This window comes from Vibrio sp. 10N.261.51.A3 (assembly GCF_041471965.1).
Taxonomy (GTDB): domain Bacteria; phylum Pseudomonadota; class Gammaproteobacteria; order Enterobacterales; family Vibrionaceae; genus Vibrio; species Vibrio crassostreae_C.
Genome location: NZ_JBFRPK010000067.1, coordinates 1 through 115,343, shown reverse-complemented (window position 1 = coordinate 115,343; position 115,343 = coordinate 1). Strand labels below are relative to the sequence as shown.

General features: G+C 43.8%; 102 protein-coding genes, 3 tRNA genes and 2 pseudogenes (1 of these 107 running past the window's edge). 61 read left to right on the top strand and 46 right to left on the bottom strand.

The window, feature by feature from the left end:
* The 9 genes from AB4371_RS16760 to cas2 all read left to right on the top strand — a co-directional run.
* Window positions 1-1,259 carry the 3' portion of a Cas10/Cmr2 second palm domain-containing protein gene (locus tag AB4371_RS16760; protein WP_102394522.1) on the top strand. The gene continues 493 nt to the left of window position 1, outside the view, so only the last 1,259 of its 1,752 coding nucleotides appear in the window; the start codon falls outside the window, past its left edge; it ends in the stop codon at window positions 1,257-1,259.
* Window positions 1,260-1,262: 3 nt separating this feature from the next.
* On the top strand, window positions 1,263-1,847 hold the full coding sequence (locus AB4371_RS16755) for an RAMP superfamily CRISPR-associated protein (protein WP_372150370.1): 585 nt from the start codon (window positions 1,263-1,265) through the stop codon (window positions 1,845-1,847).
* Window positions 1,844-3,454 (top strand): hypothetical protein, encoded by a 1,611-nt coding sequence (locus AB4371_RS16750; protein WP_372150369.1) that lies wholly within the window; start codon window positions 1,844-1,846, stop codon window positions 3,452-3,454. Before AB4371_RS16755 ends, AB4371_RS16750 begins: the two co-directional genes overlap by 4 nt.
* A complete protein-coding gene (locus AB4371_RS16745; RefSeq protein ID WP_102394525.1) occupies window positions 3,447-4,841 on the top strand; it encodes an RAMP superfamily CRISPR-associated protein in 1,395 nt (464 codons plus the stop codon). The genes AB4371_RS16750 and AB4371_RS16745 overlap by 8 nt, the downstream gene beginning before the upstream one ends.
* Window positions 4,838-5,344, top strand: a complete 507-nt coding sequence (locus AB4371_RS16740) for a hypothetical protein (protein WP_102394526.1) — start codon at window positions 4,838-4,840, stop codon at window positions 5,342-5,344. The genes AB4371_RS16745 and AB4371_RS16740 overlap by 4 nt, the downstream gene beginning before the upstream one ends.
* Window positions 5,341-7,509 (top strand): TIGR03986 family CRISPR-associated RAMP protein, encoded by a 2,169-nt coding sequence (locus AB4371_RS16735; protein WP_372150368.1) that lies wholly within the window; start codon window positions 5,341-5,343, stop codon window positions 7,507-7,509. The genes AB4371_RS16740 and AB4371_RS16735 overlap by 4 nt, the downstream gene beginning before the upstream one ends.
* The gene (gene cas6, locus AB4371_RS16730; RefSeq protein ID WP_102394527.1) at window positions 7,506-8,393 is read left to right on the top strand and encodes a CRISPR system precrRNA processing endoribonuclease RAMP protein Cas6; all 888 of its coding nucleotides are present in this window, start codon (window positions 7,506-7,508) and stop codon (window positions 8,391-8,393) included. Before AB4371_RS16735 ends, cas6 begins: the two co-directional genes overlap by 4 nt.
* A 103-nt stretch (window positions 8,394-8,496) precedes the next feature.
* A complete protein-coding gene (cas1, locus tag AB4371_RS16725; RefSeq protein ID WP_136981905.1) occupies window positions 8,497-9,423 on the top strand; it encodes a CRISPR-associated endonuclease Cas1 in 927 nt (308 codons plus the stop codon).
* Entirely contained in the window at window positions 9,398-9,694 is a 297-nt protein-coding gene (cas2, locus tag AB4371_RS16720) for a CRISPR-associated endonuclease Cas2 (RefSeq protein ID WP_102394529.1), read from the top strand. The genes cas1 and cas2 overlap by 26 nt, the downstream gene beginning before the upstream one ends.
* Window positions 9,695-10,897: 1,203 nt before the next feature.
* Here the strand turns inward: cas2 and AB4371_RS16715 are convergent.
* On the bottom strand, window positions 10,898-11,368 hold the full coding sequence (locus AB4371_RS16715; protein WP_372150367.1) for a hypothetical protein: 471 nt from the start codon (window positions 11,366-11,368) through the stop codon (window positions 10,898-10,900).
* A gap of 195 nt (window positions 11,369-11,563) precedes the next feature.
* Between AB4371_RS16715 and AB4371_RS16710 the strand changes: the two genes are divergently transcribed.
* The 3 genes and pseudogenes from AB4371_RS16710 to AB4371_RS16700 all read left to right on the top strand — a co-directional run.
* Entirely contained in the window at window positions 11,564-12,412 is an 849-nt protein-coding gene (locus AB4371_RS16710; RefSeq protein WP_136975959.1) for a hypothetical protein, read from the top strand.
* A 416-nt stretch (window positions 12,413-12,828) separates the two neighbouring features.
* Complete coding sequence (locus AB4371_RS16705; RefSeq protein WP_372150366.1) at window positions 12,829-14,868, top strand: hypothetical protein; 2,040 nt, start codon at window positions 12,829-12,831, stop codon at window positions 14,866-14,868.
* 42 nt (window positions 14,869-14,910) lie between these two features.
* Window positions 14,911-15,023: pseudogene (locus AB4371_RS16700) on the top strand (transposase); the annotation flags it as partial.
* Between the two features lie 135 nt (window positions 15,024-15,158).
* Here the strand turns inward: AB4371_RS16700 and AB4371_RS16695 are convergent.
* Window positions 15,159-16,175 (bottom strand): YafY family protein, encoded by a 1,017-nt coding sequence (locus tag AB4371_RS16695; RefSeq protein ID WP_136975958.1) that lies wholly within the window; start codon window positions 16,173-16,175, stop codon window positions 15,159-15,161.
* A gap of 257 nt (window positions 16,176-16,432) precedes the next feature.
* On the opposite strand from AB4371_RS16695, the gene AB4371_RS16690 reads away from it, so the two are divergent.
* From AB4371_RS16690 to AB4371_RS16680, 3 genes and pseudogenes are all read left to right on the top strand, one after another.
* Entirely contained in the window at window positions 16,433-20,590 is a 4,158-nt protein-coding gene (locus AB4371_RS16690) for a hypothetical protein (RefSeq protein ID WP_372150365.1), read from the top strand.
* A gap of 1 nt (window position 20,591) precedes the next feature.
* Window positions 20,592-22,763, top strand: coding sequence for a hypothetical protein (locus AB4371_RS16685; RefSeq protein WP_102394535.1), 2,172 nt, complete (start codon window positions 20,592-20,594; stop codon window positions 22,761-22,763).
* Between the two features lie 16 nt (window positions 22,764-22,779).
* Window positions 22,780-22,935 (top strand): annotated as a pseudogene (locus AB4371_RS16680) (group II intron reverse transcriptase/maturase); the annotation flags it as partial.
* A gap of 252 nt (window positions 22,936-23,187) precedes the next feature.
* On the opposite strand, the gene AB4371_RS16675 reads toward AB4371_RS16680, so the two are convergent.
* Together AB4371_RS16675 and AB4371_RS16670 are read right to left on the bottom strand one after the other, a co-directional pair.
* Window positions 23,188-23,262: transfer RNA gene (locus AB4371_RS16675), tRNA-Gly, on the bottom strand.
* Window positions 23,263-23,300: 38 nt separating this feature from the next.
* Window positions 23,301-23,375: transfer RNA gene (locus AB4371_RS16670), tRNA-Gly, on the bottom strand.
* A gap of 527 nt (window positions 23,376-23,902) precedes the next feature.
* Between AB4371_RS16670 and AB4371_RS16665 the strand changes: the two genes are divergently transcribed.
* The 6 genes from AB4371_RS16665 to AB4371_RS16640 all read left to right on the top strand — a co-directional run bounded on the left by AB4371_RS16665 (window position 23,903) and on the right by AB4371_RS16640 (window position 29,374).
* The gene (locus tag AB4371_RS16665) at window positions 23,903-25,066 is read left to right on the top strand and encodes a threonine/serine exporter family protein (protein WP_004731486.1); all 1,164 of its coding nucleotides are present in this window, start codon (window positions 23,903-23,905) and stop codon (window positions 25,064-25,066) included.
* A 180-nt stretch (window positions 25,067-25,246) separates the two neighbouring features.
* Window positions 25,247-25,585 (top strand): zinc ribbon domain-containing protein YjdM, encoded by a 339-nt coding sequence (locus AB4371_RS16660; RefSeq protein ID WP_017088858.1) that lies wholly within the window; start codon window positions 25,247-25,249, stop codon window positions 25,583-25,585.
* Window positions 25,586-25,657: 72 nt separating this feature from the next.
* Entirely contained in the window at window positions 25,658-26,152 is a 495-nt protein-coding gene (locus tag AB4371_RS16655; RefSeq protein ID WP_372150364.1) for a GNAT family N-acetyltransferase, read from the top strand.
* A gap of 92 nt (window positions 26,153-26,244) precedes the next feature.
* On the top strand, window positions 26,245-26,676 hold the full coding sequence (locus AB4371_RS16650; RefSeq protein WP_372150363.1) for a GNAT family N-acetyltransferase: 432 nt from the start codon (window positions 26,245-26,247) through the stop codon (window positions 26,674-26,676).
* A 140-nt stretch (window positions 26,677-26,816) separates the two neighbouring features.
* Entirely contained in the window at window positions 26,817-28,178 is a 1,362-nt protein-coding gene (locus tag AB4371_RS16645) for a DUF1800 family protein (protein WP_372150362.1), read from the top strand.
* Window positions 28,179-28,186: 8 nt separating this feature from the next.
* Window positions 28,187-29,374 (top strand): DUF1501 domain-containing protein, encoded by a 1,188-nt coding sequence (locus AB4371_RS16640; RefSeq protein ID WP_372150361.1) that lies wholly within the window; start codon window positions 28,187-28,189, stop codon window positions 29,372-29,374.
* Window positions 29,375-29,442: 68 nt separating this feature from the next.
* Here the strand turns inward: AB4371_RS16640 and AB4371_RS16635 are convergent, their stop codons facing one another.
* Window positions 29,443-30,054 (bottom strand): LysE family translocator, encoded by a 612-nt coding sequence (locus AB4371_RS16635; RefSeq protein ID WP_102428566.1) that lies wholly within the window; start codon window positions 30,052-30,054, stop codon window positions 29,443-29,445.
* A 102-nt stretch (window positions 30,055-30,156) separates the two neighbouring features.
* Between AB4371_RS16635 and AB4371_RS16630 the strand changes: the two genes are divergently transcribed.
* Entirely contained in the window at window positions 30,157-31,038 is an 882-nt protein-coding gene (locus tag AB4371_RS16630; protein ID WP_017062668.1) for a LysR substrate-binding domain-containing protein, read from the top strand.
* A gap of 63 nt (window positions 31,039-31,101) precedes the next feature.
* Here the strand turns inward: AB4371_RS16630 and AB4371_RS16625 are convergent, their stop codons facing one another.
* The 6 genes from AB4371_RS16625 to AB4371_RS16600 form a co-directional block, all read right to left on the bottom strand.
* On the bottom strand, window positions 31,102-32,046 hold the full coding sequence (locus AB4371_RS16625) for an ADP-ribosylglycohydrolase family protein (RefSeq protein ID WP_372150360.1): 945 nt from the start codon (window positions 32,044-32,046) through the stop codon (window positions 31,102-31,104).
* Window positions 32,047-32,264: 218 nt separating this feature from the next.
* Window positions 32,265-33,188, bottom strand: coding sequence for an amino acid ABC transporter permease (locus AB4371_RS16620; protein ID WP_372150359.1), 924 nt, complete (start codon window positions 33,186-33,188; stop codon window positions 32,265-32,267).
* Between the two features lie 128 nt (window positions 33,189-33,316).
* Window positions 33,317-34,126, bottom strand: coding sequence for a transporter substrate-binding domain-containing protein (locus tag AB4371_RS16615; RefSeq protein ID WP_012600468.1), 810 nt, complete (start codon window positions 34,124-34,126; stop codon window positions 33,317-33,319).
* A 12-nt stretch (window positions 34,127-34,138) separates the two neighbouring features.
* Window positions 34,139-34,936, bottom strand: a complete 798-nt coding sequence (locus tag AB4371_RS16610; protein ID WP_372102936.1) for an amino acid ABC transporter permease — start codon at window positions 34,934-34,936, stop codon at window positions 34,139-34,141.
* Window positions 34,936-35,682: an amino acid ABC transporter ATP-binding protein gene (locus AB4371_RS16605; protein WP_102333483.1), complete on the bottom strand. Its 747-nt coding sequence runs from the start codon at window positions 35,680-35,682 to the stop codon at window positions 34,936-34,938. Before AB4371_RS16605 ends, AB4371_RS16610 begins: the two co-directional genes overlap by 1 nt.
* 225 nt (window positions 35,683-35,907) lie before the next feature.
* Window positions 35,908-37,056, bottom strand: a complete 1,149-nt coding sequence (locus tag AB4371_RS16600) for an iron-containing alcohol dehydrogenase (protein WP_372150358.1) — start codon at window positions 37,054-37,056, stop codon at window positions 35,908-35,910.
* Window positions 37,057-37,249: 193 nt separating this feature from the next.
* Here AB4371_RS16600 and AB4371_RS16595 point away from each other — a divergent pair, with 193 nt between their 5' ends.
* The 6 genes from AB4371_RS16595 (at window position 37,250) to AB4371_RS16570 (ending at window position 41,936) form a co-directional block, all read left to right on the top strand.
* Window positions 37,250-38,134 carry an AraC family transcriptional regulator gene (locus AB4371_RS16595; protein WP_017081508.1) on the top strand — a complete coding sequence of 295 codons (885 nt, stop codon included), beginning with the start codon at window positions 37,250-37,252 and terminating at the stop codon, window positions 38,132-38,134.
* A 569-nt stretch (window positions 38,135-38,703) separates the two neighbouring features.
* On the top strand, window positions 38,704-39,951 hold the full coding sequence (locus AB4371_RS16590; protein ID WP_372150357.1) for a RidA family protein: 1,248 nt from the start codon (window positions 38,704-38,706) through the stop codon (window positions 39,949-39,951).
* A gap of 213 nt (window positions 39,952-40,164) precedes the next feature.
* Window positions 40,165-40,521, top strand: a complete 357-nt coding sequence (locus AB4371_RS16585; RefSeq protein ID WP_017062659.1) for a hypothetical protein — start codon at window positions 40,165-40,167, stop codon at window positions 40,519-40,521.
* Between the two features lie 94 nt (window positions 40,522-40,615).
* On the top strand, window positions 40,616-40,765 hold the full coding sequence (locus AB4371_RS16580) for a hypothetical protein (RefSeq protein ID WP_372150356.1): 150 nt from the start codon (window positions 40,616-40,618) through the stop codon (window positions 40,763-40,765).
* Window positions 40,766-40,883: 118 nt separating this feature from the next.
* Window positions 40,884-41,348 (top strand): acyltransferase, encoded by a 465-nt coding sequence (locus AB4371_RS16575; protein ID WP_017062657.1) that lies wholly within the window; start codon window positions 40,884-40,886, stop codon window positions 41,346-41,348.
* A gap of 69 nt (window positions 41,349-41,417) precedes the next feature.
* A complete protein-coding gene (locus AB4371_RS16570; RefSeq protein ID WP_017062656.1) occupies window positions 41,418-41,936 on the top strand; it encodes a GNAT family N-acetyltransferase in 519 nt (172 codons plus the stop codon).
* 115 nt (window positions 41,937-42,051) lie between these two features.
* Here AB4371_RS16570 and AB4371_RS16565 read toward each other — a convergent pair whose 3' ends face one another.
* Window positions 42,052-42,498 carry a DUF417 family protein gene (locus tag AB4371_RS16565; protein WP_017064470.1) on the bottom strand — a complete coding sequence of 149 codons (447 nt, stop codon included), beginning with the start codon at window positions 42,496-42,498 and terminating at the stop codon, window positions 42,052-42,054.
* Between the two features lie 282 nt (window positions 42,499-42,780).
* On the opposite strand from AB4371_RS16565, the gene AB4371_RS16560 reads away from it, so the two are divergent.
* A complete protein-coding gene (locus tag AB4371_RS16560; protein WP_017062654.1) occupies window positions 42,781-43,143 on the top strand; it encodes a RidA family protein in 363 nt (120 codons plus the stop codon).
* 128 nt (window positions 43,144-43,271) lie between these two features.
* Here the strand turns inward: AB4371_RS16560 and AB4371_RS16555 are convergent, their stop codons facing one another.
* Entirely contained in the window at window positions 43,272-44,858 is a 1,587-nt protein-coding gene (locus AB4371_RS16555) for a BCCT family transporter (RefSeq protein ID WP_372150355.1), read from the bottom strand.
* 476 nt (window positions 44,859-45,334) lie between these two features.
* Between AB4371_RS16555 and AB4371_RS16550 the strand changes: the two genes are divergently transcribed.
* Both AB4371_RS16550 and AB4371_RS16545 read left to right on the top strand, forming a co-directional pair.
* Window positions 45,335-48,502 (top strand): chitinase C-terminal domain-containing protein, encoded by a 3,168-nt coding sequence (locus AB4371_RS16550; protein WP_372082877.1) that lies wholly within the window; start codon window positions 45,335-45,337, stop codon window positions 48,500-48,502.
* Between the two features lie 273 nt (window positions 48,503-48,775).
* Window positions 48,776-50,239: a diguanylate cyclase domain-containing protein gene (locus tag AB4371_RS16545; protein ID WP_372150354.1), complete on the top strand. Its 1,464-nt coding sequence runs from the start codon at window positions 48,776-48,778 to the stop codon at window positions 50,237-50,239.
* 135 nt (window positions 50,240-50,374) lie between these two features.
* Here AB4371_RS16545 and AB4371_RS16540 read toward each other — a convergent pair whose 3' ends face one another.
* Complete coding sequence (locus AB4371_RS16540; protein ID WP_017068159.1) at window positions 50,375-50,629, bottom strand: YgjV family protein; 255 nt, start codon at window positions 50,627-50,629, stop codon at window positions 50,375-50,377.
* A gap of 268 nt (window positions 50,630-50,897) precedes the next feature.
* Between AB4371_RS16540 and AB4371_RS16535 the strand changes: the two genes are divergently transcribed.
* The 3 genes from AB4371_RS16535 to AB4371_RS16525 all read left to right on the top strand — a co-directional run bounded on the left by AB4371_RS16535 (window position 50,898) and on the right by AB4371_RS16525 (window position 53,316).
* Window positions 50,898-51,485 (top strand): DUF4136 domain-containing protein, encoded by a 588-nt coding sequence (locus AB4371_RS16535; RefSeq protein ID WP_017064475.1) that lies wholly within the window; start codon window positions 50,898-50,900, stop codon window positions 51,483-51,485.
* Window positions 51,486-51,663: 178 nt separating this feature from the next.
* Window positions 51,664-52,848 carry a D-alanyl-D-alanine carboxypeptidase family protein gene (locus tag AB4371_RS16530; RefSeq protein ID WP_017064476.1) on the top strand — a complete coding sequence of 395 codons (1,185 nt, stop codon included), beginning with the start codon at window positions 51,664-51,666 and terminating at the stop codon, window positions 52,846-52,848.
* A 174-nt stretch (window positions 52,849-53,022) separates the two neighbouring features.
* The gene (locus AB4371_RS16525) at window positions 53,023-53,316 is read left to right on the top strand and encodes a YkgJ family cysteine cluster protein (protein ID WP_080582263.1); all 294 of its coding nucleotides are present in this window, start codon (window positions 53,023-53,025) and stop codon (window positions 53,314-53,316) included.
* Window positions 53,317-53,482: 166 nt separating this feature from the next.
* On the opposite strand, the gene AB4371_RS16520 is transcribed toward AB4371_RS16525, so the two are convergent.
* The 6 genes from AB4371_RS16520 to AB4371_RS16495 form a co-directional block, all read right to left on the bottom strand.
* Window positions 53,483-55,159, bottom strand: coding sequence for a pseudouridine synthase (locus AB4371_RS16520; RefSeq protein ID WP_372150353.1), 1,677 nt, complete (start codon window positions 55,157-55,159; stop codon window positions 53,483-53,485).
* Window positions 55,160-55,309: 150 nt separating this feature from the next.
* The gene (locus AB4371_RS16515) at window positions 55,310-55,930 is read right to left on the bottom strand and encodes a glutathione S-transferase family protein (protein WP_017064479.1); all 621 of its coding nucleotides are present in this window, start codon (window positions 55,928-55,930) and stop codon (window positions 55,310-55,312) included.
* Window positions 55,931-55,965: 35 nt separating this feature from the next.
* A complete protein-coding gene (locus tag AB4371_RS16510) occupies window positions 55,966-56,997 on the bottom strand; it encodes an NADP-dependent oxidoreductase (protein ID WP_372128240.1) in 1,032 nt (343 codons plus the stop codon).
* A 143-nt stretch (window positions 56,998-57,140) separates the two neighbouring features.
* Window positions 57,141-57,731 (bottom strand): TetR/AcrR family transcriptional regulator, encoded by a 591-nt coding sequence (locus tag AB4371_RS16505; RefSeq protein WP_136974728.1) that lies wholly within the window; start codon window positions 57,729-57,731, stop codon window positions 57,141-57,143.
* A gap of 180 nt (window positions 57,732-57,911) precedes the next feature.
* Entirely contained in the window at window positions 57,912-58,385 is a 474-nt protein-coding gene (locus tag AB4371_RS16500) for an FKBP-type peptidyl-prolyl cis-trans isomerase (RefSeq protein WP_017062642.1), read from the bottom strand.
* A 76-nt stretch (window positions 58,386-58,461) separates the two neighbouring features.
* Window positions 58,462-59,088 (bottom strand): thioredoxin domain-containing protein, encoded by a 627-nt coding sequence (locus AB4371_RS16495; protein ID WP_017062641.1) that lies wholly within the window; start codon window positions 59,086-59,088, stop codon window positions 58,462-58,464.
* A gap of 258 nt (window positions 59,089-59,346) precedes the next feature.
* Here AB4371_RS16495 and AB4371_RS16490 point away from each other — a divergent pair, with 258 nt between their 5' ends.
* Entirely contained in the window at window positions 59,347-59,982 is a 636-nt protein-coding gene (locus tag AB4371_RS16490; RefSeq protein ID WP_029235219.1) for an OmpA family protein, read from the top strand.
* 109 nt (window positions 59,983-60,091) lie between these two features.
* Here the strand turns inward: AB4371_RS16490 and AB4371_RS16485 are convergent, their stop codons facing one another.
* Window positions 60,092-60,451, bottom strand: a complete 360-nt coding sequence (locus tag AB4371_RS16485; RefSeq protein ID WP_017062638.1) for a glutaredoxin — start codon at window positions 60,449-60,451, stop codon at window positions 60,092-60,094.
* An 89-nt stretch (window positions 60,452-60,540) separates the two neighbouring features.
* Window positions 60,541-62,133, bottom strand: a complete 1,593-nt coding sequence (gene norR, locus AB4371_RS16480; protein WP_372150352.1) for a nitric oxide reductase transcriptional regulator NorR — start codon at window positions 62,131-62,133, stop codon at window positions 60,541-60,543.
* 366 nt (window positions 62,134-62,499) lie between these two features.
* Here norR and hmpA point away from each other — a divergent pair, with 366 nt between their 5' ends.
* On the top strand, window positions 62,500-63,696 hold the full coding sequence (hmpA, locus tag AB4371_RS16475) for an NO-inducible flavohemoprotein (protein ID WP_372150351.1): 1,197 nt from the start codon (window positions 62,500-62,502) through the stop codon (window positions 63,694-63,696).
* A 158-nt stretch (window positions 63,697-63,854) separates the two neighbouring features.
* Here the strand turns inward: hmpA and AB4371_RS16470 are convergent, their stop codons facing one another.
* A complete protein-coding gene (locus AB4371_RS16470) occupies window positions 63,855-64,802 on the bottom strand; it encodes a TDT family transporter (RefSeq protein WP_372150350.1) in 948 nt (315 codons plus the stop codon).
* A gap of 239 nt (window positions 64,803-65,041) precedes the next feature.
* A complete protein-coding gene (gene clcA / locus AB4371_RS16465) occupies window positions 65,042-66,448 on the bottom strand; it encodes a H(+)/Cl(-) exchange transporter ClcA (protein WP_372150349.1) in 1,407 nt (468 codons plus the stop codon).
* 552 nt (window positions 66,449-67,000) lie between these two features.
* On the opposite strand from clcA, the gene AB4371_RS16460 reads away from it, so the two are divergent.
* The 3 genes from AB4371_RS16460 (at window position 67,001) to AB4371_RS16450 (ending at window position 70,238) form a co-directional block, all read left to right on the top strand.
* Window positions 67,001-67,984 (top strand): GTP-binding protein, encoded by a 984-nt coding sequence (locus tag AB4371_RS16460; RefSeq protein ID WP_372150348.1) that lies wholly within the window; start codon window positions 67,001-67,003, stop codon window positions 67,982-67,984.
* Window positions 67,985-68,166: 182 nt separating this feature from the next.
* Window positions 68,167-69,453, top strand: coding sequence for a DEAD/DEAH box helicase (locus AB4371_RS16455; RefSeq protein ID WP_017069159.1), 1,287 nt, complete (start codon window positions 68,167-68,169; stop codon window positions 69,451-69,453).
* 164 nt (window positions 69,454-69,617) lie between these two features.
* On the top strand, window positions 69,618-70,238 hold the full coding sequence (locus AB4371_RS16450) for a LysE family translocator (protein ID WP_372150347.1): 621 nt from the start codon (window positions 69,618-69,620) through the stop codon (window positions 70,236-70,238).
* Window positions 70,239-70,410: 172 nt separating this feature from the next.
* On the opposite strand, the gene AB4371_RS16445 is transcribed toward AB4371_RS16450, so the two are convergent.
* Entirely contained in the window at window positions 70,411-72,438 is a 2,028-nt protein-coding gene (locus AB4371_RS16445) for a PhoX family phosphatase (RefSeq protein ID WP_372150346.1), read from the bottom strand.
* A gap of 254 nt (window positions 72,439-72,692) precedes the next feature.
* Between AB4371_RS16445 and AB4371_RS16440 the strand changes: the two genes are divergently transcribed.
* The 6 genes from AB4371_RS16440 (at window position 72,693) to AB4371_RS16415 (ending at window position 77,060) form a co-directional block, all read left to right on the top strand.
* A complete protein-coding gene (locus tag AB4371_RS16440; RefSeq protein WP_017062629.1) occupies window positions 72,693-73,034 on the top strand; it encodes a YggL family protein in 342 nt (113 codons plus the stop codon).
* A 266-nt stretch (window positions 73,035-73,300) separates the two neighbouring features.
* A complete protein-coding gene (locus tag AB4371_RS16435) occupies window positions 73,301-73,441 on the top strand; it encodes a hypothetical protein (RefSeq protein WP_017067451.1) in 141 nt (46 codons plus the stop codon).
* The gene (locus tag AB4371_RS16430) at window positions 73,434-74,117 is read left to right on the top strand and encodes a spondin domain-containing protein (protein WP_372150345.1); all 684 of its coding nucleotides are present in this window, start codon (window positions 73,434-73,436) and stop codon (window positions 74,115-74,117) included. The genes AB4371_RS16435 and AB4371_RS16430 overlap by 8 nt, the downstream gene beginning before the upstream one ends.
* A 9-nt stretch (window positions 74,118-74,126) precedes the next feature.
* Window positions 74,127-74,807: a spondin domain-containing protein gene (locus tag AB4371_RS16425; protein ID WP_017072230.1), complete on the top strand. Its 681-nt coding sequence runs from the start codon at window positions 74,127-74,129 to the stop codon at window positions 74,805-74,807.
* Window positions 74,808-74,888: 81 nt separating this feature from the next.
* Window positions 74,889-75,620: a response regulator transcription factor gene (locus tag AB4371_RS16420; RefSeq protein WP_017067448.1), complete on the top strand. Its 732-nt coding sequence runs from the start codon at window positions 74,889-74,891 to the stop codon at window positions 75,618-75,620.
* A 66-nt stretch (window positions 75,621-75,686) separates the two neighbouring features.
* Window positions 75,687-77,060 carry a sensor histidine kinase gene (locus AB4371_RS16415; RefSeq protein WP_372150344.1) on the top strand — a complete coding sequence of 458 codons (1,374 nt, stop codon included), beginning with the start codon at window positions 75,687-75,689 and terminating at the stop codon, window positions 77,058-77,060.
* A 49-nt stretch (window positions 77,061-77,109) separates the two neighbouring features.
* Here AB4371_RS16415 and AB4371_RS16410 read toward each other — a convergent pair whose 3' ends face one another.
* Both AB4371_RS16410 and AB4371_RS16405 read right to left on the bottom strand, forming a co-directional pair.
* Window positions 77,110-77,574, bottom strand: coding sequence for a hypothetical protein (locus AB4371_RS16410; RefSeq protein ID WP_017062624.1), 465 nt, complete (start codon window positions 77,572-77,574; stop codon window positions 77,110-77,112).
* A gap of 158 nt (window positions 77,575-77,732) precedes the next feature.
* On the bottom strand, window positions 77,733-78,662 hold the full coding sequence (locus AB4371_RS16405) for a DMT family transporter (protein WP_372150371.1): 930 nt from the start codon (window positions 78,660-78,662) through the stop codon (window positions 77,733-77,735).
* Window positions 78,663-78,811: 149 nt separating this feature from the next.
* Between AB4371_RS16405 and AB4371_RS16400 the strand changes: the two genes are divergently transcribed.
* Entirely contained in the window at window positions 78,812-79,270 is a 459-nt protein-coding gene (locus AB4371_RS16400) for an Lrp/AsnC family transcriptional regulator (protein WP_017062622.1), read from the top strand.
* A gap of 169 nt (window positions 79,271-79,439) precedes the next feature.
* On the opposite strand, the gene AB4371_RS16395 is transcribed toward AB4371_RS16400, so the two are convergent.
* Both AB4371_RS16395 and AB4371_RS16390 read right to left on the bottom strand, forming a co-directional pair.
* On the bottom strand, window positions 79,440-79,682 hold the full coding sequence (locus AB4371_RS16395) for a hypothetical protein (protein ID WP_017062621.1): 243 nt from the start codon (window positions 79,680-79,682) through the stop codon (window positions 79,440-79,442).
* A 269-nt stretch (window positions 79,683-79,951) separates the two neighbouring features.
* Window positions 79,952-80,527, bottom strand: coding sequence for a hypothetical protein (locus tag AB4371_RS16390; RefSeq protein ID WP_372150343.1), 576 nt, complete (start codon window positions 80,525-80,527; stop codon window positions 79,952-79,954).
* 96 nt (window positions 80,528-80,623) lie between these two features.
* Between AB4371_RS16390 and AB4371_RS16385 the strand changes: the two genes are divergently transcribed.
* The 5 genes from AB4371_RS16385 to phaC all read left to right on the top strand — a co-directional run bounded on the left by AB4371_RS16385 (window position 80,624) and on the right by phaC (window position 86,195).
* Window positions 80,624-81,307 (top strand): SH3 domain-containing protein, encoded by a 684-nt coding sequence (locus AB4371_RS16385; RefSeq protein ID WP_372150342.1) that lies wholly within the window; start codon window positions 80,624-80,626, stop codon window positions 81,305-81,307.
* Between the two features lie 529 nt (window positions 81,308-81,836).
* Window positions 81,837-82,577, top strand: a complete 741-nt coding sequence (locus AB4371_RS16380; RefSeq protein ID WP_017062618.1) for an SDR family oxidoreductase — start codon at window positions 81,837-81,839, stop codon at window positions 82,575-82,577.
* A 26-nt stretch (window positions 82,578-82,603) separates the two neighbouring features.
* Window positions 82,604-83,815 (top strand): acetyl-CoA C-acetyltransferase, encoded by a 1,212-nt coding sequence (locus AB4371_RS16375; protein ID WP_029236542.1) that lies wholly within the window; start codon window positions 82,604-82,606, stop codon window positions 83,813-83,815.
* 130 nt (window positions 83,816-83,945) lie between these two features.
* The gene (locus tag AB4371_RS16370; RefSeq protein ID WP_017062616.1) at window positions 83,946-84,293 is read left to right on the top strand and encodes a phasin family protein; all 348 of its coding nucleotides are present in this window, start codon (window positions 83,946-83,948) and stop codon (window positions 84,291-84,293) included.
* Between the two features lie 75 nt (window positions 84,294-84,368).
* Window positions 84,369-86,195: a class I poly(R)-hydroxyalkanoic acid synthase gene (gene phaC / locus AB4371_RS16365; protein ID WP_017072236.1), complete on the top strand. Its 1,827-nt coding sequence runs from the start codon at window positions 84,369-84,371 to the stop codon at window positions 86,193-86,195.
* Window positions 86,196-86,322: 127 nt separating this feature from the next.
* Here phaC and AB4371_RS16360 read toward each other — a convergent pair whose 3' ends face one another.
* The 6 genes from AB4371_RS16360 to napF form a co-directional block, all read right to left on the bottom strand.
* Complete coding sequence (locus tag AB4371_RS16360) at window positions 86,323-86,460, bottom strand: TIGR02808 family protein (protein ID WP_010430103.1); 138 nt, start codon at window positions 86,458-86,460, stop codon at window positions 86,323-86,325.
* A gap of 11 nt (window positions 86,461-86,471) precedes the next feature.
* A complete protein-coding gene (locus tag AB4371_RS16355; protein WP_009845456.1) occupies window positions 86,472-87,053 on the bottom strand; it encodes a NapC/NirT family cytochrome c in 582 nt (193 codons plus the stop codon).
* A gap of 29 nt (window positions 87,054-87,082) precedes the next feature.
* A complete protein-coding gene (locus AB4371_RS16350; RefSeq protein WP_372150341.1) occupies window positions 87,083-87,544 on the bottom strand; it encodes a nitrate reductase cytochrome c-type subunit in 462 nt (153 codons plus the stop codon).
* 124 nt (window positions 87,545-87,668) lie between these two features.
* Window positions 87,669-90,158, bottom strand: a complete 2,490-nt coding sequence (napA, locus tag AB4371_RS16345) for a periplasmic nitrate reductase subunit alpha (RefSeq protein WP_102393131.1) — start codon at window positions 90,156-90,158, stop codon at window positions 87,669-87,671.
* Window positions 90,155-90,460, bottom strand: coding sequence for a chaperone NapD (locus AB4371_RS16340; RefSeq protein ID WP_019824440.1), 306 nt, complete (start codon window positions 90,458-90,460; stop codon window positions 90,155-90,157). The genes napA and AB4371_RS16340 overlap by 4 nt, the downstream gene beginning before the upstream one ends.
* A 23-nt stretch (window positions 90,461-90,483) precedes the next feature.
* The gene (gene napF, locus AB4371_RS16335; RefSeq protein ID WP_017062611.1) at window positions 90,484-90,963 is read right to left on the bottom strand and encodes a ferredoxin-type protein NapF; all 480 of its coding nucleotides are present in this window, start codon (window positions 90,961-90,963) and stop codon (window positions 90,484-90,486) included.
* Between the two features lie 253 nt (window positions 90,964-91,216).
* Between napF and narQ the strand changes: the two genes are divergently transcribed.
* Both narQ and AB4371_RS16325 read left to right on the top strand, forming a co-directional pair.
* Window positions 91,217-92,947 (top strand): nitrate/nitrite two-component system sensor histidine kinase NarQ, encoded by a 1,731-nt coding sequence (narQ, locus tag AB4371_RS16330; RefSeq protein ID WP_017062610.1) that lies wholly within the window; start codon window positions 91,217-91,219, stop codon window positions 92,945-92,947.
* Complete coding sequence (locus AB4371_RS16325; protein ID WP_017062609.1) at window positions 92,934-93,566, top strand: response regulator; 633 nt, start codon at window positions 92,934-92,936, stop codon at window positions 93,564-93,566. The genes narQ and AB4371_RS16325 overlap by 14 nt, the downstream gene beginning before the upstream one ends.
* A 202-nt stretch (window positions 93,567-93,768) precedes the next feature.
* Here the strand turns inward: AB4371_RS16325 and dcuC are convergent, their stop codons facing one another.
* The 4 genes from dcuC to AB4371_RS16305 all read right to left on the bottom strand — a co-directional run bounded on the left by dcuC (window position 93,769) and on the right by AB4371_RS16305 (window position 96,927).
* The gene (gene dcuC / locus AB4371_RS16320) at window positions 93,769-95,136 is read right to left on the bottom strand and encodes an anaerobic C4-dicarboxylate transporter DcuC (RefSeq protein ID WP_372150340.1); all 1,368 of its coding nucleotides are present in this window, start codon (window positions 95,134-95,136) and stop codon (window positions 93,769-93,771) included.
* Between the two features lie 377 nt (window positions 95,137-95,513).
* Window positions 95,514-95,765, bottom strand: coding sequence for a hypothetical protein (locus tag AB4371_RS16315; protein ID WP_133151380.1), 252 nt, complete (start codon window positions 95,763-95,765; stop codon window positions 95,514-95,516).
* 23 nt (window positions 95,766-95,788) lie between these two features.
* Window positions 95,789-95,989: a hypothetical protein gene (locus AB4371_RS16310; protein ID WP_372150372.1), complete on the bottom strand. Its 201-nt coding sequence runs from the start codon at window positions 95,987-95,989 to the stop codon at window positions 95,789-95,791.
* 215 nt (window positions 95,990-96,204) lie between these two features.
* Window positions 96,205-96,927: a GntR family transcriptional regulator gene (locus AB4371_RS16305; protein WP_017070592.1), complete on the bottom strand. Its 723-nt coding sequence runs from the start codon at window positions 96,925-96,927 to the stop codon at window positions 96,205-96,207.
* A 317-nt stretch (window positions 96,928-97,244) separates the two neighbouring features.
* Between AB4371_RS16305 and mngA the strand changes: the two genes are divergently transcribed.
* From mngA to manA, 4 genes are all read left to right on the top strand, one after another.
* The gene (gene mngA / locus AB4371_RS16300) at window positions 97,245-99,179 is read left to right on the top strand and encodes a PTS 2-O-a-mannosyl-D-glycerate transporter subunit IIABC (RefSeq protein WP_102320777.1); all 1,935 of its coding nucleotides are present in this window, start codon (window positions 97,245-97,247) and stop codon (window positions 99,177-99,179) included.
* Window positions 99,180-99,416: 237 nt separating this feature from the next.
* Window positions 99,417-102,056: a mannosylglycerate hydrolase gene (gene mngB, locus AB4371_RS16295; RefSeq protein ID WP_372150339.1), complete on the top strand. Its 2,640-nt coding sequence runs from the start codon at window positions 99,417-99,419 to the stop codon at window positions 102,054-102,056.
* Between the two features lie 45 nt (window positions 102,057-102,101).
* Window positions 102,102-103,268: a glycerate kinase gene (locus tag AB4371_RS16290; RefSeq protein WP_372150338.1), complete on the top strand. Its 1,167-nt coding sequence runs from the start codon at window positions 102,102-102,104 to the stop codon at window positions 103,266-103,268.
* Between the two features lie 2 nt (window positions 103,269-103,270).
* Window positions 103,271-104,458: a mannose-6-phosphate isomerase, class I gene (manA, locus tag AB4371_RS16285; protein WP_017070588.1), complete on the top strand. Its 1,188-nt coding sequence runs from the start codon at window positions 103,271-103,273 to the stop codon at window positions 104,456-104,458.
* 230 nt (window positions 104,459-104,688) lie between these two features.
* Here manA and AB4371_RS16280 read toward each other — a convergent pair whose 3' ends face one another.
* Together AB4371_RS16280 and AB4371_RS16275 are read right to left on the bottom strand one after the other, a co-directional pair.
* Window positions 104,689-104,979 carry a putative quinol monooxygenase gene (locus AB4371_RS16280; protein WP_017062602.1) on the bottom strand — a complete coding sequence of 97 codons (291 nt, stop codon included), beginning with the start codon at window positions 104,977-104,979 and terminating at the stop codon, window positions 104,689-104,691.
* A gap of 239 nt (window positions 104,980-105,218) precedes the next feature.
* Window positions 105,219-106,361, bottom strand: a complete 1,143-nt coding sequence (locus AB4371_RS16275; protein WP_372150337.1) for an acyl-CoA desaturase — start codon at window positions 106,359-106,361, stop codon at window positions 105,219-105,221.
* 167 nt (window positions 106,362-106,528) lie between these two features.
* Here AB4371_RS16275 and AB4371_RS16270 point away from each other — a divergent pair, with 167 nt between their 5' ends.
* The gene (locus AB4371_RS16270; protein ID WP_048613495.1) at window positions 106,529-107,074 is read left to right on the top strand and encodes a GNAT family N-acetyltransferase; all 546 of its coding nucleotides are present in this window, start codon (window positions 106,529-106,531) and stop codon (window positions 107,072-107,074) included.
* Between the two features lie 168 nt (window positions 107,075-107,242).
* Here AB4371_RS16270 and AB4371_RS16265 read toward each other — a convergent pair whose 3' ends face one another.
* The 5 genes from AB4371_RS16265 to AB4371_RS16245 all read right to left on the bottom strand — a co-directional run bounded on the left by AB4371_RS16265 (window position 107,243) and on the right by AB4371_RS16245 (window position 111,616).
* Window positions 107,243-108,268: a GGDEF domain-containing protein gene (locus AB4371_RS16265; protein WP_372150336.1), complete on the bottom strand. Its 1,026-nt coding sequence runs from the start codon at window positions 108,266-108,268 to the stop codon at window positions 107,243-107,245.
* A gap of 282 nt (window positions 108,269-108,550) precedes the next feature.
* The gene (gene ylqF / locus AB4371_RS16260; protein ID WP_372150335.1) at window positions 108,551-109,486 is read right to left on the bottom strand and encodes a ribosome biogenesis GTPase YlqF; all 936 of its coding nucleotides are present in this window, start codon (window positions 109,484-109,486) and stop codon (window positions 108,551-108,553) included.
* A 167-nt stretch (window positions 109,487-109,653) separates the two neighbouring features.
* Window positions 109,654-109,968 (bottom strand): cytochrome c, encoded by a 315-nt coding sequence (locus tag AB4371_RS16255; protein WP_017069125.1) that lies wholly within the window; start codon window positions 109,966-109,968, stop codon window positions 109,654-109,656.
* An 88-nt stretch (window positions 109,969-110,056) separates the two neighbouring features.
* Window positions 110,057-111,061: a low-specificity L-threonine aldolase gene (gene ltaE / locus AB4371_RS16250; RefSeq protein ID WP_372150334.1), complete on the bottom strand. Its 1,005-nt coding sequence runs from the start codon at window positions 111,059-111,061 to the stop codon at window positions 110,057-110,059.
* Between the two features lie 39 nt (window positions 111,062-111,100).
* On the bottom strand, window positions 111,101-111,616 hold the full coding sequence (locus AB4371_RS16245) for an NUDIX hydrolase (protein ID WP_065584641.1): 516 nt from the start codon (window positions 111,614-111,616) through the stop codon (window positions 111,101-111,103).
* A 288-nt stretch (window positions 111,617-111,904) separates the two neighbouring features.
* On the opposite strand from AB4371_RS16245, the gene AB4371_RS16240 reads away from it, so the two are divergent.
* The 3 genes from AB4371_RS16240 (at window position 111,905) to AB4371_RS16230 (ending at window position 115,290) form a co-directional block, all read left to right on the top strand.
* Window positions 111,905-113,560, top strand: a complete 1,656-nt coding sequence (locus AB4371_RS16240; RefSeq protein ID WP_372150333.1) for an ATPase RavA domain-containing protein — start codon at window positions 111,905-111,907, stop codon at window positions 113,558-113,560.
* A gap of 11 nt (window positions 113,561-113,571) precedes the next feature.
* Window positions 113,572-115,017 carry an ATPase RavA stimulator ViaA gene (viaA, locus tag AB4371_RS16235; protein WP_372150332.1) on the top strand — a complete coding sequence of 482 codons (1,446 nt, stop codon included), beginning with the start codon at window positions 113,572-113,574 and terminating at the stop codon, window positions 115,015-115,017.
* Window positions 115,018-115,216: 199 nt separating this feature from the next.
* A tRNA-Cys gene (locus AB4371_RS16230) sits at window positions 115,217-115,290 on the top strand.
* The last annotated feature ends 53 nt before the right edge of the window (window positions 115,291-115,343 follow it).

The following is a 115,343-nucleotide window of genomic DNA, read 5'->3' as shown; positions in this document are numbered from 1 at the left end:
AAGCCTCGACAGCGGACCATGATGATTCTGCTTTGCACCTAGATGTCGATACTGAGAGGCATCGCCAAGCGTATCAAAACTTCGAACTTAGACGTGATGCGGCATTACAACACCGGTTTACGCCAGAGTCGCTTCGCGGAGAAATCGGTTATCCCATCGATTTTGAGGATGAGTTTGAGTTTGCGGATGATAGTGCTGTTTTGAATCATCAACAACGTGACGCAATAAAAGACATGGCGCTAATTCATATTGACGGAAACGGTTTGGGCATTCTGTTGATGAAACTAAAATCTGCCTTAAACAATGAGAGTGAGCGCCGCTTTCGTCAAACTTATCGGGCGTTCTCTGACGCGTTGAATATCGCTACGGTAAAGGCTGCTCAACAAGCAACACAATGGCTATATGACCAATTGAAAAGACAACAAGCGACGTCAGAAGGTAACGAAAGAGTAATGTTACCTATGCGCCCAATAGTGCTCGGTGGAGATGACATCACATTGTTTTGTCGTGCAGATCTTGCACTGGGATATGCGCGACAATTCTGCAAGGTGTTCAAGGTTCAATCTGAGATTGAGATAAAAAAACTTCCTGTGCAATCAATTGGCGTCAGTTATTTAACCGCAAGTGGCGGTATTCTCTATTGCAAAGCTAGCCACCCGTTTATGCAGTCGCATAACCTAGTTGAAGCGCTATGTGAAAAAGCGAAAAAGTTAACAAAAAGCGTAGTTGGTTTAAACAATGTCAATCAGGTCGGGCCGGCAGCTTTAGCATTTCATCGTCTTTCGAACACATCGCAGCAAAGTTTGGATGAGATAGTTGCCACGTCTCAGCATTTTGAACAACAGGTCAACGGTGGTTTTTCAATGGGGCAGGGAGCCTACCTTGTTGAAGATAATGACCTAATCGAAAAAGCAAACCTATCCCATCGGAAATTCGATTTCCTTGACGCCTTAGTTGAAAAATCAAGTGCGGATGATGCCCCGGTTTCGCTATCGCGTTGGCGCCAAATGGCCACCGAGATAGCGAATGGTCAGCCAGATGAAGCGGAGCGTATCTTTGAACGCGGGTTAGATCTTAGCGGAGATAGGGGTAGCGCCAACGAATTTAGATCATGTGTTGATAACCTGAACCCTAGCACCGTGTCTGACTCTAGTAAAAAGTGGTATTGGGAAACGGATTATGGATATCAAACCATAATCAATGACCTCTTAATCATGGGGCATTATCAATTGTTATCTAACCAAGATGAGGCTCAGTAATTTATGAATACCATAACCTTTAAACTCAAGTTTGACATCCAAAGTGATTGGCACATTGGATCTGGCGAAGAAGGCGGCGCGAAAGCGGATGCGTTGGTATTAAAGGATGAGCAAGGACTTCCATATTTACCCGGCCGTGCGGTGAAAGGCTTATTGAGAGAAGCCTTTCAAAAGGCGGAAGACAACCAATGGTTTACCCAAAGCTGCACTGTAGCAACGCTCTTTGGTTGTGAAGGCACCGGAATCGCAACGCAAGGAATTATTACGGTTAGTAATGCTGTTATGCAACCGAGTGAGAGGCGTTTCTTTCTAGAGAATTCAAAAGCAAAACAACATTTATATCGTGTCTTGTATTCGACGGCTATTGAGCATGATTCTGGCGTAGCGAAAGAGACAAGTTTGCGTTCCATGGAAGTCAATGTACCGATGCAACTGAACGCAGAGATTGACCTATACAGTGATGACGAGACATGGGTGGACAAGATCACTCGGGTTGTACCGCTGATTACTCATGTCGGCGCGAAACGGAACCGAGGGCTAGGTCAGGTAATGGTGTCAGTGGAAGATAATAAGGAAGCGTACCTGTGAGATTACATTACACATTAACGACATTACAACCCATTATTGTCAGCCAAAACTCGGCCACTACAATGAATCACTTAGGGCTCGATTATATCCCAGGGAGTGCCATTTTAGGGACGGTGGCTAGCACGCTTTATCAACAAGTCAGTGATGCGCAATCATGGGCGTTATTTCATTCAGGAGAGGTGAAGTACAGTGCTTGTTACCCTGTTTGTAATGGTGAATTGTGCTTACCTACTCCCGCGAGCTGGCACTACCAGAAAATGGAAACGCCAGTCTCGGATGGAAAATATGATACGAGTAAAATAACAAACCACGCATCACGCTTATTTGAACGTAAGGCCGTTCAATACAAACAATGTCGCAATGGTTACCTTGGTTCACAAGGACACCTCGGGGAAGTGCGTAAAGGCAATGTGACAAAAACTGCACTGCAAAGAACGACGGGAGCAGTCAAAGAAGGTTCGCTATTTAGTTACGTGTATATCGAAGCGGGTCAAACGTTTTCCGGCTGGGTTGAATGCGGTACCGAACAATACTATGCATTGGTGAAGCAGCACTTGCTCGGAACGAAAAGGGTTGGCCGCTCCCGCAGCGCAGAGTTTGGTCGGGTAGACATCGCTGAAATTAAAGCGCCTGTACAAAGCCCCCCTAGTCATAAGGCTAGCCATAACTCTCAGCAGTTAGTCCTATGGTGTTTGTCAGATTGTCAGGTATTCACCCAAAACGGCTTACCTACTTATACGCCATCACTAGCTGATCTGATTGAAGGGGCTAATGGTCAGTTAAATCCAGAGCGGAGTTTTATTCGTACTCATTCGGTTAGCCGCTTTAATCAGGCACGTCAGGGGCTCGATAGTGAACAGCTACTGATCGGCAAAGGCTCGGTATTGGTTTTCGAGGATGTTTCTATAACGACCAATCAGATAGAGCAGTTACAACAAAACGGTATTGGTCTCAACTTACAGCAAGGTTTGGGTTGGGTTGATGTGAACCCCTCATGGGCTGAACGGCCTGAACTGAACGAAGACTTGTTATTCTCACCTATCGTTGTTGAAAGCTCTTCTAATCAAAGTTCGTTAGTTAGTGTTGAAGTCGTAGATGTTGAAAAAACAGAAGTAACAACGCCTCTAACACGTTGGGCGAAAACAAAACTAGACCAAACTACACAAGGTCATAGCTGTAGGCGTCAAGCGAATGAATTAATTAGAGAAATTCTGCAAGTTTACAGTCGCTGTCGTAGTTATAACCACGTCAAGGCATCCTGTGCGATTGGTCCCTCACGGACACAGTGGGGACGAGTGCATGCTGCAATCCGCAATAAAACCCCAGATTGGTTCGATATCCTATTTGAAGATATGAACAACAAACTAAGTCGTGCAATTTGTAAACCCGTCAATGATGCACAAGGTTGGGGAGTAGCTTGGCAAGTAGGAAGTACGCTTGTTACTTTCGCTGACTATTTTAAAGCGTTAGTTAGCCCTGAGAAGATTCAGATAGAAACGCTGCTACTAGCGCTGGAACGTATGAGTCGATACGACATGTCTACTGACAATGGTTTGAAAAAAGCCACGCAAAGCCTAATCTGCCCAAAAGGGACGAACGATGAATGAAAAAATAGTCGTCACGCAACTGGTTATCGAAACGCAAAGCCCAATGGCAATTAATACAGGCCGTCGTGATACCGGGTTTGATACCGAATTAGCTCGTGATATTAACGGCTTACCTATGATTCCTGCCACTGCAATAGCGGGTGTGTGGCGTCACCTTGCCAAATCACAGGCTTGTGGAGATGGCCAGCACATAGAAGATCTGTGGTTTGGTACCACAGAGCAAGCATCTAGTTTAGTGATTTCAAATGGGGTCTTGTTAAATAGCCACAGTGAGCTTGTCGACAATTATACAGAACCAAGCCATATGGAAAGCGATCCTTTACTGGCCTTGTGCTTGGCAGAGCGCCCTCACCACAGAGACGGAGTCGCGGTCAATGATCGTGGTGTCGCGATTGATCGAGCTAAATTCGATCAGATTGTGTTACCCAAAGGGCTTCGATTTAGTATTACATTGCAATGGAGTAATCAGGATAGGGAAGATGAACAGCAACTCGATGACGAGCAATGGCATCAACTGTTGGCTTTGTGGGAACATCCCACTTTTGCTTTGGGAGCGAATACTCGTAATGGGCTGGGCAGGGTCAAGATCATTGCCAGTGAAGAGCATCAGATTCTGTTGCACCGTAATCTCGATGCGGGAAAGCAGTTGAACTTGGCGAGGGCATCCCGACCCCCGAAATCTCATGCATTAAAGACGTGCATTAATTCAGGAGCGGTGAATCGCTATCCTTCTTGGTCTATCTCATTAAAAGCGTTAGACAATTGGCGTTGTGGTCGGGGAGTAGAGTTACTGTCGAAACCAAACAAGTCGCTCAATCATTCAGTCAACGTGATCACTTACTCTGAACCCGTAGTGATTTGGAAAGGAACACAAGCTGAAATAATCCCGTTTTGCCCTGTGGTATGTGGCAGCAGCATTAAAGGTATGCTGGCTCACCGCATTGCTTTTCACTACCGTAAACATGCAAAACAATGGGCAGAAACGGCAGGCGATGCCGAGAATGAAATCTGGCAGAAACGCCCAGAGGCACTTAAAGCACTATTGGGGTATGCAGATAATGATCATGACCAGAGTGTGGCCGGTTCACTCTGGGTTGAGGATGCTGACATTGAATACGAACACATCGTAATTCGTCACCACAACAGTATCGACCGTTTTACTGGCGGAGTTCGTAAAGGGGCGTTATACAGCGAAGAGTTACTCTATCAACCTCGTTTTACCATAAGCATGTACCTGACTAAACAAGAAGAAGATTTAGAAGCACTGCTGCTATGTGCCTTAAATGACACCATTAGGGATGTAGAGCAAGGGTTACTTCCTATGGGCGCAGGAAGCGGCCGAGGAACAAGTTTAGTGATCAAGAATGAAAAAGGAACGGCTAAATGAGCTTAGAACAATACCAACAATTAGCGCTCAATTCGGTTTCAGAACTTGGGGTACAATTGCCCCTGTTATTGCCAGCACACATCAAAATTGAATCGTTTACAGGGGCACTTAGTGATGCTTTTGGGCATATCGAAACACTACAGCCGACAGATGGTTGGGCAATGTATCGTGATGCGGTGGTGATTAGTCAAAGCCTTCCCAATCGAAGTGACCTCATCGAAGCTGAATACTGTAATAGCGAAACTACGGTGCATATTCAATTAATAGGTGGCAGTACTTATCGAATTACTCATTATGTCAGCCAAAAGGCACGAGATAACGCCACTAAATTTTGTTTCAGTGAGCAGGAACTGTCTTTACGAAGTGACTTAAGCAGGGACGCTGAACTAGCTTGTTACCGATTGTGGTATCAACAAGTTGAGGGTGGGGGCTGGGAGCCGCTAGCTCAACAATTTATTGGTTTTGCTTACTCGTCGAATGGGTATAAGGAGACATTAAAATGAGCCATAAAATACATGCTCCTTATCATTTTGTTCCACTGTCACAATGGGTGCACATGCCAGAATGGGCACATTTGGTGAGTCATGACCACCCGTTTGAAGATGGTCATTCTGGAGTGATTGAATATACCCTTATCAACAAGACGCCGTTATGCGTTGGCAGTGATAAAGACGCTAATGGTGTGGTCAAGTTTGCTCGCGATCCGTTAGGCCATCCAATCATTCCTGGCTCGAGCCTGAAAGGGATGATTCGTAATGTGCTGGAAATTGCGAGCTTTGGAAAATTTAGCTCGGTTGATAATAAACGTTTTTCGTTTAGGGATATCTTAAGCAGTAAGGGGAATTACCTTACCAATGTGATTGCTAAAAATACGGTGCAATCAGGTTGGGTGAAATTTGATTCTGTCGAAAATGAGTGGAAATTTACACCGTGTAATTTCGTCAAAGTGTCTCATAAAGAAATCAAATCATCTCTAAAGAAAGAGATTAAAAACAGTAATAGTTCAATTGGCAAGTATCACTCTTTTCCTTTAAATAACTCAGTGAGCGCAAGGATAACTGAACCAAAAGGAAAGCAAAGAAATCGCTGGGCGGAAGGGCTCGCTATTGGTGGGGAAGGTAATCTTGTTTTTACCAATATGCGTATCCCTGGTAAAGGTGACCGGGCGAATTATGAATTCAGTTATTATTTTTACCCGAAACACAATGCTGAGTCTCAGGTGGTAACACAACAAGTTTTCGACCTTTTTGATAATCACACCAGTGTAGAGGATGAAATTGACGGCATTAAATGGAACCAAGTTTCGTACCTACAAAGTCACCAACACTCTGATAAGGGTATTCCCGTTTTTGCGTTGATCAAAAAGCATTCATCAACGGTTCATTCATTGGGTTTTGCAAAGATGTCAAGGGTGACATTCAAACATTCTATACATGAGATGATTGAGTCTACAAACAAAGCACATCTTTCAGACGCGTACTTCGATTTCCCGGAGGTGATGTTTGGTACCTTACGTGACAAGGGGCTGGGCTTAAAAAGCCGCGTAATGTTTTCTGATGCTATAAGTGAGGGGTGGAATGAATCGGCACTTTATCCATCTAACCCTATTATCCTTAGCGAGCCAAAAGCCACATTTTATCCCGCGTATATCGAGCAGAATAAGAATGAAAGTGGCTACCGCGATTATGATAGTGACAATGGCGCGTTATCTGGCTACAAGCGCTATATAGCTAAGTCTCCTAAGCAAGTAGGCCTTGAATCCAATGTGAAAGACAACGATAAGGTCGCTCAGAGAATCGAACTGGCTCCGGTTGGTAAATCCTTCAAGGGACGCGTCGTGTTTCACAACCTTAAAACGGTTGAATTGTCGGCGCTGCTATGGTGCCTAAATTTAAAGAAGAGCAATCATCAACTTGGGCATGGAAAACCTATGGGGGCGGGAGTGGTCAGCATCAGCCCTCGTATTTCGCATCTTTCTTCTAATAAAGAACAAAGTCAGCAGCAGTTTGACGCTCAGTTTGAACAGCACATGAATGAGCAATATCCTGCGACTGGAGATAATGCATGGCTTTCATCACCGCAGCTTAAGTATTTACTTCAAATAGGTAAGCTGGGTGAGAATGATGATGTGAATACTCGCTATATGTCTATTGATAATAAAGATTACCAAGATGCAAAAAAGAAAATGGAGAAGTTGCCCGAATTACATGGGGTAGGTCGAACTGAGCCGGTGGCGGTCAATAATACACAAGGGGCAGCATCGTTTGGTCGAGGCCGTTTGGCTCATTTAGTTGATCTCAAAAAGCCTTGGGACAAAGGACAATACGAAAAAGCTTCCAATATTCAGAAAGAGCAGACTGAAGAAGAAGAGAGATTACGCAGAGCGAAAGAAGAAGAAGTACGAAAAACGAGTTTGTCAAAACATGCCAATATAGTTTTCGACTTAAATGAGAGCCTTATTGGTATTGATGCTTCTGAAAGACCACCATTGATTCGCGAGGCGATCCATTTCTTTTTAGATAATGTTCATCACCAAGAATCCAGTGCCGCAAAAGAGTTATACCAGTTAGCTCGGAACAATAGCTATCATCAAAAGCCGAAGAGAAGAGAAAAAGATCAAAAAGCAGAACTTGCTGAGCTTATTAAAGAGTATGGTGTAGCACTATGATGGCATGCCTTAATGAAATCACGGCACAATTCCAATTGGTAAAATTGCAGATCACGGTGCAACTGAAACAAAATACACAACTGCCAGCTTTTAAAGGGGCGATGTGGCATGGTTTGTTTGGTGAAGCCTTAAAAGCCTATGATGAGCAGTGTTACCAAGTCTTTTATGGTGATCACGATAACCAGCAACCAAAGCCCTATGCGATTGCGCCGGAGGGCGATCATAAGGTGGATTGGTATAAAGGAGAGTTGCTAACGTTGGAGATCACGCTGTTCGGTGATGCTTGTCAACTCGTTAATGAAGTCGTCGATGCGTGGCGCGAAGCGAGTTGTAATACTGAGCTGGGCATAGGTGAAAAGCGTGCGTCATTTTGGTTGCTCTCGGTGAGTTCAATAACGCCTTATGGGGTTAAGCCGGGCATTCATCCCCATACATTACATGATTGGCTGCAGTTAAATGCGCATGCCGGCCAGCAGCAAGAGATTGCTTTGCACTTCCTTACGCCACTAAGATTAAAGCAGAATAGCAATATAGTGAAGAAACAAGCACCAGAGCTCAAGTTTTGGGTTAACCAGAGCTTAAGGCGTCTGACTCAGTTAGGCCGTTTTTGGGTGAATGACAATCAAGAACTGTTTGATCGAGTCTATCAACACACACTGGACTCGATACCGAATAACGTCGACTGGCAATCACACTGCTATTTTGAGGATTGGATGCGTTATTCTCGTCGTCATGGCAAAGCACTCCCGATTGGTGGCCTTAAAGGCCAGGTGAGTTTCTATGGTGACTTAGAAGCGCTTATTCCAATTCTAAAAATTGGTGAGTTGTTACAAGTCGGTGGTAAAACCACGTTTGGATTAGGAAAATATAGACTTATTGCATAATAATAGTGCGACTGAGCCATAAGCTATTCATTTACTTATCGAGATCCTACATCGATGTGACCAAGCAAGATGTTGAGGACGTTTTTAGTATAGGGAGTGTACGTTGACTTTATTAGTCTTGGATGAAAAGGGGTACGAGCTTTCGTTGTGTGATGGGCTCTTACGGTGCTTTCACCCAGAATTAGGCCAAAAGGTTGTACCGTATTCATCAATAAATCAAATCATCGTGGGAAAGGGGGTCACTATTAGTTCTGATGTCATTTTACTGTTAGCAGAGAAAGGCATCAGCTTATTGGTTAACGGACACAGGCTGCATCAACATGCGAGCCTTGTTCCGTTATCGGCACCAGCAAGTGATATTAAATTGCGCCAGTTTTTCGTTACGTCTAATTGCACGATAAAACGGGGCCTAGCCGAGCGATTGGTACGTATACGCTGCTTGAGGCAGAAATATACCCTGAAGATGCTGGGGCTTAGATGTTCTTCAGTGTGGGATGACCTACTAGATCAACTAAATGATACCTCAAACCTCATGATGGCTGAAGCGCACATCTCGCGCTTATACTGGAAGGCGTGGGAAAATGTCGAGGTCTTTTCTGAACTCGGATTTACAGGGCGAGTAAGACGGCCACCCTCCGACCCGATTAACGCTATTTTGTCACTGACATCGACGTTAGAAGACAATCTGTATTGCAAAGCACTGTTGTCAGAAGGGCTAGATATAGGGTTGGGTATTCATCATGTAACTGGATATCGCAGGCAAAGCCTGATTTATGATGTCAAAGAGATTACACGTTCAGAGGTAGAGCTTTGGGTTGCAAATCTATTTCTCAATCGTGTCTTAAACAATGAACATTTTGTTAATGACAAGAATTCCTGTCGGTTGAATAAACAAGGACAACAGGTTTTTTATCGCCAGTGGCATCGTTTTTGTGTTGAACACCGTATGCAAGTGAATCGTGTTGCCCGGCTAACGAGAAAGCAAATTGATAGGGAGTATCGGAATGGCAAAGCCACTATGGTTGATTAGTTATGATGTTTCATGCCCCAAAAGATTGCGTTCAGTTTATCGCTATTGCGCCGCTCACGGATGGGCGTTGCAAAAATCGGTGTTTGTTTTTAGTGGTCAACTCAAAGAGAAGGAAACGATTTGTCAAACATTACTCGAATTAATTGATCAAGAGAATGACCGACTACTTTGTCTTCCGTTTATCCCATCAGAAAACAGCTTTCATATAGGTAAGCGTGATGAGTGGCTTATTGTCCATAGCGACACGCGTTTAGAAGATTATATTTTGTAGCGTTTATAAGGTTTGTATCGCGTATAGTGTAATAAAAAATGAGTAAAATGAATGTCACTATTATTCAATAATATGTGTGCAGTTTACAAAAGATGGACTGTTACTTGCTTGGTGTAATATTATCTTTACGTTTTAAACATCTGTTTGATTAAGGTTTGACTATTGAAAATCAAGACTTTAAAATCAGACTTGTGTCTAAACAGACATTGCCCTGCTGAAGGGATTAAGAGGGTATCCTGTTGCGGTTGAAGCGCTATCTCTAAGTGTCTAAACAGACATTGCCCTGCTGAAGGGATTAAGACTGTCTTAGACTCTTCACCACGGAAGCACTCGTAGGTCTAAACAGACATTGCCCTGCTGAAGGGATTAAGACATCATTTTTGAGTTCATCAAGGGCATAGCCTTGTGTCTAAACAGACATTGCCCTGCTGAAGGGATTAAGACTCTAGTGTCTTGCCCATATCAATCTCTGTCTTCTGTCTAAACAGACATTGCCCTGCTTGAAGGGATTAAGACATTGACGTGCAGTCATCTTGCCCCATACGCGCTCGTCTAAACAGACATTGCCCTGCTGAAGGGATTAAGACACTAGGGAAGTGGCCGTTGATGTAGTCTGTTACGGTCTAAACAGACATTGCCCTGCTGACGGGATTAAGACGCGAGCCAGCTTATTCTCCCTCAACCAATCGGTCGAAATTATCGTGAGTATGTCCGCTGACCATTGATAGCACGCCAATATCTGCCAACTTTCTTATCCGTTCGTTGTTGTCAGAGCAAAAATACCTCGTTAAATCATTCAATGGGTAAGTTGAGTGGCTCAGCTCTAATGACTGTGGGAAATGACCGACAACCAATTTATTTTGTGCTTTTTACGATGAGAGCGAGGCCAAGCAACTGCGCCTGAACTCAGCATTTAGTTCCTTCATTTTAGTTGGAGTAATATAGTTGAAGTCGTTAATCGCTATTTGAAGTAGCAGCAATTCATCTTCGTTTAATTCTTTTAAGTTTGTCCAACCTATACCACCAAATATTTCTAGATTGTACTGTTCGATAAATGCTGAGCTATTATTTAAAAAGTGAATGTTATTTAGATATTCAGAATATTCGAAATAAGATAGTAGTTTTTATTAAATGTAAGTTGTAGTTATAAAGGCGAAAGTAAATGTTACTATTTTCGCCTTTATAACATCATGGATGCATAGTTTAGGTAAAATTAGAATAATCGTTCTGGAACAGAATATTCACATAGGCTGCTTTAAAGTGCTTTATAAAAAACTCATCGGATAAGTTGTTCGCACACAATAGATAGTTGCTCATTTGGCTTAACTCAAAATCGGATGCGCAATCGAGAGAGTAAACATATTCTACTAACACTTGATGACAAAGTGCTTTAGAAAGTGGTTTTAATTCTGGGATCAGTTTATTCACGCGTTTTGAAACATCTTCAAACTGACTAAACAGTTCACGATTGTGCGGCAAAGATTTTGGATTTAATGTTTGGGTGGTAGCCGTAACTAACGGTGGTAAATCAACGAGTCCTTTATCGAAAATGCTCACCGCTCGCTCAGAACTAACTACAAATTTTCGTTCTAAATCAAAGTCTGAAAAAAAGTTATCGTTGGCTGCATAGTTAGGAGTCAGCGAAAGCTTAGAAACGGTTTCAGTTTCAATCATTGTATGTTTCTCCATTCTGGTTTTGAAGACTAGATTAAATACAAGATTCTACCCTTTTAATAGCAGCTCGGATCCGAGCATAGTGACAATGATGTTCTTTTATATATAGTATAAGTGAATAGCCGTTAAGTGATGGTTAAATAAATACTAACTATGTTATTTATGATATAAACACATATTTTATAGGAGTTTACAGTGTTTCGTTCTACTCTAACCCCTTTAGATGACTCTCAGTCTCTGAAGCATTACAGCGCTGATATCAACGGTGCAATTGTTCGAGCAGCCGCCATGTTTGCTGGCCAAAATCAATATGGCTACAACTACGATGGGCATTTTTCGTTTAAGCCAGACAATAGCGATCAGATTACAACTTTGACAATTAAAGAGTTTATTTCGAAATTTGTCGAGTCGATGCAGGAAGTCACAATTTTGGAATTTGATAAACCCACCGGAAAGTATCTTGAGATCAATGACGTTTGGGATGATGATCCTGTTGGAAGTGGCGGTCTTTCAATTTTTAGTCGTCAATCTGTAATGGATGACGAATACCGAGAACTTGAACAACTTTTTTATCCTTTTACTAGCATTATTTACCCGCAGGATATATACCAAGTATTTTCTAAGCAGGATGTAAAAAAAATCCACAAATCACTCAATCAAAATGTGCTTGGAAAGAAAGAACTGAAAGCTCGTAAGTTTCGAGCCAGCAAAGTCGGTGAAGATTGGACATCAAGCAAAAACCAAGAGTCTGTGTGGGTCTATTACACTTTGGAATTACGTAAATGGGCAATAAAAAAGGGGTATGACTACTTTAAATATATCAATAACCAAGAGAGCAATGGAGCCTATTCTTTTATCGCGTTATCTGATAATACACTTCAGAAGCGACCAGTTTCCTACAAGTTTGATTCGGACAAATTTGTTAATGTAGCAACATGGTTACTCGAACATGAAATGAACAAGCATAACGGTGGGGTCGATATCTCTAACGTTATTTGGTGCAATCAAGAACCAAGCTATTATTGGGTGAGAAATGATATCTAAATATGAGGTAATTAAGTTTAATCCGATTCGTGATTTACACTTGAATATTGACTCAATACGAATATTTTTCTGACTGGGCTTTTAATTCTGAAGTTATCTTACTTTTTAAGGTAATGCATCGAATACATTAACTGGGGTGAGGTGTGTTGTTGTAAGTATTAAAAATTCTCATGTGTATTTCTCTTTACACTGAGGGAGAACCTTAAAACAACCTTACCTCAACTCATTTTCCCGAGTTAGGTGGCCCCCCTCAAATCACAAAGATATCTCTAAGTCGGATCCGACTTAGCTGACAACAATATTTGATTATCTATAATTCTAGTACGGTTTAATTAAGCTCAAATTTACCTTGGCATATAACACAAAACCCAAAAGAAAATATTTGAGCAACTGACTATAATTAGGAAAAGGTCATAATGGATAAATCTAATCTCACAATTTATATTGAAAAACTTAAAAACACTCAGAAATCAGATAACAGATTTCCGTCTTGGCGTAATAACATCAGCCTGCCAGAGTACGATGTTAAACAGTTGTGTACTATGGCCATAATTCTAACTGATTGTCGTAAGAGATTAGGACGGAAAACTAGATATTGTGAATATCCCAAAGGCCTAAGGGATTACCTAGAAACTATTCGAGGAGCGAACCTAAATCAGTTGACAGAGTATCTCATACCACATCAACCGTGGTTTGGAATGCCAGAATTCCACGCTCAGCCAGATTCAGTGCGAGCAGAGAGAGCGATTGAAGAGTTTTGTCGACTGTGCGGAATTACCCGAATGGTCAGAAATATAGAGCGTAATGTTACTCTCGAAGAGGTATATGCACGAGCAAAGTTTGTAGGATCGTGCAGTATCGATGAGCTTCAAAATTCTTGTCCAGATATCCGTTGGTTCATTCAACATAATAAATTAACGATAGCAAAGGCGTTGAACTGGAAAGTACAGCTATACACGAATCAGTATGAACAGGGAACATTCTATCGTTCTCGTGTTGAAGCTGCAGTTCTACCGCTGATTAGGCATTATCTAAACACCGCTGGATACGAGGTAGAGCTAGAAGTGCCCTATCAGGAATGCATTGAACGAGTGTCATGTCCTGACAAAGCAGATCCTTCTACGGTGCGAAGCGATGCCTATATACATCACGCGCCTATACCGACAATTATTGAACTCTATATGTCGGAAGACGGTGGGGCTCCTGTAACAGATCGCTATATCGAGCAAAAGCGTAGAAAAGTGGTTTATTTAGAAACACAATGTGAAAAATTGGGGCTTAAACTAGGCGGAGATATTCAATTGTTGGGGTTTAATACTGAGCGTCGACAACGTACGGAATTTGCGCTCTTATATAAAGAAATTGAAAATGAGTTAAGTACACATTTTCCAGGCACAAGTGCGCTGGGCCATCAACAAGTGGTGGATTGGTCAAAAGCGGTTCAGCTTTTCTATATCTCAGATGAAGAGAAACAATTGGCAGAAACTGAGCAGGTGCTTTTCACGGATTACGATTATCCAATGTCATTTTGGAGTGAGCTCAATAAACTGATTTGTCAAAATATAGCGATGTCCGACGTCCGCTGGAAGGCTATCCGTTGCCGTGATAAACATGGTTTGCTGAAACAAGTCTCTCGCAAGAGTGAATACAGTTGGTATGACACCTCACATCGGAGGGGTAAAATTGATTCCCATGACGGTAATTATGGTGGCTTCTGGGCGCGCTCACTGAAAGCGTTGCACGAACAAAGAGTGCAAACTACAGCCAGACCTAAAGGCGTTAGGCGTTATGGTGTTGTTAATTTTACTTTAACGCCTGAAACAGCGGTCTGCATAGATCAAAATGGAAAACGTAACTATGTAGCTGCAGGGAGCAGTGTGTATCTATCAGAGCGAATTGCAGAAGCCCTTCGGAAAATCCATCAGGAACACGGCGTTATTTGTGTCAGTGATCGCAGTATGTATAACGTCGACTATGTTGGAATAAATGATCGCGGTGAGTATATTGTTAACAGTCACTCACTTAATGTAGATAAACTGGCCGAGCTAATTTCCATTTATGTATTGAACACCTACGGCTTTGATCCCGTACCCGGAAAAAAGCTGCGTTCAGGTTCTAAAACAGCACATATTGCGGGCTTTCGGTTTAGTGAATTCGAGGGAGATATTTCAAATGAAAAAGAGATCTTGCAGGAGATTACTGCTACAGCGAGGAAAGATGGCGGTCTGAAAATCTCAGATGAATTAAAGCGTTTGGCTGTGCTTAATACGATTGATCTGCGTAAACAAAAGAAAACTGCGGCTTCCAAGCACTGGGTTGCAGATAGCGAGGAAAATATCAGGCGTGTTGCCCATGTCTATGCAAGCATGATGGAGAATCTGAACGCCCCTGCGACAGAAATTGAAAGTACGGGATTCAACACTGACTGTAGTGGTACGCTGAATTTGGTCACTTAGTTAGAGGTGATATCATCTCCAACTAAGTTAACAGGTGACACGATGACAAAACCCACAAGGCGACAATTTGGCGCGAGTTCAAATTAGAAGCTGTTCGACTAATCCTAGATCAGAACTATTCAGTGACAGAGGCAGCTCAGGCCATGAATGTTGGGTAATCCACGATGGATAAGTGGGTTCCCTAACTAAAAGAGTAAAGCGATAAATGGCCTATTTTTTGCGGGTCGTAGAAGTATTGATAGACGTCAGACATGACTAAGTTTGGTTTTCAAGAGCCGACAAGCTCTTGATTATGACATTAAACCGTATAGCTTTAGGCTATCTTGAAGCATGTTGATAACCTTATTTCTAAGAGTAATCGGTGAAATTACTTCAACGATATTGGCATTCTTCATAAGCCACCATTCGAAGGTGTGGCTGTCTCGAACATCAGCCTCGATTGTCGTGTAATTACCGTCGTTAGAAATTATCTTTTGCTCTTTAGAAAGTAAGGTTTCTTCAATAAGGTGCAGCCCACTGTAGTTTTCAATTTTGAGCAAGACTTTTTGCATATCACCACCAGAAAAGTGGCGCGCGTTCTGTTGCACATACTCTCTAATATCAAACTTCTCTAATGTTTTTGTACTACTGAAGCCAAGCTTTAAGCTGTGAATTCGATGCAGTGCGTAGGTACGAAAATCACTATGTGATCCTGGAATAAGTGCAACAAGATAGAAACTGTTACCGTAAAGGAATAATCCTAAAGGCGTCGCTGTGTACTCTTTAGGTTCCGTTAAACCACGCTTTTGGTAGGTGAACATGATGTCTTTTTTATTAAGCAGAGCTTGTTCTATTTGCTTAAAAAAATCGTTACCAACAGTTGGTGCAACCAAGGGGAACTCACTCTGGAAATAACAGAACCTCTCGTTCCAAAGAATGGTCTGTTTAGTGTTTTCTCGCTTGAGCGCCGAGAAAATAGCTTCTATATCGGAACGCAGAGTAGGTGGAAGCATCGACTTAATTTCTTTTTCGATGATCTGTAATGATACGACTGAAGACATACCATCAGGCTTCACTGGGTGGCGATACCCTTGGGATATCTGATACCGATAGGGGCGACTTTCATCATTTAGTTCAATGCTAACGTTATCTGAGAGTACTTTATTAATGCAACGCTGCACGGTGCGAAGTTGGCTTTTCTCATCGGTATTAGCAGACAGTAGCTCAGAGGATAGGAGTAAGTCACGTATATCTATGGTTGAAATAGAATCAGGATGACAAGGTATCGACTCTAGTACTTTTTGATATATCTGTATTTGTTTACTCATATTTCCCTTTGTGATGGTTAATAAATCGTTTTGGCGACAAAAAATGTCGCCTGATTCATTATAATAGCATTCACAGGCAAATAATAGGAACGGCAATATGCCCCTGTAACTTTGACTGCAACAAACAAGATAATGTTGATGCTAGTTCACTGCTGAATAATGCTGTCTGTAGTGCTTAATATGCACTGGTCAGTGTTGGGATAATAGCAGCACTACTTCTGGTCACTGACTACCCTAGATGATGAGAATAACTATAGATGTCTGATAACAAGAAGGGCTTAACAGCGGTTCGCCTGCAGAACAAAATCGCAAACCTACGCAAAACGTCGAAAGAGGCCGCTTTAGAACAAGGTATCCTGCAACCTTCTGTTGATGGTCAGATCGCTTTGGACTTGATGCCTTCGGAGCCTGTGATAACTACTGATTACATTAAGGCTAAGGAACCCGGACGCTTAAAAAAGGAAATCGACGACTGTCGTACAATCACATCTAAACTATTTTATCGAGAGAATAAGCCGAAACCATCGCTCACTTCATGTAGCGATGGTACTGGTACCGGTAAGAGTTACGGTCAGTTGAAGGCTTACATTGAAGAGACAACGATTGATGGTAACGCTCAAGGGCATCGGTGCCTATTCTTTATCACACCTCTGAAAAACCAGATCGATTTCGATGATAAGTTGATGAAGACGGCTCAGGATAAGGGAATCTATTTTGTCCCTTTTTTGTCACGTTCAGATCTTTATACCATGGATTTCAAGAACTGGCTTCCAGATCTGAACGGTATAGTCGAGACGAATAAAGAGCGATACGACAGATGGTTCAAGATCGGATATTCGCTACCTTCTCAGTATGACGACGTTAAAAATAGTCTTCGTACGCTGAGTGATGCAATACGCTCCTTAGTTGCAGCAGAGCGCAAACTGAAAGATCCCTCACTAACTGATGGAGAACGCTCCGCAACCGATAAGGCTCTAATGTACGAAAGAGGCACGGTAGTTAGTATATTGGGTCAATTGAGCGTTATCTGCGCTGATGTAGCCCCAAAATCCCTGAGTGGTCTGCTTGGCTGCGACTCAAAACGTGAGCGTCTTTTAGCAGAGATTATCTTGCACACAACTCCCCTAGAGATGGCTAAAGTGCGGCCATGTGTATTGGTAGCTACCACCCGAAAATTTGATTTTAAGACCAGTATTCTGAGCTGTCGTGAAGATGGTTATCATTACCGTAAGAGTATGCCGTTTACTCGCTTGCTAGGCGGCAAGAAGATGGTCAACATTACCGAGTTCGGTGCATATGTTTCAAAGCCGCATGAGAAGCAGATGGAGTATCTGACAGAATCATACTTGGCATCGGATGAAAAAAATATTTTCCGTAAGCGCAAGATCAGTTTCGACTTGGTAGTTGACGAGGAGCACGAATCATACGGTATTCTGATGAACTCGTGCACGACTAACCTTCTGGACAACAAGGCGACCCAGATGCCAGATGTGCTCGCGGGCGTTCATCGTATCCTGCGACAGGTTGAAGGATACGAAGCCGATCCGACAGTGCCCGTGGCCTGCTTTGAAGAGAAGAAAGCGTTCGTTGATTTGATTAAGGCGGCTATCAAGGCTCATTGTGATCTATCGCCGAAGCAAGATCTGCGCTCTCTAACAGGGCTTTTTTCGAACAAAGTCGATCACTTTCTAATCCGCTCAACTAATGTAGAGCAAATCGTCAGCTTGACGAAGAATGTTTTTAGCTTCCGCCCAAAACGGTTCTTCAACGAGAACGGGCTGCGGAACATTCGTGTCCGTCCCATGTATTTCGATAGCACCTATGAGATCTACTTCACTGAAGATAAAGCGGATCCTAGTGCGTCACTATATGATATCTATCAGGTGTTACTGGCTTCTTTGTATGGTGCGGCTTCTGTCAAAAAGAACTCGAAAATGTTAAAGCAGTTGAGAGAGCCGAGCGCACATAATGAAACCTTAGCGCGTTTCATCAAAAAGGCGCTTGATGTGAGAGGTGAGGTCACACAAATGTTTGACAAAACCACGGATAGTGATCTCGAAATTACTTCGTTTTTTGCTTTCTTCTTACCAAAGGCCGTTTTCAGTATTGAAAAGTGCAATGATCTTGAATTCTTCGAGAAAGGCGATGGCACCGAAGATGTTACATATGTTGACTTCAAGCTAGATATAATCACTGAGCTACCAGAAGCTGGCTTGACCCAATTCCTGTACAACACAAACAATACCGTCCTGACGCTTAGTGCTACGAGTGGAATCAATGGCGTTTGTAACGGCCAGTATGACCGAAACTTTCTTAACACCTATAGCGTATCAGGTCTGGAAAAGCCTGATTTGGGTTACACATTGATTACTCGTAAGCCTGATGATATTCAACCACTAGCTGAGCTGCGTGATACTCGCAATATCTTGCGTAAAGTTGAATTCAAAGAGATCCCCGAAGAAGCAAGTGCCTTGACACCAGCGGAGCATAGTGAAGAGTTCAAGTTAGTCTATCGCGCTTGGTATGAACGCTTGAGTAAGAAGTGGGTGGTTAAACCTGATAGCACTTATGAGATCAAATCTGCCAATCGCGGCACATACAAAGAGCGTGAGTTTGGACGAATTCTTAGCGCGTTGCTCATGGCGGCATACGATAAACGTAACACCCTAATCCTTTCTTTGAGTGGTGATTTCTTTAAGGAAGTCCGTGCTTATTTAAAATCACAGGATACTTACCCTGACGGGTTAAAGATTATCAGGCCAGAGGGCGTGAAGCAGCCAAGTATTCTGGAGTTTAAACCGTTCAAAAATGGTATTACGTTGCGCGTGATCATGTTTGATTCGGCATTGGGACAGGCTACTGATATTCGTAATCAAATGTACTTGGGTGACGAGAACACGAAAATCGCTTTCGTGTCACATTACCGTGCTGCTGGTACTGGCTTGAACTACTTCGTGAACCATCGTGGTGAGATTCAAGAAGATTTTGAGCGACTTGTCTTAGTCAACTCACCTTACTGGTCACAGGTGCATGTAAAAGGTGGGTGGAATTCTCTGGAGAACTACGTGACTTTGTTGAAACACTTTGCCGCCTCGAATGGGACGAAACGCTTGAGTGATTTCAGTACAAGTTTGGTTACGGGGGAGAATTACAAGATCTTGAATGACGAGCACTGTATGGAACTTTTGAAAGTGATAATGCAGGCCATTGGCCGTGTCGAGCGACGAGATACCAAGATCACCACAGAAATATTCATGCCTGAGGACGTACTCCGTAACGCGGTGATGCAGTTCCAACGATTGGGGCGTGATCCCCGAAACGAGATGTTTCGTGAGAGTATGTCGCTACTCAACTATAAGTGGATGAAATATTGCGAAGCCACTGCTGCTGCTGCGTCGTTTTCTGACGATAAAGAACGGCAACAACTGGAGAAGAAAACTAAGAGACAAGCTCGACAGTTGGACTCTTTCTTCAATAAAACGGTTCCTCAGCTCCTGGAGCAGGCTCGTCAGGGCGATAACTTGTCAGTCAGGTTCAACGAGGCACTGCGGCATATAGACTGCGTGGTAGATCCAGTGCGATATATTGACCGCCTGAAAAATACTGATGTGGTAAAGAGCGACCTATACCTTGCTAAGGTGTTGGACGTATTTTTCATCGATCTTGGCGAAGGCAATGAACACGTTAAACTTTGTCGTAATGAGTCAGAACCTAAGATTCTGACTGACATGCAGCATGGTGATTATGAGTACGACCCTGTATTGCAATTGCTTGGGTTTACACGTACCCCTGGCGATAGTCTGGATGGGCTAGCGGCGTCTGTGCTTAAAGCAGGCCAAGCGCTTGAGAAGGGGGCTTTTAACGGAATGATTCCACATCCTTCAGTCTTGCCACTTCTAAAGGGTAACGTGGGCGAGTATTTAGTTCTAACCCTGTTGGAAGAGCTTGGGATAACACCGCTCGCAATAGATGAGGTCATTGAGCAGATCGGTAAACGTGCCTATGAATTATTTGATATGTATGTCGTGGTAGATAGTGTTCTGATCTGTATTGATGCCAAGAACTGGACTACAGCGACAGATAAAGAAGATATGTCGATGACTACCCATAAAAAAGCTGTGGACAAGTTAGGGACTGTTAAAGGCTACGTGGGTGAGCGTTTTGATGCCATTAAGGGGGTGTATGTGAACACCCGAAAAGAGCAGAATGATGCTAACTATATTTTCGCCGAAGTGTCTCCGGGTGAGGAACTGTTCTACCTGAACATGTTCAAGGACGTGATCGGGTATGGGCCAGCGAAGCGGTACCGTAAAAAGCTTGATGGAACGAAGATCCCTGAAGAGATCGGACGCTTGGCAGACACAGTCTGCATAAACGAGAAGTTGACTGAATTACTGAGCCGCGAGGAGAATTAAGATGGGACTTTTTAAAGGGCTGTTGCAGTGTGAAGGCGCCCCGGTGGCAAAGACCCAGATCATCGATGTACAGGGAGCTCTGAAAGAGAATGTATGTCGTTTACTTTGTCATGACGATCATAGTATGTCGGTGGTGTACGGGTTCCGTGACGGAAAGAAAAAACGGCTTGATGGGGGTAAGAAGGAATCGGCTGAAGCATATGCTAAGCGTATGCATTGTGAAATTAAAGAAATCATCCGTAACAAACTCGGCTTAAACAAGCGTGATAGCGTGACCTATGAGACGGCACGTGTCTATACGGAAGGCAGCGCAGGTGAGCGTTGGTTTTTTTTCTACTTGGCAGAAGCCGTTGTTGATACCACTGCACTTGTTCAAAGTTTAGAGCGCGACGGCTTGTTGGTTCAGCGTGTGTTCGAGTCTATCATGTCGCTGCACCTTAAACGTTTCTTCGTGGCAGATGCTGAAACTTCGTATCCAATAAAGCCAGTTTGCTTCAACTCGGAATTATTCGTCAATGCTAATAAGGCAGAGGGCGGGAAGAAAGAAGGGTATTATATCAATGCGCTTCGACCAGAACTTTACTGTGGGCCGAAGCAGGACCTCTGCTTGACTATTAAACGCATAACCTTTAAGGCTGAGCAGACAGACGGCTTTTTTGCGCAGACGGAAGATACCACGCTGTATTTCCAGAGTTACACAGAAGGGGAAAAGGCTTACAAAGTTCTAAAGCGTGTTGATGCGCGCAAGCGTCAAATTCCTTACATGTCATTCGGCAGCGAATATAAATTCTGCGTGAACTATACCGAGCACTTAATGATGGAAGTACTGAGGGCTGTTCTGGATGCTTATGCTGTGCCATACACCCAACGGTATTTCCAAGCTAACTACGTGTCAGACAAATTCCTAGAAGTGACGCGAGAACGAGAGCTGCCACTGGTTATTATTGATGACCTAGGGGATAGAGAAAGCGATGAGCAAGGTGGTCGGGCTGAGACTATCTGTCAGCTACAGAAGACATTAAACCCTGCAGTAATTATGAAATCTAGCGAGTTGTCAACGTACGACAAGCTGCACCCAGACCATGCTTATCTGGTCTTGAACCGCTCTACGAGTGATGGCTCAAGCATTCGAAATTATAGTGAAGAGCAACGTCATGCTCTCAAAGTCGAAGAAGCATATGCTAATGCTGATCGGACAGGAGATAAGCCAAAGCTACCGAAGAAAAAAGTTTATCGGACATTCTGGCAAGCACTCGAAGATCATAAAAAGAAGCCTGATGATAGCTTCGATTACTACACGAGTTTGAAGCTGACTGCGTTTAATCAAGGTAATATGCTGGTATTGCAGGGTATGAACTTTGATCTGCTAGTCAAAGACAGATCACAAGGAAAGAAAAACAAAGATACCGGGGAAGTAATTAACAAGGTGATCCCTGCTGTGGATGTTTCAAAATTGGCCAAAGTTGAGACGGAACTGTGGCTGAAGGAGCGCGTCCGTATCCATAAGAACTTGCTGGACATCGACCTGCCAGACGGTGATTTTCTTCTTTACAAGATCCGCAAGACTAAGGGTAATGGATTCATGGCTTTCGTCGTGTCTGTCAAAATCCAAGACAGCACACTGAGTATTGGAAATGTGGAACGGTACATTGATGAAGATAAGCTCCGCACCATGCACGAGTGTCTTGACGAAGATGTGATCCCTACATTATACGATGGAGGGTTCTACCTGTTCGACGTTGAGAATGAGATGGTGCTGAGTGACTACCACACCACACGTGTTCCACGGATCATAGGTAATAGTGATGTGGACAGCATTGCTGTTGGACTGGCTAATGAGAGGGGGCCTGGGCGCGCTGTTGCTGATACGGTGCTGCCATACTATGTGGCCGGTGTTGCACGGAGACAGTACCACCATATCCATATGCACCACGACGGTAATAATCTGGTGTACTTCGTGTCCCCAGTGAATAAACCTAATGCGAAGCTGCCGAAACAAAGTCTGACGTATAAAATCCGTGTCACGGATATCAATGGGCAGATTCTTGATCCGTTTGAGATGCCTATAACAGCTGTTTTCTTGCAGTCGTTCACTCGTGATGTACACAAAGTGCGAGAGGTCTCGAAATCCTCAATCTTGGAGAAAATTGTTGATATTTATCTTTCGAACTGATTTGCCATCACATTTGAATGGCAAACTCAGACTGCTAGGTATTCCATGTATGATATATGGAGCGCAATCAGAGTTGTATTTACTTGCTTTGGAACCAACCTCGGAAGCAGTCGTAGATTCAAATAGCTACTGTTTTCGCCCTAATCGCATATATTTCGATACTTTAGAGAAACTCTGAATTGTCTAGATTGTGATGTGGGCTAACTGCTAGAAGTTAGCGAGGAAGTAAGTGTTAAAGGTCAGTACTTCTAATATTGAGCTGAGGATTTATCAATAAGTTGGCCATATAAGGTCAATTTGTGTCGAAGTTAACTCGGTATCAATATAATAAAACTATGATTTAGACTGCGTGATATAGCACAAATGACAAAAACGCATGTTATGCGTTTATTTTCATGAGTTAGAATTTGAAAACTAAAGAAGTTGGAGCGTGCAGCGGGAATCGAACCCGCATCATCAGCTTGGAAGGCTGAGGTAATAGCCATTATACGATGCACGCACACTGTCTTATGAGTAAGACTGAGGCATCAAGAAGACTGGAGCGTGCAGCGGGAATCGAACCCGCATCATCAGCTTGGAAGGCTGAGGTAATAGCCATTATACGATGCACGCACATCGTCTTAACGAGTTTGATAATGCCACATCTAACTGAAAACGAAACCTTTTTCTTTCATTTTTATTCTAAGTGCTCGCATAACCACCACTCCGCTAGTTTTTCCATCATGTTCGGCGTTTTCAGAGTGAATAAAATGTGACTAAAATCTCTAAAAAAGGAGGGCGAGAAATAATAGTCAATGTCATGCTGCTTTTTGCGATAAATCTGCCTTAATTTATAAGCCTGTTTTAGCGGTGCTTGGTTGTTATAAAAATCTCATTAAAATTAAGGAATTTGGAGTGTTAACATAAACTGGTTTTTATTCGTGTTTTGGATTCCGTTAATAACAATCTGAATGCATAAATTTAACTTATTAATTTGTCAAAACATTCAGTAAACTAATCCCAAATGAGTGGAGTTATAGGCACTTATAAGCCTTTGCAGAAAAAAGTAACGAGTTCAGTTGATAATTCACGCAAAAGTCTCGTCATTCCGTCTATCGTTTGGTACATTTGCCGCACATTTTGTCTCCCCTAAAATTCCCATGCCTTCTCAGTTCCGAATTAACAAAATTGTTGAAATTGGTGACACTCTTCACCGCAGTGGCTGTGCTCCTTACAAGCTAGAGAAATACACTCAATTCTATGCAAAAAAGCATGGTGTGGATGTGATGATCCAAGCAACGCCAACTGCGATTAACTATCAATTTCCAGACGATAACAACGCCGTTATTCTTAAGCGTCTAAAGCCTGCGTCAATTAACCTGAGTTTGTTGGCCAATACGATCATTCGTATTAACCAACCGAGCAGTGAGCCTGTACCAGAACCTGTCGGTTACTCTAAATTCGTGACGGCACTTGCCAATATGGGTATTCCGCCTGCTTATTTGATGCTGGTGGGCAGTACGTTGGAAGCGGTGGGCTTTTCTGCGTTATTGGGCTTGATGGTTTGGGTATGTCAGCAAGTTCTTCATTCACGTCGTGCTATTGCGGTTGAGTTCATCTCGGCACTGTTAACGGGTATCTTTGTAGCGTTTTTGGCGAGTACAGGGTTGCCGATTCCGGTGTGGGCGTTGTGTATCGCCTCGATTGTCCTGTTTGTCCCCGGGTTATCCATAGCCAACGCATTAGAATGTTTGGCGTTTAATGACTTGGTTTCTGGTACCAGCTTGCTTGGGCAGAGCGCCTTAACGCTGATTAAGCTGTTTGTTGGGATTATCATGGGGCTCAACATCGGTGAAGCGATATGGGGACAAGCGGTCTCCATCGACTATACCAATGCGGTACCTATGTGGATGCACATATCTGGCTTGGTGCTGATCTCTGTGTCTATCGGTGTGATGTTCAATGCACGTCCTAAGGACATCTTACTTGGCTTGCCAGTTGCGGTTCTTGGTATGTGGGGCCCATTCTATCTAGGTTTTGATAGTGGTTGGGTTGTAGGTACTTGGGTTACGACGGTTCTTATTACTTTGTACGGAACTTGGATTGCTAAAAAGATGGAGCTCACGGGCTCTATTTATATCGTGCAAGGGATCATCATCTTGGTTCCGGGTAGCCGAGTATTAGTGAGTGCTAGCCAGTCGGTGTTTGAACAATCGATTTTGCCTATCCCGAGTATCGGTTTGTCGGCGTTATTCATGTTCTCTGCAATCGTGGCAGGGCAAATCACCGCTTACTCGATTTACTCACCAAAAGTCGAACGTTAAACCTTTCCGCTTCTCAAGTTTTTAAACAAACACAGCTTAGCGGCTGTGTTTGTTCGTTTTAGGAATGGCTCTTTTTTTAAAGACAATTAGTTCTCCGTAAAACTTGTTAGATTTATGCTCGCTAAGCCTGACAAGAGTCATTAAAATGGAACAAATTCTATTTAAATGAAGTATTAACGTATGTCTCTACCTCCTTGTCCGCAATGCCAATCTGAATATGTCTATCAAGACCAAAACAACCTAATCTGCCCTGAGTGTGCCTATGAATGGAATCCGGAAGAAGAACGTTTAGAAAGAGAAGCTGCGCGTGTTAAGGACGTGAATGGCGTTGTATTGGAAAGTGGCGATAAAGTTACCTTCATTAAAGATCTAAAAATTAAAGGCAGTTCTAGCGTATTGAAAATTGGTACTAAAGCTGTGATTCGACGCATCAATGAAGGTAAAGATCACCAGCTAGATTGCAAGCTGGATGGAGGCGGTGAAATGCTGGTTACGGCGAAGTACGTTAAGAAGCAATAGTCGATAATCGGTCAAAATTGCGAGTTGCTACTGAACTAAATAGCGTAAAAACCGGAGGATAATCAACATTATATGGACATGGTTAAAGCTGCTCTTTCGCATTCAACTGCCTTTCATCACTATGTGAATGCCTGTACTGAAGATGGGTTAGATATTTACACGGGCATTTCTGATGGCAGTGATGCCTATTTAAAAAGGCGAATCGCTTATTCAAAAGGTGAGTGTTTGCCTGAAGGGTGGACGCCAGCTTCCACTTATTTTTGTATTGAGTCTGAGCAGATTCTTGGTGTGATTAGAGTTCGTCACGGTACCAGTCCGTACATTCACGATGTTATTGGACATATCGGATATGAGACGCTGCCACAAGCCAGAGGGCGGGGTATCGCAAGTCATATGTTGTCTTGGGTTCAACGACATGTATTGACCGAAAGCGCTATCATTACCTGTGAGTACGGCAATATTGCTTCGCAAAAAGTGATTGAGAAGTGTGGTGGGCAGTTCTTAAATACCTTTTACTCGGAGCAAGATAAACACGAAGTCTTACGTTACCAACTAGAACCAAAATGAACATTTAAGCGTGGCATTTTTGGTTGTGTCGGAGGCTCTGAATTCCGGCTTAAACGAAAATGAAACCATAGCCAATTATTGTTGGAGGTATTTTGAAGTATTCAACAAGATCTGCTCAGTTATCAGATTATGAATTTCTGTTTGAGCTAAAAAAGGCGGCTGAATTTGAGCCAATTAAGGCTGTTTTTGGCTGGGATGAGCAGATTCAACGAGATATACACGCCGAAGAGTGGGCAGAAGAACGGCCTGAAATCATTGAATATCAAGGTAAAGCGATTGGCAGTGTGTTGTTGCAAGACAAAGACGACCACTTCTATTTTTGCCGGTTCTTCTTACTGCCTGAATATCATGGCAAAGGTATTGGCAGCCAAGTTTTAACGGATTGCTTAGCTCAAGCAGCCAAACTCAATAAGCCTGTGGCGTTGTGTTATTTACAAGGTAATCGAGTTGGGGAGTTGTATTTAAGGTTTGGCTTTGAAATCACCTCGCAAAACGATCAGTTTGTCTATATGTGGCGTGAATAGACATCTATCTAAATTGAAAAGTCTGCGTCTGTAACTTGATAGGCATATGACACTCTCTTAACGTAAAACCATGTAAAGCTCCTTATGCTTGATTACTAAGCGATTACACTTAGAACAGATCGAGCGTAAGGGAGTGTGCAATGAATTATTACCCAACTTCAAAAATAGTGGGTGAACAAAGGTTTGGTTTTGGGCCGAGGTTAGGTCAAACAGCCTATTATTCGCCTTTAGAACAGTTGGATAAAAAGCCATTCGTTCACCAAACTATTCAAGCATTACCGACCACTGAATCTATCCTGATAATAATGGATGAAAACCGTGTGCAGCGGGCGAAAGCCAAGGGTGATGAGCAAAAGGTGCAAGCCATGAAGAAAGAGGCACAATCCTTTCTTCGTAATCACTACCGACAACAAGTTCAAGCTCGCCACTTGCAAAGTGTTGAAACCCCTTATGGTTTTCAAGAGCGCATTATTCAGTTTTGGAGCAATCACTTCGCCATCTCGGTTGATAATCGAAAGCTGATGCCCTTAGCCGCAAGCATTGAAAACGATGTGGTGCGTCAGTATTGGAACGGTAATTTTAGCGACATGCTGATGGCTTCTTCAAAGCATCCTGCCATGCTCCTTTATCTCGACAATCAACTATCGATTGGTCCCAATTCAAAAGTCGGAAAGCGCCGTAATAAGGGCCTCAATGAGAACCTCGCTCGTGAGATCTTAGAACTCCACACTCTTGGCGTTGATGGTTCTTACACTCAGCAAGATGTTATTGCTTTAGCAAAAGCCATTTCAGGCTGGGGCATTAAATTCAAATCTCCTGATGCTGGGTTTCGATTTGCTAATAACCTGCATGAGCCAGGAAGTATCACACTGCTTGGAAAGGCTTATTCTCAATCCGGCGTCTCGCAAGGAGAGTCGTGTTTAAAAACCTTAGCGACCCACAAAGACACTGCTGCGTACTTGGTTGGTAAGCTGTGCCAGCATTTCATTGGCGACATACCTAAAGAACTCTCAGAGCAAATGGTTGCTGAATATCTGAGAGGCGAGGGGAATTTACTGCCTGTTTATCGCTTGTTATTGAACAGTGCTGAGGCGAGTAAACCTAACCCTAATCGTTTTAGACCGCCGAAGGAGTGGCTGTTTGCCGTTCTTCGTAGTGCCGATATTTCTTTAAACGAGAAACAGGCATTCAATGCACTCAACAATTTAGGGCAGCCTCCTTTTAAACCGGGTTCACCTGCAGGCTGGTCGGATCAAGACAGAGACTACAATAGCCCTTCGGCGTTGACTCAACGTATGCAAGTTGCGAATAGGCTTGCGTCTGCTGCAATAAAATCGGCTAAAGCGTCAGGAGTTAAGCCGAAAGCGGTAGTGGATAAAGTGATCGCGGGTTTATATGGCGATGCTATTGATGAACACACCCAAATTGTATTGAACAAAGCCGACAGCGCTGCAATGCAACTTTCCCTGTTGTGGCTAAGTCCGCAGTTTCAATATCGTTAGGAGTGGGTATGAAAAAGTCAGATTGTTCTCAGAATAAAGCGCCACATAGTATTAACCGCCGCCAGTTCATGGGTATTGCGGCGGCTGTTGGCGTCAGTGCGATGCTGCCATTTCCAAGCTTTGCCAAAACAGGTTCAGACAATATCTTCATTTGGGTATCACTGCGTGGCGCGATGGATGGTTTAAATGTTGTAGTGCCGCATGCCGATCCGGATTACTCTAATTTGAGACCCAACATCGGATTAAAACCTGAACAGCTAGTGAAGCTGGATGATTTCTTTGGGCTTCATCCATCTCTAAAGCAGTGCCATCAATGGTATGAGAGTAACGAACTCAGCTTTGTACACGCTTGTTCAACCGCTTATCGTGAGCGTTCACATTTTGATGGACAGAAGATATTAGAGAATGGTACTTCCGACCCGTTTAACACCGTAGGGTGGATTAACCGTTTACTCACGTTGAGCTCAGAAAAATACGATGGAATTGCGATTGATTCGGGCTTACCACTCATCATGCAGGGCGAATCGACCGTGGCAAGTTGGTACCCAAACCGCTTAAAAACACGCGATAAACAAACGGAATTGCTGGAAGAGTTGTTTCAAAGTGACCAAATGCTGTCTTCAAACTTTGAAAGTGTCATGAAGATAGATCAACTGGTGGGAGACCAAGGTGTCGGCAAACAGTTTAAATCATTGATGGGTAAAACAGGCGACATATTATCGGCTGATAACGGACCAAACATCGCAGCGTTAGAATTGGGTGGATGGGACACTCACGCCAATCAAGGCAACGTAAATGGACGGTTGAGTAATCAACTTAAAACTTTGGATGGTGGGTTAGCGGCTCTCAAAGCTTCACTAGGTGATCGTTGGCAGAAGACAGTGATCATCGCGGCCAGTGAATTTGGTCGAACAGCAAAAGAAAACGGCACCAAAGGCACCGACCACGGCACTGGCAACGTCATGTTTGTTGCGGGTGGTGCGCTGCCATCGTTGAAAGGAGTGGGGGGTAAGGTTATTGCCAATTGGCCGGGCTTGAGCCAAAGCCAGCTATATGAGGGCCGAGACCTTAATCCAACGACTGATATGCGCTCGGTTATCAAGGGCGTGCTCTACCAACATTTATCGGTAGAAGTGAAACAACTCAACATTATCTTCCCTGATAGTGCCGATATTAGACCGATGAATCTTGTTTAGAGATTTACCAAGACCCTGTTAGATGCGATTCAGTCGTTTGAATCGCATTCTATTTCTGACTCGCTTGTTTACGATTTAATCGCCAACAGTGCTCCGAACGTCACTAAGCCAAATCCACATGCTTGATTAAGCCTTTTCTTTGCTCTCAATAGATGCTTTTGCAATGTATTCGAAGTAAACAGCATAGCGACAACGCCAAACCATAAACCGTGAAGAACGATCATGTAAAGCCCATAGCCGAGCGCGACATGCTGGTTTTCTGCATCAGGTGAGATGACTTGGCTGAAGATGCTCAAAAAGAACAACATGGTTTTTGGGTTGAGCACGTTACATAAGAAGCCTTGGGCTAAATAGCGCCAAACACTGGTGCTTTGCTTTGCATCTTCCATCGGTGCAAGCTTGTTGTCCGCACTCAAGATACCTTTTAGCCCTAGATAAATAAGGTAGGTTGCACCTGCGTATCTAATCATGTCAAACAGCTGCTCATTCTGTGAGATTAAGTAACTGATCCCAAGCATTGAATAACTGATGTGAGCACAAATCGCTAAACTCACACCGATTGCAGTCCAAATCCCTGCTTGTCTTCCTTGGTTGACACTGTTTTTCAAAACTAAAACGAAATCAGCGCCTGGGCTGATAACAATCAATAGTCCCAATACTGCTAGGATTAACCACTCCATAATGACTCCAACTCTTTATATTTGATGAGCCAGCATTGTATGGTTTTTTATTGCTGCCTATAATCGAAATGAATTCCACCTATTTGTGAGAAAAAATCACACATGAGACATTTGAAAGCATTTCATATTTTCCACGTAGCAGCGCATTCGAGTAGTTACAGTGAAGCGGCGGATAAACTCAATATCACACATGGCGCGGTGAGTAAGCAGATCAAGGTATTGGAAAATCACTTATCCCAAGTTTTGTTCTACAAACAGGGCAGGAATGTGTGTCTCACCAAAGAAGGGGAATTACTCAAAGGTTACACAGAGCAAGCGTTCCAAGCCTTGGAGACTGGAGTCCATAAGCTTAATCAGCTGAATCATCAAGCGTTGGAAGTTTCATGCGAACCCACATTGACCATGCGTTGGTTAATGCCTCGACTCGGTGATTTCTATAACGAATCCGGAATTGATGTTCGATTGTCGACTGCTGGTGGGCCTGTGAACTTGAATGCGACAGGGCTCGATATGGCGATTCGCCGAGATGACTTTAAATTAACCGAGCGTTACGAACAGATACCACTAGTTGAAGAGTGGGTAGGCCCTGTGTGTTCCCCGGGTTATTGGCAGCAGGTAAAAGATAACTTAGATGATGTGAAATTACTGCACAGCAGTACACGGCCAGGTGCTTGGAGTCATTGGGGTGCTATCACTATAGATAAAGTTAATGGTGGAGAGTGGTCAAAAGCTCGAGCGAACCAAACATTTGCACACTTCTACTTTTGCTTTCAGGCGGCTGTCGATGGGTTAGGCATAGCGCTTGGGTCTTATCCACTTGTCGCCGACGATCTTGAAAGAGGTAACTTGATCGCGCCGTTTGGCTTCGTACCTTCTGGTCACCAGTACATATTGCTCACGCAAGATAGCAACCATGAAGAGCCAGAAAGCCCGTTTGTTGTTTGGCTGAAGAATGAGTTATCGCAGTGTGTTCCAACTTTATAGGAACGACATCCGACCTAGAAGTGTGCTTGTCTTATGTCAGGCTCTAGTTCGTTGTTGTGGAAATCACTCAATAGGCAAAGACAGCACGCCACCATTGAGTTCGACTTGTTTTAGCCATTCGGTTGGAATTTCGCCATCTCCTTCGTAGAAACACGCCGCTAATACCGCGCCAATTACAATCGCACGACCGCAGCTGTCACCACCACATAAGATGTTGTCGCGAATGCCTTGTTGATAACTCTGAGCACCTGCAATAATGCGAATCAGCAAGGGGAACGCGGCACTCAGTTCACAATGCAATCCAAACTTCTTCGCGGCATCTGTAATCGAAAGCTCAGGATCAGCCAGTGCTTCGTCGATTTGATCGTGTATGAACTTGCTACAAGTTTGTCGCACCATTTCTACCGATTGCAGTGGAGAGTTGCCTTGAATTGCCGCTTGAACCAATAAGGTGATGGCTTGTGCCCATTCCACGGCTTTGTCGTTGTTGTTGGTCACTCGTACCGCACTCTCTACCATTGCCGGTAAGGTGTGAGAGGTGTAAGTACACGCCACTAAAGGAATTAGCTTTGAAACAGCAGGTAGCTGGGTGTCATCAGCGCCACAGGCTGTGATTGGAGCTTCTGTTAGCTCTAGTTTATGTATGTTCAGCAAGCTCATACGAGTCGCTTTATCAATATAGCCTCGCCAACTACCACCAAAATCAAACCAGAATCGGAAGTGCTTGATGTAGCTCGCTTCATCGTACTGTTGGTTGTCGACTAAACTGTCGACCATCGCTAATAGCTGAGCACCATATTGCGATTGCTCGCCTGCGGTTTTACCTTGGTGCGCAAAGTAGCCCTTGTCTTGGTAATCGAACTGATTCGGTGAGCGAAATTCTGGCTCAAAACCTGCTACGTGTAAGATCCTCTCTTGGTCATATAGCCAGTGCAGCCCCATTGAAGCAGCGTCTCCAACTAATGCGCCGACAACGGCGTAAAAAGCTCTTTCTTTATGATTGTCCATGTTGAGTGAAGTCCTTGAGAAGATCCAATGGAATTTGATACTTCAAGTATAGTGACTAAATGATGGGTTTGCTGTGTTTCAGTAGAGAGTTTTCAAGCAATTAATCCTGATTGGTCAATGAGTTAAACCAATCAGGGTAAGTGGATGAATATTATGACTTAGGTGGCTATGTTGACATATAACAGACGCTTGAATACACGTCTAAATAAACAATGACACTAGCGGTTAAGGTAAACACTCGAGCGTTGTTCAATGACTTTGAAAATACGTGAAAGGGTGAAACATAACGCGAAGTAAACCGCACCAACAATCAGCCAGATCTCGAAGATCAAACTGGAAGAGTTCGCCATTTCAGTGCCAACAAATGTCATCTCTTGAATCGAAATCAGGGATACAATCGAGGTATCTTTTACTAGAGAAATTGCCTGACCTGCTAAAGGCGGTGTGATGGCCGTTAATACTTGCGGGCCAACCACAAATCGATACTTAGACAACGCCGATAAGCCGAGTGAATCGGCCGCTTCCCATTGCCCTTTAGGAATACTTTCTAAGCCAGCTCGAATCACTTCTGCGATGTAAGCCGAAGAGAGCAAACCAATACAGATAACACCAGACGCCAAGTTTTCCCAAAGGTTAGCAGGACCAAACAGAAAGGCTTGAACAGCGTTAATCTCGCCGTTGTGTTCACGTAAGATACTTTCTAAACCAAGTAATGGAATCAGTTGGTTAGAAACGAAGAAATAGAATATGAAGACAAACACCAGCGGCGGAATATTTCGAACCAACTGGATAAAAATCAGTGCAGGGGTACGAAAGAAAGTGATTTTAGAGTGCCTTGCAACGCCAAGTAATGTACCAAAAGAGAGTGCTAACACCATACTCCAAACACTCAAGCGCAGTGTCGCGATCAAGCCTTGGAAAAAGTAAGGAATATTGCCTTGAGAAGGCGGAATGAAAATCAGGGTAAACGCATCTTCCCAGCGCCACTGGTAGTTAATACCAACAGCGGAACGATAATAAAGCCAGCCTGCAAACACACAAATGACAGCTAGTAACACACCATCTAAAAGGTTAAGGCGTTGATACCAAGGCTTCATATGAACGTTGGGCTTAGGTGTTGTTAATGCGCTAGTACTACTCACGTCATTCCTGTTTAAACGATAATAATTGATGTGTTGTGAGAGGTGGCTATGAGGTCATAGCTATCTCGTTGTTTTTAACAAGGCAGCGCAAACAATGCACTGCCTCGATTCACTAGCAAAAGTTCTGATTACTGACCTTGAGCAATCTGGTCTTGCCAATCTAGAGTAGAGAACCAGTACTCGTAACGCTCTTTCAACCAACCGTCTTCAGTACGTGCTTTGATCCATTCGTTGAAGAATTCTGCCTTGTCAGTTTCACCTAGGCGAACTGCAAATGCTTCGTTACCTTTTGATAGACGCTCTTCAAATGGAATAAATAGCGTGTCTGCGTTTTTGATCGTTTCGTGTTCTGGTTTCGGGCTAGACGCGATAACCGCGTGTGCGTTGCCGTTTAACACTTCTTGGAATGCTTGAGCATCGTCATCGAACTGCAGAACTTTCGCTTTAGGGAAGGTTTCACGAGCGACTTGAACCGTGAATGCTCCACGACGTGCTGCAATTTTTACGCGGCGAGAATCAAAATCAGAGATCTGAGTAAAACCTTCCGCTAGCTCTTTGTTAGCCGCCAGTTGAACGCCAGAGTGCGAGTAAGGTTCAGTGAACAATACGCTTTTAGCACGAGCTTCAGTGATAGACATACCGCCGATGATCACATCAAACTTCTTCGATAATAGAGAAGGGATAATACCGTCCCATGCCGTAGGTACAAATTCGACTTTCCAACCAGAATCTTCGGCAAGGCGTTTCGCCACGTCGATTTCAAAGCCAACGAGATCGCCTTGTTTGTTACGCATCGCCCAAGGAACAAATGTCGACATACCAACGCGCAGTGAGCCACGTTCGTTGATTTTATCGAGGTTAGGCGTTTCAGAAGCAAGTGCAGGCAAACTTACGGCAAGCGCAAGTAGGGCTGTAATTGCGGTTTTAAATAGCTTCATGCTGATAAATCCTTATTGTGTTCGCCAGTTAGCTCCGAGCTTATGCTCAAGCCAAGCTGCAACGGCAGAAAGTGAAAGTGTAAGTGCAAGGTAAATGATCGCCACAGAGAACCAAATCTCAAATGGCATCGCGGTTTCAGAAACTATGTTTCTGGCTTCGGTTGTTAGGTCAAAGATAGCCATGACACTCACAATCGAAGAGTTTTTGATAAGAGAGATCACTTCATTAGTCAAAGGTGGCAAGGTGCGTTGCACCACCTGAGGAAGAATCACATCCCAGTAAGTATAGGTCTTTGATAAACCCAAAGATTGAGCTGCTTCAAATTGTCCTCTCGCAATACCATTTAAACCAGCACGGAAGATTTCGGCGGTGTAAGCGCCTTGGAAAAGTGCCAAGGCTAAAACGGCAGTACTAAAGCGATCGAGCCCTAATACGGGGCCAAATACAAAATAGAGCAAATAAATTTGTACTAATAACGGCGTGTTACGAATCAACTCAACATAGCTGGTGGCTAAGGTGCGTCCAACCACCGAATTGGAGTTTCGCAATAGGGCTGTGGTTAAGCCAATCACCAGCGTTGCAACCAAAGAAATCAAAGAGATATTGATGGTAACTAGTAGCCCTTCAACTAATTCTGCAGGCCACCATTCACCATCTTCATAGAAAGCAATATAGTCCGGCACACGCTCCCATTGCCAGCTGTATCCCATGGTTTGTGCACCAGAGTCGAGAATCCAAACAACAGCAGCCGCCAGTACAACAATCTGTACCAAAGCAGATAGGGCGGGTTTAATAATTCGAATCAACATCAATAAGTCAGGATCTGATTTAGGAACGCTTGAGTACGTTCATGTTGAGGGGTTTCAAAAAGCGATTGTGGAGTATTCGATTCCACAATTTGTCCTTCATCCATGAAGATAACGCGGTCGGCCACTTGTTTTGCAAAGCCCATTTCGTGGGTCACACACACCATGGTGATGCCTTCGCTCGCCAGTTCAACCATCACATCGAGTACTTCGTTGATCATCTCCGGATCAAGCGCTGAAGTGGGTTCATCGAACAAGAGTAATTCCGGCTTCATACACAGAGAACGGGCGATAGCCACACGTTGTTGCTGGCCGCCAGAAAGTTGCACTGGGTATTTGTTGGCTTGTTCTGCAATGTGCACACGCTCGAGATAGTGCATTGCTATCTTTTCGGCTTCTTGTTTGCTTTTTTTAAGCGTACGAATTGGAGAAAGAGTAAGGTTTTCAAGCACGGTAAGATGGGGGAATAAATGAAAATGCTGAAACACCATTCCGACTTGGCCTGGTGTGTTAAATTTACTCGGAAGTACTTGTTCTAACACGGAAAGCTCGCCACTTTCGAAAGGTTCTAGCTGATTGATACAACGGATTAAGGTTGATTTACCCGAACCTGATGGCCCGCAAATCACCACTATCTCTCCTTGTTCAATATTTAAATCGATATCCTTTAGGGCATGAAAATCACCATACCACTTGTTAAGTGACTTAAACTTAACCATTTCCTTGAGATTGTTCAAATCGTTGTTCATACCTAGTAAAGAGACAGGTTTACCTTACCAATATAGAAATCTGAATGCACATAAAATTAAGGACTTATGAGAATTTAATAGCATCTTGTAGGGCAAATTAAAAAGCAGCGCCCAAAATGAACGCTGCTTCTGTTGTACGAAAGAAATAAGTAATGGGTTCAGTCAGATGTAAAAAATCATCTTTGTGTGACCATTGCCTTTGCTTTCTCTCTACTTTAGCAATTCTTAGTGAATCGCAGACTCTAAAATCTCACGCGTTTTCTCTGGCGTGATTGCTTGGTTTTCGCCAAGTTGCAGGTAACCGTGTGATTCAAGTTGAGCAACAACGTTGTCGATTGCTTCCGCTTTAGTTGCTTCGTAACCGTCGAACATGGTTGGAACGTCTAGGCTGTGGTAGAAGGCTTCGATTGCAGCGATTGTACGCTCGGCTAAATCAGCACCCGCTTCTAGGCCAAATACGTTACGACCCATTTGCTCTAGCTTACCACGCTTCGCTTCGATTTGATTACGAAGTAGTGAAGGTTGAACAATCGCAAGCGAACGTGCGTGATCTACATGCCATAGCGCAGTGAATTCGTGGCCAATCATGTGTGTTGCCCAATCTTGAGGAACACCCGTACCAATCAGGCCGTTAAGCGCTTGGTTTGCTGTCCACATTAGGTTTGCACGCCAAGCGTCGTTGTCACGCTCGTCGTATTGCTTACCCAGTACAAGTAGGTTCTTAAGCAGTGTTTCTGCGTAACCGTCTTGAACCATCGCATCTGTTGGCATTGTGATGTATTGCTCACATACGTGAACCCATGCATCAACTAGACCGTTGATCAGTTGGCGCTCTGGCAGAGACTTCATTACGTCTGGGTCCATAACCGCAAACTTAGGTTGTACTGCAGGGTTCATGAACGCCAGTTTCTCTTGAGTCTCTTTACGAGTGATTACCGCACCCATGTTAGATTCAGAACCTGTCGCAGGAAGTGTCAGTACCGCACCAATTGGTGTCGCTTCGGTTACTTGGTGTTTACCCGCTAGGATATCCCAACCGTCGCCGTCGTATTTAGCCGCTGCAGCAACGTACTTAGAACCGTCGATTACCGAACCACCGCCAACAGCGATAATGAATTCTACGTTTTCTTCTTTAACAAGAGCGACGGCTTTGTCTAGCGTCTCTTTCGTTGGGTTAGCTTCAACACCAGCGAACTCAATCCAAGCGTGATCCTTTAGAGAAGCGACAACTTGGTCGTAAACACCGTTGCTTTTGATTGAACCGCCACCGTAGATGACTAGTACTTTCTTCGAAGTATCAACCGCTTGGCTGATAGCGTTGATTTGGCCTTGGCCGAAGTGGATAACTGTAGGGTTAACATAAGTAAATTGCATTAGAGATTCCTTGTGTAAAGCTCAATTTGTTATTTTATCTGATTGCTTAATTTCTATATTTGCATATTAGTACAGTAATCTAGGTCAATGAAGAGCTGTTCCTCCAAATAAATTGCCTATTTCTACAAACTTGATATTCTTCCTCTGCTTTAGCTTACTTACTCTTAGCACTTGGAATGGAAAGTCGCCACTTATGAAAACACTCGCGCAGTTGTTACAGTCTTATGTAGAACACAAAGGTTGGGATGATCTCGAAGGGATCAGAGAAACTGAAATTGGCGGTGTGTGGTTGTATAGAAGCAGTGGCGGTAATCAGCGTCAGCCATTCACTTACCAGTCGGGTATTATCATGCTAGGGCAGGGTAAAAAGAACATCTATATTGGCGACAGACCCGTTACTTACGCGGCTGGTGATTACCTTGTGGTAGGCGTGCCAATGCCATTGGAGTGCGAAGCCTTGCCTGTAAATGGCGAACCATTGCTTGGCTTGTCGATTAGCATTGATTCTCAACGCTTGCATAGCTTAGTCAAAAAGCTCGAAGATCAAGGCTTCTTAGAGAGCTACTGCAACAAGCACAAACAGAACTCGAGTGGCTTAGAATCGACGCCAATGGAAGAGCAAATGCTAGAGAGCTTTACCCGATTGGTGAAAACGCTGCATTGCGACATTGAGGCCAACATATTGGGCGATGCCATGGTAACGGAGATTGTCTACCGCGCATTAACCGGTTCAGAAGGGCGTGTGCTGTTTGATTTAGCTCATCATGATGGCCATTACGCACGTGTTGCCAAAGCGCTGTCTAAAGTGCATGAAGAGTACGACCAAACCATCACTGTTCAATCGCTTGCTGACGAAGCCAACATGAGTGTGTCTGCCTTTCACAATGCATTTCGTAATGTGACGTTTGAGTCACCACTTCAATATTTGAAGAAGGTCAGGCTCAACAAAGCCAAAGAGCTGATTCAACTAGAAGGCCTTCGAATCAGCGATGCTGCACGTCGAGTCGGCTATTCTAGCCCATCCCAATTCAGTCGCGAATTTAAGCGCCACTTCAATACTACTCCAAGAGCGGTTTAGTTCTTCTTTCAACGAAACTATGTGTTGAGAGCTATAATGCCAAAAGCTATGGTGACGATTGCTCATATTTGTTGAATTATATGAGTAAATGTATCTAATCATAGGCATTGTCAGATTGTAGGTATTTGATTCTCGAATATATTATTAACGTACTTATATAAAATAAGCTCTCGAAAATAATTAATTAAATAGCCTAAGAGTTTATGCACAGGTATAGGGGAGAAACTCACTAACTTAGCTATTAACGAAGTTTTAGTGTGAACAACCTATCAAATATTATCTAAAATTCTGGAATTACTCACCGTACTATCAGAGAGAGTATTCAGGATTATTGAATAGACTTAAAATTAAAGATAATTTAGCAGTTGATAAAGCCTAGCACGACGGATAATTAGTCGTTTGATGACTAATTATTCTGTAACTTGCTGATTTATAGTCACCTTAGAGTCTGACGGGTATCACGTTTACCCTAAAATAATTCACTTAACATGGCGCTACTTTAATCATTCTTCCAAATACGATTGTTAAATATAAATACGTATACCTATTTTATTAAAAGGATAATACCGATGAGTAGCGATATCATTAAAATTTCAAGAAACACTGAAAACGCGCCAATTAATTCTGTATCTACACAAACGGTCGCTTTTTCTCATTATAACAACTTTTCTGCTCAACTTCCGATTGACCCTAAAACGGGTGAAATAGTCATCGGTGATATTAAAGATCAAGCAGCACAATGTTTGAATAATATTAAAGCGATTGTTGAAAGCATCGACCATGTTATGGATGATGTCGTGAAGATTCATGTTTTCGTTAAGAATATTTCTGATATCGATGCTATTGATGAAGTTTACAAAAGCTTCTTCCACAACAGTCTGCCAACACGCACTGTCGTGGGTGTCGCTGCACTGACAAACAGCGATGCGCTGGTTCAAATGGATGCTCTCATTTCTAACGGTGAAGGCACTAAACCACAAGCTCCTTGCACGCTAATTAAGGTCTCAAGAAATACGGATAACGCACCTCAAAGTGCTGTGTCTACGCAGACTGCAGCCTTTTCTCACTACAACAATCTTTCAGCTCAGTTGCCTATAGATGTAGCCACAGGTGAGTTGGTTGATGGTGGTATCAAAGCGCAAACAGCGCAATGTCTATCAAACATTAAAGCTATTTTAGAAAGCATCGGACACGTCATGAATGATGTGGTTAAAACGACTATCTACCTAAAAAATATCGCAGATGCGGAAGTGGTAAATGAAGTATGTGCTAAATTCTTCCCAAGCTACGTTCCTGCTCGTACTGTTGTTAACGCAGCTGAATTACCAATGGGTGCTTTAATTCAAATTGATACATCCATTTCACATGGCGACGGTACACCGCCGCAATTACCAGAAGACACTCGCTTACTGGTTATTGAAACCAATAATACTGTTTCTGCACCATTCATGCCTTATTCGCATACTGTTGCTTTCTCTCACTACAATCATATTTCAGCCCAATTACCTTTAGATCCGAAAACAAATGAAATCGTTGCTGGCGGGGTAAAAGAACAAGCGGAACAATGTTTAAACAATATTAAGGCGATAATTGAAAGCGTTGACCATAGCATGGACGATACGGTGAAAATTAATATTCAACTTAAGGATATTTCAGATATTGATGTGGTAAACGAAGTCTACACCACATTCTTTAATGCTGAGCTGCCTGCAAGAACGGTAGTAGGGGTTTCAGAAATCCCAATGAATGCTTTAGTACAAATTGATGCTGTCGTTTCTAACTGTGAAGGGACACCTCCACAAGACGTTGTTGCATAAATCAATTGAACCCTTCTCGATAATATCGATCAGATCTCGGTTTAGCTTCCAAATAGGGAGCAAACTCAACAGGCCGAGATCTGATCCGTTCACTTCATTACTCAAGTCCATCGAAGCGACACACCTAAGCTTATCCCGTAAACATGGTATTTATAAGGTTGAAGTGTTTTAATATGAAAAACAGACGCTTAACGTAATAAAGAAAACCAGTTTATGCAATTTCGAGCCATTTTACTGCTATGCCTTACCCTAATAGGGTGTTCGTCCAATCAAGAGTTGGTACCCGACCCAACAACCATCACGCTATTTTATGGTGATACATCCATCGCCGCAGGTGTTTTAGAGGATAAAACATTCAATTCAGTCCTTGCCGATAGGGTTGAAAGCGTTACGTTTTCGGGCTCAATATCAAAGAAAGACTCTGGCTATTTTGTCGATATGTTAGTGATTCGAGAAACAAAAGAGCCACGTTCAACACGACAGCTTAACACCTCGCTTCTAATGAAACCGGGAGAGTTAGTAGATGTTGGCGGCGTGAATAACGATGTGTTCAGGGTAATCCTCGAGTAACAAAAATAAAGTGTTCAATTAATCTGATTTTTTGCTTTACCTCAACCTAACTTCAAGTCTTAAGCTTCTCTTACTGATTAAGAAGGAGCTTATTATGCAAAATAACTACGTAAAAGAACTCGCCGTTAAAACTTACCAAGAAGATCTTCAAAAAGAGTACGTTAGATCTAAAGCTCAGCCATTCCACGCCCCAAGTTTTATCGGTGGGGTGCAGTTGTCACTTGTGCTGGTAGGACTGTTTTAATTTATGCAGAATTTCTGATCCATTGCCAACTCTCAACATATCTATTTGCTGCACTTTAATGCTTACGGCACAATCTCTTAGGTTGAATTGTGACGCTAATGTCGAGAGGAAGTGAAGTATGGCAAGTCCAAGAGTATTAAAGTCACAGATTACTGATATTACCTGTGGCGAGAATGTCACTATCATCGAGCCAAGTAACGTTTATGGCTGTGAGCTTAAAGATGATGTGTTCGTTGGCCCCTTTGTTGAGATTCAAAAGAACACCGTGATAGGTGCGAGAAGCAAGATTCAATCTCACACCTTTATCTGTGAGTATGTGACCATTGGAAGTGACTGCTTTGTTGGTCACGGAGTCATGTTTGCCAACGACTTATTCAAAGAGGGCAAGCCAGATCCTAATCCTGAAAGTTGGGGGCGTACCTTGATAGCTGACAACGTCACGATCGGTTCTAACGCTACGGTTCTGTCTGTCAGCATTTGCGAAGGTGCAGTAATCGGCGCGGGCAGTGTGGTAACGAAAGACATCACCGAAAAAGGTATCTACGCAGGTAACCCAGCCAAGAAATTGAGAGGTTTACCGTAACCGTATTAATAAGCCGTGGTTCATGAATCATAAGGTGCGGCTTTTTAGGGAAACATTAGAGTATTTGTCATGGATGTATTTTTACACTTACTTCAACCGAATGACGCGAGTGCGCTTTTGGATTTTGAGGTCGAAAATCGAGAGTGGTTTGAGCAATTTATTCCAGTTAGGGGTGATAGCTTCTATTCAAATGCAGGTGTGACCGAGCAAATCACCAGCTTTCTAACTGAATACGAGAATGGTGAGATGATTCCTATGTTGATCAAAGATGCCAATGGCACTGTCTGTGGAAGAATCAACATCCGCGATATCGACCAGATCGCCCATAGTGGAGAGCTAGGGTATCGAGTAGGTCGTTCCTTTGCTTCAAAAGGCATTGCGTCTAACGCAGTAAAGCAGTTTCTACTCTATTTGGAGGAACAGACCAACCTTAAATATGTTGATGCCTATGCGTTAGTGGGCAATATCGGTTCCAACAAAATCTTATCCAATACCGGTTTTGAATTGGTCGAGTATGTTGAGAGCTACGCGGTGTTTAAAGGAGAACATCAAGATGCTAATTTTTATCGTAAGGTTTTAGCTGACTAGGTGACTATCAGTGCCTTATACATTAGAAGCTGGCAGCGTCCTTCTAGCCAGCTTCGAGTCTTTTTATTTAAAGGTTTAAGGTTACTTCTAGGTTTGGCCACTTCTAGATTTACGGTTACTTCTGAGGTTTGTTATGTTCGATTACGCTAATCGCGATAGCCAAAAACAGGATATCTTTCACTAGGAAGAAGTTAGTGACTAAGATGCCATCCGATACTTTCCAAGCGTTTGGCGTTGTAACCAGGAAGCTAAGTGTCACAACAAAGATAGCCGATGCAGCAATGCCTGAGTAGAAAGCTACTGTCGGCTTCTTAAATCCAACGATCAATCCAATCGCGACGATGATCTCCGCGCCACCCACCATGTTAGACACAGCTTGTACTGAGAACAGATTGTAAAGCCAGTTCATTGCAGGATGATTCGCGATTAGCGGTTCAATGAGCATCGCTTCAGTTGGCGTAAACTTATAAATTCCAATCCAAGCGAGCACTAATGCTACTCCAACCACTCCAAGGTTATATCCCACATTACTCTGTTTTAAATCATAGGTTTGAACATGCATAAAAGTACTCCATTTAATAAAATCCTTGAATATGACCGCAAGAGTTCAGATTAAATTTCGCATTGAGAATAATAATTAATATATTTATCTAGAGATTTGACACGTGGCGACTTATTGTCTCGATAGGGGCTTAAAGGCTAGTGATGTTGAGAACCAAAGCAATGGGGGAAGCGATAGTGCTGTTCAAAAGGTACCGCGAGTTTTCCAATTTTTGTTTTCAATATTCGCGATTTGGATTAGATTACGCTGATGTTCACCCTAATTATAAGAAGAGTATAACCAGTGAAAATTCATAGAATTAACCCGACCAAACGTTGGTCTGATGTAACTGTTTTTAACGGTATTGCAAGCTTTGTGGAAGTGGCAGAGACGGATACAACAGCAGGAATTAAGAGTCAGGTTCAGCAAATCTTCGAACAAGCCGAAGAAATGATGAGTTTGGTAGACAGCGACAAATCTCGCGTATTGTCAGTGACTATTTATCTCACGGATTTCGCTAACTTTGATGCACTCAATGAAGTTTGGGAAGCGTGGTTCCCTGAAGGCTGCGCGCCAAGCCGTGCATGCGTGAAAGCAGAACTTGCTAATCCTGAGCTACTGGTTGAGATGTCGTTTATGGTTGCTGCGGGTGAAAAGTTTCAATAAGCCGAACTATCGGTTGAAATAAGCTTCGTAGATAGAAGTAACGAACAGATAAAACAAAGCCACTCAGGTGAATCACTTGAGTGGCTTTTTAGTGTTCTACGCTACCCGAAACTAAATCGGGTCAGGTATTAAGCGATACCTTGATCTCTTGCCATCTGCTTCGCGATCTTCGGCGCGTGCCATAGACACGGGAGCAAGATAAACGATACCGGAACTGCTGTGATTACAATGAACGACTGTAGAGCGGAGATGCCGCCTGAACCCATTGAGATAAGTGCGATCGCTACCGCACCCATGATGATACCCCAGAAAGTACGTACCGCTGCGTTTGGCTCTGTCGTACCCGTCATTACCACACTGATGGTGTAAGTCATTGAGTCACCTGTTGTCACGATGAACGTGGTCGTCAGGATCAGGAACAGAATTGCAATCAGAGTTGGGAACGGCAGTTGCGCGGTAATTGCTAGAAGAACCGCCGGAAGGTTGAAGCCTTCGAACGCACTAGAAATCACACCTGGGCTCTCTAATTCAAACGCTAAACCGCTACCACCAACGATGCTGAACCAGAAACACGTTACAAGCGGTGCAACGATGCTGATAGAAACGATCATTTGGCGAATAGTACGGCCACGTGAGATGCGAGCAATGAAGATAGCCATCATTGGGCCATAACCTAAGAACCAACCCCAGAAGAATACCGTCCAACCACCTAGCCACGCTGTATCTTGGCGGTATAGCGCCATTGGGATGAAGTTATCAACCATTTCGCCCATACCTTGCAGGTAGCCATCAACGATGAAGCTCGTTGGGCCAACAAGAAGGATGTAGCCGATTAGACACACAGACAAGATGATGTTGTAACGGCTTACCAGTTGGATACCTTTGTTCACGCCGCTCAAAGCAGAAAGCGTGTACATTGCGATAGCAAAGATAATAACAACACTTTGAGTTGCAAAGCTGTCTGAAATGCCAAACAGTTCGCTCAGTGCGTAGCTGATTTGTAGGCCAAGGAAGCCGATAGGGCCGATAGTACCTGCGGCTACAGCCACGATGCTGCATGCGTCGACAACGTTACCAACCCAACTGTTAATCGCTTTGTCGCCAAGTACTGGGTAAAGCAGAGTGCGAGGCTTAAGAGGAAGGCCTTTGTCGTAATGCAAGTGCATTAACACGATGGAAGACAAACCACCTAAGATTGCCCATGCAAGGAAACCCCAGTGCATGAAAGATTGTGATAGAGCATTGAACGCCATCGCTTGAGGATCTGCGTTGCCATACAGTGGCGGAGCTGAAACAAAGTGAGCGATAGGCTCTGCGGCTGCCCAGAACACACCACCGCCGGCTAGCAGCGTACATAGGACGATAGACATCCATTTAAAGGTGGTCATTTCAGGTAGGGCAAGCGTTCCTAAGCGAACGTGGCCGGTGCGACCTAGTGCAAGCACTAAACCGATAATGAAGTTGAGAAGTAGTAGGACTTGCCAGAAAGCACCGAACCACTTAGTTGAATAACTAAAGCCGATGTTTACAAGTTCGGACAACACGGAGGTGTTGGTGAAGGCTAGGATGACAAAGAGGGTTAAAAAACTGCCACTAAGCCAAAAGACTGGGTTTCCGAGTTCCAGTTTTTCACCCAAAGATTGAGCTTTATTGAAATCGATAGAAGTAGATTCTGCGTTGATGTTTTCGTTGGCGACTTGCGTCAAGTTGGACATTATTTCTTCGCTATATTTGGCTCTTTCGAGCCTATGTATTTCTCCCACACTTGCATTGGAAATGTGAGGCTCGTCAAAAAAATCCGCGATACTACCACAATTGTTAAGAAAAAGTGGGCAAATTTAGAAAAGAAATCAGTTCTACGGCGAAATCAATCCCTTTTGGTTAGTTTTAAAACGAAATTTCAGAACGAACAAATAAAGCAGATATGAATAGAGTTTTGTAATTAAGGATACGAATTAGGCGATATTTTTTAGCGTACCGAAATAAATTTAATATTAGTTGTTCGTGCAAAATAAGTGTCGACTCATTGCATGCTATAAACAAATTAATGCGAGTCATTTTATAAATATCGAATATTTTAGGTGTTAAATTGGCACTGTTACCTACAGTTGTTTTGCGAAGAGATTTAAGTGATGAGAAATATGACACTTAAATTAAGCATCTTGAAACAATAACTTAAGGGACAGCTAACATGCACCTAAACCAAGGAAGAGTGGCCAAGAAGGTTTTTACACTCAGTACTCTCACCGCGTCATGCTTAATGGCGTTCAACAGCTACGCGGCTGTGGATTGTTCAACGTTAGAAGCGTGGGATTCCGCCACGGTGTACACCGGTGGTGATCAGGTTTCACATGACGGCAGCGCGTACTCAGCGAATTACTGGAATCAAAATAACAACCCGAGCCAATTTGAGGGTGACTATGCACAATGGAAAAAGATTGATGTGTGTAGTGGTGGCGGAGGTGGCGGTACGCCAAATGAAGTACCAACGGCTTCATTAACGGCACCCTCTGCTTCTGACGTGATTACTGAAGGCGATAATGTTGTATTGAGTGCAACAGCACTAGATTCTGATGGCAGTGTGGCTTCGGTTGAGTTCTTTGTTGATGGCGCATCTGTTGCGGTAGTCACAGCGGCACCTTTCGAAGCGACTTGGGCTGCAACGTCGGGTAATCATCAGGTTTCTGTTGTTGCAACGGATAATGAAGGCGCAGCAAGTGTTGCAAGTGCGGTTTCTGTTTCTGTTGATTCAGCACAACCAGGGAATGAAGCACCGACAGTTTCAGTTGCACTTTCAGTGACATCTGTTGATGTTGGTGGTGTAGTCACACTGACAGCAACGGCAGCAGATAGCGATGGCACGGTTGATAAGGTTGATTTCTACGTAGCGGGTGCTCTTGTGGGCACTGCTGCAACGAGCCCTTACACGTTAGATTACACAACAACTCAAGCGGGTTCTTTAGCGGTTTACGCGAAAGCAACAGACGACCAAGGTGCGACTGCAGATTCTGCGTTGGCATCTTTGACCGTGAACGGCGCTCCAACAGTGAGCACATGTCGCCCTGATGGCTTATATCAAACTCAAGGTGTCGATGTTCCTTACTGTACAATTTACGATGATGAAGGCCGTGAGAAAATGGGTGCAGACCATCCCCGTCGTGTCATTGGTTACTTCACAAGTTGGCGTGCAGGGGATGACCCACAAGCTGCTTACCTAGTAAATGATATTCCTTGGGAACAACTCACACACATTAACTACGCTTTCGTGAGCATCGGTTCAGATGGCAAAGTAAACGTCGGTGATGTAAACGATCCAAATAACGCAGCGGTTGGTAAAGAGTGGCCGGGTGTGGAAGTTGATCCGGCATTAGGCTTCAAAGGTCACTTCGGTGCATTAGCGACAGCGAAGAAAAAACACGGCGTGAAAACGTTAATCTCAATCGGTGGTTGGGCTGAAACAGGTGGTCACTTCGCGACTGATGGCAGCCGCGTGGCTGATGGTGGTTTCTACACCATGACGACCAATGCTGATGGTTCTATCAACCATCAAGGTATCGAAACATTCGCGACTTCAGCGGTCGAAATGCTGCGTAAGTACCAGTTCGATGGTCTAGATATCGATTACGAATACCCAACCTCAATGGCGGGTGCCGGTAATCCATACGACAAAGACTTCATGGAACCACGTCGTCAATACCTGTGGGCTTCGTACCAAGTGTTGATGAAAGTGCTACGTGAGAAGCTCGATGCGGCGTCTGCGCAAGATGGCAATCACTACATGTTAACGATCGCAGCGCCTTCTTCTGGTTACCTATTACGCGGTATGGAAACATTCGATGTAACCAAGTACCTCGATTACGTAAACATCATGTCTTACGACCTTCACGGTGCGTGGAACGATCACGTAGGTCATAACGCAGCCTTGTTTGATACGGGTAAAGATTCAGAGCTAGCGCAGTGGAACGTATACGACACGGCGGCTTACGGTGGTATTGGTTATCTGAACACGGATTGGGCTTACCATTACTTCCGTGGTTCTATGCCAGCAGGACGTATTAACATCGGTGTGCCTTACTACACTCGTGGTTGGCAAGGCGTAACGGGTGGTGAGAATGGTCTTTGGGGCCGAGCAGCACTGCCAAACCAATCTGAATGTTCAGCGGGTACGGGTGAAGGCGAGAAAAACAACTGTGGCCATGGCGCTATTGGTATCGACAACATGTGGCACGATACCGATCCAAAAGGTAACGAAATGGGCGCGGGTTCTAACCCTATGTGGCACGCGAAGAACCTAGAGAAGGGTATTTGGGGCTCTTACGCTGAAGCTTACAAGCTTGATCCTGTGAATGATCCTTCAGATGTTCTAACGGGCACTTACACGAGAAACTACGACAGTGTGGCGGTTGCCCCTTGGTTGTGGAACGCAGAGAAGGGCGTATTCCTTTCAACAGAAGATAAACAGTCTATCGACGTGAAAGCGGACTACGTTATCGACAAAGAGATCGGCGGCATTATGTTCTGGGAACTAGCAGGGGATTATAACTGTTATGTTCTCGATGCGAATGGCAACCGAACGTCTATCGATACGACCGAACAAGCGTGTAACAGCGGTAACGGTGAGTTCCACATGGGTAACACCATGACGAAAGCTATCTACGATAAGTTTAAGTCTGCAACACCATATGGAAACAAAGTAGCGACGGGTGCTATTCCAACAGAAGCGCTAGATATCGCGGTATCGGTTGGTGGCTTCAAAGTCGGTGACCAAAACTACCCAATCAACCCTAAGATCACGTTCACGAACAACACAGGGCAAGCTCTTCCGGGTGGAACTGAGTTCCAATTCGATATCCCAGTATCTGCACCTGATAACGCGAAAGATCAATCGGGTGGTGGTTTGACCGTGATTGCTTCAGGTCATACTCGCGCGGATAACATCGGTGGACTAGATGGAACCATGCACCGAGTGGCGTTTACGTTGCCGACATGGGAAGAGCTTCCTGCTGGCGGTGTGTATGAGTTAGACATGGTGTATTACTTGCCAATTTCTGGCCCTGCTAACTACGCGGTGAATGTCGGTGGCGTTGATTACGCGTTTAGCTTCGAGCAGCCAGATCTACCATTAGGTGATATCAGTTCAGGTGGCGGTAACCCTGGCGATGGTGGCACCAATCCAGGTACATGTGATACGGCAGGTTTAGCGGTTTACCCAGACTTACCTCAGAAAGATTGGGCAGGTAATCCAAGCCATGCAAACACAGGTGACCAAGTGGTTCACAACGGCAGTATTTACCAAGCAAACTGGTGGACAAGTTCTGAACCGGGCAGTGATGGTAGCTGGACTCAGGTTTGTTCTTAATCTAACGCTAGATTATGTATTCATAGATAACGAATGAGAATGATTTTAAGTTTATTTATCAATACCTTAGTTTGATTTAAATACATGACTGAAGCGTAAAATTAAAACGCCGAACTGAATCCAGTTCGGCGTTTTTGCTATAAGTCACAGATTGCGTATAGAAACCTCTCAGAATATCGACACTCGTTCAGTAAAAAAGATAAGTATGATATAAAACAGTCTGCCTATAACAAAAAATAGCGTTACCTAAAATTAGAAAGCTATGGGGTAATCTTGAAAGTCAGACGTAAATACATTCTTAGTTTCTCAATTGTGCTGGCCGTAGTTTCTCTGATCCTCTCTGCTGTTCAATTCAACCGGACGAAAGAATCATTATTAGATTCCAACCAATTCTTCTTTCGTACTATTGTGAACGCGAGTTACGACATCGTAGACACCACAGTCAACGAAGCGATCAAAACCTATCTAAAAGGTGTGACTGATACCGTCGCCTCTCACGCACTGCGTGTCTCTCCAGAACAAGAAGTTGAAGAAGTCATTCGAATTGCCAACGAATTGGTGATTGGAGAGTCTGGTTATATCTACCTGATGTCACCACAAGGTATTCATCTATATCACCCGTTTTTACAAGGGAAAAATCGCGCGCATTTAACCCATATTCAACAACAACTGAGCTTACAGTCTGGAATGACCCAATACTCGCACGCCAATCCACATGAAGTTGGCAAGCGTGCGAAGGTCGCATATTCAGTGAGGCTACCGAGTGGCAATACATTGGTGGCGACCACCTATAAAGATGAACTGATGTACCTGGTTGATCTCGAAGCACTTAAAGACAAATTGAGAAAGTACTCGTATGGCGATAGTGGCTATGTATATATCGTTGATTTACAAGGCACGTTAGTCCTTCAACCTAACTTTGAACACGAGCACTTAAAAACCTTGATTGATGACTCTTCAGAGTTGCTTATCGATAAAGTCGTCGATGAACCTGAAGGTCACTTTAGATACTCTATCTCTACGGCAGATGGCACGACGAGTAAAAACATCTTCTACAAGTTTTATCCGTATCTTAATTGGGTTATTTCTGCTGGTGTCTTAGAACAAGAGCTCAACAAGAACCACAGCTTATTGTTGGCAAGTTTGATGACGTTGGTTGTTAGTCTACTGAGTATCATTGTTGTTCTGGTGCTTTACCTGCGGCATCGTCATCTCAAAATATTGGATGTTGCGAGCCTCGATTACCTCACAGGCCTTCCTAGCCGACGGAGTTTTATCGAGCAGCTAAAACTGAAAATTACTCAGAAGTCACCTTATCCGATAACGAATGTCGGTGTCATTTTGCTGGATATTGACCATTTCAAGCGGGTGAACGATCAATATGGTCATGCTCAAGGCGATAGGGTTATCTGTGAGGTCGCAAAATCACTGAAGAGATTTGTTAACCGTCGTCGTTTGATTGCACGCTATGGCGGTGAAGAGTTTATTTTGGTGACGTTTGATTGTGATGAACATGAGTTATTCGAATTATCAGAGGCGTTACGGTTATGTGTTGAGCAACTTCAAGGCTTAGTGTCGCCAGTAACAATCAGCGCTGGTTGTTGCCATGCTCAAGCACTGACTGACATTGAAACCGCTATCGATAAAGCCGACAAAGCGCTTTATCAAGCAAAAGAGAGTGGACGTAACAACACTCAAGCGTATCGAGAGAACGAATATCACGTTGCTTACATGTGATCGGTTGAAAGCCTCATTGAATTGAAAAGTTTTGTTCACACAAATCGAGCTCTTGAGAACGACAAACACAAAAAAGCCCAAATAGATCGCTCTATTTGGGCTTTTTCAGAATTATTTGAAAGGCTAATCGTTAATTTAAGCTTTCGCTGCTTTCATCGCTTCCGTTTTTTTTTCCTTTTGCATTTTTGCAAGGAAGTAGATGTTTACACAAGCGATAAAGCCGTTGGTGGCTGCAACTGGCCATGCGTCAATCATGATGCCGTATGCTGTGAAGAGTGCACAGCCAATAAAGTTAAGGACACGCAGACGAACGATATCTTTCATTGTTAATGAAATTGCGACCATAATAGACGCAGCGTAACCTAAAATTTCAACCATATTGAATTCCATTGTTTGACCCTCTTAAATTTGCCGATACTTTGTCGGTACCAATTCTTCTCTTCATGAGATGATTGAGGAAGCTCCGTGCCTCGAATGGTCTGGTTTTGTTTAACGGGGAGAACTATACCAACTCTGTTTTTGTGATTAAACCCCCAAAACAGACAGAGGTGAAGGTTAGCGATTACGCAAACGTTTAATGACCTTTCTATTAACATAATTACTATTTATGTTGGAGATTGAATTGATAGTTATTCTTATATAGGTAAGGAAGCCTCGAATGATAAAACGATCCATTTGTGCAACAAAAAGCATAAAAAAAGCAGCACTATTGGCTTTGATGGCTATTGGGCTGACCGCATGCTCTACGCAAGAAATACCACCCACACACAATTATGGTGTGGTCACTAGCGGTGACTTTGGTTTCATGAAACACGGCGTGATGACGTACTCCTGGCACCCTGAGTCAGAAAAGGTTTACCTTTCTCAAAAATACGATGAAACCGTGGTAACCGATTTAGTGCGTGATTCGATTCAAGAACAGCTCTCAAGTAAAGGTTATCAGTTAAAGCAGGATGGTGTCGGTGATGTTGTTGTAGGCTTTGGATTAGCGGAAGAATCGGAACTGAACGATGAGTCTATCTTCGATGCGATTAAGCTATCTACTGGTGTGCCATTTTACGATGGTGAAGGTAAAGTCGCGGAGAAAGGGTCGTTGTACATTGCGTTTTTCGTACCTAACTCAGAGGTCGTACAATGGCAAGCATTAGCACAGTCTGGCATCCAACCTGATTTAGAGCCAAGCGAGAGCAAACAGCGTATTACTGGATTTGTTGAAATGTTATTTAGACGCATGCCTGAGCGATAGCATTAGGCGTTGAATGCATTCGTGGAGTAAATATTAGTTGTGGAAAATATGGTCAGATCGCAGATTATACTTTTTTATTTGTAACGAATGGTACAAATACGTAAAGCAACGTAAAGTTCGCGCTTCTTTTGCTAGCATTTGTCTATACTGCTCAAAACGTTAACTTAGGTTTGATTCAATGAAACTGTTTTCCAAATACTCTCTCCCTCTATTAAGTATATTCATTGTAAGTAACGCCGCGATGGTAAGTAATGCAGCTATCGCAGCACCTTCTATAGTACCAAGCCCACCTAGCCTAGGCGCAAAAGGGTATGTGTTAATTGATTTTAATTCTGGTGATGTGCTGGTAGAAAAAAACGCACATACGAAGTTAAACCCAGCAAGCTTGACCAAACTGATGACCAGCTATGTGGCAGGTCAAGAGATGAAGCGAGGCAACATCTCTGCTGATGATCAGGTACGAATCAGTGAGAACGCGTGGGCGAAGAACTTCCCAGACTCTTCAAAAATGTTCATCGAAGTAAACACCGATGTAGCAATGATGGATCTTTATCGTGGCTTGATTATTCAATCCGGTAATGATGCTAGCGTTGCGATTGCAGAGCATGTTGCAGGCTCACAAGATGCATTCGTTGACCTGATGAACTCTTGGGCTACCTCTCTGAAGCTAGAAAACACCCATTTTGCCAATGCACATGGTTTGGATGCAGACGACCTCTATTCGACTCCTTACGATATCGCGTTACTCGGTCGTGCCATTATTCGTGATTTACCGGATGTGTATGGCTTATACAGCGAACGCTCTTTCAGTTACAACGGCATCACTCAACATAACCGTAATGGCTTGTTGCGTGATAGAAGCTTAACCGTTGATGGCATGAAAACGGGCTACACCTCTGGTGCTGGCTACAGTTTGGCGAGTTCAGCGACACAAGGTGAGATGAGACTTATCGCGGTTGTGATGGGCGCATCAAGCGTTAAGAGCCGTGAATCAGACAGCAAACAGCTGTTGAGCTACGGTTTCCGTTTCTTCGATACACTAAACCCGCATAAAGGCGGCGATCAAGTGGCTGAAGAGAAGGTATGGTTTGGTGAGCAAGACACATTGAAATTAGGTGTGGCAGAAGACACGTTCATTACGTTGCCTAAGTCAGACAGTAAAAAGCTGACTGCATCTATCGAGCTTAACTCTGAACTGAAAGCGCCAATTGCAGAAGGTCAAACTCTAGGTGTGGTTCATTACACCGTTGATGGCGAAGATGTTCAAACTCAGCCTTTGATCGCGCTTGAAGCGGTTGAACAGGGCGGTTTGTTCAAACGTTTAATAGACTACGTTAAGCTGTTCTTCGCGAGCCTGTTCTAAATAGAGCCTGTGGCGATAAGCCGCGCTAAAAGTCGAAATATTATGGGTGTTGTGAGTGAATCACAGCGCCCTTTGTTATTTCTACATCAATGAAAACGCCGCGCCGCACTATCTTTATTAGCCGTAGCGGGCGGTTTCGATTACTATACGCAAAATTTAGCAGTGTAGTCACTTATGACGATAGATATAAAGAACGTAACCGAACCCGAAGTAACCTGTGCAAATTGTCAGGCATGCTGTTGTCGTTTAGAGGTTATGATCATCACAGATACGGGCGTACCTGAAGAGCACATCGCTTATGATGAATGGGGCGGTGAAACCATGAAGCGCTTAGACGACGGCTGGTGTTCTGCGGTAGATAGAGAAACACTGATGTGTACTATCTACGAAAACCGACCATGGATCTGTCGCGAGTTCGAAATGGGCTCTTTCGAATGTGTTGACCAGCGCAAAGATGTGATGGGCTAGGCGTCTGCAGTATTGAACTCAGTAACTAAAGTACGCTAATGAACTGTGATAATCACATTAAAATTAAATATCAGGGTTCTATACCTTAAGCAGTTGTAGAACCTTGATGCGTTTTATGAGATCAAATATTGAGTGAGATAAGAGTCTTAGCTCGATAAGTTAGAGTTTAGAACTCGGAAGGCACTTCAAACTCCATCCATTCACCGGTTGTCGGGTGAATCAACTTTAAGTAGCCAGCGTGCAGGTGTAAGCGCTCGCGTTTGTATCCGTATAAGTCGTCACCACGAATAGGTACACCAAGCCCTAATGGATGAGCACAGTGCACTCGCAGCTGGTGGGTTCGCCCTGTTTTAGGGTACAAGTGAACCTTGGTTTTGCAATTGTGAGTGCTAACCACTTGCCAATGGGTCTCTGCATTTCGGCCGTGTTGGTGACAAACCAGTTGTCTTGGTCTGTCCGTGATGTCGCCGCGCAAAGGAAGGCTGATATTGCCAGATTCGCCCGTTATCTCGCCATCTAACAAAGCGGTGTAGCGTTTCTCTACGGTTCTATTAATGAACTGCTTCTGAATATGCTTGTTTGATTCCGCCGTGAGCGCCAAGATCAACAAACCTGACGTCGACATATCCAACCTATGGATAATCAAAGGACCAGTCGCATCCGGGTAACGCGCTTTTATGCGGGTATAAACTGAATCTTCGATGAACTTACCGGGAACCGACAAGAACTCTTCTGGCTTATTGACGACTACGATTTCATCGTCTTCATAAACAATATTAAAAGACTTACCAACCGCAGGGTTCACGATAAGCGGGTTATCTTCTAGCTCTATGCCACTTAACTGGTGTTCGAGGATCTCAAAGCTTTTACTCTGACAAACAGGGTAGAGGTTTGCGTGTTGTCGAATGATGTCTGTAGGCGGTAATCCCCACCAAAATTCAGACAAAGCTAACGGTTTGAACCCGTGTTCAAAGGCGAAGTTAAGCAGCTTTGGTAGGCAGCAGTCACCAGAGCCTTCAAGCGCGTCTTTACCATCGAGCAACTCGAGTAAATTCTTAGATTGCTTGGCTTGATTGATAAAGCGATAGTGAGAGAGGCGTTGAGTTTCCAACTGTTGTGAAACTGCTTGGTGATCTTGCTTACGGTTTTTCAGTTCGCTTTCAATCAAATCAATTTGTGATTGGCGCTCTGCGATCTTCTGTTTCCACTCAATACGAAGTGCTTTTAGGTCACGTTTCTCTTGGCTACTTTGATTGCCCAGTTGTTTGAGCAAATTCGCCGCTGACTCTAGATTCCCTAATGCTTTTTCTTGATTGGCTTGTTCTCTGAGTTCGTTACGCTGAGCTTTGTTTGCGGCCATTGCTAACTGAAAGGCTTCGATAGCTTTTGCTGATTCGATTTTTAACCCTTCAAGCTCGGCCAATAATGTGTCTAGATTGTGCGACTGTTGCAGCTTTTCAATGTCGTCCGAGAGCTGCAATTGTCGAGCAAGGTTCGCACTGTTTTGAGATTGAAACTGTTTTGAATCGAAGGCTGGTGGAACAAAGTGAATGTTGTTTAACTGAGAGACCAAAGCCGGATCTAACTGCAAGCCTGAAAACGCAGAAAGGTAACCTAACCCTTGTGTGGTTGGATTCTGAACAAGAAGCACAGCGTAGAGATTACCTTGCGAGGTTTCATTCACACCACAGTCGACAAGTGATTGCTGAAGCTGCAGCATAGCGAATTCACACACAGGGTGCGGGGTATAGTAATACGGAAACGTAAAACGAGTCGGTAGCGCTAAATCGACATTCGTGTTTGCTAGGTGCAGAGGTGTGTATTGAGCGAGGTTTGTTGGCATTAAGATCAAACTCTATGGCTGTTCAGTTAGAGTTCGGTATTGTTGTCGAAATGAAGACAAATGAGAAGCCAAAGCAGAAGATAAATCGGCTTTGGCTTCATTTAGTTTCTTGTGTTTACTCTAGCAAGCACGTGTTTGAGTGAAACTCGATCAGTTCGAGTGTTCTAGCTCTACTTGCTCAGCTTTTTGGTAAGCAGGGTGGCTCTTTAAAAGTTCACCGTATTTAGCGATGTTAGGGTAAAGCGCAGTTGCACCAAAGTTACCCACGATTTCTACGATGAACGACATCATAAAATCTGCACCTGTTAGTGTGTCTGCAACCAAGTAGGTTTTACCTTCAAGTGCATTATTCACGTAAGTGAGGATCTTTTGGTTTTCGTCGTCTGCATAACCGCCTAGGAAGTTAGTTTCGCAGCCGTCCTTCATTACAAAGATCTTAAGTAACATTGGCAAAATACCTGAACTCTCAGCGAAGTGAAGCCATTGCGAATACTCAACGTAGTTTGCGGTGCCGCGTGTAGGTGCGAACTTACCCTGACCGTATTTGTCGATTAGGTATTCCGTGATAGCACCAGATTCAGTGATCACGACGCCATCGTCTTCAATGACAGGAGATTTACCCAATGGGTGAATGGATTTGAGTTCTGGTGGTGCAAGAAAAGTGACACTGTCTCGTTGGTAGGGTTTGATTTGGTAATCTACCCCAAGCTCTTCCAATAGCCAGATGATGCGCTTTGAGCGCGACTTATTCAGGTGATGCAAAGTAATCATGATTCTACCTAGTTAACGGGTTCAGTTTATTGAATTTATTTAGCTTCGTTCGTTTTGATAACAAGCTTACCGAAGTTCTGACCTTCCAATAGGCCCATGAATGCTTGTGGCGCATTTTCTAGACCTTCAACCAGGTGCTCACGATAGTGCATCTTGCCTTGAGACAACCATTCTGTCATTTGAACAGCAAATTCGTTGTAACGGTGTGCGTAGTCATCAAAGATGATGAAACCTTGCATCTTAATTCTTTTAACAAGCAGCATACCCATCAGGCTAGACATACGATCTGGTCCTTCAGGCAGTGAAGTCGCATTGTATTGAGAGATAAGGCCACACACAGGAATACGAGCACCTGTGTTAAGCAGAGGCATTACTGCATCGAATACCTTGCCGCCAACGTTTTCAAAGTAAACGTCGATGCCGTTGTCACACGCTTTAGCCAATTGCTCCGCGAAGTCGTCAGCTTTGTGGTCGATGCATTCATCAAAGCCAAGAATCTCTTTCGCGTACTGACACTTCTCTTGACCGCCTGCAACGCCGATAACACGACAGCCTTTTAGTTTGCCGATTTGTCCAACGGTTGCGCCTACAGCACCTGTTGCTGCTGCAACGACTAGCGTGTCGCCTTCTTTAGGTTGGCCGATATCAAGCAAGCCCATGTAAGCGGTAAAACCAGGCATACCCATGATGCCAAGCGCGTAAGAAGGGTGCGTTGGTTCTTTGCCGAGTTTGATTAGGCCTTCACCGTTAGACACACCAAGATCTTGCCAACCTGTGTAAGCCAGTACCCATTCGCCAACTTCGTAATCAGCGTGGTTTGATTCTTCAACCTGACATACGGTTGCGCCAACCATCACCTCATCAATCGCAACGGGATCTGCGTAGGATTTAGCATCGCTCATACGACCACGCATGTATGGGTCTAGAGAAAGGTAAACTGAGCGAAGTAACATCTCGCCGTCTTTGATGCTTGGCGCAGCTATTGTCTCTAAACGGAAGTTGTCTTGAGTCGGTGCGCCAACTGGGCGAGAAGCCAATACGATTCGGCGATTGTCTTGTTGAGTCATTGGATGTCCTTAATTGTGTATTTTATACATTTAGAATTAGACCAGTCGTCTAGTCTTGTTGTCTAAAAATCCCGCCGTCATCAAATTGATAAGAGGGCGGGTGATTTTTTTAAGTTAAAGCCAATAAAGCGCGCTGCGCGTTATTAGCTTTCACCTTTTAAAATTCGTTCGGTAAGGCTCAAAGCTGACTGTAAGCTATGTGAGCTTTGGCTCAGCTTGCTCAATAAGCTGGCGCCTAACCACATTGAGTATAGGTTCTGAGCTGCTTCTTGGCTCTCTTCAACCTTTATGGAGCCATCTTCAATACCGCCGACAATGCACTGTTCGATGGTATTCGTCACTTTTTCTGCACCCTTTAATAGCGCTTGGCGCATAGGATCAGAAAGATCAGAAACTTCCGCGCTGAGTTTAACGACCAAGCATTTATGAGCATTGCAGGTGCCGTTTTCGGTCTTCGCCCATAGCGAGAAATAGCTCAAGATTCGCTGATAATGATTACCTTCACCGTGTACTAAAATTGCTTCAATCTTAGTGATGTAGTTTTCAAAATAGTGTTGAATCAACGCCTCGCCAAATTGCTCTTTAGATTTAAAGTAGTGGTAAAACGATCCTTTCGGCACGTCCGCTTCTTTAAGCAATTGCGATAAGCCAACGCCGTTAAAGCCGTTGTTTACTATTAGTTGATAGCCAACATCTAAAACATGCAGGCGTGTGTCATTCGTTTTTTCGTTCATGGGCGGTACTATAAGTTAAATTAGACCAGTCGTCTAGTGGTCGAGTTTTGAGGGTATATTTGGTCGTTGTTACAGTAGCTAGGTAGTTAAGTAGCTAAATAGCCAAAGTGCTATCAAATGTTCAGATATAAAAAAGCCCCAACATAGCGCGTATGTTGGGGCTTAAATCAATCACTTCGATTATTTGATAGAGATGAGTTCTACATCAAAAATCAGAGTCGATGATGGTGGGATAGGGCCTGAACCGCCTTTACCGTAAGCTAGAGTGCTTGGAATGAATAGACGAACTTTTTGGCCTTCAACCATGTAAGTCAAACCTTCTTGCCAGCCTTTAATTACTTGCTTAAGAGCAAATGAGATTGGCTCGCCGCGCTCAACAGAGCTGTCGAAAACAGTGCCGTCGATTAGCGTACCGTGGTAGTGAACCGTTACTTTGCTGTTCTTAGTTGGGTGCTCTGTGCCTGTACCTTCTTCAAGAACAAGGTATTGAAGACCGCTTTCAGTCGTAATCACGCCTTCTTTAGTGCCGTTTTCAATTAGAAATTGTTGGCCTTGTTCGAAGTTTTCTCCGCCAGACTTATGATTCGTCCAAGTACGGTAAATCATGAAACCCGCCAAAAGAAAGACAATGACCGGGATGACAAATTTAGACATAGTAAAACCTATTTATATTGAGTGCTGAATTTCGTAGTTAATACAAAATGTGTTAATCAGTTGACTAAAGCCGTGATTATGGTTGAGTCAAAAGGTAGTTGATCGTTTTTGCAATGCCAGCAACGTCTTGGTGACCTGCTGTTAGTACTTGGTATTTACCGTTGATGATAAAGGTTGGTACTGAGTTGATCTGACCTTTTACTGAGATCTCTTCTGCTTGCTTAACGTAGTCGAAAAGAGCGACTTGCTGTTCTTTATTCAGCTGGTATGGGCTAACCAAACCACGAGAAGTAAACGCTGTCTCTAGTGCTTGTTGACGCTGCTCAGGTGTTGCATCTGCACCCATTTGAACGGCACCAAATAGGTCGTCCATGAATGCGTGGTCAGGCGTCGCATCAAGCTGCATCACTGCTGTGTAGTAGATCATTGCGCTGATTTGAGCGCTTTCGTTGAACGTCACGTGCATCTTGCCAATAGTTTGGTCTGTTAGAGATTCAATCTCTGGAATGGCACTTTCCATTTGACGGCAGTGACCACAGTTAAGAGAGAAGATTTCAGTGATCGGAGACAAGTTAAATTCTGTTAGAGCAGTAGGAAGCGCTTCGTATTGAACGCCTTTTTGTGGCTCGTCTGTTTCACTACAACCCGCGATAATGAGTACGGCAGCGAGTGCTGTGATGAATTTAGTAAATGGTTTAAACATAATGTTTGCTCTAGCGTTGAGAAGTCGTGAGATTCTAACTATTTAGTACGAATTGGAAAACAATTATAAGGTAAATAAATGCAAACAGTTCGAACTAGCGGCTGAAGACAAGCTAGTAGACGGTTAACTGTGATCAACAGCACTTTTTTGGGTTCTGCTTTCTTTTCGTCTAAAGTTTTTCCCTCGGTGCCGATATAGACATTAGTGAATGGTTTATCTGCATGAGTGGTTGGTGAAGTAATGAGATATTTAGCGATAATGTTAAGCATAGCTTTGGCTGGGTGTGAAGCCACGTCACCAACTGACTTACTTGGCGGTGACATGCTAGAGACTGCACCACAAACCGATTACGACTTGATGCATCCTGAATGGGGTGTGGTTCAAACGACTCATGTAGCAAGCAATCGTGGGTACTCTATCCAGAGTAGCACTCATCAACACAGAACCATCACGACCAACTACGGACGTGGCGTTTCGACTAACGACCCACTGGAAGTCTTTTTAAGACAAAACCGCATCGATTTTGAAGTGTTGCCGGGTAACCATGTGATGGTAAAGCTTGAGCAGCACGTGAACTTTAAAACAGGTTCAGCATTCCCTGAGCCAGCGTATAATCAATGGCTAGATACGCTAGGCAGCTACCTTGCTCAACGCCAAGATATTGATGTGGTGATTGAAGGGCACACCGATAACACGGGCACAGATCGAATCAATGATCCGCTTTCAGAGCAGCGAGCAAAAGAAGTGAAGGCTCGATTAGAGAGTAACTACGTATCAAGTCGTTCCATCTATACTCGTGGCTTCGGTGAGTATGTTCCAGCTTGTACGAACGCTTCTGCGCAAGGCAAGGCGTGTAACCGCCGTGTGGAATTGATGCTGATTGTCACGAAGTAGTCGTTTGAACTTTCGCGCCCAATTTGAAGCGATTAACGCCAAATAACAGACATAAAAAATCCCTCACATTCGAGGGATTTTTTGTATCTGACTTTTGTTGCTTTATTGCTTATGCAAACTGCTTTTCTAAGTAAGTCACGATATCTGAAGATTCGTACATCCACTCAGTTTTACCGTCTTTTTCGATACGTAGACAAGGCACTTTCACACGACCGCCGCCAGCTTCAAGCTCAGCACGGTGTTGCTCGTTGTTTTTTGCATCACGAAGTTCAAATTGAACCGACTGACGTTTCATCGCGCGGCGCACTTTCACACAAAATGGGCACGCTTCGAATTGGTATAACGTGTGCGTTTTTGCTTGCTCATTTACTTTGCTTTGTTCTTCTTGAGAACGCTTCACACCACGTGGGCTGAAAACAAAATTCAATAACAAGATGACACGACCTAAGAACCAACGGATAAACTTCATAACTCTCTCTACATATTTAAAATTAGCGTTACAATTTGCAGCATTATATACACAAGTTTTGTCAGATGCTCGCAACAAACCGCTAATATCTATTTTGTCCGTTCGATCGTATGAGACTTAGCCACATTTAGCCCTAAACGCTTAGACAGTCGAGTCAGATTTGCTCGGTCTGTTTTCAGAACTCGCCCTGCTTGTGCCCAGTTAAAGTTGGCATCTTCCAACACCTCAGTAATGATACTGCGTTGAAAATCGTCCGTTGCACCACGTAGCCCTGCAGAAAGGTCGATCGTTGGTGTCGATAATGGTGTGTTTTTCACCTGAGTCGTCGCAATTGGCTGATCTTGGTCTAGAGGACCACAATCTTCCTTGGTGATTGTCACCAGGTTTTTATTGGTGCTGCGCGCTAACGCTTTCAATGCGGAACGACTGATCACATGCTCAAGTTCACGCACGTTACCCGGCCAAGCATAACGGTTTAGGAAAGAAAGAACGTCGGAGCGGAACTTAACTTGGTTGATACCAAGCTTACGACGCGCTTGTTCTAAGAAGAAACCCGCTAATAGGTTGATGTCGTCACCACGATCTTTCAGTGCTGGCACCGCGATAGGATACACACTCAATCGGTGGTACAAATCGGCTCTGAATCGACCGTCTTCAACTTCTTGTTTTAGATCTCGGTTTGTCGCTGCCAATACTCGCACATCAATGGTTTGAATGTTGTCTTGGCCAACCGGTTGGATTTCGTTGTTTTGCAGCGCACGTAGGAGCTTACTTTGAGCGGCCAAAGGCAATTCACCAATCTCATCAAGGAACAGTGTGCCACCATCGGCTAAAGCAAATTTACCTAAGCGGTTTTTGTCTGCGCCAGTGAACGCGCCACGAACGTGACCAAACAGTTCACTCTCTACTAAGTTTTCAGAAATTGCAGCACAGTTTACGTAGACGAGTGGGTTACGTTTACGTTGAGATTGGTGGTGCAGGGTGCGAGCCACAAGCTCTTTACCAACCCCGGTGTCACCATGAATCAAGATATTAAACTCAGATGGAGCTACAACAGCGATGTCGTTCTTAAGCGCGACCATGGTGTCACTGTTACCAATCAACTCACCGCCGTCACGTTCCCACGCTTCTACGTTCAATTCTTCGAGTAATTGCTTTGACTGTTTTGCTTGATGCTCAAGTTGCGAGAAGGTCAGTGCCATCTGCATGGTTGAGGCTGCAATAGCTGCCAGTACTTCAAGGTTACGCGCCGGAATATTCGCGAAGACATCAGGTTTCAAGCTGTCTAGAGTCAGAATGCCTAAGAGCTTATCGCCAAATAGCAAAGGCAAGCCCATACAAGCATGCATTGGTAAATCGCCATCATGGTCAATAAGCAAACCATCGAAAGGATCGGGTAAGGAGCTGTCAGCATCGAAACGAACAGGAGAGCGAGACGCGCAGATCTCTTCAAACCGTGGGTGTTCTGAAATGATAAAGCGACGACCGAACGTATCTCGGCTGAGCCCTTGCATTGCGATAGGTACTAGCGTGTCGCCTTGAAGGCTTAAAAGCGCGACACAATCACACGTTATGGTTTTGCGAATGGCATCGATCAGGCGATTGAAACGATCTTGATCGTTGACACCACTTGCGAGGCCAATGGTCATTTCCATGAGGGTAGATGCGGAGATATCTTGCATAAAAAACTCTAACTGTGTGTTTATAAACATAATAGAGTCTTATTGACTTAAAAAAAAGGTCTTTTTGACATTTTTATAAGATGAGTTTTGAGAAGAAAACCAGTAATGACGGGGATTGATAAAGTTGGCACTGATTGTGCAAATGATACAGCGAAGCCCAATTATAGCGCTGATTAAATAGACTATTCTTGATCTCAATCAATCAGGTGGCATTAATCAGGTTTCGCGATTTTTTGAAATGAAAACGAGTCAAAATAACTCAGTTTCTAAAAATAACTAAGGTTTCAGAAAATCGATAAGTCATTCTTAATTTTTAGTAGTCAAAATGACATATAGGTCATAAGGCTCAGTGTTCGGAGTAAATTCATGCTTAACAATGCACATATCGAAATCATCAAATCTACTATCCCTCTACTTGAGAGCGCAGGCCCAGCTTTAACTCAGCATTTTTATCAACGTATGTTCACGCATAACCCTGAGTTGAAAGATATCTTCAATATGACTCACCAAAGAACAGGTCGCCAAGGCGTAGCACTGTTTGAAGCTATCGCGGCATATGCAAAGAACATTGAAAATCTAGCAGCGTTAACAACAGCCGTTGAACGTATTGCTCAGAAACACACAAGCTTTAACATTCAACCAGAGCACTACCAAATTGTTGGTTTGCACCTGATTGAGACATTACGTGAACTAGCTGCTGACGCCTTTACTCCAGAAGTGGAAGAAGCATGGACAGCCGCTTACCTATTCTTGGCGCAAGTATTCATCGATCGTGAAGCTGAACTTTACCTACAGCGTAAGCAAGCTGTTGGTGGTTGGGAAGCAGCGCGTGCGTTTGTGATTGCAGACAAAATCGAAGAGTCAGCGCTAGTAACAAGCTTTATCCTTCAGCCAAAAGACGGCGGTGAAGTTCTGGATTACACACCAGGTCAATACATCGGTATCGAAGTGAAACCAGAAGGCTCTCAATACAGCGAGATTCGTCAATACTCACTGTCTGATAAGCCAAACGGCAAGCAATACCGTATTTCTGTTAAACGTGAAGGACAAGGCCAAGAGACACAAGGCGTTGTATCTAACCACCTACACGATACGGTTGCTGTTGGTGATGAGGTTAGCCTATACGCACCAGCGGGTGACTTCATGTATCAAGAGCGCGGCAAGCCAGTAACACTTATCTCTGCAGGTGTTGGTGTAACGCCAATGCAGTCTATGCTTGAGTTCCTAAACACGGAAGATAAAAACGAGCCAGTACTTTACCTTCACGCTTGTGAGAACGTAGGCCAACACTCTTTCACGACTCGTGTTAAAGATATTGTTGCCGACAAAGGTTGGGAAGCGAAAACGTGGTACATGAACAAAGATGAATCTGCATGTGAAAACACGCATCAAGGTCAAATGGATCTAGCGTCTATCTCTGATACTAAAGGCTTTGAAGAGAGCGATTTCTACATCTGTGGTCCTGTTGGTTTCATGAAGAACATCGTAGAGCAGCTAGATGCAATGAAAGTTGACCGTTCACGCGTTCATTACGAAGTATTCGGCCCTCACGCTAACTTCTAATAGGTCTCGGTATTTCTAGTAACACTCGCCTGAACTATTAATACCTTGCCTATTCAAAGGCCTCACAGTGTGAGGCCTTTTTGGGTTTGGTTGGTTTTGTCTGACATCATCGACTACTGCAGAACACGATGGTTCAGCTAAGATCTTTTCGCTTCTATCTAAGAACGTTTCATCTTCTTGGACATGTAGTCGGAATCGAAAAACTCAGGCCAGTACATTTTCACGTAACCACCTGCGACCCAAATTACTAGGATGGTGGCGATGGTTAGCTCAAAGAATCCGAACTTGTGCAGCCAGTACCATTGTGGGTATTCCGCGCCGAAAAATGTGGTTAGACGATGCATGGCAATAGCGCTGATAACGGATGGGAAGGTGACGGCAGCAATTGAAGGTTGGAACTTCAAACGCATTAGGCGGATGTAACACAAGTAAATTAACAGAGTCATGGTGATGGCAATGCCCGACAATGCACCTGTTAGAATTGGGTCTGGGTTGTCGAAGTTAACCAAGTAAGCGGCTAAAGATAAGTTAACCGGAGCTGCCATGATAGCGAGTGTTGGTCTTGCTCGGCGAGGAAGATTGCCTTCGAACACCAAGCGGTACAACACCACTGGCAACATAAGGAAATAGATACCAATACAAGTGACAGCAAGTGTTTCTGAAAATACAGTGTGCCCGAACTGTGTGCCTGCTAAGGAGCTGCTGATCAAACCGACCGGATACAGAAACCAACTCGGTACAATGTTCGACATTTTGAAGTTGATGATCTGAAAACTAAAGAACAACACCATCATGGTAAAGTGCAGCAATAGCGCGCAGAACCAAACTGGATAGGCGATAGCTGGCGATATCTCGGCTAAATAGTCGCACAGAATCAATAAAGCCATGCTCATTGGTGCCATCAAGCTTCCACTTAACGGGTGGCGAATGTCATTAAGGAAGGTATTAAAGCTCGTTAAATAGCGCAGTAAAACAGGCAGCAATAATAGCGCGCCGAATGCAGCGAGGTAGGGACGAATTATCTCACCAATGCCCGGGATATATAACGCCCAAGCTTGTCCTAACCCAATAACGCCAAGTGCTAAAGACGCCTGAGATGGCGGCACATTTTTTACTTGGGTTAATCTTCTCCAGTTCAACGACTTACTCCGACTTAGTTAATTAAAGACTTTTAGAATATTTGCTTTAGTTAGAGTGTGTAGGCCTTTCATCAATAGATTTTGAGGGCACTCAACTAATTTTGAGTGGATGATACCAAGTTTAACGTTTGCTTTTTTGATTTTGATACGGAATCGGGAGATTAAGCACGTTGAATGTGTGCTTTTGTTTCATGAGTCATTTGTAATTAACATACTTTCTCTTGTTGAGGGAGATCTTGTTGTCTTAGTTTTTCGTTTTTCAGCGTACGATTAAGCAGTTGACTGTAAATTGGCTGCCCACCCAACATTTGAGCAATGATTACCGCACCTAAGCAGGTGATGATCAACGGCAGGATCAGGTAGTAGTTATTGGTCATTTCAATAACCAACAGTATGCCAGTGATAGGCGCTCGAACAGTGGCAGCAAATAAGGCTCCCATGCCAGCAATGGCAAACATACCCGGTTCAATATTCAGTTCAGGGAAGAATGCTGCTGCGATAAGCCCGAACGCATAACCAAAGAGTGTTCCTAGCGCAAGCATTGGTGCAAAGATACCGCCTGGCGCACCAGAGCCGAAACAAAGCAGGGTTGTGAGGACTCGGCCTAAGAAAATCAGCAACAACACATTGGCGCTGTAGCTGCCATTCGTGATGTTCGGGATGATACCAATACCACCACCAGTTAATTCAGGTATATAAAGGAGCAACAAGCCAAAGCAACCGCCAAGTAGGGTGCCTGTCATCAAGTAGCGTTTACGGTCATTCTTGTGGATCGCCACAAACAGGTCTTGGGAAAGCGTAATCAGTTTATTGAAAATCACACCAAACAGGCCGAACAACACACCTAATAATAAGAATAACCAAAGTGCGTCGAGTTCAGGCGGCTGGTACTGAGGCATTGTGATAACGGCAGATTGGCCATTGATAGAACGAAATACAATGTTGGCTGAAACTGCTGAGATGATGACAGCTTTGATTGATATGAGTGAGTAGCGAAACTGTGGTCTCATCTCCTCAACCACAAACATGATTCCTGCCAGTGGTGCGTTAAATGCGGCGGCTAAGCCACCAGCGGCACCTGAAGCCAACAGTGAGTGGCGAGTGTCATCGTCTTTGACTCGAAAGATATCGGTGACCATGCGACCAATACTGCCGCCCATTTGAACGGTTGGTCCTTCTCGACCTAAAACCATACCAGAGCCTAATGCGCCCATACCGCCAAAGAATTTTACTGGCAATACTCTCCACCATCGAACAGGGCGCATACCGTCCATCGCACCTTCAATTTCGGGGATGCCTGAGCCTGCAGCCTCTGGAGCAAAGCGGTGAACGAGGAAGTAACCAATAAAGGCAAATGCAGCACTAATAAGGAAAGCGGCCAACCAAAGGGGTAAATAGCTACCGATTTCATCTTTAAGCCAATCGGTACGAGTTTCTGTGATGAAATGAACCGCGACTTCGAAATAGGTACCCACTACGCCAGCAAGTACACCTACAATACAAGAAAGAAAGAGAACGGAAGCGGGTGTCTTATCTCTTGAGAGAAATTGATTAATAGCATCCCTTGGCATTTTGGCTAATAAGGATTGCTTAATTTTCTCTCTTCTGGTCATTGAGATAAGGCTCCTGAATGGGTTAAGGCGGGGTTGTCATAAATTATACGCGTCCTCTGCATATCCTATAGCAGCAAAGATGAAAAGTTGAATTTCATTTATGGAATGTACGTGTTACATAAATGGAATCTATGGGCAATTGTGGAATCGCCGTCACAATTTTGATCGATTCTCTGGTGGTGGCTTGAATATCCCCAAAAATGAACCATAGTTAAATTGTAAAGCAACATAACGAACCGCAAGGAGAAGTGAGGTTTTACACACAATTTGGATGGATTCAGAAACAAAGTTTTAGTTCCTCGTTAAATGTTCAGGTCGATATTTAAGGCTTCCTGATTCGCGAACTCACGATTGAGTAACGAGGGTGAGGCGTACTGAGTAAGTACGCCTTTAGTTCGTCTGGAGCATCCCATTTCCTCATTCCGCTTCTACTGCTTTATCTCTTCTGATTATTTTCGCGCCAACCTCTATTAACGAATCTCAGTGTAAACAATCGATTGGGGTCAACTTTTTGGTGATTGAGTATATACTCCCTTAAAAAGGAGAACTGATATGACTAAAAAAGTTCCTACAAACATCATTACGGGTTTCTTGGGTGTTGGTAAAACGACAGCCATCTTGAACCTGCTAAAAAATAAACCTGAGAATGAAAACTGGGCTGTTCTGGTTAATGAATTCGGGGAAATCGGCATTGACGGTGCATTGATGACAGATCAAGGCGCTTTGATTAAAGAAGTGCCGGGTGGATGCATGTGCTGTACTGCGGGCGTGCCTATGTCAGTGGGTATTAATGCCTTACTTCGCCAAAAGCCAGACCGTTTATTGATTGAGCCGACAGGGCTTGGTCACCCTAAACAGGTTATAGCGACACTGACTTCCGATCAGTACACACCATATGTCGATTTAAAAGCGACGCTTGGTTTGGTTGACCCACGAAATCTGTCTAATGAAAAGTACACCTCGAATCAGAATTTTAATGATCAACTAAATAGTGCAGATGTGATTCTTGGTACTAAGGTTGACCTTGTTCATTCTGACGACATCGATGTGTTCAATGATTGGGTGACGGATCAAACGCCAGCAAAAGTCTTCCATAAGCTAATTCACGATGGTGAAGTGCCATTGGAAGTGTTAGACATTGAAAGAGTATACGGCAGTGCTTCATCTCATATTGAAGCGCATCATCACGATCACGCTGAACAAGAGCCTCAATTCCAACTTCCTCCTGGTGAAGCTTTCATCCGTAAAGAGAATAAAGGACAGGGCTATTTCAGTTGTGGTTGGTTGTTTGGCGCAGAGCATAAGTTCGACTTCGATGCGCTATTCTCTATGTTGTCAGATCTAACGGCCGAGCGTGTAAAAGCTGTCGTGAACACCGACCAAGGTTGCTACGCATTCAATGTGGCGAATCAAGTCGTGTCTGTGAACGAAATTACGCTTGATGGCTTTGAATCTCGACTGGAAGTGATCGACTCGCAGCTCATGCCATGGGGCGATCTCGAGCAGATTCTACTCAAGCTGTGTGGCATCAAATAGCCCTGTTTTTGCTGTTTGAACCAAGGATCTTGGTGTTTACCTCGTTGAAGGCGGGATAAACACCAGATTAAATGAGAAAGTTTGCGTTATATCACGATAAATGTGAGATAAATCACTCTAATTACTTTATAGTGCTCGGCTGAAATAAGAATGTAGGCTGTCTGCTTAAGGAACCCGTAACAATGTCATTTTCCTCTCAAGGTTTTGCTCCTGAATTAGTCAAAGCGTTGACTGAGTGTGGTTATGAAAAACTCACTCCAATTCAACAAAAAGCGATTCCAATGGCTCGTAAAGGCCATGATATTTTTGCTACTGCTCAAACCGGTACGGGTAAAACAGCGGCATTTTCATTGCCTGTTATCCAACACCTTTTGAACAGCGGTAAAAAGGCGTCTAGAGGAACGGCTCGCGGCCTTATTCTTGCTCCAACTCGTGAGCTTGCTGCGCAGATCGCTCAAAACATTAAAGACTACGTTAAATACACAGATCTAAGTGTTTCTGCGGTTTACGGTGGTAACAAGATGTCTTCACAAGTTCGTCAACTAGAACTGGGTGTGGATATTTTGGTTGCAACACCTGGCCGTTTAGAAGAGCACTTAGAAGCGGGTAACGTGTCTATTGCTAACTTAGAATTTCTAGTATTTGATGAAGCTGACCGTATCCTTGATATGGGCTTTATCAATGCCGTTCGTAAGATCATGTTGGATGTAGAAACATCACCGCAAATCATGATGTTCTCTGCAACGACTTCTACTCAGTTAAACCAACTGTCTGTTGATATTCTGCGTAAACCAAAACGTATTAGTGTTGAGCGCGAAAACTCAACGGCTGCTACTGTCGGCCACGTGGTTTACCCAGTGGATCAAGAGCGTAAAACAGAACTGCTTTCTGAGCTGATTGGTCGTAAAAACTGGCGCCAAGTGCTTGTTTTTGTTAACTACAAAGAAACAGCGAACGATGTAGTTAAAGAGCTTAAGCTAGACGGCATTAAAGCAGTACTGTGTCACGGTGATAAAGCGCAAAGTGCTCGTCGTCGTGCTCTAGACGATTTTAAAGAAGGTAAAGCGCGTGTAATGGTAGCAACCGACGTTGCGGCTCGTGGTCTTGATATCGAAGACTTACCACACGTAATTAACTACGACATGCCTTTCCTAGCAGAAGACTATGTTCACCGTATTGGCCGTACAGGTCGTGCAGGTAAGCAAGGTCACGCTGTCTCTTTCGTTAACCGCGAAGAAGAGCTGACTGTCGTTCAAGTTGAAAAACTGATTCAACAGCGCATTCGTCGTGTTGAACAACCGGGTTATGAACCGAAGAAACGTGATGCTTACATCGAGAAGCTGAACACTAAATCGGCTTACAAAAACCGCCAAGGTCGTAAGAACAACGCGAACGAAGAGACGCAAGATCAAGCAAGCGCTGAACGTCGTTTGACTATGATGAAGCGAATTAAAAACCGTCGTAAGTAATTACGGTTGGTGATTGAAAAGAGCCACTGTTATGTGGCTCTTTTTGTTTGTATTGATCGCAATATTGTTTATTGTCATTACTGCTTCGTTTCAACCTCGCTTCATTTCAAGCCCGATCAAGAAACAAGAACTAATAAATAAAAACAAGTCGATAAGGTAATAATATGGATAGCGCACTACTTTGGGCTTTTATTCCCACGTTTTTCTTCGTGTCAATCACGCCCGGTATGTGTATGACTTTGGCGTTGACACTTGGAATGAGTGTTGGATACAAGCGTACATTATGGATGATGATCGGTGAACTGGCTGGTGTCGCTGTGGTTTCTATTGCCGCGGTATTGGGTATCGCTTCGATCATGTTGAATTACCCATGGCTATTTACGGGCTTTAAATTTGTTGGTGCGGGTTACCTGTTTTATTTAGGCGTTCAGATGTGGCGTTCGAGAGGCAAACTGGCGATCAGTACTGACAACCAAACAACAAAAGTCAGCAATGATTGGGACTTGGTGGTTCAAGGTTTTGTCACTGCAATTGCGAACCCAAAAGGCTGGGCGTTTATGATTTCTTTGCTGCCTCCTTTTATCAACAGCAGTAAAGGCTTAGTACCGCAGTTGTTCATTCTCGTGTCGATTATTCTTGTTTCTGAGTTTGTTTGTATGACTCTGTACGCGACAGGCGGTAAGAGCCTTAAGCACATGCTCGGTAAGGCTGATAACGTGAAGTTGATGAACCGCATTGCCGGCACTTTGATGATGGGTGTTGGTGTGTGGTTGTTCGTGAGTTAACTGCGATTAACGAGAGCTTGGTATGACGATGAGCTTGAATGCTAGGATTCTTACTTAAACCGAAGATTGAATAGAATAGAAAAAGAGCGATAGGGCATTTGGCCTTATCGCTCTTTTTGGTTTTACATAGCTAGATGTTAGAAATGTTTCCGATCTTAGCCAGTTCTACCGATTAAACCGCGATTTCACCACCGTCCTCACGGCGAATCACAACGGTAGATGCTCTCGGACGAACGTTGCCTTGAGTCTGAGCCGTTGCATCGTCTGATGATGGCCAGTTCGCAGGGTGTTGAATGTTCACAAACAGTGATTTGAAGTCTGGGCTGATGGTAAAGCCAGTCACTTCACAACCGTTTGGACCCACAAAGAAGCGCTTTAGCTGTGCTTGATTGTTAGTATCAATTACCGCGCTGTTACCTTGGTCATCCGTTAACTGAGATGGAACGACAGCCAGCATTTGGTCATTAGTGTAGCCTGTTACTTCGTCTGCGCCGTTATCCGTCTGAATCCACAAAATGCCGCGAGCATCAAACGCTAAGCCGTCAGGGCTCGCGAACTGGTTCATGTCTGTTAGACCAGAGCGGTTAATAGACTTGTCTTCCACTGCTGGTGAACCAAATACGAAGATATCCCAATCGAACTCGCCTGCCGTTTTGCCTTCATTCCAACGGATAACATGACCGAACTTGTTGTCTACGCGAGGGTTCGCAGAGTTCGCTTCTTTACGCTTGTTGTTATTAGTCAGCGTTAGGTAAGCCGTACCCGTCATTGGGTCAACAGAGCACCATTCAGGGCGATCCATTGGCGTTGCACCAACAAGGTCGGCAGCGCCCGCTGTATTGATGATAAGCGCTGCTTGAGAGTCAAATGAATCACCTAGCTTGCCGCCGTTTGTAGTCTTGCTGCCCAACGTTAGTGGTAGCCACGTACCTGAACCGTCATCGTTGAACTTAGCCACATACAGCGTGCCTTTATCCATGTACTTGTCACCCGCACTTAGGCGATTACTCGGCTCTGCGTCACGCGGGTCCCATTTCTCTTCAGAAACGAATTTGTATAGGTATTCAAAACGAGAATCGTGACCAGAGTAGAATACGATCGGCTCGCCTTCGGTCAACTTACCAAACGTACAGCCTTCGTGACGGAAACAACCCAGTGCAGAACGTTTCTTAGCGCGAGAGTTTGCTGTGTATGGGTCGATTTCAACAATGTAGCCGTGACCGTGTGCTTCGTTACGGTAATCGTCCATTGCTGACTCACCTGTTGGTGTTACGTCAAAGCGAGCAAATTCGTCTAGGCGTTCTTGTTTGTCACCAGAAAGCGTGTCCCAACCGTAACGTGTTTTGTCGGTAGCGATACCAATACGTTCTTGCGCTGGTGTTGTCTCGCCTTTGTTAACGAAATAACCCGGCCAGTTTTCTTCACACGTTAGGTAAGTGCCCCATGGTGTGTAGCCATTACCACAGTTGTTCAACGTGCCACGAGCTTGGCTGCCGTCTTGTGAGAACTTGGTTTTGGTAAATTCACTGTGTGCAACAGGACCAGACAGATCCATTACGGTCGCGCCTGTGTAGCGGCGGTTCAGAGGATCGTTATCGACCATCACCCATTGGTTGCCTTCAAGTTTTACACGAACCACGCTCACGCCGTGTGCGTTGATCTCTTTACGTACTTCATCAAGGCTAGGGCGGTTGCCTTCATCGTATGTAGGACCATTAGCGTGCAGTGCTTTTTGGTCGATGTATTCGTGATTAATCACCAACAAACCGTCGTTGCTGTTGCCATTAAGCGGGAAGAAGTGCATGCCGTCGTGGTGCATGCCCAGTGAGTTTGCTTGATCTTGTGCGTTGTTGGTTCCATCTTTTAACCAAGCATTGCCTTGCTTGTTAAGTGGAGTACCCCAAGGAACCAATACTTGTGCTGTATAGCCTTTTGGCACAACGACACTGTCTGTCAGTGAGCCTTTAACCGATTCGAATGCAAGTGTAGCAGTGCTTTTTTGCGGTGCGCTAGATGATGCTGTCGCCGCGTGCGCTGTGCTGTGGCCTGCTAAACCAAAAGCACCAAACGCCGTCATTGCACTGATGCCTAAACCGCCTTTGAGAACATTTCTTCTTGAAAGGTTCGCATCTAAAACTTCTTCGAAGGGTTTGTTTTTGCTCTTATTAAAACGAGTGCTATCAAATGTTCCCTTGCTCATCTTTACTGCTTCCTATTGGCTGATTTTATTATTCGTTATTCATGACTTACCCACCTACTAACTAATTGGTTAATAAGTTGGGTCAATGTGTGACTAATCGTGAAGCAGTTAAGTGACAGATTTTTATAGATTTGATTAAGGTTTTGTTTCTGTAGCACGATTTTTGCCATTAACACCCTTGTGTAATACAAAACTCTTGGGGATTGATGTGGAACTGTGTATAAATGCTTTATCAAACGAAAAGAGAGGCAGTTATGAAATTAGATAAAATCGAAAACAAAAATCGTCGCCTACGCAAAAAGCTATACCTAGGTGAATTCGCGATTCTGGGTTTTGAAGTAAGCTGCAAGACATCGATTACTGATTTTGATCAATACGATGTGTTCATTGATGAGTTCATTGATTTCATCGACAGCATCGGTCTGTGCTTTGGTGGCGGCGGCCTTGAGCTGTTTGAAGGTTTCTTATGCTCAATTGAGCGCTACCGTTCAGTAACAGAAGCAGAACAACTGCAAGTTGCTCAATGGCTTGAAGCTCGTGCTGAAGTAAGCAAAGTGGAAGTTAGCGAACTGATTGACGCAAACTACGCGTTCTAATTTGATGTTGTGTTGTTAGCTCGATTGAAAGGCCAAATACGGCTTAGGAAAGAGTAACAACAGTACGCTAGAATAAAGGCCGAATCGTTAAATCGATTCGGCCTTTTTGCGTTTTATTCGTTCCATTTCTATTCTTTATCTTCTTTTCTATCCCTTCTGACGTAAATGATAAATTGATATTTTTCGATTAAATATTAGTACTTTATCGCTATTTTTATTTGCAGTAATAAGTTTGGATAAACTTGTGAGAGTTTTATGAGAATTCAATGAAGTTGCTGATAGATTTGATCGTCATTCTTAGAGTCAACAACACCACAGTTCGTTCTGGCAAAGGTAACGGTATATCGCTGTTATTCGTTTTGTTGGCAACGATAGGACTCGATAAAGGATGGAATCAAAATGAATAAACGTACTCAAATCAGCTTAGTGATCAGCTCGGCTATGTTGGCCTTCGGAGCGACTCAAGTTCAGGCTGCTGAGCTTGAAGTCACTGTCACTAATGCAACGAAAGGGATCTACTTTACGCCTATCTTAGCGGCGGCTCATGACTCAAGCTTGTTCATGTTTAGAACGGGTGAAACGGCTTCTTCGGAACTAGAGTCCATGGCCGAAGGTGGCGATATTTCAGGTTTATCTGGTGTCATTGCCAACGCGGGAGGCGTGGTGGTTGAGAACCCAGCGGCCGGCATCCTCAATCCAGGCGTCGCAACTACGTTTGATATCAGTACTGGTGATTTAGAGTACCTATCATTGGGTGCAATGTTGCTGCCGACAAACGACGGCTTTGTTGGTCTAGATAGCTGGAAGATCCCAACTCAAGCGGGCACCTACAAAGCGACTCTAAATGGTTATGACGCAGGCACAGAAGCCAATGATGAGCTGGCGGGCAGTATGCCGAACCCTCCATTCATTACCTTTGGCGCTGGTGGCACAGGTGTAGAAACGGCAGTATCAAACGCTAAGGTTCATATTCATCCAGGTAACATTGGTGATGGTGATGCGGCGGGCGGCATCAGTGACCTCGATAGCAGTAGCCATCGATGGTTAAACCCTGTTGCAACTATCACCATTGTTGTGAAGTAAGGGGGATGTATGAAAGCTAGAATTCTATTTATCGCTGCATCAGTAGCTGTGTTAGCGGGTTGTCCGGACGATGACGACGATTACTATCGCTATGATGTGAGTGTTACTAACCTCACCCCCAATCAACCAATGTCACCACTCGCGGTGTTGACTCACAATACGAATTTTGATCTGTTTGAAGTTGGGCAAAGTGCCTCTGTCGATCTGGAATACTTGGCGGAAGGGGGTAGTAATGCACAATTGCTTGCGCTCAGTGACAGTGACGCCAATGTTTATCAAGGCATCTCAGGCAATGGACTGATTCTTTCAGGTGAGCAAGACACGGTGTCGATTCGTGTCGACCCAAATCAAGAAGGGTATATCTCAGTTGCTTCCATGTTGGTGAACACCAATGATGCGTTTGTCGGCGAATCCGGATTATCACTCAAGTCATTAGCGGTGGGTGATACCTTTACCATGAACATGAATGTTTGGGATTCGGGAACTGAGCTGAACGATGAGCTTGCTGCAACCATTCCGGGACCAGCAGGCGGTGGTGAAGGTTTTAATACCACACGAGACGACACCGATATAGTGAGTTTTCACTCTGGCGTAATCAGCCAAGATGATGGCCTTACGACTTCTACTTTAAGTGCAAATCATCGTTTCCTTAACCCCGGTGCAAGAATCACCATTACTCGAACTCAGTAACAGGTTGAAAGCACGATGAAAGAATTCCTGCTCTGTTCCGGTCAATTGAAAGGTGGGCGGACTCAGAATAGAGCAGGGATCATGAATAGTGCTGCGGTAAATTTGATGGCAAACATATTGTTGGTTGAAGACGATGATGACTTGGCTGAACTGGTGCAGATGCATCTTAAGTTCCAAGGGCATAACGTAATCAGAGCTAATGTGATTGAAAAGGCTCAGGCGCTCTATAAAGAGGGTCATTTCGATTTGATCGTACTGGATCGTGGCTTACCAGACGGTGACGGACTCGATTTCTGTCGAATGTTGCGTCAGCAAGAGGATTGGACGCCAGTACTCATGCTAACCGCAAGAGACGCTGAGTTAGATAAGGTGTCAGGCTTAGAAGCCGGTGTTGATGACTACATAACGAAACCTTTCAGCGTTCTCGAGTTTCAAGCAAGAGTGAGGAACGTGCTTCGCCGTTTAAGCCATGTCGAATCAGCGACTCAAGAGGTTGTGACAGCAGAATCGATTATGAATTTTGGTGTGCTCACTATTCAACCTGAACGCCATCAGGTGTCACTCAATAACCAAGACGTACCGCTGACAGCTACCGAGTTTACCTTACTTCATTTCTTAGCAACCCGCCCGGGGCGTGTGTATAGCAAAGACGAGCTGCTCGATCATGTTTGGAATACTCATCACTCTGGCTATCACCATACCGTGTGTAGCACAGTCAACCGGCTAAGAACCAAGCTTGCGATGCCGAATAGTGATGATGATTTCATTAAAACCGTTTGGGGTGTTGGTTATAAGTTTGAGTCGAAAGCTTAGGCCTATGTGTCGCGTCCGAAGTTTACTAAAAGGCCAGTAAGACCTAAGAGCCATCGAGGAGAGAACATGAGTTTCAAATCGCGTTTAGTGTTGTTCACCAGTTTGTGGTTTCTGCTCGTGAGTGTGGTGATTGCTTATACCTATAATTGGCAAAAAGAGACGATAGAACAAAGAACTAAGCAGAGCTTACACAAAGAGCTCGCGGTTCATATGCGCGATGATAATCCTCTGATGATTGGTACCGACTACAACCCTAAAGCGCTCAAATCCATTTTCCACACCTTGATGTTGATAGGGCCAGATTTTGATATCTATTTCCTCGACAGTCAGGGCAAGATTACGACTCATGCTGCGCCAGAAGGCACTGTGTTAGCCAACCAGATAGACTTAGCACCCATTCAACAGTTTTTAAACGACGAGCCTTATCCCATTCTGGGGGAAGATCCGATCAATCCCGGGGCTCGTAAGGTGTTTTCCGTAGCAGCGATTGAAGAGTTGGGTTCAACAGTTGGGTATCTGTATGTGTTGATTGGCAGTAATCGTCACACGGTGATTGCCAATTCGCAGGTCGATACGCCATACATTGCGCTCGCGGGGCTCATGCTGATCTCTATCTTGGGTTTTGCGGTTGGAGCTTATCTGTTGGTCAAACGTAGCCTGTTAAACCCAATAGAAGCAGTAACTAACAAGTTGCAACAACAAGCAGAGCAAGATTTTCGATTGGACCCGAACTTCATTCATCAAGTACCAGAATTGGTGCCGATTGCACGCTCGTATCAGTTGATGGCGAAGCACATTCAACAGCAATTTTTGCAACTTGAATATCAGTCGTCACATCGAAGACAAAGCTTATTACAGCTCAGTCATGATTTGAAAACGCCATTGTCGAGTGTATTGGGGTATCTAGAAACGTGGAGGATTCAAAACCCACATTCGGATCCACTCATAGATGTGGCATATCGCAATGGCAACAAGTTATCTGAACAGCTCCATTCGCTGTTAGATAGCGCCAAGAAAGATAACCCGGTACCCACATATCAATACGCTTCAATCGATTTCAATGGGCTGATGAGCGAATGCTTAGAAACGATACAAAGCAAATATCGCCATAAGAATGTTGAGTTGAACATTAATATGCCTATTGGAATCAAGGCTGTGGGTGACAGTGATCTGCTTGAGAGGTTGATTTTGAATCTGTTAGATAATGCATTGAGGCATAGCCCAAGTGGCACTGTGGTGTCGTTAGATGTTGGTTTTGAAGCGGATTCCAAACGGGTGAAGGTGGTGATTCATAATGAGGTTGAACTGGAAGCGCCGAATGGTTCTTTGGGAATAGGAACCAAGATCGCGCAGTCGATACTGATGTTACATCACAGCGTGCTAGAAACAACAAAGGCAGAGAACTCCTTTCAGCAAAGCTTTTACTTGCCCTCGGTATAGCTCTATCTGCCTTCGATTTAGCTTGATGTGTACTTACGTAGAACTAACGTTAAGCGTCTTTACTGTCTTCGTTGCCTTCGTTCACTTTCGCGTAGAAGTGAAGTAGCTCAGTTAATTCTTTAACCCAGCCAAACGCATCTTTAGGTGCGTTCTTTAAGATCTTTTCTACTTTCTCACAGTGCACTTCGATTGCGATTGCTTCTTCAAGGTTGAAAGAAATTGAGTAGAAGTGCCAAAGCAGTAGGCGAGTCATTCGCTCGATGTTCTGTTGCGAGTTATCCGACTCTGAGAAGGCTAGGTTTACTTCACCAAGCGCGATAGCTGTCATTCGAAGCATTGCGTCAAATTTCGCTGATTGCATGCGTTCTTCGCTGGTGACTTCTTCTTGCTCGAACGTAAACAATTCCGTCATTGCATCTTCAGGTACAAGGCGATGAATCATTCTTAAACTAAATTCTTCTAGTTCATGGCGAGGCATGGTGATTAAGCAATTTAAGGTGTAGTCGCGTTGCATGGTGTTCTCTTGGATCTGCAAAAAGGTCGGACAGTTTAATGGAGAAGCGAGTTTAGAAAAAGCAGATTTTAGATAAGCCTGCGTTGGCAGGCTTATCTGTGTACTACAAGCCCTAAAATCGATGCTTAGGGGAACTGTATTTAGGTTTGAACGCAGTATCAGGCTTTGCTATGGCTTGGCGGTTGGTACTGCATCGACTGGTCGTTTCTCATGAATATGTTGCTCGCGACCAAACTGCCGATGCAAATAGAACCAAGGGCGAGCCAAGTCATCGCATCAGGAATCTCGTTGAATAGTGGGATCGCCAACAAGGTCGCCACTGCGGGTGTTGCACTGCCAAAAGCGGCAGAGCGTTCAGCCCCTAAGGTATTAACCGCATAAAGGTAAGTGAACGCAGCGATTAAACCCGCCCCAACGCCTTGCACTGTTGAATGAACGGCAAGCTCCGTGAAGGGCCAATTAGCGATTGTTGTGTCCATTAGGTGGCTTGGGAGGGTTCCAGTCAGGATTAGGACGAGTAAAAGCAAAGTAGAACAGAGAGAAATAAAACCGGCACTGACTAACGCATTAAGATTAGCGACACGGGCTGAGATGGTGAACATCGCCCACATTAAGCTTCCGCATAAAAACAACAAATGACCTTTGGTGTATTCGAAGTTGAAGCTGCTTAAGCTACTCCCTAAAAACAACAGTATGCCGAGCAAAACCAAACCTAAACCAACAACACGATGTCGGCTGAGTGGCTGCTTAAAAAAGAGTACCGCAATTCCTGTAACGAACAGAGGAAGCGTGCCCGGAACAAGAGCACTGCCATGAGATACCGGAACAAACTGCATGGCCGTTCCGGCAACAAGCAGATAAGGTAATCCGCTACCTACGAACATACCCGTTAGATACCGTTTAGGGACGACGGCAATTGCGCTGCGTGCTTTCCACATCAAAGGCAATAACACCAAAGCCGGTATGAGAAATCTTGTGAGAGCGATATCGGCAGGTGTTAAATCTGAATTTGCGCCGCCTTTAAGAGAAAGAAAAAAGCTCGCCCAAATGAGTAGGGTGACAGTAATAGATAAGTAGCCAAGATTCATAATATAGAAGGAGAGTGGGTGATGACTCATTATGGAACAGTTGGTGTGCCACAGGTTGGCAAGTTTTGGCTAAACTTGAACTATCGTTGATGATTTCTGCTAATATTCACCAAATAATTAACGGATTTAACTAATGTTTGGCATTTACTATGGATAGAATTGATAGGCATCTTCTCGAACTGCTACAAAAAGATGGCAGGTTAACCACGGCTGAACTTGCTGATGAAGTGGGTTTATCACCTTCGCCTTGTGCAAGACGAGTCAAAAGGCTAGAAGAAAAGGGCATTATTGACGGTTATCGTGTGAGCTTGTCACGAGAACAAGTCGGCATCGCAATGAGTGTGTTTGTTGAGGTGAGCCTAAACAACCACCAAGAAGTGTCGATAGATAAGTTTGAGGCGGCTGTTGTAGAGATGGAAGAGGTGATCAGTTGCCACGTTGTATCTGGGGCTTATGACTATTTGCTAGAAGTGGTTAGCCCGAACTTGATGGCCTACGAGGCATTTACAAGAAAACTTCAAAGGCTCTCTAACGTGAAAGATATTCATACCCACCTTGCGATAAGACAAGTAAAAGGCAATGCACCACTGCCAATTTATACCGATTAAGCCAAACTCTGAGCAGTAACACGAAGGCAGAATGAGCTGAAAACGAAATGGTTTACTCCTGAAGTAGAAGCGCGGTCAATATCAAAAATCATCCATTAAGTGTCAGGCTTCAGGCAATAAAAAACGGAGCACCTCGTGAAAGGTACTCCGTATATGATAGGTGCAAAACTTAGTGATACTTAAAGTTAGAGATTGAACAATCCCCAGTTTGTGCATTAATTCTGAATGAAAAAGCATGTGAATGATAATCCACGCCGTCATTCCAAATTGTCTCTCCAAATATCTTACATAGCTCTAGCTCACTTACCGAACCGAACTCTTCCATGTGTTTAGCTACAGATAAAAGTTTACCTCTTATCTCTGCAGTCCATTCCGTGTTACTCAAGCAGTTGAAAGCCATAGTCTTTTGCATATTACCTAGCCAAAATGTTTCTTGTTATTAAGTTATATGAAGATTCATGATAACAATTTTCTGGCGTTTGTAAATCTATTTTGTGATGAATATCTCACATACTCGCTTGCATTGGTCGGAAATTGAACTTCATTGTTGATAGATAGCACATTACTTTTACAACCTATTGATAAAGCTTTGATTAACGAGTTCTTAGAATATTATGAATGGGATTGAGCATATTTATCGGAAAAGTCCAGTCGAACGAGTGAGAGAATCTAATGGTGATTTCAGTTTGATGCATCGTTTGCTGGTTGGTTTATGTGGCGCGCTTCATCAATCATCGTCGCTTCTCTGCGGTATTTTGAAGACAGCCGACGGAATTTTTCACTGAGTGTATGGAGATCTCGGGAGAGTGATTGTGAGCTTTGTACGTGCACCTTTGCGCTTTCTGCCTGGCGCGGGAGTCTTGCTTTGGTGCAGTGTTTGGCGACGGCTTGCCATGAATACGCTAGAGAGTCAGCGCCTTCAAGTTCACTAGACACAACATACGCCTGTTGTAGCAAAACCTCGGAGACGTCATACGCGGTATTCATATGACTATTGAGCTGCACATTAAACCTTTCTTCATACTTTGCCCAAAGCTCAATGATCTGCTTTTCATTAAAGTGTTTAGATAACAATGTCTGTGACTCATAGGTTGAAAGAACTTGGTTGAACTCTTTGGTGTACTGATTATAGCGACCTTCAAAAGAGAGCTGACGATCCAACAGTGTTTGCCAGTTTTCACGGTCACAATGATTCGCTAGAGCGACATTGGCACTCAAAGTTACGCTTACAATGATAACTTTCCCCCAAAAACTCATGACTTTCCTCTACTTACCGTGCGCTCTATTGAGAGTATAGATGAGCAGCAGCATGAGTTGATGTACACTTGAGACATACCTATAACGGAAGAGCTGGTGGATTTGATGAAAAAAGCGCTGATCGCTTTACTTGTGTTGTTGATATTGGGCGGAGGGGGAGGAGCGGCATACTACTTCTTGGTCATGAATAAAGACCCAATCCCACAAGAGAAAACGGAAGAGCCGGCGTTAGAAGCTACCGAGCAATCTGAATCTGAGCTTGTACCCATCATGGATCTTCAGCCTGAACCCGAGCAGACGGAATTTTACGTTTTGGAGAGAAAGCTTGAAGTGGTCGAGCAACCTGAAATTGATGGCTTGATAACAGATTACCTCTATAAAGGGGAAAAGGTGGTGGTACTCGAGAAACAAGGCGAATGGGCACGTATCTCAGACTATATAGTCCTTAAAGAAGGCGGCCCACAGACGGCGGAATGGGTCTCTATGTCAGGCTTATCGAATGATGAAGTCATTATTTCGGAAAAAGAAAGCAAAGAGATATTGGATTCCTATTTGGTTAAGTCTGATGACCTCAAGATCCATCAAGAAAAATTCCGTAATTCGGTGGCTAAACTGATCTCTGAGGGGGAGTGTGCCCCAAGTGATTTTGAAGAATTAGGCGGATGGGTGAAATCTGTTAAGTACAGCAATCGAGATGTCTATTTTATTTATTGTGGTGGGTTGTCCCTTGAAAACAAAATTTATCTTGATGTAAATACAAATAAAATATTTACGAAGTAAGATCCCAAGCTCAATTTATTAATGCTATTTACTTAAGCCCACTCATAGATTGAGTGGGCTTTTTTGTCTATTCATAATGCTCATCGTCCCCATTTAGAACGTTAATTATATTGAAGCTCATATAGAATCATTAGTAACCATTTATTAATTTCTAATAATAGTTTTGTTATTATTCTCGTGATCAATCATTTCAAATTCCCACATTGCATTATTCTTGAAACAAGCTGAGAGATATAGATTTATCTCGTATTAACAAAGGCTTATCTGCGTGTTGATAAAAGTAAAATTAAATAAACCTTATTAATATCAGAGCTTTGCGTTAATTTACATGTTCGCAACATTTCATTAATTTTGGGATGCAAGTCTAGTTTTTAATCATAATAAGAAAATATTTTATATTTGTAATAATACTTTTTGATTTTGAGTTGTAGGGTTTAATTAAAGCAAAACGTAAAGTTTAATTATCAGCTAAGACATTATCTTATTAACATCATTGTTATTTAATTGCTTGTAAGGGATGGAACCATTAATGAAAAAGCTTGCTTTAATTACAGGGTCAAAAGGCGGTATCGGCTCAGCAATTTCCTCTAAATTAGTTGCAGACGGCTATCGTGTTATCGCGACTTATTTTACTGGAAATTACCAATGTGCCTTGGATTGGTTTAACGAAAAACAATTCACCGAAGATCAAGTGAGATTGTTTGAATTAGATGTTACCAATACTGCGGAATGTGCGCTGAGCTTAAGCAAGTTGTTAGAAGAAGAAGGCACGGTGGATGTACTAGTCAATAACGCAGGTATTACACGTGATAGCGTCTTTAAAAAGATGGATGCCGAAGCGTGGAAAGACGTGATTGAAACAAACCTAAACAGTCTGTTCAACGTGACTCAACCTTTGTTCGCTCCTATGTGTGAGAAAGGTAACTGCCGTGTCATCAACATCTCTTCCGTCAATGGTCTTAAAGGTCAATTTGGACAGACTAACTACTCAGCAGCGAAAGCTGGAATGATTGGTTTTTCTAAAGCTTTGGCTGCAGAAGGCGCTCGTAGCGGCGTAACCGTGAACGTGATTGCCCCTGGCTACACAGCAACTCCTATGGTTGAGCAAATGAAGCCTGAAGTACTGGATTCAATCAAGAACCAAATTCCGATGAAACGCTTAGCAACACCTGTTGAAATTGCAGACGCAGTGGGCTTTTTAGCGAGTGAATCTGGCGCGTACATTACAGGCGAAACATTGTCTGTGAATGGCGGCTTGTACATGCAGTAATTGGCGAAACTGAAGGGGTTGGAATGATGGAAAAAGTATTTATTGTTGCGGCTAAGCGCACTCCTATTGGTGCATTTACCGGGTCGCTAAAAAACGTATCTGCGGGTGAACTGGCTGGCGTTGCGATCAAAGGTGCACTTGAGTCTGTCGATCTTTCGTTAGATGCGATTGATGAAGTAATCGTCGGCAACGTGATTTCGGCAGGTCAAGGCATGGGGGTTGCTCGTCAGGCTTCCATCTATGCAGGGCTTCCTGAGGAAACACCAGCATACGGCGTGAACATGATTTGCGGCAGCGGAATGAAATCAGTGATGGACGCAGCGGCGCACATCAAAGCACAAGATGCTGAAGTGGTTATTGCTGCTGGCGTTGAAGTGATGTCACAAATTCCTTTTGTGGTACCAGCGAGCGTTCGTAATGGTCACAAAATGGGTGACATCTCAATGAAAGACTTACTGGTTGGTGATGGCTTAACCGATGCGTTTAATCACTACCACATGGGCATGACCGCTGAAAATATCGCGAACACGTTGAATATTTCGCGCCTAGCTCAAGATAACTATGCCTTAGAAAGCCAACAAAAAGCCGTTGCTGCGATTGAGGCGGGTAAGTTTAACGAGCAAATCGTGCCTGTAGAAGTTAAGCAGCGCAGACAAACCGTCACTTTTGATACCGATGAGTATCCGAAGTCAGACGCGACATTCGAAGGTCTGCAAAAGCTTCGTCCAGCTTTTGACCGTGAAGGGTCTGTTACGGCAGGTAACGCTTCGGGCATCAATGATGGCGCGAGTGCAATCATCTTAGCCTCAGAGAGTGCAGTAGCGAAATACGGACTGACACCACTGGTAGAGCTAACGAGCTACGCACAGTCTGGATTAGATCCAAAGATTATGGGTTTAGGCCCAGTAGAAGCCGTTTCTAAAACGCTTGATAAGGCGAATCTCACTCTAGAAGAAGTAGATTTGTTTGAATTGAATGAAGCGTTTGCAGCACAAGCTCTTGGCGTAATGTACCAATTGTCAGAGCAGCATGACTTACCGCTTGATGAGTTCAAGCCAAAGGTCAATGTGAATGGTGGTGCAATCGCGCTTGGCCATCCTTTAGGTGCTTCAGGCAATCGAATTATTGTTTCACTCATCCATGAAATGCTTGAACAGAAAACGACTTATGGCGTTGCTTCACTCTGTGTGGGTGGGGGAATGGGAACCGCTGTTTTGCTAAAAGGTATTGAAGGTTAGAGCCTGATATATCGGTAGCAAGCTTAAATATCGGATCAGCTTTTCAAAGCATCGCGAGTTAATCGATGAGCGTTGGCTGAAACGATAGTGACACAAATTTATTAAACTATGTATTCATCAGGAGTTACTTATGTACACGGATATTTTCAAAACAATTACTGACCAAACTGAAAAGCAATTTGAACCGTACTTAAAGTTCAACAAGTTGGTTGCAAAGAACGTCCAAACGATGACAGAACTGCAAATGAATGCAATGCAGACTTACACGAACATGGGTCTTGCGCAAATGAAAGCAGTGACTGAAATCAAAGACGTGACTAGCCTAACGGCGTTCAACAGCCAGCAACTAGCAGCGCTAACTCAATTGTCTCAACAGATGATGAGTGATAGCTCAAAAATGCAAGCTGCTGCAAAAGAGTTCAAAGAAGATGTTGAAACACTAACAACTGAAAACTTGAAAACAGTTACACCTGCATAAATAAAATCGCCATCGAGTCAGCACAGTGTTTACTGTGAGGCTAGGTGGCGATTTTCCGATTATTGGAGTCATGTTATGTTTCAACACTTCTTTTCGGACTACCTTGTTAAACTTCAACAAACAAACCAGCAATGGTGGGAAAACTTTGAACAAAACAAGGAAGCCGCGCAATCTCCCCTAAATCAAGCGATGCAAGAGTTGAATTTTGATGATGCGTCAAAAATCTTCGAGCAAGCCGCTAACCAACCCGCCGTTCTCCTTCAGTTACAATCCCAGTGGTGGGAACAGCAACTTAAGATTTGGCAAAATGCCGCACTGATGGGTAATACCGAAAGCGTCATTACTGAAGAGCGCAGTGATAAACGCTTTATTGATGAAGCGTGGAAAAATGACCCGTTTTACAGCTTTATCAAGCAGTCTTATTTGTTATTCAGCAAAAGCTATATAGACACCATTAATTCAATCGAAGGCATAGACGAGAAAACCAAGGAACGTGTGGCGTTCTTTTCACGTCAGGCTATCAATGCTCTTTCTCCTAGTAACTTCATTGCGACTAACCCAGAGTTGATGAAGCTAACGCTTGAGCGCAATGGTGAGAACTTGCTAGATGGGCTAGAGCAGCTACAAGCTGACGTTGAAGCGAGCGCGGATATCCTCAAGATCCGTATGACCAACAATAATGCCTTCCGATTAGGTGTTGATGTTGCGAACACGGAAGGTGATGTCGTTTTTCAAAATGATCTGTTCGAGCTTATTCAATACTACCCAAAAACACCTCAGGTGAACGCCACGCCTTTGTTGATCGTTCCTCCATTCATCAATAAGTACTACATTCTCGACCTTCGTGAAAAGAACTCAATGGTTCGTTGGTTGCTTGAGCAAGGGCACAGCGTCTTCATGATGTCTTGGCGCAACCCAGGTGAAGCGCAAAAAGACTTAGAGTTCGGTGACTATGTCACGGAAGGCGTAGCGAAAGCCGTGACGGCAATTGAAGATATCACGGGTAAAGAGCAAATCAATGCTGCAGGTTACTGCATTGGTGGTACTGTTCTCGCTTCAACGGTCGCTTACTATGCTGCTAAAAGAATGAAGAAACGCATTAAAACTGCGACCTTTTTTACGACTCTATTAGACTTCTCTCAGCCGGGAGAGGTTGGCGCATATATCAATGAAACGATCATTAACGCCATTGAGAAACAGAACGATGCTAAAGGATTCATGGATGGTCGTTCATTAAGCGTGACATTCAGTTTGCTTCGTGAAAACAGCCTGTACTGGAACTACTACATTGATAACTACCTAAAAGGCAGTAGCCCAATGGAGTTTGATCTGTTGTACTGGAACAGTGACAGCACTAACGTTGCAGCTAAATGCCATAATTTCTTGCTGCGTGAGCTTTACCTTGAGAATAAACTTGTTCAAGACAAAGGCGTGAAAGTAGGCGGTGTCTGGATTGATCTCAATAAGATAAAAATACCAAGCTACTTCATTTCAGCGAAAGAAGATCATATCGCGCTTTGGCAGGGGACTTACCGTGGTGCCTTGAATACCGGTGGCAACAAGACGTTCGTGCTTGGTGAATCTGGTCATATCGCGGGTATTGTTAACCATCCAGATAAGAAGAAGTACGGGTTCTGGCTGAATGACAACCTAGACGACTCGGCGGATGAGTGGCTAACTAATGCGACTCATAATGAGGGGTCTTGGTGGACACACTGGAATCAGTGGCTACAAGGTTTTGAAACTGACGAAAAAATCGAACCTTTCAATCAAGGCTCAGAGCTTAATCCTGTGATTGGCAAAGCGCCAGGCAACTATGTAAAACAGGTGCTGCCGATTGTCGATCAAGAGCAGGTTGATAAAGAGACCGCAGAGAAAGAAGCGCCAGAAAACGAAGCTTAGGGCGTTAAGTCACATTCAATTATAAAGATACACAACGTCAGATAATAAAAAAGCCACTGAAATCAGTGGCTTTTTCGTATCAACTCATATCAGAATTATCTGGTAGAAGTTGATGGAATCTCGATTGTTAATCGATTTCTTTGTCTTTACCCATAGATAAAATCCAAAGAGATACGGCTGCAACACCTGCAAAGCCACCAAGAATGATAACTGGCATAGCGCTGTAACCTAGGATGTGCCAAATTACGCTTTCTAAAGTACTCATTCAATCGCTCCTTATTGCCAGCCTTCAACGCCGTGCATGTCTGGTAGTTTGTGTGCAATACCTTTGTGACAGTCTACACACGTTTTTTCACCAGAAGCTAGCGCAGTCGAGTGTTGTTTCGCACTACGGGGGCTCTGCTCTGAGAAGTCCATGTAATCGAACTGGTGACAGTTACGACACTCAAGCGAATCGTTCTTCTTCAATCGAGCCCATTCGCGTTCCGCTAGGTGAGCACGACGTGCTTTGAACTTTTCTTCAGTATTGATGGTTTTCGCAATAAAGTGTGCGTATAGCTCTTTAGATGCTTGAACCTTACGAACAATTTTATCTGTCCATTCATGAGGAACGTGACAGTCTGAACAGATAGCACGAACACCAGAACGGTTAGAGTAGTGAATTGTCTCTTGGATTTCAGCAACGATAGGTGCGTGACAGCCAGAACAGAATTCTTCCGTGTTGGTTGCCTCCATACCCGTGTTGAATGCACCCCAGAACAAAAGACCACCCGAGAAACCCAAGAACAAAACAACGCCTACGGCTGCTTTGCTTGGTGTCGCAAGTCTTTTCCAAAACGCTTTAAGTAATTTTATCATATATAGCCTCTCTTACAGTCCGGCTACGATTAACGCAGTGAATCTACAGGTTTGAACTCGTTGTCAACTAGTGGCTTAGCATTAGCTTGAGGTACGTGACACTGTAGACAGAAGTAACGACGAGGTGATACGTCTGCAAGTACCGCATCTTCACGGTTCATGTAGTGAGTTACACTCACTTTAGTAGCACCCATTTCTTTTGCGTTTTTCCAGCTGTGGCAAGAAAGACACTTGTTAGCGTTAAGAGAAACTTCATAGCTACGAATAGTATGAGGCACTAGAGGTGGTTGGTATACGTAGTCACTCTCAAGTACTTGGTCACGAGGGAACTTTTTGAAGTCATCTGCTGCGCGAGTTGCTTCAAGTTCACTTGCACCACGTAGAGATTCTACGCCACCAATGCCGCCTGGGTTATCCAGTTCAGCTTCAGCTTGAACTGCACCAGCTAGCAAAAGACCAGCTGATAGTAGGGCAGTAATCAGTTTTTTCATGGTTAATTTCTCCGCCTAAAGGCTAATTCTTTGAGTGGACTACTTCTTTCAAAAAGTAACGAAAAAGCAGTCGCAATATTAAAAACGTCAGATCTACGAGCTAAGTGGTAAGAACATATTGTCCTTAAGCGACCTTAGTGATCTTAACTGGACACTTCTTGTAATCCGTCTGTTTAGACAGAGGATCCGTTGCATCCAAGATCAACTTGTTGATCAGAATTCTTGCATCAAAGAATGGTACGAATACCAAGCCTTGTGGTGGACGGTTACGACCACGAGTTTCAACACGAACGCGTACTTCACCACGTTTGTTTTCGATAAGAACTTCATCACCACGGCGAAGACCACGAGCTTTAGCATCAGCAGGGTGGATGTAACAAAGTGCATCCGGTACTGCTTTGTAAAGTTCTGGTACACGACGAGTCATAGTACCTGTGTGCCAGTGCTCAAGAACACGACCTGTACATAGCCACATATCGTATTCATCGTTTGGTACTTCAGGTGGCGCTTCGTATGGTGCATTGATGATCAGTGCTTTACCATCTGGTTTGCCGTAGAAGTCCCAATCAGAACCTTTCTTAGCATATGGATCTGAACCTTCTTTAAAGCGCCATAGTGTCTCTTTACCGTCAACAACAGGCCAACGTAGACCACGAACTTGGTGGTAGCGATCGTATGGTGCTAAATCGTGACCGTGGCCGCGACCAAAGGCTGCGTATTCTTCGAATAGACCTTTTTGAACGTAGAAACCTTGAGCTTGTGCATCGTCGTTAAGCTCTTGAGCTTCAGACAGTGGGAATGCATCAACGTTGCCGTTTTTGTAAAGCACGTCGTACATGGTTTTGCCACGGTACTCAGGCATTTTCGCAACCAGTTCTTCACCCCAAACTTCTTCAATAGTGAAGCGCTTAGAGAATTCCATGATTTGCCATAGGTCAGACTTAGCTTCACCTACAGTTTTCACTTGTTGGTACCATGCTTGTGTACGACGCTCTGCGTTACCGTAAGCGCCTTCTTTCTCAATCCACATTGCTGTTGGAAGGATGAGGTCAGCCGCTTGAGCTGTTGCCGTTGGGTACGGGTCAGAACATACAATGAAGTTATCTGGGTTACGGTAACCTGGCAGACGTTCAGTGTTGATGTTTGGACCCGCTTGCATGTTGTTGTTACACATTACCCAGTAAGCGTTGATTTTACCGTCTTTCAACATACGGTCTTGAAGAACAGCGTGAGCGCCGGGTACCGGTGGAATGGTGCCTTCTGGAAGTTTCCAGATATCTTCTGCAATTTTACGGTGTTTAGGGTTAGCAACCACCATATCGGCAGGTAAACGGTGAGCGAATGTACCAACTTCACGCGCTGTACCACACGCTGACGGTTGGCCAGTTAGTGAGAATGGGCTGTTACCTGGAGTAGAAATCTTACCTGTAAGAAGGTGGATGTTGTATACAAGGCTGTTCATCCATACGCCACGAGTATGTTGGTTCATACCCATAGTCCAAAGTGACATTACTTTGATGTTTGGATCGGCATATTGCTTAGCCAGCTTGATAAGGTCTTCTTGAGATACACCTGACATTTCAGACGCTTTCTCAACTGTGTATTCAGCAACAGACGCTTTGTAGTCTTCGAAAGAGATAGCAGTCATTTCGCCTGAGTTAGGGTTTGCGGCTGCTTTCTGTAGTGGATCATCGTCACGCAGACCGTAACCGATGTCTGTCGTTGCTTGCTTGAAGTTCGTGTGCTTGTTCACGAAGTCCCAGTTAACGGCATCGTTTTGAATGATGTAGTTAGCAATGAAGTTAGCAATTGCTAGATCTGATTGAGGTTCGAAGATGTAACCCGTGTCTGCAAGCTCGAAAGAACGGTGGTAGTAAGTAGACAGTACGTTTACTTTAACGTGTGGGTGGCTTAGACGACGGTCTGTAATACGAGTCCATAGTACTGGGTGCATTTCTGCCATGTTTGAACCCCACAGTACGAATGCGTCTGCGTGTTCAAAGTCATCGTAACAACCCATTGGCTCATCAATACCGAAAGTGCGCATGAAGCCTACTACAGCAGAAGCCATACAGTGACGAGCGTTTGGATCTATGTTGTTTGAACGGAAACCCGCTTTCATCATCTTAACGGCTGCGTAGCCTTCCATTACTGTCCATTGGCCTGAACCGAACATACCAACACCTGTTGGACCGTTCTTCTTCAGTGAAGCTTTCCATTTCTCAGCCATCACGTCGAACGCTTTGTCCCAAGATACGGGTGCGAAATCACCATCTTTATGGAACTCACCGTCTTTCATGCGAAGTAGAGGAGTCTCAAGACGGTCTTTACCGTACATGATTTTTGAAAGGAAGTAGCCTTTAATACAGTTAAGGCCTTTGTTTACAGGAGCTTCTGGATCGCCTTGAGTCGCAACCACTTTACCGTTTTGAGTACCTACTAGTACTGAACAGCCCGTACCACAAAAACGACAAGGCGCTTTATCCCACGTGATTTTTGTTTGATCAGAGCTAGCAATCAGGTTGGTTGCTGTTGCCGGTAGAGTTACACCTGCAACGGCTGCCGCTGATGCAGCTGCGTTTGCTTTCACAAACGCACGTCTTGTCATTTTCATACTTCACCCTCAAGTTGAGAATTGTTGCTTCCAGTTTCTAAATCCGTTTCGTCCAGTCCAGTCTCGATTTGGTGATAAACCAAAGCTGTCCCTAAAACGTTCGTAATATTATTAATTTCTTCGATGGTGTCCGTTACAAAACCTTGGTTCTCGGTTTCTAGGACCACGATGATTTTGCCTTCAGGGCTGCTGCCGTAAATCTCTGCATTATCGAATTGCTCGATTTGTGCTTTGATCTCGTCTAGATGCTCTGGGCTCACATGCACGACTAAACTTGATATATGCACTTCATTTAGTGCCATAAATTGCTCTCGTTATTTTTGTTTTATGCATTACTCACAAGAATAGCCGAAGTAGGGCAAATTGCTACGCAGGCCCCACAACCGCTACACTCATCTAACTCGATTTTTGGTAGAGCAACACTGCCTGCTCTAAGTTCAAATTGAATGGCCATAGGTTCACACATGTCACCACAGCTTCGGCATTCAACATTTTGTTGCGCTAAACACTTATCAGAGATTTGTGCTTTTGCTTGCCAAGGCTCTCCTTGCTTTGGCTTAAAAATGGGTTCGGGACAAACATCTGCACATTGATAGCAGAACGTACACTCATCAATAGAGAAATCTACAGTGGGAAAACCACCATCGCCTACAATGATTATCTTAGTCTCACAACTCTCGATGCATTTACCGCAGCGAGTACAGTCATCTGTAAAGCTTTCTAGGCTGTCAATCCAAGGCAAACGAATCTGGCTTGAGTCAACTTTTCGTCTTGAAAAAAGACGGCGTTTTGATAGATCTACCACTAGATACCTATAGATGTTACTAAGATGTTGTAATTGTAGGTCATTATTCTATTAATATCTTGTAATGAGTCCTCACAAGTAGTGTAGTTTTAGAAACAATTGTATAAATACCCCCTAAGGGCTAATTGGGGGCATATATTGTCTTAGATCAATAAATTACGGAGCGAGTGATCACATATTGAATGGAGCTATGATTTTTGATGTGTGACAATACGATATCGCTGGCAAGTCATTTATCAATAGGAAGGCACTTTTGCTTATAAAACCGGTTTCATCTGTAACAAGTACGATAGCAAAATCTTTGCTCTCTATACTGCTGTTGTCGGTTGCTACGACTGGCTTTGCCATCTTTACTTTGGCTTCAAGTTTGAATGATGCGGAAGCGGTTAACGTGGCCGGTTCAATGCGAATGCAAAGCTACCGTTTAGCCCATGATATTCAAATAGAATCTGTCGATTATGAATCTCATATTCGTGAATTCGAAAGTTCTCTTTACTCGCCATCCATGACCAATTTGGTCAGTTGGAATGTTCCGACAGACATCACAGAAGATTACTATTTAATTATCGGCCGTTGGCATGAGCTAAAACAGGTCTTGAATAGCGAAGAGCGCGATCACTATCTCGTGTTGGTTGAAAACTTCGTGGCTGAAATCGATGGCTTCGTTTATAAGCTGCAAGAGTTCTCTGAAGACAAGTTAATAAAGTTAGCGTGGGCTGGTGGTATCGGCCTTGGTGGGATTCTGGTCATATCTCTTTTTGTTGTTCACTTTGTACGTAAACAGGTTGTTAAACCGCTACATGCTCTTGTCGGTGCGAGCCAAAGAATCAAAAACAGCGACTTCGAGGTAGAACTCAAGGTGACCAGTAACAACGAAATGGGCATTTTGACCAAAACCTTCAACTCGATGGCCAAAGATTTAGGCGTGCTTTATCGAAACCTTGAAGATGTGGTGGATGCAAAGACGATTGAGCTGCAAAATGCGAACCAGTCGCTGCAGGCACTTTATAACTCGTCACAAGAGCTCACGGTGACGCGTATTGCTCCTGAAAACTTCCGAGCTATCTTGCAGCATCTCGTGAGCTTGGAAGGGATTGGATCACTGAGGCTCGAGATTGTCGATAACTCAGGCCGTTCATTGATTATGGATGAAGGTTACGATTCGAATTTAGACTACGAAAAGTTTGAGATGAAACTCGACGATAACGAACTTATTCTCGGCTATTTATACTGTTCATATCACCACGGGCACTCAACTAAAGCTCTGATCGAAAGCTTCATTCAACTGCTATCGAGAGCGATCTACTACAATCGTGCTCAAAAGAAAGCTGAACAGCTTATTATCATGGAAGAGCGTGCCACGATTGCACGTGAACTCCACGATTCATTGGCTCAATCACTGTCGTACTTGAAAATTCAAGTTACACTATTAAAGCGTGTGATTGGCAAACTGCCAGAGCAACAGCACCGAGAGCAATCTGAACAAATCGCGTCTGAGATCGGAAACGGCTTAGCCGACGCTTATACCCAGTTAAGAGAGCTACTCACCACATTTAGGTTGACCATTAAAGAGGGCAACTTTGGAGACGCCTTAAGTACCATGCTTGAGGCGCTCAGCGAGAGAACCGATGCGAAGATTAACCTCACTAATAATCTCTCATCGATCGAGCTTGATGCGCATAGTCAGGTTCACTTGCTTCAATTGATTCGTGAAGCAACAATAAATGCAATAAAACACGCCAATGCCGACTTGATAGATGTATGCTGTATCGATGAGGACGGTGAAGTATTAGTCGTGATAAAAGATAATGGAGATGGCTTTGACTCAAGTAGTTCCAAGGTGAACCACTACGGGATGAGCATTATGCAGGAGCGTGCGGCAAGACTGAATGGCGACTTGACGATTGAAGCGGCGCAAGGTGAAGGCTGTACAGTCATATTGAAATATAAAAGTTTGAAGGAAGTTAAAGTTGACGATTTGTAAAGTAATGCTGGTTGATGATCATCCATTGATGCGCAGAGGTATAAGCCAATTACTGAGCTTTGAAGACGAATTCGAAGTGATTGCAGAAGCAAGTAACGGCACTGAAGCGGTTGCTCTTGCTCATGAAGAAGAACCTGATTTGATCCTTTTGGATCTCAATATGAAGGGCATGTCTGGTTTAGATACCTTGAAAGCACTTCGCACTGACGGTTCTAGCGCAAACATTGTTATTCTAACGGTTTCTGATAGCCCTGCAGACATTGAAGCGATTGTAAAAGCAGGCGCTGATGGCTACTTGTTGAAAGACACTGAACCCGATGAGTTAATTGAACTGCTTAAGCAAGCACACAGCGGTGACAAGGCTTACAGCAGTGTGGTTGCTCGTTACCTAAATGATGCTGGAAGCCGCAATGATATCTTCGAACAACTGACTGAACGTGAAATGCAGATCCTTCAAGAAGTCGCGAAAGGTTACCGTAATAAGCAGATCGCCGATCACCTGTTTATTTCTGAATCGACAGTTAAGGTACATATGAAAAGCTTGTTGAAAAAGCTGCAAGTGCCTTCCCGTACCGCTGCAACGGTTCTGTATCTAGAACGCTATGGTGAAATGAAGTAGGGCTTGTTCCTTTGAGATAACACTATTTCAAGCCTGACTGTTTATACATTTTGTACATGTCTCGATAGTTTTAACGATGTTGAGAAAGTGACATTAAAAAAGGCGCTGAACTTATTAAGTTCAGCGCCTTTTTGTTTACGCATTTTATATTCAGTATTGGTGTTCGTTTGTTCTTCGTTCTTTGAGATTAGAAACTTAAGGCTTACGCCGACATTGGAACCAATACAAGCGTACCGAAGATAACCGTAATAAGACCACAGATTACGGGTACAGACGTACGTTTTACGACTTCAAATGGGCTGATTTTACCCATACCAGAAGTCGCTACGATTACGCCAGATACTGGTGAAATTGTACGACCTAGGTTCGATGCTTGAAGCATTGGGATGATTAGGAACGCTGGGTTCAAGCCCATTTTCGCCGCTAATGATGGAGCCAGTTCTACGAATGCATAGAAAGGTGCATTACCTGAACCTGTCGCAATTGCCGCAGCAACCGTTAGACCTGTGAGGATAAGCATCAATGCGATGCCGCCTGCGCCTGCAGATTCGGCAAGACCGATTAGGTTATCAATTGCACCGATAGACATTAGACCTTGAGCAAATACGCCCGCCGCAACCAACAGCATTACCACGCCTTTGAACGCGTCAGCCATGCCTTGGTAGCAAGAGTCTAGATCTTCTAGTGTTTTCTCGCCGTCAAACTTCTTAACAACGTAATCGATAACTGCGCCTACGAAGATAGAACCTACCACAATAGTGCAGATATCAAGTGAAAGCCCTGGAATCGTACGACCGTTGAATAGGAAAACGCCGATGATAGGTAGGAATGGAAGTGCAGCGTAGAAAGCCGGCGCCGTTGTTTCGATTTCAGAAACGTCTACTTTTTCCATTGGTGTGTTTTCTTTCTTATCTAGGTATTTGTTCCAGAAGAAAGCCGCACCCGCCATCACGATGATCGCACAGATAGAAACAGGCAGTACCGTTTGAACAGCAAACACATCAAGAGACATGCCTGATTTTTCTGCCGCGATAACCACATCACCAGACGTTGGTGAAAGAATGATGGCTGCAGGTGACGCACAAACTGCAACTGCCGCTGGGCGAGAAATACCCATTGCCGTCATCATTGGGAATAGGGTTGCCATCAATAGCACACCAAGACCCGTTGCAGAACTTACTGCTAGAGACATCAGACACGCTACGATGTAAGCCGCAACAAGAAGTACATAGGGAGATTTGATCGCAGCAAGCGGTTTAGAGAACTGTTTCACTACCACGTTGTTAGCACCAATGTGCGTCATGTAAGAAGCAAAACCACAAAGAAGCATGATTTGCATGCCTAGGCCGCCCCCGCGGTACTGAAGCATGTATTTAACAAATTCTAGTGAGTCGGTAACCATGTTACCTGTTGAAGCTACCTTAGCTGGTAAGACTGTGTGACCAATAAGGCCGGTGATAAGAAGTAGGGCAAGGCCAGCAGTTAGTAATACACCCGCCGCTTTATAGCCTTTTACAATAAAGTAACCAACAGCAATAGTAATCACTAATCCGATCAAGAGCTCTAACATAGAAATCTCCACAAAGTTTAAAAAATATAAGAAAGTGTTTCAGAATATGACAATGAATGTACAGAAAACTGCACTGTGGCACGAGGCATAGTTGAGGTTGATATGATCTAAGACAAACATTTTTTTCGATGTTAATTGTGGTTGTAAATCGTGAATAACTACTGTTGTTTAGATGTTAATAAACAAATTTTGTGGCTTGTTAGAATATAACTTGGATCACCTTTGATTGTTCTATTTGCATATGGTGGTGTTATTTTATAAATCGCGAGTATTTTTTGTACTTTGGAAGGAAACGTGTAACGAAGTGGGTATTTATCGGAGTAAAGAGGTGAGAATCTTAGCTTTTAAGCTTACTTACATTTAAAGATTACTTATGTTTAACGCCTACTTACTTCCCATAAGTAAGCGCTAAAACACAAGTTATAATAAGGCGATTCTTCAGCTTCTTCGTTTAACTCAGAACCTTCATTTAATACGACTTCGTCCTCGAGTACCACTTCTTCAACTTCTTCTGCGAATAGGGGCATAGAGAAAGCGATTAGAACTAAAGGTAGCTTTGGTAGGAATCGTGTGTATGAAATTGTATTTGCTAATGGGTGCGATGTTCGTGAGATAGTGTGTTTCGACATAATAGTTTTGTATATAAAGTGATTTAACACGACGAACTAAGTGTTAGTCTGATGAGTAGACAGTGATCGAATCGAACCGTTGGCATTGCTGGCGCAGGTTCCATAGCCATCGACTCCCAATTCATTTTTGGGGTCGGAATGGTATGCACGGATTGGATTAAGTGGAGGTGCTGATTGAATAAGCTCACTTCACTTACAGCGTCCTCAAGTTGTTTGGTATTCATCTACATTCCTGTCGACTGTTGTTCTTGTAATTTGGCGCTTAGTTTATGTTCAAAGCGCCAGAACAGTATTTAAATGAATGTGAATGATCTTTCGTGAGGTTACTTGATATTGGTTTAGGAATATTTGGAGTGGTTGAAAGCAGTGTGATGAGTAGGGAATGCGCACCAATACAGAGAACAGGCGTCCTCTGTGTTGGCTATATGCGGTGCTAGATTCAGCCTGATCTTTGGCGTCTGGCGACCAAAGTAAATCGGTAATCGTTAGACGTGAAGTAGTTACGGCTGTATTCAAACACCGTGTTATTGGCGAGGTAACCGCGAGTACGTTTTTCAATGATAGGCTGAGCTGGGTCAATACCTAACTGTTTAGCAACGTCTTCAGGCGGAAGAATCGGTACCAATTCCTGCTCACTTCGATCAATCACCATGCCTTTGGTGTTCTCAATAAAGTCGTATTTTGATGTCTGCATCACTTGATAGGTGAGATCTGGGAATAGGGCAACAGGTAACCAAGTTTCTTCAACCGTGATTGGATTGTTGTCTATGAAACGAACACGTTTTACGTAGAAAACCAATTCGCCTTCTTTGATATCTAAATGTTCAGACATCGCCAAAGAACACGGCTTCATTTCGAAGGCCAGAACTTCACTGTGTGTAACCACATCCAAATGCGCCCACTTTTCTTGAAAGCTCGACTGTTTGTAGATGTCGTAATTGATCTTGTTCTCTTTGACGTAAGTACCACTACCTTGAACGCTTTCCAGCTCATCGTTTTCGATCAGTAGTTTCAGCGCCTGTCTAACCGTTACACGACTTACCGAGAATACTTCACGCAATTGCGCTTCCGTTGGGAGTGCTTCTCCAACTTTATATTCACCAGAACTGATCTTTTCTCTTATTGCATCGGCGATTTGGCGATACATAGGGAGTCTTGCCATTTTTGCCTCATTTGTGCGCTAGGACAACTAGACTTTGATTAACAACCTGTACCTTAAATACGTAAATTTGCTCTATATAAGCTTTGCTTTAAAGGTTAGTGTGAGCATCGTATCGGCGTTTTGTAGTACATATAATACAAATTAAACGATACATAACAAGCTTTCTTAAAGGATTTACCAATACATTTTAAATACAAATTAAATACAAATATGTATTGATGAGATCGTGATCACGGATTAAATGTCTTGAGGTTGTATTATTCATCTCGTCGACAGGGACGACTGTCGTACTAATCCGTGACTATGGGACAAAGGTTATGAAACTTACTACTCTAACGAATAAGTCGCTCGTAAATCTGCAAACTACGTTTAGCAGTCGAGAAGAAGCGATTTACGCACTTGCTGACCAACTGAATCAGCAAGGTAAACTGCACAACAAACAAGAGTATCTTGATGCAGTATTTGCTCGTGAAGAGCAAGGCCCGACAGCGCTTGGCGAAGGCCTAGCAGTACCGCACGGCAAGACTGACGCGGTTAAAGAAGCTGGTTTCGCTGTTGCAACATTGAAAGAAGACATGAAATGGAAAGGCCTAGATGAAGACGAAGATGTGAATCTTATCTTCCTAATTGCCATTCCAAATGCAGAAGCGGGTTCTACCCACATGCACCTGCTGACCGAACTGACAACCACATTGGTTGATGACGATGTTCGTGAAGCAGTATTAAAAGCAACAACCGCTGATGAAATCTTCGCGCTTCTTGATGGCGATAATCAGCAAGAAGAAAAACAAGACAACTTAGATACAAATGCGCCGACAATTGTATGTGTTACTGCTTGCCCTGCAGGCATTGCTCACACCTATATGGCGGCAGAATACCTAGAAAAAGCCGGCAAAAAGCTTGGCTACAAGGTTCATGTTGAAAAGCAGGGCGCAAACGGTATTGAAGATCGCTTAACTGCGGAACAACTTAATAATGCTGTAGCGTGTGTGTTTGCTGCTGAAGTGGCGATTAAAGAATCTGAGCGCTTTAACGGCATTCCTCGTATTGAAACGCCAGTCGCAGAACCGATTAAACACGGTGAGCGCATTTTAAACGAAGCGATCGAAGAGTCGAAAAAAGGCAACGGTGCAGAGCGTAAAGTAGCTACTGATGATAAACCGAAGAAACTGCCACTGAAAACTGAGCTCAAACAAGCACTGCTTTCTGGTATTTCTTACGCAGTTCCTCTTATCGTTGCTGGTGGTACTGTTCTTGCGGTTGCTGTTCTTATCGCGCAAATTTTTGACCTGCAAGAGCTCTATGCAACAAAAGATTCTTGGCTATGGATGTATCGCAAACTAGGTGGCGGCCTACTGGGTACATTGATGGTGCCAGTACTGGCAGCTTACACAGCTTACTCATTAGCAGATAAACCGGCACTTGGTCCTGGTTTTGCCGCAGGTATTGCAGCAAACATCATTGGCTCTGGTTTCCTAGGCGGTGTTGTTGGTGGTTTGATTGCGGGTTACGTGATGCGTTGGGTAAAAGAGCATGTTCGCTTAGGCCCTGCATTTAACGGCTTCCTTACTTTCTACCTTTATCCGGTGATCGGTACTTTGGTGGCAGGTAGCTTGATGCTGTTTGTTATCGGTAAACCTGTAGCGTTCCTAAACCAAGGTCTAACGGACTGGTTGAACGGTATGTCAGGCACCAATGCGCTGTTATTGGGTGCGATTCTTGGTCTGTTTGTATCATTCGACTTAGGTGGTCCGGTAAACAAAGCCGCTTACGCATTCTGTTTAGGTGCAATGGCGAACGGTGTTTATGGCCCATACGCAATCTTTGGTTCAGTAAAAATGGTATCGGCGTTCACCGTAACGGCTTCAACCATGATTGCTCCACGCCTATTCAAAGACTTTGAGATTGAAACCGGTAAATCAACTTGGCTACTTGGCTTAGCGGGTATTACTGAAGGTGCAATCCCAATGGCGATTGAAGATCCAATCCGTGTAATCGGTTCATTCCTACTAGGCTCTGTGGTTACAGGCGCGATGGTTGGTGCGGCAGGTATTGGTCTATCGACTCCGGGCGCAGGTATCTTCTCTATCTTCTTGTTACACGATTCTGGTTTGGGCGCATTCTCTGCTGCGGCAATCTGGTTCGGTGCTGCGATTGTCGGCACAGTAATTTCAACCATTACTCTTCTGATGTGGCGTGGTCACGCTGTAAAAAAGGGTAAGTTTGAAGCAAGCACTGCAACACAGAACTAACTGAATTTTGAGTTAGCTCCTAACTCACTGTGAAATCAATATATAAAAAATAATAAACAACTTGGCTGTCCTAAATACCTGTGCTCCTAACGGTTTTATTCACACAGATTCTGGGCGTGGTTTTCTGCACCCTAAATTTAGTGGCAGCCAATTTTAACCCCTTGAAAAACTTTAATTTAGTCGTATTCGAGTTCGAATTTTAGATTTACTCGAAGCGACACATTTAGGTAAATGATTATGACTACATCACGCGTACATATTACTCCACACATGCACTGGGATCGTGAATGGTATTTCACAACAGAAGAGTCTCGTATTCTTCTAGTGAACAACATGGAAGAAATCATGAACCGTCTGGAGAGTGATCCAGAATACAAATACTACGTTCTAGATGGTCAAACCGCCGTTCTAGAAGACTACTTTGCGATCAAACCAGAGAACACAGAACGCGTAAAAGCATTGGTTGAAGCGGGCAAGCTTATTATTGGCCCTTGGTATTCTCAAACCGACACAATGCAAGTTTCTGGTGAGTCAATTGTACGTAACATGATGTATGGCATTCGTGACTGTATGAAATTTGGCGATGCAATGAAGATTGGTTACCTACCAGATTCATTCAGCATGAGTTCTCAACTGCCGATGATCTACAACGGCTTTGACATTACACGTGCAATGTTCTGGCGTGGTTGTTCAGAGCGTCATGGCACGAATAAAACAGAATTCTTATGGCAATCAAACGATGGCAGTGAAGTTACGGCACAAGTGCTTCCGCTAGGTTACGCAATTGGCAAATACCTTCCACAAGACGAAGAAGGCTTGCGTGCTCGTTTAGATAAGTACTTCCCCGTGCTAGAAAAGCCATCGGTAACGAAAGACATTTTGCTGCCGAATGGCCATGACCAAATGCCGATTCAAAAAGACATCTTTGAAGTAATGGACAAACTTCGCGAAATCTACCCAGATCGCGAATTCTCAATGAGTCGCTTTGAAGAGGTGTTCGAAAAAGTAGAAGCGGCACGCGACCAACTCGACACAATCAAAGGCGAATTCAACGACGGTAAATACATGCGTGTTCACCGTACGATCTCTTCTACGCGTATGGACATCAAACTGATCCACGCAGAAATCGAAAACAAGATTGTAAACATCTTGGAGCCTCTAGCGTCTATCGCTTGGACATTAGGCTTCGAATACCACCATGGTTTGATTGAGAAAATGTGGAAAGAGAGCATGAAGAACCACGCTCATGACTCGATTGGCTGCTGCTGTTCTGACAAGGTTCACGCTGAAATCCTAAACCGTTACATCCTTGCGGACGACATGGCGACCAACCTGATTCATTTCTACAAGCGTAAGATTGTTGACCACATGCCAGATCGCGAAGGTTGCGACAAACTGGCGATGTTCAACCTTTCTCCATACGAGCGTGAAGAAGTGGTTAACACCACTATTACTATCCGTGCTCAAGAGTTCTCTATCTTTGATGAAAACGAAAACCTAGTTGAGTACTTCATCCAAGACAAGCGCCAAATTGACCCGGGTAAAGTAGACCGTCAAATCGTTCACTACGGTAACTACGACCCGTTCATGGAGTTTGATATTCAAATCAAACGCATTGTGCCAGCGATGGGCTTCACCACGTTACACATCCAAGGTAACGAGAAGGGTGCAGTAAAAGTTGCAGAACAAAAAGACTACTTACTAGAGAACGAGTACTACCGAATCAATGTAAACGACAATGGTACTCTGACTATTTTCGATAAAGAGACAGAGCAAGTGTTCGACCAAGTACTTCGTTTGGAAGATGGTTCTGATGACGGCGATGAGTACGATTACTCTCCATCTCGTCAAGAATGGTTACTGTACTCAGACGAGTTCCCGGTCGAAACATCGATTGACCACCAAGGCTTCCAATCGGTAGCGAACATCGCTTTCCTAATGAACGTACCTGCAAACCTTGCAGAGCGTGAAGAACGCACGGGTCAAAATGGATTCGTTGAAGCGCAATGCCAAGTGGTATTGAAGCAAGGTTCTCGCCGCATTGAAGTACGTATGGAGCTAGACAACCAAGCCGACGACCACCGTGTACGTGTGCTAGTACCAACGCCATTCGTTTCTGAAACTGTGGTTGCGGATAACCAGTTCGGTTGTATTACTCGACCAACCAATGACCCAGCAATGGCGGTTTGGGAAGAAGAGAAGTGGAAAGAAGCACCGGTTCCGGTTTACCAACTGATGAACTTCGCTGCATTAGAAAACGGCAAAGCGGGTATGGCTATTATGTCGAATGGTCTGCGTGAATTTGAAGTGATTGCATCTAAAGGTGACGAAAATAGAGATACCTTCGCACTGACACTATTCCGTGGTATTGGCGTGTTGGGTAAAGAAGAGCTATTGCTTCGTCCGGGGCGTCCTTCTGGTATCAAGATCCCGACCCCAGATTCACAAGTGCGCGGCAAATTAGTGTGTGAATTCACACTGTGTGGCTTCTCTGGTAACCATATTGACGCGAACATCATGGCGCAAGCACGTGACAATGTCACTCTAATCGAATGCTACAACAAGATCCCTTACAACGCGATGAAGCTCAACGTGGGTGAGCAGAACCTACCGATGAGTTTTAGCCTTCTGTCTAAGCAACAATCAGGCGCGGTGTTGAGTGTGCTGAAGAAAGCGGAAGACGAAGATGCACTGATCATGCGTGTCTACAACCCGGCAGAATCGGGTTCAGTATCGGATTCAATCTCTTTTACTCAAGCGGTTTCAAGCTGGAAAGAGACAAGCATGGACGAGCGCGTACGCGAAGGTGATGTAGCATCTGAAGAGTTCGGCCAGATAGCACCTTGCCAAGCAAAAACATTCCAAATCAAATTCTAATTTCGATAACCCGCTCACCTTGGTGGGCGGGAATGGTGAACGACAATGAAAATTGTAATTGCCCCTGATTCATTTAAAGAATCACTCGACGCTCATCAAGTTGCGTCTTGCATTGAGCGTGGATTTGCCGATGTTTTCCCTTACGCAGAGTTTGTGAAAATGCCACTCGCCGATGGCGGAGAAGGCACGGTAGACGTGTTGCTAGAGGCGCTCAATGGTAAGAAGCGACGGCTGCACACGACGGATCCAATCGGGCGTGAATGTACGGCTTATTGGGCTTCGCTGGAACAGACTGTTGATGGCGCCAACGTAAAAACTGCCTTGGTGGAATTTGCTCAAGCATCGGGTTTAGACCTATTAACCGTAGAAGAAAGAGCACCGTTAACCGCATCTTCGTTTGGTACTGGGCTATTGATCAAAGATGCACTAGATCAAGGTGTTGAACAAATCATTATTGGTTTGGGCGGCAGCGCAACCAATGATGCAGGTGCTGGCATCTTACAAGCGTTGGGAGGCAAGTTATTAGACAAGCAAGGCAACGAGCTATCTGGTGGCGGCGCCGAATTAAGCCGGTTAGCAAGCATCGATCTTGAAGGACTGCACACTAGATGCAAAGAAGTGACGTTCGTGGTCGCGTGTGATGTGAATAATCCATTATGTGGCGAAAGCGGAGCCAGTACTGTGTTTGGTCCGCAAAAAGGCGCATCAAAAGCTCAAGTTGAACAACTTGATACTGCGATCGGGCACTTTGCCGATATCGCTCAAGCACATACGGGTACTAATCATCGCGACACAGCTGGATTTGGTGCTGCTGGTGGTACACCTCTGGGGTTAAGTCTTGCATTCAATATCCAAATTAAAGCGGGTATTGAGATGGTATTAGATGCCTTGGATGCAGATAAGGTTCTTGAAGGTGCTTCACTGGTCGTGACCGGAGAGGGGCAGATGGACAACCAAACCCTGCAAGGTAAAACACCTTTCGGCATCGCTCAGCGAGCTCAAAAGTTGAGTATTCCAACCATTGGAATTGCGGGCTCTTTGGGGCAAGACGTTGAAAAACTTTACGGCTCAATGTCTAGCTTATTTGGAACCGTACGTTCACCTCAGTCTTTAGACCAAGTTTTATCAGAAGCGAATCAAAACCTGACTCGCACTGCCCGTAATATCGCCGCCACGCTCAAGCTTGGTAGCCAGATTTTTAATGAGAAGTAATTATGTCTCTATTTAAACTCGACAACGTTATTCAAAACTACGCATGGGGAAGCAAAGACTCCATTAACCAATTGTTTGGTATTGTGAACCCAAACCAGGAACCTCAAGCAGAAATTTGGATGGGTGCTCATCCAAATGGTTGTTCAAAGGTAGGCGATACCGGTGAATCGCTTTCTCACATGATTGATGAAAACAAAATCGATGTCTTAGGCGGATACACGGCGGCTCGTTTCGGTGAATTGCCTTTCTTGTTTAAGGTGTTGGCCGCTGAAACACCGTTATCGATTCAGGTTCACCCGAACAAGCGAAAATCAGAATTAGGTTTTGAGCGTGAGAATGCACTTGGTATCCCTTTGAATGCGTCTAATCGCAACTACAAAGATCCAAACCATAAACCTGAGTTGGTTTATGCGTTGACCTTCTACAAAGCGATGAATGGCTTTCGTCCAATCGACGACATTATTGCCTTGTTCGAAGAAGCGGATATTCCTTCGTTAGCGATTGAGCTTAATGTACTAAAAGCCAATGCCGACAGTGATTCTTTGAAGTCGTTCTTTAGCGCCATTATGTCTCTTGAAGGTGACCGCAAAGCGTCTGCGCTTAATGAGCTTTATGCTGCACATGCGCGACCAGCCAAAACGGTCATGGGGCGTGAAGCTCTTCAATACAGCATCGAATTCAAACAGCATTATCCAGGTGATATTGGCTTATTTGCGCCATTAATGCTTAACACGGTTGAGCTGGCGCCCGGTGAAGCGATGTTCCTGTTCGCAGAAACCCCACATGCTTATGTTCAAGGTACGGGTTTAGAGATTATGGCAAACTCAGACAATGTGCTGCGTGCCGGTCTCACTCCCAAATATATCGATGTCCCTGAGCTTATCGACAACACAATCTTTGAGCCGATTAAGCCAGAAGATATCCGCCTTAAGCCTGTATTGAAAGAGGGCAAGATGAGTTATCCGATTCCAGTGGATGACTTTGGCTTTGATATCTTGTCTGCGACTGATGAGAGCAAGTCACAGTATCTACGTAGCGCGGAGATCTTGTTCTGTGTGGAAGGAGAGGCGACCGTCACTTCAGAAGGGCGGTCAGTTTCTCTTAAGCCCGGAGAATCGGTCTTTGTAAGTAGTAATTCAAGTGTTTACCAATATCAAGGGAATGGCATTTTGGCTCGTGCTTTTAACTAGTGCCCCGTGCTAGCGATCAGCAAAAGAAATGTTAGAGTGCCACTGTAAAGTGGTACTCAATATTGGATTGATGGTTGTTACCTATCTGTCTTTGACAGTCATGATTATTGACCATACCCGCTACTCTGGCGGGTTTTTTCATTATTAGAATGAGCAGATATAAGCTTGTAGAAAAGACAAACCCTGCGATCAGAGCAGGGCTTTTTATTGAATTAGTACTGAGTGACTGGTTAGGCAATGTGCGTCATTTTATTAAGCACAAAGGTTTCAATACAACCTTCAGTCGCAGCCATGTAGTCAGCGATGTGTTGGCTCGCTAAGTGTTTCTCTAGATGAACTTCAGACTCCCAGTTCTCATGAAAAACGAAGTGAGCAGGGTTACTGTTATCTTGGTGCAGATCGTAGTTAATACAGCCGTCTTCAACACGGGTTTTATCGATCAATTTAATCATCTCAGCTTTTACAAGCTCAGTTTTGTCTTCTTTAGAGACGATCGTTGCAATAATAGTCAGTTTGCTCATTTTCAATTCCTTCGCTTTAAACTCGGTAAGTTTAAGTAATATAAGTATAAATTCAGAATGAAGAAAGAGTTCTGAAATCCAATAACTATGGTTCTTACCATCCACAATTCAAACTCGAGAGCATAGGGCCAGAGCCGAGTAGGTTATGCTTATTAAAAAAAGCCCTCATAGCAATATGAGGGCTTTTGAATAAGAATCAAACTGTGTTGTTACTGGGGTGTTAAGCGTACTGTTTTAGCTTAAGCATATTGCTCCACTGTCATTGCCCAATTTCTCTTTTGTTGTTCAAAATTCATTTTGATCTGCTGGTATCGAACTTTAAGTACTGAATGCTCGTACTTTTTCACGACGTCTTCACGTTTGCTTTCAAGTAGCTGCTTTTTAACTTCATAGTACTCATTCATATTTGATACAAGTGCATCGAACTCTTCCTGAAGCTTGTCTGCTATTTGTTGCTTGTCGGCACGGTGCATGATCTTTTGCTGCGTGCGTTTCAATAGCATTGATGCTTCCGCTTTTTCAATACGAGCTTGAGGCGTTTTCTTAAGTTTACTTGCTAGACCCATCAATGAAGCGCTTTTAATCAACCATTTAGTGGGATCGTATTGCCACCAGTAAATGCCGTTACGGTAGTCGTTCTCAAAGATGTGGTGGAAGTTATGGTAGCCTTCGCCAAAAGTGAGTACTGCTAACACACCGTTATCACGGGCCGTGTTTTTATCGGTAAAAGGTTGGCTACCCCAGATGTGAGCAAGGGAGTTAATGAAGAATGTTGTGTGGTGATTAAGTACCAAACGAACTGCACCTACGATTAACAACATGCCAATTACGTCACCGTAAATAACACCTAAAGCGATAGGAACACCGAAATTCATTAGTAATGCCAACAGAACATAGTGCTTGTGCTGCCACATAACAATCTTGTCTTTTTTAAGGTCACGGCAGTTTTCGTAGTTTTCGTACATTGAAGTGCTGTAATTACGAATCATCCAGCCAATGTGTGAGTACCAAAATCCACGTTTTGCAGAGTATGGGTCTTTGTCGTTGTTATCGACATGCTTGTGGTGAACGCGGTGATCAGAAGACCAGTGTAGCGCGCTGTTCTGCAAGGCAAATGCACCACCTAGTGCAAACAGGAATCTTAGGCTTGAATGCGCTTCAAACGCTTTGTGTGACCATAAGCGGTGATAACCCGTCGTGATTGAAAGGTTACAGAACGTAAAGCAGATTGCTAGCCATATCCAGTGCTCCATACCATAGCCAAAAAAGTAGCCATAAACGGGAGCCGCTACAACAGCAAGCAGCATACTAAAAGAGAACACAAAAATATTGAGCCAGATTAATGGCGGCTTTTTTGTAGATTGTTTGTCGGCACTATTCATTAGCAAATTTCCAATTGGGCTTACATCTGTGCGCTAGAATATCAGCGTACACGTGTAAGTCAATATTGAAAGTGTAAACGTGTATTAGTATGTTTTGCTTAAATATTGTATAAAGGTAGTGTGAAATGTAGTAGCAAGTCATAAATGGAAGTACTAAGGGCTAATAAATGGAAATTAAGGTAGCTGAATATAAAGATTATGAGCGGATTGCCCAATTACACGCGGATAGCTGGAAGCTATATTACCGTGGCATTCTTGCTGATGATTACTTAGAAAATGATGTTTTGGAGGACAGATCTGTTATTTGGCAGACTCGTTTGATTAACCCTCCTTTCAACCAACATGTTTTATTGCTTGAAGAAGGTGGTTTACTGGTTGGTTTCGTCTGTGCGTTTGGTAATCACAACTTTGAGCGTGGCACGTTCATTGATGCGTTACACGTAGACAATAATTATCGCGGTCGAGGTGTAGGTAAGCGCTTATTGTCTGAATTATCGAAGTGGTTGCAGCAATACTATTCGGACTCAGGGCTTTACTTAGAGGTGATGTCTGAGAACCATCAAGCGATAGCTTTTTATGAAGCGATTGGTGGTAAAGAAGAACTAGAGCAAGTTTGGAACGCACCATGCGGCAGCCAAGTGAATGAGAAAGTGATTTCTTGGAACTCTCCCGTTGAACTTGAACAGAAAACAGCGAGCGTTGTGTATTCTTAGTCGATTCTTGTTGAGTACTGTTTTTTTGCTGAGTAGCAGATTCTTATCGAAGCTAATTTAAAGCAGAAGAACAAAGACAAAAGCCCCGAGCATTAAATTGTTCGGGGCTTTTTTGTGTGAATTGGTGGTCATTAAATGAATCGCTAAGGCGCGTGAAATACTGGGTAATTAGTCACACCATGTGATCTTATTTCTTCCGCCTTTCTTCGAAATGTAGAGTGCTTGGTCGGCGTCGTCGATAAGCTGCTCGACAGAACCAAGGGCTTGAGGGGCATGTTTCACACCGATTGAAATTGTTACTTCTAATCTAAGGCGAGTAGGGGATTCTAAAAGGGAATTAACGAGCGATTCAATTGAAGCCTCGTTTTCTCCTTGGACCATCACCAAAAACTCTTCACCGCCGTATCGAAAGCAGTTACTGCTGGTCGGTAGTCGTTTTTGAATCTCATCGGCCAGTTCTTTAATCACCATGTCGCCCATTTGATGACCGTAGGTGTCGTTAATCGATTTGAAATGATCAATATCTATCATGATCGATGTAATGGATCGCTGACGGTTTATGCTCGGTTCTATCACCTGATGAAGGTAAAGGCGGTTGTAGCAGCCCGTTAGTGCGTCTTGATAGGAAAGGGCCTCAAACATATTGGATTGTTTGCGAAGCTGAATCGCTTGTTTGCGCAGTTGCTCGGATTGAGCGAAACGTTTGTGTACTTCCAGGTCACGTCTAATACAGGCCGCTGAGATTAGGATGTAAGCCGAGATATAAACGGAAATTGTTTCTATTTCATGTTTTGGCTCTGCTTCATAAAGCAGTGGTGCAAGGCCGATGAGATAAGCCAAAAAGATAAACGACAGCGTAGAGATACTGTATTTGGCTGACAGTCGTGAAAACGTACCAATGTAGATCATGACTAAAATGATACCGCCTTGGTAGTCGAAGTTGTTCAACTCAATGGCGAGCCGACCGACATAAACTAGGAAAAGCGAGCTAATTACAAGGAAGGCACTTTCTACGAGTTCCAAAACGTTGGGTTTGTTTGTAATACAGTATCTGGCGGCGGCCATCATCAATAAAAAAAGTATGACTCGGAAAATGATAGGCGTAATGCACTCGCTACCAAAGTGGATGTAGTCGGTGACGATAAAAGCACAGAATATTGAGATAGGGATGTAGATGAAATTTATGTACGGCAAATAAATTTCATTATCGAAATAGGTTTTAAATCTTTGATTCTTGAACCCAGAATAAGAGCGCATTGAGAAATTAGCCGAGATTGATACACAATAATTTGCTTAGTATGTCACAGTCTTTGGGATTGTAAACGACCATTTCTATAGATTTGTCAGTATGTTAGCTAGATCAACAAACGGTAGCGGGCAATATTCACGCTCTATTATCGATAGAGCGTGAATATCTAGAGGCTGGTGTAACAGTGGTAAACAGAAATTAAAGCAGATTATAAAAACTAATCGCGATTAACGCTTGTTCTTCAGGTAACGCTTACGACGCTCTTCTTTTTTCTTAATCTGTTGTTCCGCTTTCAGCGCAGCCGCTTCTTCAACTTCGATCAGCTCTTGTGTGATCATTTCTGGCAACTCAAGCGTTACCTTACCTAAAGTGCCATTACGCAATTCGTGAAGCAGGATTTCTGAACATTTGTGAATGTCGATATGACCACCGGCACGAAGTGCACCACGCTTACGGCCAATCGCTTCTATCAGTTCGATGTCAGACTCAGGCAGCTCTTCAATTTGGTAGCGCTCTTGCAAAAGGTTAGGGTACTGTTTTGCTAGGTACTCTACTGTGTAAAATGCCACTTCATCGTATTCCATTGCTGTATCTTTTACAGCACCTGTTGCAGCCAAGCGGAAGCCACTGTGTGGGTTTTCTACTTTAGGCCAAAGGATTCCTGGAGTATCTGAAAGGATCACGCCATTTTGCAGATTGATACGTTGTTGGCGACGAGTTACCGCAGGTTGGTTACCAGTAACCGCAATCGTACGTCCAGCCAAGCAGTTGATGATGGTCGATTTACCCACGTTCGGGATGCCCATGATCATTGTACGAATGTTTTTGCCCATCTGTTCACGGTGCGGTGCCAGTTTACGTACCAGCTCCATAACGTGGTTAACTTCTTCTTTTACGCTAGTCGTAATCGCAATCGCTTTAACGCCTTGCTCCTTCTCGAAGTGCTCAATCCAACGTTGAGTCAGTTCAGGATCTGCAAGGTCACGCTTGTTCAGCACTTTTACACAAGGCTTATCGCCGCGCAGTGAAGAGATCATTGGGTTTTCACTACTGAACGGGATACGAGCGTCCAGTACTTCGATGATCACATCAACTTGTGGGATAACTTCTTCGATTTCTTTGCGGGCTTTATGCATGTGACCCGGAAACCATTGAATAGACATAGAGATAAACCTTGATAAATATATTTGCTGCACATTGTAAGGGTTGGATGATACGTGTAAAGGTATATCTATCCCGACCTTCAATGAGCTCAGTGAGTTTGCTTGAAGTATAGGCGACTTGGTGATGTTTATTTAGCTGATGATTGACCTATTGAAGGTGGGAGCCGCTAATCTTGTAAAGCGTAAAAAGCCGCTATGTCTTTCAAATCTTGATCGTTAAGCTTACTTAGTTGCGCTCGCATCATATCCGCGTAATCGCCCTGCCTATCTCCGGTTTGATACGCTTTCATTGTATTAAAGAGATAGGTTGGATCTTGGCCAGAAAGCTTAGGATAGGAGTTATTAGTCGATTGACTGGTAGGGTTATGACAAAAAACGCAGCTTGGTGATTTAACTTTACCTAGTTCAGCGTCGCCAAAATCAGAGGCATGAAGGTTAGAGGAAAGAGCTAGTAATATTAGAGCGAAGGTTGGGTAATGCACGTTTTTACTCCGATAAAAACATGATTATAAAGCTTCCCCTAAGAGGAAGCTCAAGTCTTATTTGTTCTGGGTGAACATTTAGTATGGCTTAAAGCGCATTTTCCAACTTAGTTAGGAAAGTAGCGATGTCTTCTGAACTGATATCTCTATGAGTAACAAATCGAACAGGGTTCCCTGGTGACATCGTAATGCCTTGTTCGCCCAGTTCGCGTGCGATTTGGTTGATATCCACAGACTCATCTAACTTAGCAAATACAATGTTAGTTTGAATGAAATCAGGGTTAACAGAAAAACCTTCTAGTTTGCTTAAACCAATCGCTAGATTTTTTGCGTTCTCGTGGTCAGCTTTAAGTTGAGTAACGTTCTCTGTTAAAGCCATTTTTCCCGCTGCGGCAAGAATACCTGCTTGGCGCATACCGCCACCGACCATTTTACGTAGTCGACGTGCTTTTGCGATGTATTCTTTGTTGCCAAGAAGTAATGAACCGATAGGAGCGCCTAAACCTTTCGATAAGCAAATCGTCATAGAATCGAAATGTTGTGCGATCTCTTTGATGTGTACATCTAATGCGACTGCTGCGTTATAGACGCGCGCGCCATCTAGGTGCATTTGAAGTCTGTGTTGGTTTACGAACTCACGTGCTTCCGCTAGATAAGACATTGGCAGGACTTTACCATTGATCGTGTTTTCTAAACTAAGAAGCTTGGTACGAGCAAAGTGGCTGTCGTCGGGCTTAATCGCAGCGGCAAGCTTTTTAAAGTCTAAAGTACCGTCTGGGTTATTCTCGATTGGTTGAGGTTGGATAGAACCAAGGACCGCAGCGCCGCCAGCTTCGTATTTGTAGTTGTGCGCCTGCTGGCCACACAGATATTCATCACCACGCTCACAATGCGCCATTAAGCCAAGAAGGTTGGCTTGTGTACCTGAAGAGGTAAACATTGCCGCTTCAAAGCCTGTCTCATTTGCTGCCCACTGTTCTAGTTCGTTGACGGTTGGGTCATCGCCATAAACATCATCGCCCACTTCTGCGTTTGCCATTGCGTCACGCATGGCTTGTGAGGGTTTAGTTACGGTATCAGAACGAAAGTCCATGTTTCTCTCCTAGAGTACTTTAGGTAGTCATATAATTGGCTATAGATGGCCGCATAGTTGGGCTTTACTTAAACAAGCGATAGTTTTGGTATCGGTAATTTGATCGTGTCGTATTTTGTCGTGCAGTTCTTCTAGACTCAGTTCGATCACCTCTATGACTTCATCTTCGTCGCATTTAAAGCGGGTAGTGAGGCTTAAGTCTTTGGCGACGAACAAATGCTGAATCTCATCACAGAATCCAGCTAAAGGGGTAACTTGTCCTAAGCTTTGAAAAGAAGTTGCACTGTAACCTGTTTCTTCTTCCAACTCTCGCTGGGCACATTCAAGAGGTGTCTCACCAATTTCCATGGTGCCAGCCGGTAATTCTAAAAGCCATTTTTTAAGAGAAGGGCGAAACTGGTTAATGAGGATGATTTTTCCAGACGAAGTGATAGGAAGAATAACTGCCGCGCCGGGGTGGTTTATTGTTGTATGTTTTACCACGACGTTCGTAGGGAGCGTCACGTTCTCTTCTATGAGAGAAATACTTTTCCATTGATGGATAACTTTACTCATGCAGTCTGGCCACATTCCTTGCCAATTTTTCGGATAACTGAAGACGTGCACCACCATAACGTCTATGGTGTCGAAAATAAAAGAAAAATTAGGCTTAGCAATAGATTTAATTTCACGCCGTTCGTGATGTTACTCTCATAATTGGAATCTATGATTGCGCCAAAATTACCGACGTAACCATCTGATATAAATGCAACTCAATAATAAAATGCACTTGTAACAAGGTGCTAACAAATGTATAAAAACAATTCTACACTCTCAACTATTCAAAGATTTTCGGAGTAACGCATGAACCCTTCTATTTCTTCACATGCTGACAAGGCGCTACTCTCTGAAAGAATCAATAAATTAGCGCATGCTCTGTCTGATGGTGTCTACGAAAGAGAAGACACCATTAAGCTTTGTTTACTGGCTGCTTTGGCTGGTGAAAGCGTGTTTCTATTAGGCCCTCCGGGCATCGCAAAAAGCCTTATCGCGAAACGTCTCATTCAGGCTTTTGATAACAGCAGCTATTTCGAATATTTGATGACTCGTTTCTCTACTCCCGAGGAAGTGTTCGGCCCACTAAGTATCCAAGAATTAAAAGACAACGGTCGTTACGTAAGACTAACCGAAGGCTACCTACCAACTGCACAAGTCGTCTTCCTCGATGAGATCTGGAAAGCCGGCCCTGCAATCCTAAACACGCTACTTACTGTCGTTAACGAAAAGACTTTCAAAAACGGCAGTGATATTGAACGTGTACCGATGCGTCTACTAGTATCGGCATCCAACGAACTTCCAGATGAAGACAGCGGCTTGGAAGCACTTTATGACCGTATGTTGGTACGCGTGTTCGTGAACCGTATTCAAAACAAACAAAACTTCAAATCGATGCTGACGACGGGTACTTCTCAAGAAGCGGTAATTCCAAAAGGTTTGGCGATTACGGACATTGAATACCATCAATGGCAGAAAGAGCTCGATAAGCTGGAACTGACAGACAATTCGTTTGATAAGTTGTTTGAACTAAAAACCATGCTTGAAGAGACGGTTAAGAAGCAAGGCTCTGCTTCAGAGTCAGAATTGTATGTATCAGACAGACGCTGGAAGAAGGCCGTTAAACTATTGAAAGCGAGTGCGTTCTTCAGTGGTCGCGATAGCGTGAACCCGCTGGATATTATGCTTCTGCAAGATTGTTTGTGGCATAGCCCAGAATCACGTGATGTGGTTCGTAGCGTGGTGAAAGACTTTGCATTGAACCGAGCGTTTGATCAACAAGAGTCGAAAGCTCAAATTGAAATGTCTCGTGAAGAGTTAGAAGAGATTCAAGACGATGTTGAATCAACGTTGTCGGTGTCACTTTCTATGGAGTCAACTAGTGGCTTGTTGCGTAAAGATGTTTACCAGAATGACATCAAGAACGCGAAAATGTACAGCGTGGGCAGTGCTTACAATCTAGTGAAACTGGTTATGCTGCAAAGCAACATGTCGGTTTCTGAATCTGAGAAAGGCGATAGCCGTTGGGTATACGTAGCCAAAGACGATTTTGATCGTGTTCTTAAAGAAGGTCACGGTGATATTTACGGTTACGTAAACGAAAATAAAAACCTATGCCGTTTAAAACTCGACTTGGATGCATCAAACCAATTAGTGATTAAAGACATCGCCAATCGCTCTGTATTGGTGAGTGTGGTTACTACTGACGGTTTAGACCAAGAACTGTACAACAAGTGGTTGAGTGGCGCTGAGAAAGCCTTAGAACAGTTAACTGAAGCTGAATTCAAGTTAAAACGCGTTCGTACTGAATTCCATGATGCATTACCTCATAACTATATTGACCCTGATTTACCAAAAGCGATGGAAGCAAGTTTGCAAGCGGTAACGCAAGATCTTGAAACAACCAAAGTGAAGAGCAGTAAGATTGCTCAGCGTATTAAGTTTATGAGCCAGTACTTCGAGTAAGGGGAGAGCATATGTTAGGAGCAGACGGCTTAAACCTCGCTTTGATGGTGGCTGATTCAGGAATCATTGATACCGCGATGAATGATCTCATCGCTCGTTCTCAAGTCATGATGGCTGCAGAGAACAAAGGTGTGAAGACATCAGTGAAAAACCACTTAGTGAAATGGCGTGGTAAAGTAAAAAAACGCGTCACTAAAGTGTGTGAAACTGATCGATTCCAAGAGGAAATCGCCCTTTACCAAGAAGTGATTTACTGGGATGAACCTCAGTTCTTTGATGAGATTGACAGCGTTATCAAAAAGCTGGAGTGGCACTCAGCGTTTTATCTACAAGCTCGACGCCTTATGGAGAACAACAAGGGTGTTTATAACGCGATGTTTCCACACTACTTTTGCGACCAATGGTACCAATCACTTTCTGATGCGATTAAACAAGCTCAAGTAACTGAACTTGAAACAAGCAAAGAAAAAGTCTTAGCCGATCTTTATCAGCGCATGGAAACCATGAAAAACATGGATAAAGTGACTGAGTCGGGTGATGAAGGCAGTGTAGGGCGCTTGTGGGACATGGCTTCTGCCAAATTAAGCAAAACAGACCTTACCATCATGAAACGTCATGCTGAGTTCTTGAATAAGCACAAGGGCTTGCAAGAGATCGCTGAAAAGCTAGGCCGTATGGCTGGTGAGGAAGATGATCCTTCGCTACACAAAGCCCCTGTAGAAGAATTGCAGGTGGTTGAAGAGAAAAGCGATGAAGCGGTCGATGATATTGTCGGGATTCATGAAAGTGATGACCTTAACAAGATGCTGCCAAACGAAACCATGTTCTTAGCTTATCCTGAACTTGAGGTTATCTTTTACAAGCACTTGGCCGACAAGCGTTTACTGAGCTATCGCTCGCAAGGTAAATCACGCACGTTACGCAAAGTGAAGGCGCAAAAACCAGATAGCAAGAACATCGATATTGAAAAGGGCCCGTTTATAGTCTGTGTGGACGCTTCGGGTTCTATGAGTGGTTTCCCTGAGCAGTCTGCTAAAGCAATGGCTTATGCCTTAATGCAAATTGCTCTTGCAGAAGAGAGAGACTGTTATGTGATTCTTTTTTCTTCTGAGCAGATTACCTATGAGTTAACAAGGCAAGATGGCCTACGTGAAGCGAGCGACTTCTTAAGTTACTCATTCCACGGCGGTACGGATTTGGAACCTGTTCTCATGAAGTCGATTGACCTAATGACTGGTGATAAATACAAGAATGCCGATTTAATCGTACTTTCTGACTTTATTGCGCCGAAACAATCAGACGAAATGATTGCTCAGGTTAAAAAGTTGAAAGAACACAAAAACCGTTTCCATGCGGTTAGTCTTTCTAAGTATGGCAACCCTCAACTTATGACTATGTTTGACCACTGCTGGGCGTATCATCCGAGTCTTGTCGGTCGTTTTATGAAGAATTGGTAGCGCTAGAACATCTTGTTTAACTCGATTTTGCTGTGTGTTTTTTGATTAAAGAGATCGAACATGCAGCAATTTGATTTAAATGTCAGCAAACGGAATTTAAATTCACTTTTTTGTTTGACTATCTCCCCTCAATCCGTAAAGTAGGCACCCGAACACAGCGGTGCGGCTTACTTAAGTCCCTAAAGTGTTGAATTAAAAAGGCGCCTTGGCAGAGTGGCTATGCAGCGGATTGCAAATCCGTGGACCTCGGTTCGACTCCGGGAGGCGCCTCCATTCTTTTTCTTAGCTTGATAAGTTAAGAGATATTAAGAATGAAAATGCGATAC

Excerpts from the sequence above, each read along its gene's own strand:
- AB4371_RS16755 (WP_372150370.1), top strand. The coding sequence starts at position 1,263 with ATGAATACCATAACCTTTAAACTCAAGTTTGACATCCAAAGTGATTGG.
- AB4371_RS16745 (WP_102394525.1), top strand. The coding sequence starts at position 3,447 with ATGAATGAAAAAATAGTCGTCACGCAACTGGTTATCGAAACGCAAAGC.
- AB4371_RS16740 (WP_102394526.1), top strand. The coding sequence starts at position 4,838 with ATGAGCTTAGAACAATACCAACAATTAGCGCTCAATTCGGTTTCAGAA.
- AB4371_RS16735 (WP_372150368.1), top strand. The coding sequence starts at position 5,341 with ATGAGCCATAAAATACATGCTCCTTATCATTTTGTTCCACTGTCACAA.
- cas6 (WP_102394527.1), top strand. The coding sequence starts at position 7,506 with ATGATGGCATGCCTTAATGAAATCACGGCACAATTCCAATTGGTAAAA.
- cas2 (WP_102394529.1), top strand. The coding sequence starts at position 9,398 with ATGGCAAAGCCACTATGGTTGATTAGTTATGATGTTTCATGCCCCAAA.
- AB4371_RS16715 (WP_372150367.1), bottom strand. The coding sequence starts at position 11,368 with ATGATTGAAACTGAAACCGTTTCTAAGCTTTCGCTGACTCCTAACTAT.
- AB4371_RS16705 (WP_372150366.1), top strand. The coding sequence starts at position 12,829 with ATGGATAAATCTAATCTCACAATTTATATTGAAAAACTTAAAAACACT.
- AB4371_RS16695 (WP_136975958.1), bottom strand. The coding sequence starts at position 16,175 with ATGAGTAAACAAATACAGATATATCAAAAAGTACTAGAGTCGATACCT.
- AB4371_RS16690 (WP_372150365.1), top strand. The coding sequence starts at position 16,433 with ATGTCTGATAACAAGAAGGGCTTAACAGCGGTTCGCCTGCAGAACAAA.
- AB4371_RS16685 (WP_102394535.1), top strand. The coding sequence starts at position 20,592 with ATGGGACTTTTTAAAGGGCTGTTGCAGTGTGAAGGCGCCCCGGTGGCA.
- AB4371_RS16665 (WP_004731486.1), top strand. The coding sequence starts at position 23,903 with ATGCCTTCTCAGTTCCGAATTAACAAAATTGTTGAAATTGGTGACACT.
- AB4371_RS16660 (WP_017088858.1), top strand. The coding sequence starts at position 25,247 with ATGTCTCTACCTCCTTGTCCGCAATGCCAATCTGAATATGTCTATCAA.
- AB4371_RS16655 (WP_372150364.1), top strand. The coding sequence starts at position 25,658 with ATGGACATGGTTAAAGCTGCTCTTTCGCATTCAACTGCCTTTCATCAC.
- AB4371_RS16645 (WP_372150362.1), top strand. The coding sequence starts at position 26,817 with ATGAATTATTACCCAACTTCAAAAATAGTGGGTGAACAAAGGTTTGGT.
- AB4371_RS16640 (WP_372150361.1), top strand. The coding sequence starts at position 28,187 with ATGAAAAAGTCAGATTGTTCTCAGAATAAAGCGCCACATAGTATTAAC.
- AB4371_RS16635 (WP_102428566.1), bottom strand. The coding sequence starts at position 30,054 with ATGGAGTGGTTAATCCTAGCAGTATTGGGACTATTGATTGTTATCAGC.
- AB4371_RS16630 (WP_017062668.1), top strand. The coding sequence starts at position 30,157 with ATGAGACATTTGAAAGCATTTCATATTTTCCACGTAGCAGCGCATTCG.
- AB4371_RS16625 (WP_372150360.1), bottom strand. The coding sequence starts at position 32,046 with ATGGACAATCATAAAGAAAGAGCTTTTTACGCCGTTGTCGGCGCATTA.
- AB4371_RS16615 (WP_012600468.1), bottom strand. The coding sequence starts at position 34,126 with ATGAAGCTATTTAAAACCGCAATTACAGCCCTACTTGCGCTTGCCGTA.
- AB4371_RS16610 (WP_372102936.1), bottom strand. The coding sequence starts at position 34,936 with ATGTTGATTCGAATTATTAAACCCGCCCTATCTGCTTTGGTACAGATT.
- AB4371_RS16605 (WP_102333483.1), bottom strand. The coding sequence starts at position 35,682 with ATGAACAACGATTTGAACAATCTCAAGGAAATGGTTAAGTTTAAGTCA.
- AB4371_RS16600 (WP_372150358.1), bottom strand. The coding sequence starts at position 37,056 with ATGCAATTTACTTATGTTAACCCTACAGTTATCCACTTCGGCCAAGGC.
- AB4371_RS16595 (WP_017081508.1), top strand. The coding sequence starts at position 37,250 with ATGAAAACACTCGCGCAGTTGTTACAGTCTTATGTAGAACACAAAGGT.
- AB4371_RS16590 (WP_372150357.1), top strand. The coding sequence starts at position 38,704 with ATGAGTAGCGATATCATTAAAATTTCAAGAAACACTGAAAACGCGCCA.
- AB4371_RS16585 (WP_017062659.1), top strand. The coding sequence starts at position 40,165 with ATGCAATTTCGAGCCATTTTACTGCTATGCCTTACCCTAATAGGGTGT.
- AB4371_RS16580 (WP_372150356.1), top strand. The coding sequence starts at position 40,616 with ATGCAAAATAACTACGTAAAAGAACTCGCCGTTAAAACTTACCAAGAA.
- AB4371_RS16575 (WP_017062657.1), top strand. The coding sequence starts at position 40,884 with ATGGCAAGTCCAAGAGTATTAAAGTCACAGATTACTGATATTACCTGT.
- AB4371_RS16570 (WP_017062656.1), top strand. The coding sequence starts at position 41,418 with ATGGATGTATTTTTACACTTACTTCAACCGAATGACGCGAGTGCGCTT.
- AB4371_RS16565 (WP_017064470.1), bottom strand. The coding sequence starts at position 42,498 with ATGCATGTTCAAACCTATGATTTAAAACAGAGTAATGTGGGATATAAC.
- AB4371_RS16555 (WP_372150355.1), bottom strand. The coding sequence starts at position 44,858 with ATGTCCAACTTGACGCAAGTCGCCAACGAAAACATCAACGCAGAATCT.
- AB4371_RS16550 (WP_372082877.1), top strand. The coding sequence starts at position 45,335 with ATGCACCTAAACCAAGGAAGAGTGGCCAAGAAGGTTTTTACACTCAGT.
- AB4371_RS16540 (WP_017068159.1), bottom strand. The coding sequence starts at position 50,629 with ATGGAATTCAATATGGTTGAAATTTTAGGTTACGCTGCGTCTATTATG.
- AB4371_RS16535 (WP_017064475.1), top strand. The coding sequence starts at position 50,898 with ATGATAAAACGATCCATTTGTGCAACAAAAAGCATAAAAAAAGCAGCA.
- AB4371_RS16530 (WP_017064476.1), top strand. The coding sequence starts at position 51,664 with ATGAAACTGTTTTCCAAATACTCTCTCCCTCTATTAAGTATATTCATT.
- AB4371_RS16525 (WP_080582263.1), top strand. The coding sequence starts at position 53,023 with ATGACGATAGATATAAAGAACGTAACCGAACCCGAAGTAACCTGTGCA.
- AB4371_RS16520 (WP_372150353.1), bottom strand. The coding sequence starts at position 55,159 with ATGCCAACAAACCTCGCTCAATACACACCTCTGCACCTAGCAAACACG.
- AB4371_RS16515 (WP_017064479.1), bottom strand. The coding sequence starts at position 55,930 with ATGATTACTTTGCATCACCTGAATAAGTCGCGCTCAAAGCGCATCATC.
- AB4371_RS16510 (WP_372128240.1), bottom strand. The coding sequence starts at position 56,997 with ATGACTCAACAAGACAATCGCCGAATCGTATTGGCTTCTCGCCCAGTT.
- AB4371_RS16505 (WP_136974728.1), bottom strand. The coding sequence starts at position 57,731 with ATGAACGAAAAAACGAATGACACACGCCTGCATGTTTTAGATGTTGGC.
- AB4371_RS16500 (WP_017062642.1), bottom strand. The coding sequence starts at position 58,385 with ATGTCTAAATTTGTCATCCCGGTCATTGTCTTTCTTTTGGCGGGTTTC.
- AB4371_RS16495 (WP_017062641.1), bottom strand. The coding sequence starts at position 59,088 with ATGTTTAAACCATTTACTAAATTCATCACAGCACTCGCTGCCGTACTC.
- AB4371_RS16490 (WP_029235219.1), top strand. The coding sequence starts at position 59,347 with ATGTTAAGCATAGCTTTGGCTGGGTGTGAAGCCACGTCACCAACTGAC.
- AB4371_RS16485 (WP_017062638.1), bottom strand. The coding sequence starts at position 60,451 with ATGAAGTTTATCCGTTGGTTCTTAGGTCGTGTCATCTTGTTATTGAAT.
- norR (WP_372150352.1), bottom strand. The coding sequence starts at position 62,133 with ATGCAAGATATCTCCGCATCTACCCTCATGGAAATGACCATTGGCCTC.
- hmpA (WP_372150351.1), top strand. The coding sequence starts at position 62,500 with ATGCTTAACAATGCACATATCGAAATCATCAAATCTACTATCCCTCTA.
- clcA (WP_372150349.1), bottom strand. The coding sequence starts at position 66,448 with ATGACCAGAAGAGAGAAAATTAAGCAATCCTTATTAGCCAAAATGCCA.
- AB4371_RS16460 (WP_372150348.1), top strand. The coding sequence starts at position 67,001 with ATGACTAAAAAAGTTCCTACAAACATCATTACGGGTTTCTTGGGTGTT.
- AB4371_RS16455 (WP_017069159.1), top strand. The coding sequence starts at position 68,167 with ATGTCATTTTCCTCTCAAGGTTTTGCTCCTGAATTAGTCAAAGCGTTG.
- AB4371_RS16450 (WP_372150347.1), top strand. The coding sequence starts at position 69,618 with ATGGATAGCGCACTACTTTGGGCTTTTATTCCCACGTTTTTCTTCGTG.
- AB4371_RS16445 (WP_372150346.1), bottom strand. The coding sequence starts at position 72,438 with ATGAGCAAGGGAACATTTGATAGCACTCGTTTTAATAAGAGCAAAAAC.
- AB4371_RS16440 (WP_017062629.1), top strand. The coding sequence starts at position 72,693 with ATGAAATTAGATAAAATCGAAAACAAAAATCGTCGCCTACGCAAAAAG.
- AB4371_RS16435 (WP_017067451.1), top strand. The coding sequence starts at position 73,301 with ATGAAGTTGCTGATAGATTTGATCGTCATTCTTAGAGTCAACAACACC.
- AB4371_RS16430 (WP_372150345.1), top strand. The coding sequence starts at position 73,434 with ATGAATAAACGTACTCAAATCAGCTTAGTGATCAGCTCGGCTATGTTG.
- AB4371_RS16425 (WP_017072230.1), top strand. The coding sequence starts at position 74,127 with ATGAAAGCTAGAATTCTATTTATCGCTGCATCAGTAGCTGTGTTAGCG.
- AB4371_RS16420 (WP_017067448.1), top strand. The coding sequence starts at position 74,889 with ATGAATAGTGCTGCGGTAAATTTGATGGCAAACATATTGTTGGTTGAA.
- AB4371_RS16415 (WP_372150344.1), top strand. The coding sequence starts at position 75,687 with ATGAGTTTCAAATCGCGTTTAGTGTTGTTCACCAGTTTGTGGTTTCTG.
- AB4371_RS16410 (WP_017062624.1), bottom strand. The coding sequence starts at position 77,574 with ATGCAACGCGACTACACCTTAAATTGCTTAATCACCATGCCTCGCCAT.
- AB4371_RS16405 (WP_372150371.1), bottom strand. The coding sequence starts at position 78,662 with ATGAATCTTGGCTACTTATCTATTACTGTCACCCTACTCATTTGGGCG.
- AB4371_RS16400 (WP_017062622.1), top strand. The coding sequence starts at position 78,812 with ATGGATAGAATTGATAGGCATCTTCTCGAACTGCTACAAAAAGATGGC.
- AB4371_RS16395 (WP_017062621.1), bottom strand. The coding sequence starts at position 79,682 with ATGCAAAAGACTATGGCTTTCAACTGCTTGAGTAACACGGAATGGACT.
- AB4371_RS16390 (WP_372150343.1), bottom strand. The coding sequence starts at position 80,527 with ATGAGTTTTTGGGGGAAAGTTATCATTGTAAGCGTAACTTTGAGTGCC.
- AB4371_RS16380 (WP_017062618.1), top strand. The coding sequence starts at position 81,837 with ATGAAAAAGCTTGCTTTAATTACAGGGTCAAAAGGCGGTATCGGCTCA.
- AB4371_RS16375 (WP_029236542.1), top strand. The coding sequence starts at position 82,604 with ATGGAAAAAGTATTTATTGTTGCGGCTAAGCGCACTCCTATTGGTGCA.
- AB4371_RS16370 (WP_017062616.1), top strand. The coding sequence starts at position 83,946 with ATGTACACGGATATTTTCAAAACAATTACTGACCAAACTGAAAAGCAA.
- phaC (WP_017072236.1), top strand. The coding sequence starts at position 84,369 with ATGTTTCAACACTTCTTTTCGGACTACCTTGTTAAACTTCAACAAACA.
- AB4371_RS16360 (WP_010430103.1), bottom strand. The coding sequence starts at position 86,460 with ATGAGTACTTTAGAAAGCGTAATTTGGCACATCCTAGGTTACAGCGCT.
- AB4371_RS16355 (WP_009845456.1), bottom strand. The coding sequence starts at position 87,053 with ATGATAAAATTACTTAAAGCGTTTTGGAAAAGACTTGCGACACCAAGC.
- AB4371_RS16350 (WP_372150341.1), bottom strand. The coding sequence starts at position 87,544 with ATGAAAAAACTGATTACTGCCCTACTATCAGCTGGTCTTTTGCTAGCT.
- napA (WP_102393131.1), bottom strand. The coding sequence starts at position 90,158 with ATGAAAATGACAAGACGTGCGTTTGTGAAAGCAAACGCAGCTGCATCA.
- AB4371_RS16340 (WP_019824440.1), bottom strand. The coding sequence starts at position 90,460 with ATGGCACTAAATGAAGTGCATATATCAAGTTTAGTCGTGCATGTGAGC.
- dcuC (WP_372150340.1), bottom strand. The coding sequence starts at position 95,136 with ATGTTAGAGCTCTTGATCGGATTAGTGATTACTATTGCTGTTGGTTAC.
- AB4371_RS16315 (WP_133151380.1), bottom strand. The coding sequence starts at position 95,765 with ATGTCGAAACACACTATCTCACGAACATCGCACCCATTAGCAAATACA.
- AB4371_RS16310 (WP_372150372.1), bottom strand. The coding sequence starts at position 95,989 with ATGAATACCAAACAACTTGAGGACGCTGTAAGTGAAGTGAGCTTATTC.
- AB4371_RS16305 (WP_017070592.1), bottom strand. The coding sequence starts at position 96,927 with ATGGCAAGACTCCCTATGTATCGCCAAATCGCCGATGCAATAAGAGAA.
- mngA (WP_102320777.1), top strand. The coding sequence starts at position 97,245 with ATGAAACTTACTACTCTAACGAATAAGTCGCTCGTAAATCTGCAAACT.
- mngB (WP_372150339.1), top strand. The coding sequence starts at position 99,417 with ATGACTACATCACGCGTACATATTACTCCACACATGCACTGGGATCGT.
- AB4371_RS16290 (WP_372150338.1), top strand. The coding sequence starts at position 102,102 with ATGAAAATTGTAATTGCCCCTGATTCATTTAAAGAATCACTCGACGCT.
- manA (WP_017070588.1), top strand. The coding sequence starts at position 103,271 with ATGTCTCTATTTAAACTCGACAACGTTATTCAAAACTACGCATGGGGA.
- AB4371_RS16280 (WP_017062602.1), bottom strand. The coding sequence starts at position 104,979 with ATGAGCAAACTGACTATTATTGCAACGATCGTCTCTAAAGAAGACAAA.
- AB4371_RS16275 (WP_372150337.1), bottom strand. The coding sequence starts at position 106,361 with ATGAATAGTGCCGACAAACAATCTACAAAAAAGCCGCCATTAATCTGG.
- AB4371_RS16270 (WP_048613495.1), top strand. The coding sequence starts at position 106,529 with ATGGAAATTAAGGTAGCTGAATATAAAGATTATGAGCGGATTGCCCAA.
- ylqF (WP_372150335.1), bottom strand. The coding sequence starts at position 109,486 with ATGTCTATTCAATGGTTTCCGGGTCACATGCATAAAGCCCGCAAAGAA.
- ltaE (WP_372150334.1), bottom strand. The coding sequence starts at position 111,061 with ATGGACTTTCGTTCTGATACCGTAACTAAACCCTCACAAGCCATGCGT.
- AB4371_RS16245 (WP_065584641.1), bottom strand. The coding sequence starts at position 111,616 with ATGAGTAAAGTTATCCATCAATGGAAAAGTATTTCTCTCATAGAAGAG.
- AB4371_RS16240 (WP_372150333.1), top strand. The coding sequence starts at position 111,905 with ATGAACCCTTCTATTTCTTCACATGCTGACAAGGCGCTACTCTCTGAA.
- viaA (WP_372150332.1), top strand. The coding sequence starts at position 113,572 with ATGTTAGGAGCAGACGGCTTAAACCTCGCTTTGATGGTGGCTGATTCA.